This window comes from Acinetobacter sp. 479375 (genome assembly GCF_000581715.1).
Taxonomy (GTDB): Bacteria; Pseudomonadota; Gammaproteobacteria; order Pseudomonadales; family Moraxellaceae; genus Acinetobacter; species Acinetobacter ursingii.
Genome location: NZ_JEZN01000005.1, coordinates 115,344 through 210,888 on the forward strand (window position 1 = coordinate 115,344; position 95,545 = coordinate 210,888).

Annotated in this window: 79 protein-coding genes, 2 pseudogenes and 1 CRISPR repeat array (1 of these 82 running past the window's edge); of the genes and pseudogenes, 33 read left to right on the forward strand and 48 right to left on the reverse strand. The window is 40.0% G+C overall.

Annotation, left to right across the window (positions count from 1 at the left end):
- Together J500_RS06310 and J500_RS17515 are read right to left on the reverse strand one after the other, a co-directional pair.
- Window positions 1–1,086, reverse strand: the 5' portion of a protein-coding gene (locus tag J500_RS06310) for an NCS2 family permease (protein WP_004989736.1). 234 nt of this gene lie to the left of the window's left edge; the window shows 1,086 of its 1,320 coding nt (coding positions 1–1,086); its start codon is at window positions 1,084–1,086; its stop codon lies beyond the left edge, outside the window.
- 410 nt (window positions 1,087–1,496) lie between these two features.
- Complete coding sequence (locus tag J500_RS17515; protein ID WP_010588781.1) at window positions 1,497–1,703, reverse strand: hypothetical protein; 207 nt, start codon at window positions 1,701–1,703, stop codon at window positions 1,497–1,499.
- A gap of 851 nt (window positions 1,704–2,554) precedes the next feature.
- Between J500_RS17515 and J500_RS06320 the strand changes: the two genes are divergently transcribed.
- On the forward strand, window positions 2,555–4,009 hold the full coding sequence (locus J500_RS06320; protein WP_004998426.1) for a SulP family inorganic anion transporter: 1,455 nt from the start codon (window positions 2,555–2,557) through the stop codon (window positions 4,007–4,009).
- A gap of 87 nt (window positions 4,010–4,096) precedes the next feature.
- On the opposite strand, the gene J500_RS06325 is transcribed toward J500_RS06320, so the two are convergent.
- Both J500_RS06325 and J500_RS06330 read right to left on the reverse strand, forming a co-directional pair.
- Window positions 4,097–6,334 (reverse strand): TonB-dependent receptor, encoded by a 2,238-nt coding sequence (locus J500_RS06325; protein WP_004998428.1) that lies wholly within the window; start codon window positions 6,332–6,334, stop codon window positions 4,097–4,099.
- Between the two features lie 298 nt (window positions 6,335–6,632).
- Entirely contained in the window at window positions 6,633–7,979 is a 1,347-nt protein-coding gene (locus J500_RS06330; protein WP_004998429.1) for a dicarboxylate/amino acid:cation symporter, read from the reverse strand.
- Between the two features lie 442 nt (window positions 7,980–8,421).
- Between J500_RS06330 and J500_RS06335 the strand changes: the two genes are divergently transcribed.
- Window positions 8,422–9,429 carry a glycosyl transferase family protein gene (locus tag J500_RS06335; protein WP_034698786.1) on the forward strand — a complete coding sequence of 336 codons (1,008 nt, stop codon included), beginning with the start codon at window positions 8,422–8,424 and terminating at the stop codon, window positions 9,427–9,429.
- 22 nt (window positions 9,430–9,451) lie between these two features.
- On the opposite strand, the gene J500_RS06340 is transcribed toward J500_RS06335, so the two are convergent.
- Together J500_RS06340 and J500_RS06345 are read right to left on the reverse strand one after the other, a co-directional pair.
- Window positions 9,452–9,718, reverse strand: a complete 267-nt coding sequence (locus tag J500_RS06340) for a YeaC family protein (RefSeq protein ID WP_004989751.1) — start codon at window positions 9,716–9,718, stop codon at window positions 9,452–9,454.
- Entirely contained in the window at window positions 9,715–10,635 is a 921-nt protein-coding gene (locus J500_RS06345; protein ID WP_004989753.1) for an NAD(+) kinase, read from the reverse strand. The genes J500_RS06340 and J500_RS06345 overlap by 4 nt, the downstream gene beginning before the upstream one ends.
- A gap of 331 nt (window positions 10,636–10,966) precedes the next feature.
- Between J500_RS06345 and mrcB the strand changes: the two genes are divergently transcribed.
- Window positions 10,967–13,363, forward strand: coding sequence for a penicillin-binding protein 1B (gene mrcB / locus J500_RS06350; protein WP_034698789.1), 2,397 nt, complete (start codon window positions 10,967–10,969; stop codon window positions 13,361–13,363).
- Window positions 13,364–13,395: 32 nt separating this feature from the next.
- Window positions 13,396–13,950: a tetratricopeptide repeat protein gene (locus tag J500_RS06355; protein ID WP_034698834.1), complete on the forward strand. Its 555-nt coding sequence runs from the start codon at window positions 13,396–13,398 to the stop codon at window positions 13,948–13,950.
- A gap of 43 nt (window positions 13,951–13,993) precedes the next feature.
- Here J500_RS06355 and J500_RS06360 read toward each other — a convergent pair whose 3' ends face one another.
- A complete protein-coding gene (locus J500_RS06360; RefSeq protein WP_034698792.1) occupies window positions 13,994–14,890 on the reverse strand; it encodes an NUDIX domain-containing protein in 897 nt (298 codons plus the stop codon).
- 138 nt (window positions 14,891–15,028) lie between these two features.
- Here J500_RS06360 and hemP point away from each other — a divergent pair, with 138 nt between their 5' ends.
- A complete protein-coding gene (gene hemP / locus J500_RS06365) occupies window positions 15,029–15,199 on the forward strand; it encodes a hemin uptake protein HemP (protein WP_004989761.1) in 171 nt (56 codons plus the stop codon).
- Between the two features lie 137 nt (window positions 15,200–15,336).
- On the opposite strand, the gene J500_RS06370 is transcribed toward hemP, so the two are convergent.
- The 4 genes from J500_RS06370 to J500_RS06385 all read right to left on the reverse strand — a co-directional run bounded on the left by J500_RS06370 (window position 15,337) and on the right by J500_RS06385 (window position 19,695).
- The gene (locus J500_RS06370) at window positions 15,337–16,695 is read right to left on the reverse strand and encodes an ATP-binding protein (protein ID WP_034698795.1); all 1,359 of its coding nucleotides are present in this window, start codon (window positions 16,693–16,695) and stop codon (window positions 15,337–15,339) included.
- 3 nt (window positions 16,696–16,698) lie between these two features.
- Window positions 16,699–17,355 (reverse strand): response regulator transcription factor, encoded by a 657-nt coding sequence (locus J500_RS06375; protein WP_034698798.1) that lies wholly within the window; start codon window positions 17,353–17,355, stop codon window positions 16,699–16,701.
- A 117-nt stretch (window positions 17,356–17,472) separates the two neighbouring features.
- Window positions 17,473–17,832: a NirD/YgiW/YdeI family stress tolerance protein gene (locus J500_RS06380; RefSeq protein ID WP_005003738.1), complete on the reverse strand. Its 360-nt coding sequence runs from the start codon at window positions 17,830–17,832 to the stop codon at window positions 17,473–17,475.
- Between the two features lie 105 nt (window positions 17,833–17,937).
- A complete protein-coding gene (locus J500_RS06385) occupies window positions 17,938–19,695 on the reverse strand; it encodes a GspE/PulE family protein (protein ID WP_034698801.1) in 1,758 nt (585 codons plus the stop codon).
- A gap of 147 nt (window positions 19,696–19,842) precedes the next feature.
- On the opposite strand from J500_RS06385, the gene J500_RS06390 reads away from it, so the two are divergent.
- Entirely contained in the window at window positions 19,843–20,781 is a 939-nt protein-coding gene (locus J500_RS06390) for a sensor domain-containing diguanylate cyclase (protein WP_034698804.1), read from the forward strand.
- Window positions 20,782–20,792: 11 nt separating this feature from the next.
- Here the strand turns inward: J500_RS06390 and tsaA are convergent, their stop codons facing one another.
- Window positions 20,793–21,506, reverse strand: a complete 714-nt coding sequence (tsaA, locus tag J500_RS06395; protein ID WP_004998432.1) for a tRNA (N6-threonylcarbamoyladenosine(37)-N6)-methyltransferase TrmO — start codon at window positions 21,504–21,506, stop codon at window positions 20,793–20,795.
- A gap of 104 nt (window positions 21,507–21,610) precedes the next feature.
- Here tsaA and J500_RS06400 point away from each other — a divergent pair, with 104 nt between their 5' ends.
- Window positions 21,611–22,390: a ferredoxin--NADP reductase gene (locus tag J500_RS06400; protein WP_004989772.1), complete on the forward strand. Its 780-nt coding sequence runs from the start codon at window positions 21,611–21,613 to the stop codon at window positions 22,388–22,390.
- A 53-nt stretch (window positions 22,391–22,443) separates the two neighbouring features.
- Here the strand turns inward: J500_RS06400 and J500_RS06405 are convergent.
- The 3 genes and pseudogenes from J500_RS06405 to J500_RS06415 form a co-directional block, all read right to left on the reverse strand.
- Window positions 22,444–22,761, reverse strand: a pseudogene (locus tag J500_RS06405) (GntR family transcriptional regulator); the annotation flags it as partial.
- Between the two features lie 187 nt (window positions 22,762–22,948).
- Window positions 22,949–23,617, reverse strand: a complete 669-nt coding sequence (locus J500_RS06410) for an isochorismatase family protein (RefSeq protein WP_004989775.1) — start codon at window positions 23,615–23,617, stop codon at window positions 22,949–22,951.
- Window positions 23,618–23,936: 319 nt separating this feature from the next.
- Window positions 23,937–24,761 (reverse strand): DODA-type extradiol aromatic ring-opening family dioxygenase, encoded by an 825-nt coding sequence (locus J500_RS06415; protein ID WP_004998434.1) that lies wholly within the window; start codon window positions 24,759–24,761, stop codon window positions 23,937–23,939.
- Between the two features lie 190 nt (window positions 24,762–24,951).
- Here J500_RS06415 and yegQ point away from each other — a divergent pair, with 190 nt between their 5' ends.
- Window positions 24,952–26,319 (forward strand): tRNA 5-hydroxyuridine modification protein YegQ, encoded by a 1,368-nt coding sequence (gene yegQ / locus J500_RS06420; RefSeq protein WP_004998435.1) that lies wholly within the window; start codon window positions 24,952–24,954, stop codon window positions 26,317–26,319.
- Between the two features lie 2 nt (window positions 26,320–26,321).
- Window positions 26,322–26,576 carry a YfhL family 4Fe-4S dicluster ferredoxin gene (locus tag J500_RS06425; protein WP_004998438.1) on the forward strand — a complete coding sequence of 85 codons (255 nt, stop codon included), beginning with the start codon at window positions 26,322–26,324 and terminating at the stop codon, window positions 26,574–26,576.
- 175 nt (window positions 26,577–26,751) lie between these two features.
- On the opposite strand, the gene ahpF is transcribed toward J500_RS06425, so the two are convergent.
- From ahpF to J500_RS06460, 7 genes are all read right to left on the reverse strand, one after another.
- Window positions 26,752–28,311, reverse strand: a complete 1,560-nt coding sequence (gene ahpF, locus J500_RS06430) for an alkyl hydroperoxide reductase subunit F (protein WP_004998439.1) — start codon at window positions 28,309–28,311, stop codon at window positions 26,752–26,754.
- 115 nt (window positions 28,312–28,426) lie between these two features.
- Window positions 28,427–29,341: a hypothetical protein gene (locus J500_RS06435; protein ID WP_004998441.1), complete on the reverse strand. Its 915-nt coding sequence runs from the start codon at window positions 29,339–29,341 to the stop codon at window positions 28,427–28,429.
- 46 nt (window positions 29,342–29,387) lie between these two features.
- A complete protein-coding gene (locus J500_RS06440; protein WP_004998443.1) occupies window positions 29,388–30,530 on the reverse strand; it encodes a toxic anion resistance protein in 1,143 nt (380 codons plus the stop codon).
- The gene (locus J500_RS06445; protein WP_004998445.1) at window positions 30,530–31,321 is read right to left on the reverse strand and encodes a hypothetical protein; all 792 of its coding nucleotides are present in this window, start codon (window positions 31,319–31,321) and stop codon (window positions 30,530–30,532) included. Before J500_RS06445 ends, J500_RS06440 begins: the two co-directional genes overlap by 1 nt.
- Before the next feature lie 212 nt (window positions 31,322–31,533).
- A complete protein-coding gene (gene rnk / locus J500_RS06450; protein ID WP_004989803.1) occupies window positions 31,534–31,938 on the reverse strand; it encodes a nucleoside diphosphate kinase regulator in 405 nt (134 codons plus the stop codon).
- Window positions 31,939–32,083: 145 nt separating this feature from the next.
- Window positions 32,084–33,337, reverse strand: a complete 1,254-nt coding sequence (glyA, locus tag J500_RS06455; RefSeq protein WP_004998447.1) for a serine hydroxymethyltransferase — start codon at window positions 33,335–33,337, stop codon at window positions 32,084–32,086.
- Window positions 33,338–33,492: 155 nt separating this feature from the next.
- Window positions 33,493–34,728 carry an alpha/beta hydrolase gene (locus J500_RS06460; protein WP_004998448.1) on the reverse strand — a complete coding sequence of 412 codons (1,236 nt, stop codon included), beginning with the start codon at window positions 34,726–34,728 and terminating at the stop codon, window positions 33,493–33,495.
- Between the two features lie 202 nt (window positions 34,729–34,930).
- Between J500_RS06460 and J500_RS06465 the strand changes: the two genes are divergently transcribed.
- From J500_RS06465 to gltP, 3 genes are all read left to right on the forward strand, one after another.
- Window positions 34,931–35,620 (forward strand): putative quorum-sensing-regulated virulence factor, encoded by a 690-nt coding sequence (locus J500_RS06465; RefSeq protein ID WP_004998449.1) that lies wholly within the window; start codon window positions 34,931–34,933, stop codon window positions 35,618–35,620.
- 90 nt (window positions 35,621–35,710) lie between these two features.
- Window positions 35,711–36,337: a hypothetical protein gene (locus tag J500_RS06470; RefSeq protein WP_004998450.1), complete on the forward strand. Its 627-nt coding sequence runs from the start codon at window positions 35,711–35,713 to the stop codon at window positions 36,335–36,337.
- Window positions 36,338–37,653: 1,316 nt separating this feature from the next.
- Window positions 37,654–38,946, forward strand: a complete 1,293-nt coding sequence (gltP, locus tag J500_RS06480) for a glutamate/aspartate:proton symporter GltP (RefSeq protein WP_004989816.1) — start codon at window positions 37,654–37,656, stop codon at window positions 38,944–38,946.
- 91 nt (window positions 38,947–39,037) lie between these two features.
- On the opposite strand, the pseudogene J500_RS17085 reads toward gltP, so the two are convergent.
- From J500_RS17085 to J500_RS06490, 3 genes and pseudogenes are all read right to left on the reverse strand, one after another.
- Window positions 39,038–39,273, reverse strand: a pseudogene (locus J500_RS17085) (alpha/beta hydrolase); the annotation flags it as partial.
- 181 nt (window positions 39,274–39,454) lie between these two features.
- Window positions 39,455–40,336 (reverse strand): 4-hydroxybenzoate octaprenyltransferase, encoded by an 882-nt coding sequence (gene ubiA / locus J500_RS06485; protein ID WP_004998451.1) that lies wholly within the window; start codon window positions 40,334–40,336, stop codon window positions 39,455–39,457.
- Between the two features lie 3 nt (window positions 40,337–40,339).
- Window positions 40,340–40,843 (reverse strand): chorismate--pyruvate lyase family protein, encoded by a 504-nt coding sequence (locus tag J500_RS06490; RefSeq protein WP_004998452.1) that lies wholly within the window; start codon window positions 40,841–40,843, stop codon window positions 40,340–40,342.
- 169 nt (window positions 40,844–41,012) lie between these two features.
- Here J500_RS06490 and J500_RS06495 point away from each other — a divergent pair, with 169 nt between their 5' ends.
- Window positions 41,013–41,228 (forward strand): hypothetical protein, encoded by a 216-nt coding sequence (locus J500_RS06495; protein ID WP_004998453.1) that lies wholly within the window; start codon window positions 41,013–41,015, stop codon window positions 41,226–41,228.
- Between the two features lie 66 nt (window positions 41,229–41,294).
- Here the strand turns inward: J500_RS06495 and J500_RS06500 are convergent, their stop codons facing one another.
- The 10 genes from J500_RS06500 to J500_RS06545 form a co-directional block, all read right to left on the reverse strand.
- On the reverse strand, window positions 41,295–41,960 hold the full coding sequence (locus J500_RS06500; RefSeq protein WP_004998456.1) for a tRNA-(ms[2]io[6]A)-hydroxylase: 666 nt from the start codon (window positions 41,958–41,960) through the stop codon (window positions 41,295–41,297).
- A gap of 11 nt (window positions 41,961–41,971) precedes the next feature.
- The gene (gene pdxJ, locus J500_RS06505; protein ID WP_004998457.1) at window positions 41,972–42,697 is read right to left on the reverse strand and encodes a pyridoxine 5'-phosphate synthase; all 726 of its coding nucleotides are present in this window, start codon (window positions 42,695–42,697) and stop codon (window positions 41,972–41,974) included.
- A gap of 21 nt (window positions 42,698–42,718) precedes the next feature.
- Window positions 42,719–43,429: a DNA repair protein RecO gene (gene recO / locus J500_RS06510; protein ID WP_004998459.1), complete on the reverse strand. Its 711-nt coding sequence runs from the start codon at window positions 43,427–43,429 to the stop codon at window positions 42,719–42,721.
- Window positions 43,430–43,437: 8 nt separating this feature from the next.
- On the reverse strand, window positions 43,438–43,635 hold the full coding sequence (locus tag J500_RS06515; RefSeq protein WP_004998460.1) for an NF038104 family lipoprotein: 198 nt from the start codon (window positions 43,633–43,635) through the stop codon (window positions 43,438–43,440).
- 17 nt (window positions 43,636–43,652) lie between these two features.
- On the reverse strand, window positions 43,653–44,696 hold the full coding sequence (gene era / locus J500_RS06520) for a GTPase Era (RefSeq protein WP_119686463.1): 1,044 nt from the start codon (window positions 44,694–44,696) through the stop codon (window positions 43,653–43,655).
- An 11-nt stretch (window positions 44,697–44,707) separates the two neighbouring features.
- The gene (gene rnc / locus J500_RS06525) at window positions 44,708–45,400 is read right to left on the reverse strand and encodes a ribonuclease III (RefSeq protein ID WP_004989842.1); all 693 of its coding nucleotides are present in this window, start codon (window positions 45,398–45,400) and stop codon (window positions 44,708–44,710) included.
- Entirely contained in the window at window positions 45,372–45,746 is a 375-nt protein-coding gene (locus J500_RS06530) for a DUF4845 domain-containing protein (protein ID WP_004989843.1), read from the reverse strand. Before J500_RS06530 ends, rnc begins: the two co-directional genes overlap by 29 nt.
- A gap of 23 nt (window positions 45,747–45,769) precedes the next feature.
- On the reverse strand, window positions 45,770–46,597 hold the full coding sequence (gene lepB / locus J500_RS06535) for a signal peptidase I (protein ID WP_004989844.1): 828 nt from the start codon (window positions 46,595–46,597) through the stop codon (window positions 45,770–45,772).
- 63 nt (window positions 46,598–46,660) lie between these two features.
- Window positions 46,661–48,478: a translation elongation factor 4 gene (gene lepA, locus J500_RS06540; RefSeq protein ID WP_004989846.1), complete on the reverse strand. Its 1,818-nt coding sequence runs from the start codon at window positions 48,476–48,478 to the stop codon at window positions 46,661–46,663.
- A gap of 225 nt (window positions 48,479–48,703) precedes the next feature.
- Window positions 48,704–49,153: an acyl-CoA thioesterase gene (locus J500_RS06545; protein WP_004998466.1), complete on the reverse strand. Its 450-nt coding sequence runs from the start codon at window positions 49,151–49,153 to the stop codon at window positions 48,704–48,706.
- A 102-nt stretch (window positions 49,154–49,255) separates the two neighbouring features.
- Here J500_RS06545 and J500_RS06550 point away from each other — a divergent pair, with 102 nt between their 5' ends.
- Window positions 49,256–50,683, forward strand: a complete 1,428-nt coding sequence (locus J500_RS06550) for a glutamine synthetase family protein (protein WP_034698842.1) — start codon at window positions 49,256–49,258, stop codon at window positions 50,681–50,683.
- Window positions 50,684–50,847: 164 nt separating this feature from the next.
- Here the strand turns inward: J500_RS06550 and J500_RS06555 are convergent, their stop codons facing one another.
- A complete protein-coding gene (locus J500_RS06555) occupies window positions 50,848–52,230 on the reverse strand; it encodes a DegQ family serine endoprotease (protein WP_034698815.1) in 1,383 nt (460 codons plus the stop codon).
- Window positions 52,231–52,493: 263 nt separating this feature from the next.
- Here J500_RS06555 and nadB point away from each other — a divergent pair, with 263 nt between their 5' ends.
- The gene (gene nadB, locus J500_RS06560) at window positions 52,494–54,128 is read left to right on the forward strand and encodes an L-aspartate oxidase (protein WP_004998470.1); all 1,635 of its coding nucleotides are present in this window, start codon (window positions 52,494–52,496) and stop codon (window positions 54,126–54,128) included.
- Between the two features lie 69 nt (window positions 54,129–54,197).
- Here the strand turns inward: nadB and tmk are convergent, their stop codons facing one another.
- Genes tmk through pabC form a run of 3 tightly spaced genes read right to left on the reverse strand, consistent with a single transcriptional unit; the run spans window position 54,198 to window position 56,744 of the window.
- Window positions 54,198–54,797, reverse strand: coding sequence for a dTMP kinase (gene tmk, locus J500_RS06565; RefSeq protein WP_004989857.1), 600 nt, complete (start codon window positions 54,795–54,797; stop codon window positions 54,198–54,200).
- A 50-nt stretch (window positions 54,798–54,847) separates the two neighbouring features.
- Window positions 54,848–55,930 carry an endolytic transglycosylase MltG gene (gene mltG, locus J500_RS06570; protein WP_004989861.1) on the reverse strand — a complete coding sequence of 361 codons (1,083 nt, stop codon included), beginning with the start codon at window positions 55,928–55,930 and terminating at the stop codon, window positions 54,848–54,850.
- Between the two features lies 1 nt (window position 55,931).
- Window positions 55,932–56,744 (reverse strand): aminodeoxychorismate lyase, encoded by an 813-nt coding sequence (pabC, locus tag J500_RS06575; protein WP_004998471.1) that lies wholly within the window; start codon window positions 56,742–56,744, stop codon window positions 55,932–55,934.
- Window positions 56,745–56,909: 165 nt separating this feature from the next.
- Here pabC and J500_RS06580 point away from each other — a divergent pair, with 165 nt between their 5' ends.
- The 6 genes from J500_RS06580 (at window position 56,910) to J500_RS06605 (ending at window position 62,370) form a co-directional block, all read left to right on the forward strand.
- Entirely contained in the window at window positions 56,910–57,911 is a 1,002-nt protein-coding gene (locus J500_RS06580; protein ID WP_004989870.1) for a sulfate ABC transporter substrate-binding protein, read from the forward strand.
- A gap of 25 nt (window positions 57,912–57,936) precedes the next feature.
- Window positions 57,937–58,542 carry an alpha/beta hydrolase gene (locus tag J500_RS06585; protein ID WP_004989873.1) on the forward strand — a complete coding sequence of 202 codons (606 nt, stop codon included), beginning with the start codon at window positions 57,937–57,939 and terminating at the stop codon, window positions 58,540–58,542.
- Window positions 58,543–58,606: 64 nt separating this feature from the next.
- Window positions 58,607–59,440 carry a sulfate ABC transporter permease subunit CysT gene (gene cysT / locus J500_RS06590; protein WP_004998474.1) on the forward strand — a complete coding sequence of 278 codons (834 nt, stop codon included), beginning with the start codon at window positions 58,607–58,609 and terminating at the stop codon, window positions 59,438–59,440.
- On the forward strand, window positions 59,437–60,327 hold the full coding sequence (cysW, locus tag J500_RS06595) for a sulfate ABC transporter permease subunit CysW (RefSeq protein WP_004998477.1): 891 nt from the start codon (window positions 59,437–59,439) through the stop codon (window positions 60,325–60,327). Before cysT ends, cysW begins: the two co-directional genes overlap by 4 nt.
- 10 nt (window positions 60,328–60,337) lie before the next feature.
- On the forward strand, window positions 60,338–61,399 hold the full coding sequence (locus tag J500_RS06600; RefSeq protein WP_004998478.1) for a sulfate/molybdate ABC transporter ATP-binding protein: 1,062 nt from the start codon (window positions 60,338–60,340) through the stop codon (window positions 61,397–61,399).
- A gap of 47 nt (window positions 61,400–61,446) precedes the next feature.
- On the forward strand, window positions 61,447–62,370 hold the full coding sequence (locus J500_RS06605; protein ID WP_034698819.1) for a CysB family HTH-type transcriptional regulator: 924 nt from the start codon (window positions 61,447–61,449) through the stop codon (window positions 62,368–62,370).
- A 192-nt stretch (window positions 62,371–62,562) separates the two neighbouring features.
- On the opposite strand, the gene rpmE is transcribed toward J500_RS06605, so the two are convergent.
- The 3 genes from rpmE to J500_RS06620 form a co-directional block, all read right to left on the reverse strand.
- Entirely contained in the window at window positions 62,563–62,787 is a 225-nt protein-coding gene (gene rpmE / locus J500_RS06610) for a 50S ribosomal protein L31 (protein ID WP_004989885.1), read from the reverse strand.
- Between the two features lie 230 nt (window positions 62,788–63,017).
- Entirely contained in the window at window positions 63,018–64,016 is a 999-nt protein-coding gene (locus J500_RS06615; RefSeq protein ID WP_004998481.1) for a bile acid:sodium symporter family protein, read from the reverse strand.
- A 337-nt stretch (window positions 64,017–64,353) separates the two neighbouring features.
- Complete coding sequence (locus J500_RS06620; RefSeq protein WP_373866484.1) at window positions 64,354–66,543, reverse strand: AmpG family muropeptide MFS transporter; 2,190 nt, start codon at window positions 66,541–66,543, stop codon at window positions 64,354–64,356.
- Window positions 66,544–66,730: 187 nt separating this feature from the next.
- Here J500_RS06620 and J500_RS06625 point away from each other — a divergent pair, with 187 nt between their 5' ends.
- The gene (locus J500_RS06625; protein ID WP_275890001.1) at window positions 66,731–69,328 is read left to right on the forward strand and encodes a Lon protease family protein; all 2,598 of its coding nucleotides are present in this window, start codon (window positions 66,731–66,733) and stop codon (window positions 69,326–69,328) included.
- A 60-nt stretch (window positions 69,329–69,388) separates the two neighbouring features.
- On the opposite strand, the gene J500_RS06630 is transcribed toward J500_RS06625, so the two are convergent.
- Window positions 69,389–70,573, reverse strand: coding sequence for a trypsin-like peptidase domain-containing protein (locus J500_RS06630; protein ID WP_004998484.1), 1,185 nt, complete (start codon window positions 70,571–70,573; stop codon window positions 69,389–69,391).
- Window positions 70,574–70,744: 171 nt separating this feature from the next.
- Here J500_RS06630 and J500_RS06635 point away from each other — a divergent pair, with 171 nt between their 5' ends.
- From J500_RS06635 to J500_RS06660, 6 genes are all read left to right on the forward strand, one after another.
- Window positions 70,745–71,503 carry a Nif3-like dinuclear metal center hexameric protein gene (locus J500_RS06635; RefSeq protein WP_004998485.1) on the forward strand — a complete coding sequence of 253 codons (759 nt, stop codon included), beginning with the start codon at window positions 70,745–70,747 and terminating at the stop codon, window positions 71,501–71,503.
- A gap of 146 nt (window positions 71,504–71,649) precedes the next feature.
- Window positions 71,650–72,276 (forward strand): superoxide dismutase, encoded by a 627-nt coding sequence (locus tag J500_RS06640; RefSeq protein ID WP_004989896.1) that lies wholly within the window; start codon window positions 71,650–71,652, stop codon window positions 72,274–72,276.
- Window positions 72,277–72,622: 346 nt separating this feature from the next.
- Entirely contained in the window at window positions 72,623–73,207 is a 585-nt protein-coding gene (locus J500_RS06645; protein WP_004998487.1) for an anthranilate synthase component II, read from the forward strand.
- Window positions 73,208–74,257 (forward strand): anthranilate phosphoribosyltransferase, encoded by a 1,050-nt coding sequence (gene trpD, locus J500_RS06650; protein ID WP_004998489.1) that lies wholly within the window; start codon window positions 73,208–73,210, stop codon window positions 74,255–74,257.
- 10 nt (window positions 74,258–74,267) lie between these two features.
- Window positions 74,268–75,074 carry an indole-3-glycerol phosphate synthase TrpC gene (gene trpC / locus J500_RS06655; protein WP_034698822.1) on the forward strand — a complete coding sequence of 269 codons (807 nt, stop codon included), beginning with the start codon at window positions 74,268–74,270 and terminating at the stop codon, window positions 75,072–75,074.
- 142 nt (window positions 75,075–75,216) lie between these two features.
- On the forward strand, window positions 75,217–75,921 hold the full coding sequence (locus J500_RS06660) for a Smr/MutS family protein (protein WP_004998495.1): 705 nt from the start codon (window positions 75,217–75,219) through the stop codon (window positions 75,919–75,921).
- Window positions 75,922–75,931: 10 nt separating this feature from the next.
- On the opposite strand, the gene xdhC is transcribed toward J500_RS06660, so the two are convergent.
- The 3 genes from xdhC to xdhA are packed head-to-tail and all read right to left on the reverse strand — an operon-like array spanning window position 75,932 to window position 80,802.
- Window positions 75,932–76,909: a xanthine dehydrogenase accessory protein XdhC gene (gene xdhC, locus J500_RS06665; RefSeq protein WP_171063842.1), complete on the reverse strand. Its 978-nt coding sequence runs from the start codon at window positions 76,907–76,909 to the stop codon at window positions 75,932–75,934.
- 12 nt (window positions 76,910–76,921) lie between these two features.
- Complete coding sequence (gene xdhB / locus J500_RS06670) at window positions 76,922–79,300, reverse strand: xanthine dehydrogenase molybdopterin binding subunit (RefSeq protein WP_034698827.1); 2,379 nt, start codon at window positions 79,298–79,300, stop codon at window positions 76,922–76,924.
- Between the two features lie 2 nt (window positions 79,301–79,302).
- Window positions 79,303–80,802 (reverse strand): xanthine dehydrogenase small subunit, encoded by a 1,500-nt coding sequence (xdhA, locus tag J500_RS06675; protein ID WP_004998500.1) that lies wholly within the window; start codon window positions 80,800–80,802, stop codon window positions 79,303–79,305.
- Window positions 80,803–81,161: 359 nt separating this feature from the next.
- On the opposite strand from xdhA, the gene folE reads away from it, so the two are divergent.
- From folE to J500_RS06690, 3 genes are all read left to right on the forward strand, one after another.
- A complete protein-coding gene (folE, locus tag J500_RS06680; protein ID WP_171063284.1) occupies window positions 81,162–81,710 on the forward strand; it encodes a GTP cyclohydrolase I FolE in 549 nt (182 codons plus the stop codon).
- Between the two features lie 93 nt (window positions 81,711–81,803).
- Window positions 81,804–82,355 carry a VTT domain-containing protein gene (locus tag J500_RS06685; RefSeq protein WP_004990072.1) on the forward strand — a complete coding sequence of 184 codons (552 nt, stop codon included), beginning with the start codon at window positions 81,804–81,806 and terminating at the stop codon, window positions 82,353–82,355.
- A 287-nt stretch (window positions 82,356–82,642) separates the two neighbouring features.
- On the forward strand, window positions 82,643–83,860 hold the full coding sequence (locus J500_RS06690) for an MFS transporter (RefSeq protein ID WP_004998503.1): 1,218 nt from the start codon (window positions 82,643–82,645) through the stop codon (window positions 83,858–83,860).
- Window positions 83,861–83,938: 78 nt separating this feature from the next.
- On the opposite strand, the gene J500_RS06695 is transcribed toward J500_RS06690, so the two are convergent.
- Together J500_RS06695 and hemE are read right to left on the reverse strand one after the other, a co-directional pair.
- Window positions 83,939–84,778, reverse strand: a complete 840-nt coding sequence (locus J500_RS06695) for a DUF817 family protein (protein ID WP_004998505.1) — start codon at window positions 84,776–84,778, stop codon at window positions 83,939–83,941.
- Window positions 84,750–85,823 carry a uroporphyrinogen decarboxylase gene (gene hemE, locus J500_RS06700; RefSeq protein ID WP_004998507.1) on the reverse strand — a complete coding sequence of 358 codons (1,074 nt, stop codon included), beginning with the start codon at window positions 85,821–85,823 and terminating at the stop codon, window positions 84,750–84,752. The genes J500_RS06695 and hemE overlap by 29 nt, the downstream gene beginning before the upstream one ends.
- A gap of 204 nt (window positions 85,824–86,027) precedes the next feature.
- On the opposite strand from hemE, the gene J500_RS06705 reads away from it, so the two are divergent.
- Window positions 86,028–87,362 (forward strand): L,D-transpeptidase family protein, encoded by a 1,335-nt coding sequence (locus J500_RS06705; RefSeq protein WP_004998510.1) that lies wholly within the window; start codon window positions 86,028–86,030, stop codon window positions 87,360–87,362.
- A gap of 235 nt (window positions 87,363–87,597) precedes the next feature.
- A complete protein-coding gene (locus J500_RS06710; RefSeq protein ID WP_004998511.1) occupies window positions 87,598–88,287 on the forward strand; it encodes a pirin family protein in 690 nt (229 codons plus the stop codon).
- Between the two features lie 143 nt (window positions 88,288–88,430).
- Window positions 88,431–95,545: a CRISPR direct-repeat array (repeat unit 28 nt; unit sequence TTTCTAAGTGGCGTATGTCGCCATGAAC).

The window sequence follows — 95,545 nt, forward strand, 5'->3', positions numbered from 1 at the left end:
CACACCAACAAATAAAAGTGCTGGAGCAGTGGCAAAACCTGGTACTGATTGAGCAAGAGGAGCCAAAAACAAACAAGCAAGGAATAAACAAGCGACTACCACCGCAGTCAAACCCGTACGACCACCTGCGGCCACTCCTGATGCAGACTCAATATATGGTGTAGTCGAAGAAGTTCCTAAAGCAGCCCCTGCAACAATCGCAGTCGAATCTGCAAATAAGGCTTTTTTCAAACGCGGTAATTTACCATCGACCAATAAACCTGCACGATGTGAAACACCAACCAGTGTTCCAGTACTGTCGAACAAATCGACCAAGAAGAAGACAAAAATAACGCCAATCAAACTTGCGGTAAATAGTCCTTCAAAATCCATTTGTAGAAAAGTCGGTGCTAATGATGGAATCTCACCAACGACACCTTTAAATTGATTCAAACCCATGAATGTTGAAATGGCTGTAATGACCAGAATACTGATAATAATCGCACCACGGATTCGAAAGTGATGCATCACCACAATCATCAAAAACCCGAGTAGTGACAATAAAACAGTTGGCTGTTTAATATCTCCCAAACCGACTAGCGTCGCTGGATTTGCTACAATAATGCCCGAATTTTTGAGTGCTACTAGCGCAAGGAATAAGCCAATCCCACCCCCGATCGCAAATTTGAGTGACATCGGGATGGCATTCACAATCGCTTCACGAATTTTTAAAAAGCTGATTGCCAGAAAAATAAGACCAGAAATAAAAACTGCGGCTAAGGCAGTTTGCCACGGCACACCCATGCCCAGACAAACCGAGTAGGTAAAATAAGCATTTAACCCCATACCAGGAGCAAGTGCGATTGGATAATTGGCGATTAGCCCCATGACCAAGCAGCCAATAGCGGCAGCCAAGCAGGTTGCGACAAAGACCGCACCATGATCCATTCCAGTTTCAGACAAAATTAGTGGATTGACAATAATGATATAACACATCGTCAAAAAGGTCGTTACACCTGCAAGCACTTCAGTTCTAAAGCTTGTCTTATTTTCGCTTAGTTTAAATAAGCGCTCTAACAAGTCTGCTGAAGGGTTAGGAGTTGACATAACATAGTCCCTACAAAAAGTTTGAGCATACTGTGTTGCTATATGTATATGGTCTTAAAGGAAATATTTATTTGAATACACTTTTAAGACGCATTGCGATTGTATAATGGATTAAGCAATCAATATGCCATTTGCTTATTATTAAAAAGCAATTCCCTATTTCCAAATACGCACTATTAGTAACAAAGTATAAGGTTTAATCACCTGACCAAAACACAAAAAAGCCGCATAGATGTATGCAGCTTCACATATAATTGAAGGAATATGATGTTAAAAATATAAATTGATATCTTTAATGCCTTCCCCCGAAAAGATTATATCATATTATTTATATTTTTGTTTTAGCAATCCAATTCGATAAATCTATGAAATTTATTTAAAATCATTAGCTTAAAATCACAATCTTAAAGCTATTGTATTAGACCCTGACGATGAACACCAGAAAGCGACGAATGTTGATTGTAGTTTGGATTCGCTTCAAGTGTCTTGAGACTATGCTCTGCTTCTGTGATTACTCGACTCACCTGTTCTCTTTTCTTTACTTTAGAATCAAGATAAATACTGTAACCAAGCAGAATCACTAGGCTCGCAAAAATCAAAATAAGTATATTTCTCATAAGCGATATTCTTGTTATCCACATATTTGTGATTTATTTTACCAAAAATAGACAAAAAGCGACACATAAAACATTCTCTTGATACTTTATATGTGATGCATTTTTGAAATTTTTAACCCTTTGTGCATCATGATCTGATCTGGACAATACAGCCTTCAGATCGCTCATTTATTGTTAATCTTTTGATTTAAAATTATTATTTAAATAGTTTAGAACTATTTATGATAACCATCGCGTCAACATCAATCTTATTCTTAAACTCCTTGAGACAATTTAAAAATTTTCATTGTTTCGCTATTCATTGTATTCGTATAATTTTGGTTACTTAAGTATCAAAACTATCATTTTTAGACTTTTGAAAGCACAACAAATGATCTTTAGGTATCAAATTATGAGGACTTAAGCTGGGAAATACAAATATACTCAGCGTATGTCCTGCGATGCCTCAACTAATAAATTATTGTATTATCGTGACAAAATAATGAACGCGTCGCTATTCTACCGTTTTAATGATAAATCCTCGGCCTGATATCATGATATTTTTAGGATGATTCAGATTGGCATAAAGTGACTTTTTTTGTCAGCATATACATCTTCTTTATTCTTCACTTTTTTAAGTTCAAGTTTAGCAATCACCAACTGACTCATCTGCTCGCTTTGGTTCTCTGGCTAATGGTGCTACACTAGCGGCTCGTTTCAAAATCTCTTTTATTTTATGCAAATCACGCCACCTTAATTGATTGTTTCTTTTATTTATCAATTCATCACTGTCTAGTGATGTGGTGTCGTCGTGTGTGTAAATATCACATCACTAGCCTTTAATCATATACAAATACTCTTACAGGCTATTTATGTTTCAGCAAATTCGTCAAGAATGGTTCTCCAATATTCGCGGGGATGTTCTTGCAGGCTTAGTCGTTGGACTTGCTCTTATTCCAGAAGCAATTGCATTTTCCATTATCGCAGGTGTTGATCCTCAAGTTGGCTTATATGCCTCATTTTCCATGGCGGTTGTCATTGCTTTTATGGGCGGTCGACCTGCCATGATTTCCGCAGCTACAGGCGCTATGGCATTATTGATGGTTAGCCTAGTCAAAGAACATGGACTAAACTACCTTCTTGCAGCAACAATTTTGACAGGTATTATTCAAATTATTGCGGGGCAACTTAAACTCGCCAAACTGATGCGCTTTGTCTCCAAATCTGTGGTGGTTGGTTTTGTAAATGCTTTGGCTATTTTAATTTTTATGGCACAACTTCCTGAATTATTACATGTTTCGTATCAGGTTTATGTATTTGTGATTTTAGGGCTCGCCATTATTTATTTATTTCCTTATGTGCCCAAGATTGGCAAGTTAATTCCCTCACCCATGGTCTGTATTATTGTCATTACATTCTTGGCGTTATTTTTAAACTCACATGTACGAACCGTCGGTGATATGGGTCATTTACCCAATAGCCTACCGCATTTCTTTATTCCAGATATTCCGTGGAATCTTGAAACTTTATGGATTATTTTACCCTATTCCTGTGCATTGGCAGCAGTAGGATTATTAGAATCGATGATGACCGCGACTATTGTGGATGAACTGACGGATAGTTCGAGCGATAAACATCGTGAGTGTAAAGGTCAGGGTTTTGCCAATATCGTGACTGGTTTTATGGGTGGTATGGCAGGGTGCGCCATGATTGGACAATCCATGATTAATGTAAAATCTGGCGCGCGCAAACGTCTTTCAACTCTCGTTGCTGGTGTTTTTCTACTGATATTAGTTGTGTTTATCAGTGATTGGTTGCGGGTCATTCCTATGGCAGCATTGGTTGCCGTGATGATTATGGTTTCTATCAGCACTTTTGATTGGGGATCGATTAAAAACTTTAAACATAATCCTAAAAGCAGCAATATTGTCATGATAGCCACAGTCATCGTGGTGGTTGCAACTCATAATTTGGCAATTGGGGTTTTGGTTGGGGTTCTCCTTTCTGCATTATTTTTGGCGCAAAAACTTGAAAATGATGTACATATTGAAACTTCTCGTCATGGCGACACACGCATTTATGATGTACGTGGTCAATTATTCTTTAGCTCTTCGGAACGTTTCTCTCAGGCTTTTGATTCTCAGGAAAATGTTAAACAAGTCGTTATTGATTTAACGCATTCTCACATTTGGGATGTGACAACAGTCGCTTCTCTCGATAGCATTATTGAAAAGTTCCAGAAAAATAATATACAGGTCACTGTAAAAGGCCTAAATGAAGCAAGTTCGATCATGATCGATAAGTACGGTAAACACGCCAGAATTTAAAAACGCTCACTCTAAGAGATAAAAAACCGTGCAATTCATTTGCACGGTTTTTTATTAAAAGCTTATTTGAGATTTAAAACTGAAACTTTAGAACTGATAATTAAGACGAACCAAATAATTTCGTTGCGCACCTGGCATCGCGTTAGAGCGCCAGTATTCTTTATCGGTGAGATTATTCACTGCGAAAGTAATCCCCCAATGCTCATCCTTATAACCCAAAGCTGCGTCTAGGCGTGTCCAGCCCTCAATCTTGTTCAGATTGTTATCTGCGGTATAAAATGATCCCACGTAGGTGCCACCAATTTCAGCATAGACTCTTTCAACGGGTAAATAACGTATAAATAAATTACCTGTATTTTCAGAGATATTGGCAAGACGATTACCTTTTAAGCGGCTGGTTTCTGCTACTGTAGCGCGAGTATCTTTTTTCCATTTGGCATCGGTATAACCATATCCACCGCGTACAAAGACATTCTCTAAGACACGACCAATAAAACTGAATTCAACACCCTTTGATTGTTGTTGCTGTCCGACTTGCCATTCATTAGGTTGATTTGTTGGATCTGGCTGATAGCGAATATTATTCTTGGTAATATCAAAAACCGATAACTGTGTATTTAAACGCTGCTCGAACCAATCGCTTTTAACCCCGACTTCGTATTGTTCATTGTATTGAGGTTTTGCATCATAGACACTGGTATTATTCACATTTGGATCAATACTGATCATGCCTCGCCCACCATAAGGAGCAAAACTTTTACTATATGAGGTATAAAAACTATGCTGATCTGTTGGCTGCCAGACAAAGCCAAAATTTGGGCTTAAGCTTTCGCCATCATAGCTTTTCGATACATTTACAGGCTTACTATTTGCAACCTGTGCCTGTGTTTTAAATTCAAATGTATCGTAGCGAATACCGAGCATCATTTTTAAAGTTGGAGTAAGTGTCACTAAATCCTGTAAGAAAAACGCTAGATTTTCAGCATCGTGATGGTTAATGGTCGTGGTTGCTTTATGGGCATTTACAGGCAAATCATCATAATAATCTGAAGGATTATAAGGATTGATATAACCATAATAACTTTGACTACCGCTTGAATAGTTACCAAGCTTTGGATCTCGATCCTCATGTGTCCAATCACTACCAAACATAATTTGATGTTCAAGACGACCTGTATTAAATTTGCCTGTAATATCAAAAGTATTAAGTAATGTTTTATTCATAGTTTCTTGCCATGCATAACTTTGGCGTAAATATCCCTTCCAAGTACACGCTGCACCCGTGATTTGTTTACCATTCAAATCACACCATGTTCCACCAAAGAAATTATCAAAATTTTGATAGGCTTGACGGTAACTAGCCGCCCAGTGGAATTTCCACTCAGGTGCAAATTCATATTTGAGATCTGTACGAATAGTTTGAAGTTCATCTTCTATATAATCAGTTGGACGCGCAAAACCTGTTTTTAATGAGACATCTTTCGGCAAGTTTTCATAACTTGGCCCTCGGTCAGGAGTACGGTCCAATTTATCGTAGGTATATTGTGTCGTCCACAACAAAGTATGATCATCATTGCGATAGCTAATACTCGGTGAAAGCATTTCTATTTGCGAACCAATTCCTTTACGGAAACTATTGGTATCGGCCTTTTCACCTGTTAATCGGACTGCCCAGTGATCATTTAAAGCTCGATTAATATCTATGGTTGCCCCAACATTATTGTAGGAACCTGTATAAAGCCCAACTGTACTTTTTGAATCAAAATTGGCAAATTTTGTGACCATATTGATCACGCCACCACCTTGACTTCGACCATACAGAACTGAAGCAGGCCCTTTTAGTATCTCGATTCGTTCAACATTGGCTGTGCTACGGCGTAACTGACCGCTTTCACGCACGCCATCACGGTAAATGTCACCTGCATCTGCGGCGAAACCACGTAAATAAATACCATCGCCACGAGTATCGTAACTGGTCGATATTCCGGGTGTGCCTTGCAGCATAATACTTAAATCGTTAGCACCATATATTTTATATTTTTGTACATCGATAGTATCGATGGTTTGTGGAATATCTTTCTTCTTTAGACCATTACGCGTGACATTTGCTTCATCATAGTCGATATAACTTTTGACTGGATCAAGTTCGCTCATTGCTTCAATTTTAATGGTAGGCAAGACTGCTTTAGTCGTTTGTAGCTCATCAGTATTTAGCGATTCATCAAGATCTTTTGCAAATCCAGAATGAGTTTGCACAATCATCATTGCTAATAAACTCAGCTTAAAGGCGCTTATACGCTTCATTTTTAAATTAAATTGATTCATTAGAAAAATTACTCAGACTTAAAATATTTAGTAAATAAAACTTGTGCATACTAATAAAAAACATTCTCATTTGCATTACTGTTTTAATACAAATTGATCATTCTGAGTACAATCAATTAAGCTATTTTTAATAATTATCTTCAAAAAATTGAAAATTCAACTATATTTTTAAGAAATAAAATACAATCCAATGTGATAACAAACTAAATATAAATAAGAAAATTTTTAAAAAAATGAAACTTTTCCTATAAAAAAGGGATAACCGAAGTCATCCCTAAATATTACATGTTTTGATTAATTACGCAGCAGACCGCTCATTCTCTTCAAGCATTTGACGATCAACTTCTTCAGGGTTATTCAATGCATTCTGAAGTTTTTGCATATCCAATGCACCGACCCATTTCGCAACGACAATCGTTGCTACACTGTTACCCGTTAAATTCGTCAAAGCACGTGCTTCAGACATAAAGCGATCAATACCTAAAATCAAGGCAAGTCCCGCAACTGGAATATGCCCCACCGCTGACAAAGTTGCAGCCATGACGATAAATCCAGAACCTGTGACTCCTGCTGCACCTTTCGATGAAATCAATAGCACAATTAGCAACGTAATCTGATGTTGAATATCTAGTTGGGTGTTGGTGGCCTGAGCAATGAAAATTGCAGCCATGGTCAGATAAATCGAAGTACCATCCAAGTTAAATGAATAACCTGTCGGAATAACCAAACCGACCACCGACTTTTCGCAACCTGCGATTTCGAGCTTTTTCAGCATTCGCGGTAACACTGATTCTGACGAAGATGTCCCCAGTACAATCAGTAATTCTTCACGGATGAGGCGTAACATTTTGAAAATACTGAAACCACACACACGGCTGATCGTGCCCAGTACAATAAAAATAAACAACAAACACGTGACATAGAAGCACAAGATAAGTTGTCCAAGTTGTACCAAAGAACCAACACCATATTTACCAATGGTAAAAGCCATTGCACCAAAAGCACCGATCGGCGCAAGCTTCATGATCATATTCACGATGTTAAAAAATACATGTGAAATTTGATCAATCAGTTTCAACACAGGTTTACCTGCATCGCCTAATTTATGCAGTGCAAAACCGAATAAGATAGCAAACAGTAAAACTTGTAAAATTTCACCATTGGCAAATGCGCCTACTACCGTTTCAGGAATGATATGCATCAAAAATTCGACGGTAGACTGGGACTGACCAGAGGCAACGTATTTCGCAATCCCTGCTGTATCGAGTGTCGCTGGATCGACATTCATCCCCACACCAGGTTTGGCAATATTAATTACCAAAAGACCTACAATCAGTGCGATGGTTGAAACGATCTCAAAGTAAAGTAATGCAATTCCGCCAGTCTTACCGACAGATTTCATACTCTCCATACCCGCGATACCACTAACCACCGTACAGAAAATGACAGGTGCAATAATCATCTTAATCAGACGAATAAATGCGTCCCCCAGAGGTTTGAGTTGTTCTCCTAACCCCGGAATATTTTCTTTGACACCATCTACGATTTGGGTTGTGCTTGGATAAAAATGTCCAACCAAAACACCTGCGATAATGGCAATGATCACTTGAAAATAAAGTGATTTGTAAATCGGTTTTTTAGCCATAACTTTACGTCAACAAATATTTCTAAGCCCTTAGAAATATATCTATAAAAATATCTATAAAAAATTTATAGACAGCCCTTTAGCCCACTTGTCTGAATGACTCATGGCGGAAGTTCTTTTACAAGAAAACTTTCCTTAAGATGAAAAACAATATGTTTTTCAAAACAGTCTCACGACTTAAAACGTTCCGATCAAACTAGAACTTAATCTGTTTAAAGAAAAATGGGAGGTAACGAATAAATCGTTAATAAAAATTAAACAGTACTAAAATGCCGAGAGTTTACTGCAATTCCTCTTTTTATCGGTTACAAAATCCATTTTTCGGCTATTTTTTAATCAAAAATAGTGTAGACATTAGTCTAATACCCTTAAGAATAATTCTTTCATTTTATTTTTATGTCATAGTGATGCTATTCATTTTTCAACGAAATATTGACCGCATATGAACACTAAGAAAAATCTATATAAAGACAGTGAACATCCTTTTGCCCAATATGTACGAATACTCGGCAAAGGAAAAACAGGTTCGCGATCATTAAATTATGAAGAAGCTTATGCTGCTTTTTCCATGATTTTGAAAGGAGAAGTCTTGGATGTTCAGTTGGGTGCCTTTTTAATGTTGCTAAGGGTGAAAGAGGAATCTGTTGAAGAGCTCACGGGATTTGTACAAGCCACCAAAGATCAACTGAACTTTCAGCCATTAGATGTCGATCTGGATTGGTCATCTTATGCGGGTAAACGTAAACATTATCCGTGGTTTCTATTATCTGCACTCACCTTAGCAAAGCATGGTTATAACATTGTAATGCATGGTGCTGCGGGTCATACCATTAACCGTGTGTATACTGAACAAGTCCTTCAATATTTGGACTATCCAATTTGTAGATCTCAACAAGATGTTAAGCAACAATTACAGCAACAACATTTTGCTTATTTACCTTTGGACGTAATTTCCCCTGTCCTGAGTGATATGATCGATTTACGGAATGTCATGGGGCTTCGTTCACCTGTTCATACTTTAGCGCGTTTAATTAATCCCTTTAATGCCAAAGCTACCCTGCAAGCCATTTTTCATCCTGCTTATCGTAATTCACACCAACAAGCAGCGTATCAACTGGGCTATAAAAATAGTGCGGTGATTAAAGGCGAAGGTGGTGAATTTGAGCGTAATCCTGATGCAAAAACGCTTATTTGCGGTATTAAAAATGGTGAATTGTATGAATACGAATTGCCTAAATTGACCCCCGAACGTAGCCCAACTGAAGATGAACTTGATTTAGCCACATTTAAACAAGTGTGGTTGGGTCAGACGAGTCATGAATATGGTGAAATGGCAATTATTGAAACGATGGGTATTGCGCTATATACCATGAATGTGGTTGACGATTATGTTCAAGCGATGCAAAAAGCAAAAGTGCTTTGGAATACTAGATTCGACAAAGCACTTTAAATACCATGAAAACCGATACGTTTTAAATAAAACGGATCGGTTTAAATTCAGGTTCTGGCAGGTGTGAATCACACTCCTCACCTTCTTCCTTTTTACCTTTATCAATATAACCTGTACGCTCTTTTTCAGGGACATTCTCATGTTCCCACGCAATGACCGCTTGCATACAAATTTGGCGTTGTTCTTGAGTTAATGCGATACCATTTGGCCATTTGCCAATTTCCACTGCCGTTTTTAAACGCTCCACGATATCTGGATCTAAAACGGCAAGCATTTGTTCAATATTCATGCGTCATCCTGCTGTTGAAATGAGTCAAAATCCTGATTCCAGCCAAGCTTTGTACGGCAAGCCATATAAAAGTCATAACCGGGTGGATGTAATAAGTTTAACTTAAATGGATGCTTTCGGATATGCACTGTATCCCCTACATTCAAGGAAATACTGTTTTGTCCATCAGCACTCACCATCGGGAGAACACGATTTTCGCGAATCGTGAGTTTAATTTCACTGTGTCCACTGACCACGATTGGACGTGAAGATAAAGTATGCGGATGCATTGGAACTAAAGCAATCGCATCCATACCCGGATGCAAAATAGGACCACCACCTGACAGTGCATACGCGGTTGAGCCTGTTGGTGTCGATACAATCAGACCATCACTATGTTGACGATAAACATACTGACCATCAATATTCAGCTCAAAATCAATCATATGTACGGAGCGGCCAGAATGTAAAACCACATCATTAAGCGCAATCGCATCATAAATGGTTTCACCTTTGGAACGAACTTCCATTTCCAGTAAAAAACGTCGATCTAACTGGAAATGTCCCTGTAATACCTGATCAAGTTTAAAGATCACCTCAGAAGGTTTAATGTCGGTTAAAAATCCCAAGCGACCACGGTTGACCCCGATTACAGGGGTATTATGTCGAACCAATGCACGTGCAGCATGCAACAGTGAACCATCACCGCCCACCACAATCACGAGATCCACCACTTCACCCAATAAACTACGACTTACACTTTGCGTGTTATTGTCAGGGACAAGTGCTGCCGTTTCCTGATCAAAAACAGGATGTAATCCCAAATGCAAAAGATGGTCGTGAATCAGACTTAATGTTTCAACGACTGATGATTTATCAGGACGGCCGATTAAACCGATATTACGAAAAGATTTGGCTGAAAGATTTGCAGACTGCATTGGATGCCTATAAGTTAAAGCCAGTATAGGGTTGGTCTGTGAAGCATCATATACATGAGGCTCATCCATCGCAAAATCACGATGAACCCTAAGATCAACATATCATATGCGATTTGTGCGACTAATATAACACAGTAATTCTAAAATCGTCTCGAATCAATCTACCCCATCTATCTCTATAAAAATGTTGATTATCAATCAATAATATCTAAAGAATTTGAAGCTTTAGCAGAAAAAATGAGTTTTTTAGCTTGTTCACAGATTTATCATTGCAAAATGTATAAAAGCTATCGCATGATTAGCACACTTTGTTGGCTTTTATGACAGATTTATGAAGTTTGAACGTGGCATCGGCTTTTTTGCGCTTATTTTTTCAGTGATCATTATTGGCGGTTTTCTTGCATTTAGTATTTATTTAATTCGACTGGATAATATTATTCGCGAGAAATTTGAAGGTAAACGCTGGGACATCCCCGCAAAGGTTTTTGCACGACCTCTGGAACTTTATACCAATGCACCTGTGACTCAGACTGACTTTAGTCAGGAACTAGGATTGCTTGGCTATAAAAGCACCCAAAATTACACTAAATCTGGGAGTTACGTGGTTCAGGGCAATACCATGTATGTGCATACTCGCGGATTCGATTTTGGTGATAGTACTGAACCTGAACAAGTTTTGCAGGTGTCTTTTGCCAATGATCAAATTTCAGATATTCGCGCCACCAAGCCATCATCAACAGGCATTGCTAGACTTGAACCGCTCTTGATTGGCGGCATTTATCCGCAACACAATGAAGACCGTGTCCTGATTAAACTGGACAAAGTGCCAAAAACCTTGATTGAAGCGCTGGTCGCAACAGAAGATCGTAACTTTTATAGTCATCATGGTATTTCTATACGTGGAACTGCACGTGCCTTGGTGAGTAATGTCACAGGTGGCCGACGTCAGGGTGGTTCGACCTTGACACAGCAATTAGTCAAAAACTTCTATTTGAGTCCAGAACGCACACTCAAACGTAAAGCCAATGAAGCGTTTATGGCCATGTTGCTAGAGCTACATTATAGTAAAGATGAAATTCTGGAAGCCTATTTAAACGAAGTGAATCTCGGGCAAAATGGTAGCTATTCTATTAATGGCTATGGCTTGGCTTCACAGTTTTATTTTGGTCTACCCCTACGTGAATTAAACATCGCGCAGCAAGCTTATCTGGTGGGTTTGGTACAAGGACCTTCGTTATATAATCCGTGGCGTAATCCTGAAGCGGCACTTAAACGTCGTAATATCGTGCTAAATAATATGTTAGTGATGGGTTACTTAACTCAGGATCAATACGATAAAGAAAGTGCACGTCCTTTAGGCGTGGTGGCTAAACCAAGTCTTGGGCCAGCGAAATTCCCAGATTTTCTGGACATTGTTCGTCGCCAACTCCGTTCTGAATATCAGGAAAATGACTTAACCAATCAGGGTTTACGTATTTTCACAACACTTGATCCAATTGCTCAAACTCGTATTCAAAATGCCTTTAAATCGACTGTCGAACAAATTGCAAACCGTAATCCAGCTCGCCTTAAAGATTTACAAGGCGCTGTATTGGTTCAACATCCAGAAAATGGAGAGTTAATTGCTGCTGTTGGTTCGACTCAGGACTTTACAGGATTTAATCGTACAGTAGATGCTAAACGTCAAGTCGGTTCATTGCTTAAACCTGTCATTTATTTAAGTGCAATTGAGTCTGGACGTTATAACTGGGCGAGTCAAATTCAAGATGCGGCGGTCAATATCCCAGTAGGCGGCGATAAAAGCTGGACACCTAAGAACTATAGTGGCGGTGAACATGGTGTCGTTACATTGCAACAAGCACTGGCACACTCATATAACCTTTCAGCCGTGCGTTTAGGTCAGGAATTTGGTTTATCCACTTTTAGCAATAACCTGAAAAAATTTGGCGTCACCTCAGATATTCCAAACTATCCATCTGCATTTTTAGGTGCGGTAAATATGTCACCAATGGAAATGCTCAGTATCTATGGAAACTTCGCAACAGGCGGTTTTAAATACCCGACTCGTGCGATTCGTTCTGTGGTTGATGCCAATGGTCATGTATTAGAACGTTTTGGCTTAAATGTTCAACAAACCATTGATCCATCTGCTGCCTACATTTTGAATTATGGTCTGCAACAAGTCATGCGTTCAGGTACAGGTAAAGCCGCTTATAATACTTTATCTCCTGATCTGAATCTTGCGGGTAAATCAGGAACGACCAACGATACACGTGACTCATGGTTTGCAGGTTATTCTGGTAATTATCTGGCTGTCGTATGGCTGGGTCTGGATGACAATAAAATCACGGGATTAACAGGTTCATCAGGTGCATTACCTGTCTGGACCAATGTCATGAAACAATTGCGTCAACAGCCCGTTAACTTACGTCAAACAGATGATGTGCAATGGCAATGGATTGACTCTGCTACAGGTCATTTATCCGCTCAGGGCTGCGAAGGTGCGATGTACATCCCACTCATACGTAACAATGTCCCGCGTCAGGCAACTGTGTGTGGCTTACCACATTATCAGGTTGAGCCAACTTACAATTCTGATACGGAAAACGGTGATACAAGTGCCCCTGCGAACGATAGCATGGACAACTATATTCGTGACAGTGAAGATCAAATGCAAAATGATCTGTCCAATAATCGCGTCATTTCCAGTGGTAGTTATTCAAACTAATGATCACGGTTGGTAAAAGAGATTTAAAACGTATGTGGAAGCAAGGTTTTTTAGTATTAACAATGGCTGCTTTTGTGGGATGTTCGACATTCCCTTTACATGAAGAACAGAAAAAAGCACCACAAAAGCCTGCTGAACCTGCCAAGAAAACGGTAGAAACACCTGATGGAGTTGAAATCACACCCTATGAACAGGAAGAAATCAAACGTAAACCAGTACGTGTTGTCGTTCCTGAACAAAAGGCAAAACAGCAATTTAATGATGGACGATCTCTTCCTGCTTTTAAAAATCTGATACAACAGACTCAGACGGCGTATCGTCAGCAAAAATGGGACGATGCTGAACGCTTTGCTTTACAGGCTCAGCGTTTAGCGCCACAAGCGGCAGAAACCTTTATGTATTTGGCTTTAGTCGCCAATCAAAAAGGACAATACAGTTCGGCAGAATCACTGGCACGACGCGGTTTAAGTTATGCTCAATCTGCGCCAATGAAAAAACAACTTTGGCAGGCTATTTTAGTCGCTGGGCAAAAGCAAAATCATGCACAAACCGTACAGCAAGCTCAACAAGCCTTAAATTCACTTTAAGGCTTGTTGTAGATATTGCAAACATCTGAAATTTTATATTAATTTAAAAATTACGAATACCTGCAATTCCGTAAGCACCATGCTGCTGTGCTTTGACAAGATCATCAGGATGCAACCCACCTAGTGCAAAAACTAAAATATGAATGTGTTGTGTCCATTGTGCTAAAGTTTCCCACCCTAAAGCTTGGCGCTCTGGATGGGTTTGTGTGGTCTGGATTGGACTGATCAACACCGCATCGCAGCCAATTTGCTCGGCATGTTGCAACGCAACCAGATCATGACAGGCAGCGATATAACGCTTAGTTTGTTGCAAATCCCCTTTTCGCAGTTGCATCAATTGATGTTGCTTAAGATGCAAAGTCTTTATCGAGGGTGTTAAATCGCTGGACATTTTTTGAAAATGCTCAATATTGATTATCAGTTTTTGTAAATCTTCTGATGAGTATCGATGTAAATCTTCAGCTAAAAACTGATCTGGTTCTACCCTCCAATAAAAAAGTGAATTTGCCTCTGGTCGAAAGTCGGATAATTGATGACTAATTTTGATGTAATGCGGCCAAACTAAACGCTGAATAATCGAATCATTGGCTTTGGGGAAATTGAGCTGCGTTAATTGCTCACGTGCATACCACGTCCACGGCTGCTGAATCAGCTGCATTAAGTCGTCAGGGACATAGGCATAAAACAGATGAAGATTGACCACAATATCGTCATATTCATGTTGAATACGATCAAACGCATACCATTGTGATAATCCAATACCCACTTCCTCATAAATCTCACGGCGACACGCCTCTTCAGGGCTTTCTCTTGATTCTACCTTGCCACCTGGAAATTCATATTTATTGCCTTGATGCTGCTTTGCTTGGCGCCAGCCTACTAATACTTTTCCGCGATGTAATAACAGCCCAATAGCAATATCGATCACAGGTTTTGACATAGCGTTTAGATCTTCCTCAATTTTACCCAAGTGTAAGCAAATTTTATTTTTTATAAAATATTCATTTTTTGATTGACAGGCCTATTCGATAATGATTATCATTTAAATCGTTAGCTAAAACACCACGGAGCACAACAAATGAACGCACCTTTTAACCTATTTACTCGTAGCAACGAAACAGCTCAATCTTTGCCAATGTTGCATTCTAACAATCTATTTGCCCTAGGTCGTGAAATTCGCATTATGCATGCCGGTGAAGAATACCGCTTACGCTTAACTCGTAACAACCGTTTGATTCTAACTAAATAATTAGAAAAACCGTCTAAAATAATAACACTCGTGGGCAAATAAAATATATAAACAGTATGGCTTGAGCCATACTGTTTTTCTTTGTGAACGGTCTGGATATTATTCACTTAATGCTTTTTAAAACAGCATTTCCCACTTTAAGAAGGATCTAAGTCTTCTGCCAAAGTAAACATAAGTTCTACCGTTAAACCACCCTGCTCAACGACATGAAAATCCAATTGTGCATGGTGCAACATCACAATCTTTCGCGTGATGGAAAGCCCTAATCCCGAACCGCGCTGTCCTGTTCCCAAACCTCTAAAAAAACGTTGTCCCAAACGTTCAAAAATTTGCTGATCCATTTTCTCGCCATGATTGTGAATGCTTAAACGAATGCACTGTGGTGGTATATTTTCAAGTTGAATATGGACTTGAGAATCACTAGGTGAATAACGAATGGCATTATCCAGCAGATTACGGATACAGGTAAAAACCAGCTCATGATTCGCATAAATCTCAGTCTGTGATGCGCTAAAATCTGAAATAATTTCAATACCTTGATCTTCTGCAAACAAAGACAATGCGGCGATAACTTCTACTATAATTTCATCTAGAGATAACCGCGTTTTTGCGAGTTGTTGTTCATGGGCAGGATCTAAACGTGCTAAAAGCAGTAAATTTTCCAAAACCTGAGTACTGCGATCGACATCATTTTGAATTTGGCTTAAATCCTGTTTAAGTTGAGGAATATCATGATATTTTCGCTGAATCAATTGCAGGCGCATTTGTATGGCAGATAAAGGAGAACGTAATTCATGTGAAGCATCCGCAGTAAATGCCTGCTCTGCCAATAATGCCCGATCCAATCGATGCAGGAGTTGATTTAAAGAGTTGATTACAGGTTGAATTTCTGTAGGCATGTGTGGCGTGACAATGGGTTGTAAATCCTGCGCCGATTTGTGTTCTATAGATTGAGATAAATTTCGTAAACTCGCCAGATCACGACGAATCCCCCAACGCATCAATCCCCATTGTAATAACCATAAAATGATCAGAACCACCAAGTACCAGATCAGGCTTTGCCATAGCTCATCAAAGCGTGCCGATAAAGGCTGAATCACAATAGATATGAGTCCTGTTTCAGCTTTATCCTGCCGATAAATACGCCAAAGCTGTCCATCTTTCCATCGCAAGGAAAAATCTGTTTCAACGTCTAAATTTAGAGCTAAGGCATCATGATCTGTGGATTGGCTGAGCAGTTGATGATTCCAATACAAGACATATTGCAGATCGAACTCATCACTTAATTCATCCAATTGCTGACCTGAAGGTAAATGCACATCAGAAAGCAACAACATATCTGAAACCTCGTCCATGATTTCATCTTGTACTTTCATGGTGTGATAACAGGTCAAAAACACCAGCAACATAAAAGCAATTACGCCTGCAATCACGCCACTCCATAGCGTTGTTCTAATTAGTTTGGACTGTAATGACAAAGATACGGGACGATTCATTATTTACTCACCCATTCGATAGCCCAAACCACGAATGGTTTTAATCAAAGTTGCACCGATTTTTTTACGCAACTGATAAATATAAACTTCAATCGCGTTACTTTCGATTTCCTCGCCCCATGCATAAAGCGATTCTTCAAGTTGTTCACGTCTTACAATACGTTCGGGGTATTGCATCAATTTATATAAAATCTGGAATTCTTTTGCGGTTAAATCCACGATGTGCTCATCTAGCAATACCGTTTTAGCATGGGTATCTAGTTTGAGTTGTTTCCATTCTAAAATATGACTATTTGCACGTTGTTGGGAACGTAACTGAGCGCGTACACGGGCAGAAAGTTCATCCAGACTAAAAGGCTTAACCAGATAGTCATTTGCCCCCAAATCCAATCCTGTCACCCGATCTTCAATCGTATCTTTGGCAGTAATAAAAATAACAGGAGTAATTGGCTGGTGTTTGCGTAAGGCGAGTAATACATCATCTCCTGTCGCTTTAGGTAAACCTCGATCTAGCAAAATACAGTCATACTGGTGTTGTTCAATGGCGGCAATCGCATAATCGCCACGCTCAACCCAATCCACACGATAGCCATCCATTTCAAGCCATGATTTGATACTTTCGGCTTGGGAACAATCATCTTCAGCTATTAATATGCGCATGTGCGATCTCAAGTGCTTTATCATTAAATAGATCTGTTTTTCACTATAAAGTAAAAAAACCGCAAATCCAAAATCAGACATGCGGTTTCTCTGGAGGAGAACGTTTAGGGTCTAGTGTTAAAATTGAACGCTATCCACATCAATTTCAACACGTTTTGTTGGGATACGGTCAATATCAACTTCACCGATCAAAGTGACGGTCGTAGTGGGAGAAATTGCACGACCTTGCCATAATTCATCATCAATATCGACTGTAATCGTACCAGTAGTATCTCTGAATTGATATTTTTCATCTCCCAAAGATTTAACCACCTGCCCTTTAAGCATTACAGGTGCATCATCTTTCATGGTCAAAGCTTGCTTCACACTTGTCACTTTTGTTGGCGCTAAAGCAGACTGATTAACAGGTGTCTGTGCAGATACATAACCCGTGGTTGCTAAAGTTGCAGCTAATAAGATATTACGCATCATATTCATTTTAATGACCTCATTGGTGTCGGTGTATCGAGTTGATTCATTCAATACGCATAAATTAAACAAACAAGATGAGGTGAATCTTAGGAAAATTTGCGCTTAGGCTATTTAGCTGAGTGGAACAACACGCAAAACCTCTTCTAACGTGGTAACGCCTTCAATCACTTTACGCGCACCTGCAATGCGTAATGGTTCTACACCTTCTTTTTTAGTTTGGGCGCGTAATTCATTTAAGGTCGCATGGGCACTAATTAAATGTTTAACTTCAGTACTCACAGGCATAAATTCATAAATACCAACACGTCCTTTGTAACCCGTGTTACGACATGCTTCACAGCCCACTGCACAATAGACAGTTTCAGGCATATCCATAATATAATCAAAAGTCAGGTGTTTCCATTCCTGTTCATTAATCTGGGTTTGCACTTTGCAATGCGGGCATAACTTTCTGACTAAACGTTGTGCCAATACACCCAAAATGGTTGCGGCAGTCAGAAATGGCTGGACACCAAGATCATGTAATCGAGTTAAACTGGAGGGTGCATCATTGGTATGTAAGGTAGAAAGTACCAAATGACCTGTTAATGCTGCTTGTATCGCCATATTGGCGGTATCCTGATCACGTACCTCACCCACCATGATGATATCGGGATCCTGACGCATTAAAGCTCGGACACCATCGGCAAAACCAAGTTCAATGGCAGGGTTGACCTGCATCTGATTAAAACTGGGTTCCAACATTTCAATCGGGTCTTCAATGGTACAGACATTGACCTGTTCAGTTGCCAATTGTTTTAATGATGAATAAAGTGTCGTGGTTTTACCTGAACCTGTCGGCCCAGTAACCAGAATAATGCCGTGACTGTGCTGAGTGAGTGTATTCCAGTCATTGAGTAAACGTCCTTCAAAGCCCAATTGCTGAAAACTGCGTACCAAAACTTCTGGATCAAAAATACGCATCACCATTTTTTCGCCAAATGCTGTCGGCAAAGTCGAAAGACGTAGCTCTGTTTCTTGTCCTTTAGGTGTTCGGGTTTTTAATCGTCCATCCTGTGGTTTACGCTTTTCTGCAACATTGAGTCGTCCCAAAATTTTAATCCGCGCAATCACCGCAGTTAGAGTATTTGCAGGCATGTTATAAATGGTGTGCAAAACACCATCAATACGGAAACGAACCTTGCCTGTATCTTTACGTGGTTCAAGGTGGATATCACTTGCACCCTGTTCAAAAGCAAACTGCAAAACCCAATCAACTAATTTGACGATGTGTTGATCATTGGCATCAGGCGTTTGCGTATCGCCTAATTGTAAAAGTGCTTCGACACCTTTATTTTCCCGATCATAACTACCCGAATTTTGCGATGAATTGACCGCGCGACTGACCTGATAATATTCAACCAGATAGCGATGTAACTGTTCAGGATTCAAAATCACTCGTTGAATTTTTTTGGGACTCAAGCTACGCTCAAGATTCACCAACCAGTCTGTCATAAACGGTTGGTCTGTCCCGATTAAAACTGAATCTGCTGTAATACCAACGGCCAAAATTTTATTTCGTAAAGCAAACTCTTGTGACATCACTGATGTCAATTTACCTACATCTGCTTTTAGTGGATCAATCACATAAAATGTCAGATCTGATTTTTCCGCAAGCCATTGACTTAAACGCGTGCTATTCAAAATTTTGTCAGGTGATTGTTGGTCTTTAAGATTAAACTGAGCAATCCATTGGATTGGATGCCATTTCAATTGATCTTTTTGTCGATGTGTCGTTTGAATCAATAATTTATCACGCTCGGTGATGCGACCATCTTTTAATAATTGTTCTAAACACCAAACCGTATCTATTTCAAAATTAAACTTCATTGTTATACCCCAAACACTCTACACAATATAGCAGAGTTCATTTGCAATGTATTTTTTAGTCTTTAAATTAGGGATATGCAGCACTTAAAAATTGTTTTAAAGTGCCATAAAAAGCACCAACAAAATATCCAGATCATAGGCGGCTAAATGAGTTCAATTGCATTTAAAAACTTTCATGACGCAGGACAAGCAGTACTGCATTTTTTACGTCAAAAATTTGGATTTGATTTATGGATGATCACACGTGTAGAAGGCAATGACTGGATCGTATTACAGGCCGAAGATCATGGTTATGATGTCAAACCTGGCCGCGTTTTTAATTGGGCAGATTCGTTTTGCTCACATATGGTACAAGGACACGCACCACGGATTGCGCCACGTTCTGAAGATGTTCCACTTTACGCTTCTGCACCCATTGCCCAACAAGTCAATATTAAAGCCTATATCGGACAACCTCTGGTTAAAGAAGATGGCAGTCTATTTGGCACTTTGTGCGCGATTGATCCAGAACCCAAGTCAGAAAAAATTATTGAAGATGGTGGTTTGGTTGAATTATTTGGTAATTTACTCAGCCATATTTTACAGCGTGAAATCCGCGAAAATGAACAAATTCGTTTACATGAACGCCTACAAAACGAAGCCGTTATTGATGCCATGACGGGTGTCTATAACCGCCGCGGCTGGAATCAATTCATTTGTATAGAAGAAGAACGTTGTAAAACCTATGGACATCCTGCTGCTGTTTTCATGATTGATTTGAACGGCTTAAAAGCAATCAATGACCAACAAGGACATGCCGAAGGCGATCGTTTTATTGAACAGGCTGCTTTTATTTTAAGAAATTCACTACGTCAGGAAGATTTACTGGCACGTTTAGGCGGCGATGAATTTGGAATCCTGATACTGGGTCATGACCATGATCATCTGGAACAATTAAAACAACGCTTACTGGAACATTTGGCAGATGCTAAAATCAGTGCTGCGATTGGTTATGCAATGCGCCATCCAAGTCAGGGGTTGGAAGACGCATGTAAACACGCTGATGAGCAAATGTATATCCATAAGCAACAGTGTAAAGCAGACTAAAATAATGCTGCTCATTCAGTAAAATCAACAATCTCAATGTGTTTTTCATTCACCCTGAAACTGACATCAAACTGAGCAAATTTTATTTTATAAATCCGATCAGGATCATCCTGATACGCAGGTCGTGGGTCAAGAGACAATACTTGTTCAAGCTCATCTACAATCTGAGCCGTCAGTTTTTTCTCAACTATATTTTTTTGTCGTAGCGCATCAGCATCCGTTGCCCACATGACTTTTTTTCTCGCGGGTTCATGCTGTGCATAGCCACTTTGCGCATTTTCGATGGCGTCAGAATATTGAATATAAGGTTTAATATCTAAAATAGGCGTTCCATTCAGTAAATCACTGCCTGTCACATAAATACGAAGTGTTTTGCCTATTTTTTCAATTGATTTAAATTGCACCACAGATAACCCAATCGGCGCAGGTCGATACATACTACGAGTCGCAAATACCCCAATTTTTTTATTACCACCCAAACGTGGTGGGCGGACTTGCGGACGAAATTTTTCAAACTCCTGCTGATGTTTATTGTCATGAAACTGCCAAATCAGCCATAAATGACTAAATTCCTCGATACCTTCAAATGCCAATGGATCATTATAGGGTTCATACATTTCAATATACGATTCGACCTGCACCAGATTAGGCTGGCGCGGAATACCAAACTTTTCACGGTACGGCGAATGCATGCTGCCGATGATTGGCAAATTTACAGAATTCATCATCACTTTTTCTTATAAACACAATTAAATATATTCAGTTTATCGAGAATGATTTTAGATTAGAATAGCAACCTGTTTTCTTTTGATCGTGATTGAGACCTTTAATGGCTGCTTTTAACGTTGAACGCATCACCCATGTTCACCACTGGAATGACACTCTTTTTAGTTTTAAAACCACACGCGACACCGCACTGCGTTTTAAAAATGGTCAGTTCGTCATGATCGGGCTTGAGGTCAATGGCAAACCATTAATGCGTGCCTACTCAATTGCCAGTGCTAATTATGAAGAAGAACTTGAGTTTTTCTCAATTAAGGTTCAAGACGGTCCACTCACTTCGATTTTACAAAAAGTACAAGTGGGCGATGAAATTTTGATTTCTAAAAAGCCAACAGGTACGTTGGTACATGATGATATTAATCCAGGTAAAAACCTGTATTTCCTTTCTTCAGGTACAGGTCTTGCACCATTCTTATCGTTAATTCGTGATCCTGAAACTTATGAAAAATTTGAAAAAGTGATTTTGGTTCATGGTACACGCTGGATTAGTGAATTGGCTTACCAAGATCTAATTTTGAATGAATTACCAAATAATGAATGGTTTGAAGAATTAGACATCAAAAACAAATTGATCTACTACCCAACTGTGACGCGTGAACCATTTGAAAATGAAGGTCGTGTCACCACTGCCATTGAAACGGGCGCATTATTTGAAAAAATTGGTTTACCACCATTTAACCCAGAAACTGACCGTGCGATGCTTTGTGGTAGCCCACATTTCTTAACTGATGTAGCTGCACTTTTAGACAAAGCAGGTCTTAAAGAATCTCCGCGTATGGGCGTTTTAGGCGATTACGTGATTGAACGTGCATTCGTTGAAAAATAATCTGCCTTAATGACCCAAAAAACCGAGAAAAATTTCTCGGTTTTTTATATTCATTATTTTTGAAGCTTTTTATTTTGAAAGATATCCACTAGATTTGGCGACTTGGTATCTGGCTGTTCATCTAAAAAGCTCCGCGCATATTCACCTAAATGTGCTTCCATCAATTGAATGGCTTTTTGCTCATCACCTTGCTCAATCGCCTGCAAAATTGCCTCATGTTCTTCAACCGAACACTGATTTGGTTTGGTTTCATACATCCCGATTAACAAGGAAGTTCTAGCAATTAAAGTTTGCAAATATCCTGTCACGATCGGATTATGATTGGCTTCACATAAACAAATATGAAAATCACCAGAAAGCTTGATCCACTCTTTAGTTCAATGAAAGTACCAAAAAAGTTGCTGCATCCACCACCGAAATTATTGCTGTTTTTCCAGATCAAAACAATTTTTTCTGTAAGACAATATCAAGATTATTCAATATTAAATAAAAAACTCAAATTCTTAACAAGAATTTGGGTTCATGATTCTATCTATAATCAAATAAAATTAATTTATCTTATTGATATTTATCCAAGTTGGTTTCTGGACCATCGCGAACAACCGCTTGTGCTTTATCAAAGCTTTCCATTAAGCACTTGTATTCTGGGCATACATGATCAGCAAGAATTCCAGCAAAACGAGAGCCTTCAGGTCGATTCCATGTACGCATTAACTCGGCCACAATCGCAAAGGTATCTGTTGGAATTGCGCCAGCTTGAGTCACACGTGCAATTGTTGTGTCAGTTGCTAATTTACTCCAGTTACCTGAAGCATCAATCACACAATAAACATTATATCCTTCCTGACGGGCACTCACTGCCGGAAAAGCCAAACATACGCTGGTAAGCGTACCTGCAATAATCAGTGTTTTTCTGCCAGTCTTTTTAACTTCATCTACAAATAATGGGTTGTCCCATGTATTAATTTGCCCTGTACGTGGAACATAGACGGCATGAGGAGCATAATGATGTATTTCTGGAATTAATGGCCCATTTGGTCCATCAGGTACAGACGCCGTTGTAATGACGGGGATATTTAATAAGGATGCAGCTTTTGCAATGGCAATGACGTAATTGCGTAAGTCTGGGACCGGAACATCTCTTACTGTATTGAATAAACCACTTTGATGATCGATCAGTAAAATAACTGAATCGTCTGGATCTAACATTCCATTTGTAGCAGCCATAGATCACTCCTTATTCTTACGAAATTAAAAATGAAAACAATTATTTAGATTAATAATTTTTCATTTGATGACACAGCCAACAGTCTAGAATTAGTGTGGCTATCAACTGATGGTAATGTCAAAAAAGAATGATAAAAACTTAATTTAAGCTTAATTTTGTAAAGAAATATCAATTTATTTTAGTTGTTACATGAATCATCAACCAAAAAATAAAATAATGATAAGACGAACAAAAAAAGCGATCTGTTGAATTCTCCAGATCGCTTCTAATTGATTTGACTACGCTTATAAGATTCATGAGTAGATCAATACATTGAATCTATGATTTAAGCTCACCAAAAGCAAAATTGGAAACCGACAAACCGCCCATAAATTGCTTTTCATGATAATTACGTGCGGCTAATTCCTGCTCTGCGGCACCTACAGCCACCATCAATGGCAATAAATGCTCCTCACGAGGATGCGCAACGCGCGCCGCAGGAGCATGTTCCCAATCGTTTAATAATGCATTACGTGCATTGCCCTGATGCTCAACCACTGTTTCAAACAACCACTGATCAAAGGCACGTGACGGCTCTGCCGCATGAGCATTGAACATACGCAAGTTGTGATAGCTGAGTCCACTCGCCACAATCAACACATTTTCATCACGTAACTGCGCTAAAGCACGTCCCATCTCGATATGTTGTTGCGGATTTAGCCCTTTTTTCAAAGACAGCTGTACCACTGGAATATCCGCCGCAGGGTTAATGATCTGCATTGGTGAAAACATCCCGTGATCGTAGCCACGTTGTGCATCGGTCGCCACTGAAATATTCGCTTGTTCTAGCAATTCCACAACACGTTCAGCCAGTTCTGGTGATCCAGATGATTCATAACGTACCTGATAGGTATGTGCAGGAAAACCACCATAATCATAAATCATATCGGGTTGCGATGCCGTCTGAACCGTAAACTCTGGCGCTTCCCAATGCGCAGAAATCATCAAAATGGCTTTAGGTCGTACTACCACAGAATCTAACAAATCACCCAGTGATTGGGCCAGATTGGCATAAACCGTATTCAGATAATCAGGCATCCACGGCCATGGTCCACCACCGTGCGAGATAAAAAATACAGGCTGTCGATGATTTGCAATTTTCATGGATATTCCCTCAGGTTTTATTCAATCATTGTCTAATATTTAATAAGCTTACCAATGCAACAACAATAATAAAAACAGAACAATCAGATGCATTTTTAGAACGATTAATCCCGACTAATTTGCTAGGTTGAGCAAAACACTGAGTAATTTTAAAATAATCACTTATATTTACTATGCCTTTTCAATTGCCATGAAAACTGAGTTGCTCTCTCCTGCTGGATCACTAAAAAATATGCGTTATGCTTTTGCCTATGGGGCAGATGCAGTTTACGCAGGTCAACCGCGCTATAGTTTACGTGTTCGTAATAATGAATTTGATCATGACAACTTGGCTATTGGAATTCATGAAGCACATGCTTTACGCAAAAAGTTCTATGTGGTGGTCAATATTCAGCCACACAATAGTAAACTCAAGAATTTTATCGCTGATTTAGAGCCTATTATCAAGATGCAACCAGACGCACTGATTATGTCTGATGCGGGTTTAATCATGTTGGTTCGTGAACATTTTCCACAGATGCCCATTCATTTATCGGTACAAGCCAATGCCATCAATTGGGCAACGGTAAAATTCTGGAAAGATTACGGTCTTACTCGTGTCATTCTGTCACGCGAACTTTCGATTGAGGAAATTGCGGAAATACAAAAGCATGTTCCAGATATTGAACTCGAAGTGTTTGTACATGGCGCATTATGCATGGCTTATTCGGGCCGTTGTTTGCTTTCGGGTTATATGAATAAACGTGATGCCAATCAGGGCGCGTGTACCAATGCCTGTCGTTGGGAATATAAAATTCATGATGCCTTGGAAAATGAAACTGGAGATGTGATTCCTACCCAGCCACTCGCCTCCACACACAGTTGCTGTCGTCCACAAGATCATCAAGCTCCGTTCACGCAACCCGTTTTGGTACAACGCAATGATGAAGAAATGTTTGCTGCTGAGGAAGATGAACACGGTACTTATTTTATGAACTCGAAAGATCTACGTGCGGTACAGCATGTAGAGCGTTTAAGTCAGATGGGTATTCACTCCTTAAAAATTGAAGGTCGTACCAAATCTTATTTTTATTGTGCGCGTACAGCACAGATTTATCGTAAAGCCATTGATGACGCATTGGCGGGCAAACCTTTTGATCCAAGTTTGATGAAACTGCTCGAAGGTTTAGCAAATCGCGGCTACACCGAAGGCTTCTTGCGTCGTCATGTGCATAGCGATTATCAAAATTATGCTGATGGTTCTTCACATTTTGATTATCAGCAATTTTGTGGTGAAGTTCTGGAACGTAATGGCAATTATATCAAGATCGATGTCAAAAACCGTTTTGATATCGGCGATACTTTAGAGCTCATGACCCCACAAGGAAACATAAGTTTTGTCCTAAGTGAAATTTTGGACAATAAAGGTCAGCAAATCGAGAGTGCCAAAGGCTCGGGACATGTGGTTGAAATTCCATTAGATCCGAGTATTGATATCAAATATGCACTCCTGATTCGAAACCTACCACATGCCACAGAACAGATTTCATCTTCTGCTTTGGCATATGCTGCGGAGTAATAATGGCTTTATTGATCACATCTGAATGCATTAATTGCGATATGTGTTTGCCAGAATGTCCAAACACTGCAATTTTTGAAGGAAAACAGGTCTATGAAATTGATGCAAATCGCTGTACAGAATGTGTCGGGTTTTACCCTGAACCCACTTGTATTGCGGTTTGTCCGATCAACTGCATCATAGTGGATCCTGCACATATTGAAGATGAAACGCAACTCATGGATAAGTTTAAACAACTCAATATAGTTTCGAATTAATTGAAAAATAAAAAAAGGAACTTGACTGTTAGAAGATCAAGTTCCTATAAAATGAATTTTAGAATAAATCTAAATCTGAAAGCTCTTAAATATGAATGCCTTTAAATTGACAAGCCGTTAAATGAGAAAGTAAAACAGTCGAAACTGCTTTGCTTTCCATGAGTTAAAAAATGCGTTAACTATTCCGAATAATATAATCAAACGCTGACAGAGAAGCTTTTGCCCCTTCACCTGTGGCAATAATGATCTGCTTATACGGCACAGTGGTACAGTCACCCGCAGCAAATACACCTGCTACATTAGTTTCGTTACGCTCGTTGATAATAATCTCACCACGTGGACTTAACTCCACTGAACCTTTCAAGAAATCTGTGTTTGGCAATAAACCAATCTGTACAAAAATTCCTGATAGTTCAATGCTGTGTTCTGTCTCTGTAGCACGGTCTTTGTATTTCAAAGCGGTCACCTGAGCACCATCACCGACCACTTCAGTTGAAAGTGCATGGGTGATGACGGTCGCATTCGGCAAACTGTTTAGTTTGTCCTGTAACACTTGGTCGGCACGAAGTTTGGTATCAAACTCAACCAAAGTCACATGCTCCACAATACCTGCCAAATCAATTGCCGCTTCAACACCCGAGTTACCACCACCAATCACCGCAACTTTTTTGCCTTTAAACAATGGACCATCACAGTGTGGACAATACGCTACACCACGAGTCGCATATTCCTGTTCACCCGGAACGCCCATTTTTCTCCAACGCGCACCTGTCGATAAAATCACGGTTTTCGATTCAACTTTGGCACCATTTTCCAATTCAACTTCAACCAGACCCGAAGCAGTTTGATCGGCACCGACAATTTTACTGACACGTTGCAGATTCATAATGTCCACATCGTACTCACGTACATGTTTTTCCATATCCGCAGCAAACTGTGGACCTACAGTTTTTTGTACAGAAGTAAAGTTTTCAATGTCCATGGTGTCCATGACCTGACCACCAAAACGCTCTGCGATCATGCCTGTGCGAATGCCTTTACGTGCTGCATAAATCGCCGCAGTACCGCCCGCAGGACCCGCACCCACCACTAATACATCAAAAGCCTGTTTGGCATTAATTGCCGCCGCATCTTTTTCAGCAGCCCCACTGTCCAGTTTTGCCACAATTTCTTCTAAGGTCATACGACCTTGACCGATATGATTGCCATCTTGGAATACCATCGGAACTGCCATGATTTTGCGTTGTTCCACTTCATCCTGGAAGAAGGCACCATCAATCATGGTCGCAGTGGTATTTGGGTTATAAATCGCAATCAGATTCAGTGCCTGAACCACATCCGGACAGTTATGACAGCTCAAAGACACAAATACATCAAAGTCTGCTTTAAGATTCAAACCTTTAATCTGGTTGAGCAGCTCATCAGAGACTTTCGGTGCATAACCTGAAGTTTGTAACAAAGCTAAGATCAATGAAGTAAATTCATGACCCATCGGTAAGCCAGCAAAGAACACACGTGGTTGCTCACCGACTTTAGCAATACCAAAACTTGGGCGGCGTGTATTTTGACCATCAAAACGGGCCGTGACTTGATCAGAGAGTTCCGCAATTTCAGTGACTAATTCTTTGATCTTGGCAGCTTTGTCTGAATCATCCAGAGCAGCGACCAATTCGATAGGACTTTCTAAACGTTCTAAATAGGCTTTTAACTGAGTTTTGATATTTTGATCTAACATAATCAAGCTCCAAAGGAGAAAATTTTTAACTTGTTGGGAATATTACGATAAAACTTTAAATAGGTGAAACAGTATGTTTTTATAATTTTAATCGGTTTTGCCGAACAAAAAATCATTATTCACTTTTTTGCTCAATCCGATCTGCTCTATTTTTAAGATTTAAGGCTATAGCATAGGTCATCATTGCAATAAATGCAGCCAATAAACTGATGCCCCAACATAAGAATTTCACCATTTCAGAAAGTTGTTGTGCTTGATCCGCTTGTTTTTGAACACTTTGTGCCAATGGCGTGACTACTTTCCCATAAAGTTGCTGCTGCATGATCCAAAGCTGTTCAGGTTTAAAGCCATATTCCATAAAATGCGGATCCTGACGTTCTTCACGGATCAAATGTGAAACATAAGGTAATGCTGTCTCTTTATCCACTGGTCGGTGTAATAAAGCGGTTTGCGCTAAAAGATAATCTTTCACTGCATCAGGTGTATCCACATTTTTCAACTCATGCGCGATTTGGCTTTGCTGAATACTTTGATCATAAGCCACCAATTCAGCATAAGCTTTGGCTTGGTCACTAGTACGGTCATATTGCACATAAGTCAAACCTGACCAGATGAGAATAAATCCAATTAACCACGCCACAAAGCGTAAAATCAGTGAACGAAAACGTAACTGAAAAAATTTAAATTTTTTTAAAATTCGGACAAAAATAAAAGCGCCAAAAAATGCAGCAAAAATTTTTAAAAACAGCCAGCCGAACCATGACAGTAGATTGCTAAAATAATCAGACTGTTGATCCAGCAGTAACTGATCAGCCATCGCCACAGGAATATGTAATTGCTCGACTTGTTGGCTCAAATCAAAAAAACTATAGACCAACGCCTGTTGAGTAAATGATGCAACCAACGCAATGATAAAAATCCCTGTTACCGTTAGACTCAACAGCATCACACGATGTTGACGCTTTTTGAGTTGGGTCAATCGAGACTGTATCGACTGAATATTCATCGGAGCATTTTCGATGAGTGGCAACCTACTCTCCTCATACTGTTAGACTTAAGAAGTACCAATTTATTTACTACTTTGAAGCAGCACCATGACTCGACTCAATGACCAGTTGATTTAAATTTTGCTGAAGTGTACGTAATCTCGTTGCCGCTTCATCGCGCTTTTGCATACCTTCTTTTTGAACTTGAATCACATCGTTAACAGTTTTAATGAGGGTATTTTGCACATGTTCAAGGGTTTCAATATCAATCACCGAACGTTGATTGGCTTTAGCTGTATCAACTGAATTTTGATGTAATAAATCAGCATTTCGACGCAATAAATCATTGGTTGCGTCATCAATACTCTTTGCCAATTGCACACTGTTTTTTTGTTCCTGTAAGGAAATCGCCAGACTGATTTGATTTTTCCATGCAGGTAAAGTGATATTTTTAATCGCATAAAATTTATCCACCAACATTAAATTATTGGACTGAATAATACGAATCATTGGCAAAGTTTGCATGGCAGACTGCTGTAGAACTTGTAAATCACTGACCCGTTTTTCTAAATTATTGGCAAGGTGGTTCAGATCATAGATCTGCTGAGTCATTTGTTGATCCTGTTCTTGCTGACTCAACTCAGCAATCTGTTGCTGAATTTCCTGCTGTTTGATCTTACCCGCAGCAACATGAACACCAAGTTGTTTATATTCGTCTTGCACCGCATCAAACATTTTATCTAAAGTATTCACACGGGATTTTAGTCCGTTTTGTGATTGTTCAATTTCTTTGACCAAAGCATCGATTTGTTCTTTCGTGGTATTAAAATGTTGATCAAAGCTTTGTTTTGCACCTTTAATTTTATTCAACAAACCGCCTAAAATCGGAATCGATGAGCCTTTCGGTTTATTCAAGATGCTCGATGTATTGAGTTGCTGGGCAACTTGAACCACTTCATTTAACTTTTGACCTGTCGTATCCAGATCTTTATTTTGAACCAGATTCAGGAGTTCATCGGTGTAGGTTGAAGTCTTGGTCGCAATATCCTTACCATATTCAGAAACACTACTGTGCGTCATATCAGTCAATGTCTGATGTGCATCCATCACCTGAGCAAAATCTTCAGGCTGTAAACCTAGCTCTTTTAAGTTTAAACGCTCAAACTCTTGCTGCTGAAGCTCTGTAGATTGTTCAACCAGTACATTTTTATGGTTAGATTCGGATTGTGACATTATTCCACCCTATTTTTCTCTAATGATTTTTTTAAAGTATTCATCAATATTTCACGACTATGATCCAGCTTTTGCAATTCTGCAACTGAATTGCCTTGCATGCTTTGTTTGAGGTGATATTGCCAAGCAGGAATCAGGACTTGTTGCGCTTCCTTAAAACGATCCAATAAGGTAAAGGAAAGTTGCTCGGCCAATTGCATCTGTGTAATAGCGATATCATTACTCGCTTGCAAAGTGTGTAAAGTGTTTATTTTTTTAGATAATCGTTCTGCAAAATTATCCAGCGGATGTCGCTGCTGAATAAAAGCAGGATATTCCTGCAAAAATTCTTGAGCCGCAATGATATATTTCGCCATCTGTTCACGTAAACCCAGTACCTGTTGGACACGCGCCTGTGATTTTTGAATTTCGATTTGCAAGCGTTGACTTAAAAAACTGGCTTGGTCAATCAGACGTTCCAATTCAGTTAAGTAATTCAACTGCCCATGATCATATTCGATATCAATGCCTAACCATTTTTGTAATGCATTAAATTTACGTTTCTTGAGCACTTTGTTAGATTGCGCCAACTTCTCAATCAATTGAGAAATGACCTTGCTCAATTCTTGATTGAGCTTGGGATCAACACCATTGAGCAATACCGACTGCGATTGAATCAGCTGATCGGCATAATGATTGAGCTGATATTGATTATCCAGTAAAGGCACCAGATCATTGCGTTTGATCGCCAATATTGCTTTTGGATCAACTTCAATCTGATCTAGCGGAATCAATGAATTAAATTGAGTCATAATCAACCAATATATTTTGTCAATTCATCATAGGCACAAATCGATATAGTGCAAAGTCTATTTTTTATATCAACATGATGATTTTATGTTAAATCTTAAATTTTTCATCTCACCATTTTGCAAATAGACATTAGACGTCTTTCATCAATCCTTTTTATTTCGCCCTATTGAGAGAAAAATAAAAAGAGTTTAAACCATGAGAAAGCAGTCTATTACAGATATTTGCCTTCTCGTTCAGGCTGATAAATGACTTTTTCAATTTTAATTTTCATCAATTGACCATCAGGCTGTGGCCATTCAATACTTTGCCCTTCTGTCAGTCCCAAGATCGCCGCACCGACAGGTGCCAAAATATTAACCTGACTTTTATCGCCTGTAAAATCATGTGGATAGACTAAAACAATCTCAACAGAATCTGTTGAAGGTGCAATGGTGATACTCACTCGGGAGTTCATGGTGACCACATTTTTTGGAATATTTTCAGGATCAACCACTTCTGCTCGCGCCAGTTCATTTTCTAAATGCTGCATGGTCGAGCTTTGAGTCGTTTGATGTTCAAGCATCGTTTCTAAACGATGTAGATCTTGCGAGGAAATAATAATATTAGGCTGAGACATGTTATAAACTCCTTAAATCTATCAATTTTTCAAAACAAATGACTTAAATCTAATTTTATTGTTATATCAGAGTTTAGTTCTGATGATTAAAATATTCACAGATAAAAAAAGCTCCCTTGAGGGAGCTTCTTCTCAAGCAATTTGCTTAGTTAGCATATACAGGGAATTTTGCACATACTGCTTCAACTTTTGCTTTAACATCAGCGATGACACTTTCATCACCTTTGCTATCTAATACATCCGCAATCCAACCCGCTAAATCACGCACTTCGGCTTCACCAAAACCGCGAGTCGTCACTGCTGGAGTACCAATACGAATACCAGAAGTCACAAATGGAGAACGTGGATCGTTTGGAACTGCATTTTTATTGACCGTAATATTGGCGTTGCCCAACCATGCGTCAGCATCTTTACCTGTAATGTCTTGTTTAATTAAAGACAATAAGAATAAATGATTATCTGTACCACCTGAAACCACATCATAACCACGTGAAATTAATACTTCAGCCATGGCTTGAGCATTTTTGACCACTTGTTGTTGATACGCTTTATATTCAGGGGCCATTGCTTCTTTAAAACAAACTGCTTTAGCTGCAATTGCATGTACCAAAGGACCGCCCTGGTTACCTGGGAACACCGCAGATTGAAGTTTTTTCTCAATTTCTTCATTTGCTTTGGCAAGGATTAGACCAGAACGTGGGCCACGAAGTGTCTTGTGCGTGGTTGTCGTTGTCACGTCAGCGATTTGAACTGGACTTGGATAAACACCTGCTGCAACCAAACCAGCAACATGCGCCATATCAACAAACAAATAAGCACCAACTTTATCCGCGATATCACGGAAACGCTGCCAATCCACTACACGGCTATATGCAGAAAAACCTGCCACGATCATACGTGGTTTATGTTCCAAAGCTAAACGTTCAACTTCTTCGTAATCAATCTCGCCAGTTTCAGGATTTAAACCGTACTGAATGGCATTATAAGTTTTACCAGAGAAGTTTACTTTTGCACCGTGAGTCAAGTGACCACCATGTGCAAGGCTCATACCCAATACTGTATCACCTGCATTTAATAATGCTAGGTATACCGCAGAGTTTGCCTGTGAACCTGCATGCGGCTGAACATTGGCATAATCAGCACCAAAAAGTTCTTTAGCACGGTCAATTGCTAATTGTTCAATCACATCGACATATTCGCAACCGCCATAATAGCGTTTGCCAGGATAACCTTCTGCATATTTATTAGTCAGTTTTGAACCTTGCGCTTCCATCACCGCAGGAGAGCAATAGTTTTCAGATGCAATCAGTTCAATATGCGCTTCTTGGCGCGCGTCTTCAGCGTCAATTGCTTTGGCCAATTCTGGATCAAATTCAGAAAGAGAAATGTTGGCAAACATTAGCGAGGGTCCTATGAATTAGGGCTTTTAAGCCGTGCTAAGATTGGGCGCTATTGTAGCATGAACTTTAGGATTAAGCAGAATGAACTTTACTCAGTTTTAAATAAAAATGGCTCATGTAATATACATGAGCCATACGGCAGAACCATAATGATTTATTTGGAAAGCATCGTTTCAACATCTTGTACGATAGCGTTGATATTTTTGGTATAAGCAGTTCCATGATCCCATTTTACAGGAATAGGATCGTCAGTATTGTATTGAATAACTGTACCCTTTTGCTGGGCTGAATCGACCAGTGTATTGGTCGCGATTCGCGGTACGGTGGTGTCATTACTGCCCTGATAAATGGTAATTGGCGACGTCACTTTAACCGTTAAAGGCTGACCATCTTTAGAGGTAAAGTTTTTCACCACTGGAATATTCAGGAAATTATCCTGAGTACGCCCATAACCATTCAGACTTCCAGTTGATTGAGCATATAAACCCATACTACCCACAAAGGCATTGCCAATATCGCCTGCACATTCTGTTTCTGTGTAGGTTTGGGCAATCTGCGCAGTTGGATCTTTAAAAACCTGAGTATATTTAAAATCTGGATTTGGATTACGCAATCCTGCGGTAATCAGTGCTGTAAAGGTATCCAAACTTGCATATACAGGAATCTGTGTAGTTACAGGTTGATTTGCTACTGAGGCTTCACCCAAAGTTAAAATCAAATCAAGGTTAGATGCAGGTGCAACAGCAACGGTTCCCTTATAATCGAGCTTGGCACGTGATGCATATTGAGCAGCGCCTAAAGCTGCTTGCCCGCCCTGTGAATGCCCAACAGTTACCCATTTTTTATTGACTTTGTTACCCAAATAATCCCGCGCAGCAACGACAGCATCGGTTATTGAAAAGGCTTCACTTTTTACATTTAAAAATGGATGCAATTCCTGTCCGCTTGGCTCTCCTAAACCTTCATAGTCAGGCGCAACCACCACATAGCCTTTCGCCAAAAATTGGTTGATCATGGCCTGAATTTCCGGTGTTAATGCATAGCGGCTTGGTGCGCATTTATCCGCAACGCCTGTTGTGCCATGCGCCCACGCAACAATTGGCCAACCTCCAATGGGCGCAGCTCCTTTAGGCGTGAAAACTAGCGCTGTCGCCTGCACTTCTTTATTATTAATCCCCAACATCTTATAAGTCATCACCAGACTTTTATCTGCAACAGCACTCATATCTGTTGCGCTATAACTATCCATGTGAACAACAGGATTTTGAATGTTATTTTCTGGAATATCAGGTGGTGGATTAAAGCCATCACTCCAGTCATTATCATCATTACAAGCTGATAAAAATAGAGTTAAACTGAGCGTAGAGACTGCGAGCAACGTCTTTTTCATTTTTTCTTATCCTTTTGAAGGTATTCAACATTCTTGTTGTTTTGCACAGTTATGCAATTTATAAATTATGCCTTGTTTAACCGTATAAACAAGACAGTTATACAAAGTGAAACATAACATTCATGAATACAGTTGAATCTTTTCACGATTTATCAGAGATGCTACATTTAACTTTTGCTGTCGCATCGAGATTATTCATTTAATGACTGCCATTATTCTGGACACCGAAACCCATACTCTCAATGGTTTACCGATTGAAATTGCTTACGCACCTGTAGAAGTTCATGCAGGAAAACTCAGTCTGGATAAAAGTCAGCTATTTGATCAGCTATATCAAGTCAATCAACCAATCTCTTATGCGGCTATGGCGGTACACCATATTTTAGAGTCTGATCTCGTCGATCAACCTTTATATACCTCTTTTGAGTTGCCTACCGATACCACTTATATTATTGGGCATAATGTTGATTATGATATGGCTGCCATCGCGCGCTGCGGTGTAGAAACACAAGATATTAAAGCGATTTGTACTTTAGCACTGGCACGAAAAGTCTGGCCACAGGCAGATGCGCATAATATTTCTGCTTTAATTTATCTGATCTCTAAAGGCAGCGATAAAGCACGAGAACTACTAAAAGGTGCGCATCGTGCCGACGCGGATATCATTTTAACTGCGAATATCCTGATGCATATTGTACATCATTTGAATATTCACAATATTGATGATCTTTATCTGGCATCAGAGCAAGCACGTATTCCCACAAAAATTAATTTCGGCAAACATAAAGGTAGCTTGATCCAAGACCTCCCCCATGACTATATCAATTGGTTACTTCGTCAAGATGATCTTGATCCTTATCTCAAAAAAGCGCTAGAGAACACTCTTGTTTGAAACTAATTTTTTGATTTATAAATTATTTCATATTAATGTAATTTTCTCGTTTTATGGTATCACCAATTTATAACAAGGGATAAATTGGGGATGTCTCATTATTATAAAACTGCGCAAGGTCATACTGCGCTTGAAAACCGTCAATTTAATCTGAATGTAAGACAACGACGCTTATTACTCTTAATCGGCACTGAAGACTTTAATAAGTTAAGTGATCAGTTCAGGCAAAAAATTGCATCTCCTGAATTGCTAGAACAACTTGAAGCAATGGGACTCATCCAATCTCAAACGTTTTCGAACTCTATCACCACGCCTAAACCAGACACTGAAATTCCACCCTCTAGCAGTAGCACAGTATCTCGCCAGAATGAACTTACCAATGTTCAAGACGCTATCAATCATCCAACTCGTCCTAGTCAAGAATATCGAGTTTCGGATGACTTGATTCAGCAGCAACAAGTTGAAATTACCCCAATGGCAATAATGGCCTTTGACGAAATCAAAACTTTAATGGCAGAAACCTTATCCAGCTATTGTGGATTACTGGCGAGACAACTTTTAGAACAAATTAAAAATGCAAGCAATGTTAAGCAGCTTAAGATTTGTCAAATGCAATGGATTACCCACTTACAGGAAACCCGCATTCCTCCGCAGCAATTGAATCAACAATTACAACAAGTTAATTTTGCCTTACAACATCTTCAGCTTGAGCAATAAACAGATTAACGCATCAGATAAATCGAAATATTAAAAAACTATACTATTTTTTCTAAAACTTCGACTATTGAATGCACGATGACTGTGCCGTTCATAATTTTGCTACGCCTACGACTAAAGATTAAACCTATTTGATCTAATCCAAAGTATTATAGATACATATAATAAATATGATATATTTCTCAGCGTTATATAAGGCTCCTTTCATAAGTCGCTTTTATTTCTCTTACGGGAGAAAAATAAAGCGGGTTTAAACAATGATGAAAGAAGTCTATAGGTTTAGCCCTTTAGCTCACTTCGGTGGGCTTTTTTTTGTCAACAAATCAGGCTTAGAAAACTTCAGTGAAGTAAATTCGTTTTTTAATAGAAAAATCACCTATTTTTACCAGATCCAGCCTTATCTTAATTTCTAATACATTCAATATCACCCGCCAAATATTTTTTATTCTTGCGCTCAAGCTCTAAAGATGAATGTTTTTTTCAATTGCAAAACAAGCCTAGCATTAGTAAGAAATGATTAATAAAAGAAAATTTAAAACTCATACGTTTTTAATATCACAATATTATAAAAATACGAATTTACATATTCAATATATTTAATTATTATGATTAATAATAGGAAAACCACATCCTAATATAATAATTAAATATCAAAATAAAATAATTTCAGTTTACAACGTTATCAAACTTCAGATTTAGATTAATTTTCAACAAATATTTGATATAAAAGTAAATTTACAATTATAAAAGCATTGATATTTTAGTTTTATTGAGTAATATGCTTTTTATTGGTGCAATTTTCATTAAAATGCACCATCAAATGACGACCATTTTCCATATAAAAGGATTTATTTTATGAGAAACCCAGCAGACTTATTTATTTATTTCAAAAACCGACCTTATTTAAATGCAATTCAGACTTATTAATTTTTTACTTCCAATTTAATTAATTTGGCATATTCGTTGCAATAAAATTATTTAGTGATACTTAATTTTAGATTTTAGTATTTAAATACTGCATCTTCCTTAGTCACATTTAATAATGATCCAAAGATAATTTTTTGAGATCGGAATTTACTTTCCAGTCCTGTAAGGACGAGATCCATCATTTTCCTTGGTGAGTTAAGGGCAAATTTTAGATTCATCGAAATGATCAGATGAAAAGTAAAGAAATTGAAAGTCAGCATGATAACTGAACGTTTTATTGTAGCGTGATTCCTCCCACCCCCAGTTAAAACGACTTATGCCATCTTTAACAATTTCTTATGTTTTCAATGTCATCACGATCGGAGTCTTTGTAAAATATTGAGATTGATATGAAACAAAAACGGATTAGCATTGCATGGCAAATTCTGATTGCACTTATTTTAGGTATTATTGTTGGTAGCATTCTGCACAATCAGCCTGAATATCAAGACTATATCGTTACGAATATTCTAAAACCCGCAGGCCAAATTTTTATTAGCCTAATCAAAATGATTGTCGTGCCTATTGTTATTTCAACTTTAATTTTAGGCATTGCAGGAATTGGTGATACCAAAAAGCTTGGCAGTATTGGTTTAAAAACTATTATTTATTTTGAAGTCATTACCACGGTTGCAATTATAGTTGGACTTCTTGCTGCCAATATTTTTCAGCCAGGTGCAGGTGTGGACATGTCTATGCTGCACAAAGTCGATATCACCAAATTTGAAGCAACCACTCATGAATATCAATCGCATGCGCATGGTTTCCTACAAACAATTTTAGGTCTTATTCCGACCAATATTATAGACTCGATGGCTAAAGCCCAGATGTTACCGATTATTTTCTTTTCGGTGATTTTTGGTGTTGGCTTGGCAAGTTTGCCTCACGAAACCAAACAACCTTTGCTCAATGTATTTAATGCGATTGCAGAAACCATGTTCAAAGTTACACATATGGTGATGCTATATGCTCCAATTGGTGTGTTTGCCTTGATTGCCGCCACTGTTGCGACATTCGGTTTTTCATCGCTTGTGCCTTTGTTTAAATTGGTGGTACTGGTTTATACCGCTATTTTGTTCTTTGCCTTCGTTGTCCTTGGCTCGGTTGCAAAATTTTGTGGTTTAAATATTTTTAATATCATTAAACTTCTTAAAGACGAACTGATCTTGGCATTTTCAACAGCAAGCTCTGAAACAGTATTACCTCGTATTATTCAAAAAACCGAAGCCTACGGCGCTCCTCGTGCGATTGCAAGTTTTGTGATTCCAACAGGTTATTCATTTAATCTGGATGGTTCGACACTTTATCAAAGTATTGCTGCAATCTTTATCGCCCAACTCTATGGAATCGATTTAACGATTACTCAACAGCTTATTTTGGTGTTAACGCTCATGGTCACATCCAAAGGTGTTGCTGGCGTACCAGGTGCTTCGTTTGTCGTATTGCTAGCGACCTTAGGTGTGGTTGGTATTCCACTTGAAGGTCTGGCATTTATTGCAGGTGTCGACCGTATCTTGGATATGGCACGGACTGCACTGAATGTTGTGGGGAATGCTTTGGCTGCATTGGTCATCAGTAAATGGCAAAAACAATATGATGCTGAAAAAGCAGAGAATTACATGTTATCGCTGAAACAAGTCTAAGCCTTTATCAGTCCGTAAAACAAAAAGAGTAACTGAGATCATCAGTTACTCTTTTTTTCGCAATTTTGATTTAAAACTTAAATATGAGTCCTTATAAGCCTATTCCAGTACATTGTGGATTTTTGCTGGCATCTATAGTGGACGGATCAACCGTGATATTGGTTTTGGCTGGCATTTTCAATTGGATAAAATATAGACTTGTAAATTTCGACAAACGATAGCCTGTGTATGTGACGCATTCAGGACTGGATCAAGTACAACACTCGTTGAACCCAAACCTTTTAAATTCGCAACCAAGGCTTCTGTCACAGGGTAAGGAACGTTGGTAAGTATAATATTAAGTGAAAAGAAAAACCGAACTAATGATACAACTCGGTTTTAAAGAAAATATAATCAATCTATTTTAGGACGAGGCAGTATTTAATCTGCATGGTCTTACATGCAGCTTTATTTATGCACAAAAAAAGTGCTCTGCATAGAACACTCTTTTACTAGATGGTCAATTTTTTTAAAATGAATAAGCCATAAAAATCCCTAAAAATAGGATAACCCCCACCCAACGGTTATGCCGAAACGCCCAAAAACACATTTGAGGATCGCGAGTTCTGGTTTTTGACCATTGATAAAAATAGTCTGCGGCAACCAATAACAAAGCGACAAGTCCCCACGGAAATAGAATATCTGCAAGGTAAAAAGAAGCACCAATCAATACAATACTTAAAAACTGTAATAAGGAAATAATTTCAATATCATAGCGACCAAACAAAATTGCTGTGGACTTTACCCCGATTTTTAAATCATATTCACGATCGGTAATGGCATATTGAGTATCAAAAGCCACAGTCCAACATAAATTGCCAAAATATAGTAACCAGCATGTCCAATCTAGCGGCTTACCCATCGCGGTAAATGCCATCGGGATACCCCATGAAAATGCCATACCTAAAACCACTTGCGGTAAATGGGTATAACGCTTCATAAATGGGTAAATAAAAGCGAGTCCTAATGCCCCGAAAGCGCAGTAAAATGTCTCAACAGGTAAGAAAAACAACATACAGGCACTGGCTGCGACTAAAACTAAAAACACAGCAATGGCTTCTTTAGGTTGGATAATTCCTGTCGCAAGTGGTCTGGTCTTGGTTCGTTCTACATGACCATCCACTTCACGGTCTGCGAAGTCATTAATGGCGCATCCAGCAGCACGCATAAAAATGGTGCCAAACACAAATGGTAATAAAATATGTAATGGAGGAATTCCTTCAGCAGCAATCCAAAGTGCCCACATCATTGGCCAGAAAACCAATTCGGTTCCAATCGGCTTATCAAAACGACATAAATAATAATAGGCTTCTAACCGTTGTCGCCAAGTGATGGATTGTACTGCTGCCATGACTTACCCCTGCTCGTTTTGTTTCTTTATAAAGTTTTCAAATGTAGTGAGAAATGTTTCTTGGACAATAAACTTACAGCCATGCCAGACATAACAACTTTGTCGAGTCCAGCCATCTTCTAAATATATCACTCGGCGTTCACAAGCTGGATTTGTACGCTGGAATAAAAACTTTCCTATCGGCTTTGTGCCGATATGCTGAAAAATTCTGGCTTTTTTTTGTAAGCTTAAAATTGGGAAAATACTTTTCGCTTTCACCCATGGCTCTGCTTCACAGCCATAAAGTAAACTTTCACGTACCCATGCAGTATGTGCATGTGACATGTTCATCCATTGACTATCAATAAAGCTTAAACGCTGAAAATGTTCTTTGGTGGGTTCAACCCGAAACTGACCAGATGCTAAATCTGTTAATTGTTGGGTCAAAGAGCCTGATGCATACAACCATTTTTTTAATTCAGGAGTTAATGTTTTTTCCTGCTTAAGTTTAGATGGTATGTTCCGCATAACAGGCTCACTTCGATCAGAAAACCTAGTGTAACCGAATTTTTGTTTCAAAAATGCTGTGTTTTTAAGCAACATTCTTTTATTCACAAAATTGTAATAAATTTCACTATTTGAGAATATTTTAATATATCATATAGGGCATTTATCACAAGCATAGCTTAAGACCATTATGATGAATGACAAATTCAGATTTATTTTGCTCTACGGTGGAATATTCTGGGGCTGTGGTTTTACTATTTTAATGTTGCTTTATCGCTATTTCTTTTTGAATCAACCAAACTTACCGATTACTGCCTTTGCGGTTTATTTTAGTATTTGCTTTATTGCAGGTCTGGTATGGGGAAGTTTAGTTCATCATGATATTCAAAAGAAAATAGTGAGTTAATGATTGTTAAAGAAAGTGTAAAAGCCAGTTTTCAAACTGGCTTTTGTGTTTTTAGCATTTTAAAGATTAGGAGGCTGGTGTAGCCACTTTAGCGGGCACTCCACTATGAAACCTAAAGATATCATCAGGCGTCAAGATTAGATTTTTCTCAACTTCACGAATATGTTCAATACGCTGCTGAATATCTTCTTCTGGATTTTTCATTTTAGCCGTGGTCGCGACTTCCATTGCCAAGGCCAAATAATCTTCAAAGTGACGAGACTCAGATTTCAACAAATAACGATAGTAGCGCCCGAGCTCATCATCCACCAAGGGTGCGAGTGCATGAAAACGCTCACAAGAACGCGCTTCTACAAATGCCCCGACGATCATGACGTCAATCAATGCTTCAGGTTCATAAGTTCGGATTTCTTTACGTAAACCGCCCGCATAACGTCCTGCACTCACGGCTTTCCATTCCTGCCCACGTTTTTTCATAAACTCAAGCACTTGCTCGTAGTGCAGCATTTCCTCACGAACCAGTTGTGCCAATTTGACTTGTAAATCGGTAAAAAAACTGTAACGGAACATCAAATTCATGGCCGTGCCTGCTGCCTTTTTTTCGCAATTGGCATGATCTTGCATCAACAAATCAAGATGATTGATGGCTTCATCTAACCATGCTTGAGGCGTTTTGCAGCCTAAGAATTCAATGACTGGCTGCATGAGTTCATCATAGTTGGGATTTGACATGTTCAAAACTCTTATCGTGCTGACTGTATTGCGGCTTTCATTTGCTGTACCGCTTTCGTCAAACCAACAAAAATACTATCCGCGATAATGGAATGACCAATATTCAACTCATGAATCTGTGGAATCGCTGCAATCAGCGCAACATTTTCAAGATTCAAGCCATGTCCAGCATTAACAATTAAACCCTTATTTGCAGCATACTCTGCGCCCTGAATGATTCGGGCAAGTTCAGCTTGTTGCTCATCATCATTGGCAGCATCAGCATAAGCTCCCGTATGTAGTTCGATGGTCGGCGCGCCACAGGCAATCGCGGCATCAATTTGCGCCAAATCAGCATCGATAAATAAAGAAACTTCACAGCCAATTTCAGCTAAGGCTTGAGTCGCGGCTTTGACTTTTTCAAATTGCCCCACGACATCCAGTCCGCCTTCTGTTGTGACTTCCTGTCGACGTTCAGGCACAAAACACACATGATGAGGTTGAATTTCTTTGGCAAACTCTACCATTTCATCGGTCACAGCCATTTCCAAATTCATATGCGTTTTTAATAATGGGCGCATACGACGCACATCATCATCTTGGATATGACGTCGATCTTCACGCAAATGCAAGGTAATACCCTCTGCACCCGCCTGTTCACAGACTAACGCTGCCTGAACTGGATCTGGATAAGTCGTGCCTCGCGCCTGTCTTAAGGTCGCAACATGATCAATATTCACACCAAGCAAAGCAGCCATAGATAAGTCCTGAAAGAAAATTTAAGAATGTGATTGTGTACTTTGTATCCAAAGCTGACGACTTTTTAAAGGTCGATCACCTAACAAAGAACTAATCATTTGACGGTATAGTTTACCCAATAATTGTAACTGTTCGGCAGAAAATTCTGCACCTTCTACATAATTCTGCATACAGCAAATCAACTCACCCGAAAGATTTGCAGCACTGCGACTCGCAACAGGCAAAAAACCCTCAGTTGCCTGAAATTGATAAGACATCACCTTACTAATTGCTTGCTGATTACAATCCACATAAAAATCGACTGCATAGCCTAATTCTTGCAATAACGCATGTTCAAACTGACGTAAAATTTGTCTTAAAAATAAAGCAGGTTGAGGATGTGTCGATAAAAGCTGTAATTGCGCCAGCGTTTTTTGATATTGAATAAAAGTTTGCGGCATGGCCTCTTCTAGAGGACACAAACGCAACAGGATTTCATTCAAATAAAATCCTGCAAAAAATGCATCACCATGAAAGAAAACAGGATGATTTAAAATTTCAAGTTTAGTGAAATTTTTTAAATCGCCTTTACCTGTCGCTTGTAAGGTAATAGGTTGATATTGTGGAGGTGGCGTTTGTCTGAGAATACCATCCATACGACCATATTCTTCAGTAAACAAATGCACGATATGGCTTTTTTCACGATATTTACGATGATGAACTAAATAGCCATGAATGACTTCATTACGCATAAGCGAAGTTAATCATCCTTTTTTTTCTCATCTTTTTCATCGTCGCCATCTGGAATGACAGCACCCACAACAGCTGCTGTACCTTTTACAACAGCTTTAGTGGTGCCATAAGCAACTTTGACTGGAACAGTCACGACTTTAGTAATACACCCTTGTAGCATCAGTACACAAGCTAAAGTACCCAAACAACGTATCATGACTGTCATTGCTTATTCTCTTTTTTTTAAATATCGCTATAGCCTAAACTTTTGAGCGCACGTTCGTCATCAGACCAACCGCCTTTAACTTTAACCCAAAGAGTGAGCATGATTTTCTGTTCAAACATTTTTTCCATGTCTGTACGCGCTTCCATACCAATACGTTTGAGTTTAGCGCCTTTCTCACCAATCACAATGGCTTTTTGTCCCGCGCGCTCCACAAAAATCGTGGCATCAATATAGGTACAAGCAGGTTTTAATCGACCTGTTTTTTCACTGATCGTTTCTTCTTCAGTTTTAAAGGATTCGATTTGTACCGTTAAATCATAAGGTAATTCTTCACCCAACTGGCGCATGATTTTTTCACGGATAATCTCACTGGCCAGAAAACGCTCAGAACGATCAGTGATTTGATCCATCGAATATAACGGCGGTTGAAATGGCAAATATTTTTCAATCGTGTCACGTAAATGATCCAAATTTGCACCGCGTAACGCAGAAACAGGTACAATTTCAGCAAAGTTCATGAGTTTTGCACGTTCACGAATCAATGGTAAAGCTTCATTCTTATTTTCAAAGGTATCTAATTTATTGATGACCAAGATCACAGGCATTTCTGCATTTTTCAGCTTTTCCAAAACCAGTTCATCGTTTTGAGTCCACTTTTGCGCATCGACTACAAATAAAACCAGATTGACATCACGTAATGCTGAATGCGCTGCACGATTCATCATTTTATTAATCGCACGGACTTCTTTTTTATGCATACCCGGCGTATCGACAAAGACCGCCTGTGACTTTTCACGTGAATCAATTCCCACAATTTTATGACGTGTGGTTTGTGGTTTACGTGAAGTAATCGATAGCTTTTGACCCAATAAATGGTTCATCAATGTAGATTTACCTACATTTGGTCGCCCAACAATCGCAACAAAACCGCTTCTAAAGTCAGCAGGAATGGTGACACCTTCGTCACTAAAGAATTGATCAATCAGTTGATTAGCCTGATTTTCATTGTCACGAATTTCAGGATTTTCATTTGAATCTGGATTGACTTGATCAGAATGCATGGACATGCAGGCTATTGCTCCAATAACTTTAATATTTCTGCCGCCGCTGCCTGTTCGGCAAAACGTCGGCTTGATCCCTCACCTACAATATTGGGTAGCCCTGCTACCGAACATTGCACTTTAAAATGCTGATGAGGTGCATCACCTTGAATATCTACAACCTCGTAAACAGGGAGAGGTTTTTTACGTGCTTGTAGATACTCTTGTAAACGCGATTTAGGATCTTTGAGCTGATCACTTGGCTCAATATGATCCAGATAAGGCGTATACCATTTTAAAACGATACTTTTTAATAACTCTAAATCACCACTGTCGACATAAATTGCCCCAATAATCGCCTCTACAGTATCGGCTAATATGGATTCACGATGATGACCACCCGATTTTAATTCACCTGTGCTTAATATTAAACACCGACTAAGTTTCAAATCGTTTGCAATTTTGCCTAAAGCTTCCTGTCGTACCAGTGTAGCACGCATACGGGTAAGCCGACCCTCATTTTCATGCGGATAAGTCTGATATAAATAATTGGCAATGATCATGCCAAGTAATGAATCGCCTAAAAACTCCAGACGCTCATAATTATGTTTGTGACTGACAGATCGGTGTGTTAAAGCAAGCTGAAGTAAATCAGCTTGCTGAAACTGGTAACCAATCCTGCTCGGTAATCGAGGATCACTTAGCTTGGACTGACCTTTGATCAAAATTTTTCTCGAATGTTAGAACTAAATCAATATTTAATAAGAAAGGTTTTCTTATTTCGTACTTCTTGCTGACGTTTAAACCATTGTTTGTGGTCACTTTGGCAATATCCTTGAAGTGTAAATCACGGATATTGTTCATGTCCAAACGCTGATCCATTTGCATATCGAATTTGGCAGGTGTGATATCTGAAGCGCTATTTTGGATGAGCTCCTCAATTTGACTATCAATCACTCGGTCATCCCAATAAGCTGGCCAGATTGCAACGGCAGCCTTGACTGCCAGTGCAAATAAAATTACCCCAAATAAAATGGCTAAATACGAAGCGCCTTGTTGAGACTTACGCATTTGTAATATTCCTAATCGTGTTTTTAGTCAATTTTCCCATTTCGACTGAACGATGGAATCTTAAAGCCTGGCTCTTTATGCATCCAGATATAAAAAGCTCGACCTGTTAAGTTTTCCTCAGGAACGAATCCCCAAAAACGGCTATCTGCACTTTGGTCTCGATTATCGCCCATTGCAAAATAATGCCCTTTTGGAACAGTCACTTCCCAATATAAACCATCTTGATTCGAATATTTACCATTTTCTATATAATTGATGAACGGCGCTTGACGAGCAATATTCACCCCTTCAAGTTCACGCATCAGATGGGTATGAGTTCCCAAGGTTTCTTTATGATAAATCGAGGTCGGTGTATCCAAAATATCTTTTTCACGATGAAATTCGGTCGCAACCTTTGGTACTTTTTGACCATTAATCGTCAACTCACCGTGATCATAGACAATATGATCGCCAGGTAAACCGACCACACGTTTAATATAACTAATCGTAGGTTGCGGTGGATAACGGAATACAATGACATCACCACGTTCAGGTTCTCCGACATCAATAATTTTCTTATTGATGATCGGCAAACGTACACCGTAGTCAAATTTGTTAACTAAGATGAAATCACCTGTTTCTAGTGTTGGTACCATCGAATCCGAAGGGATATTAAATGGTTCGTATAAAAAAGAGCGCAAAATGAGTACCACCGCCAGCACAGGCCAAAAGTCATATGCCCAAGTGATCAGAAAATTTTCATTTTCACGTCCTTTCGTTGCGCGCTGTTTAAGCACCAATTTATCGAGTAACCATACGATAAAAAATAACAGCGTGACTGGAACGAGAATCAAATTAAAATCAAAATCCACAAAACCTCACTCGCAGCTCAGCTGCTCGTTTTTCGGCAAGATAAAGCAATGCTTTACCTCATCTTATCTATCGACTTTTAATACAGCTAAGAACGCTTCTTGCGGGATTTCAACACTACCCACCTGTTTCATGCGTTTCTTACCTTCTTTTTGTTTCGCAAGTAATTTCTTCTTACGCGATACGTCACCACCATAACATTTCGCCAAGACGTTTTTACGCATCGCTTTAACAGTAGAGCGAGCAATCACCTGTGCACCGATCGCCGCCTGAATCGCCACATCAAACATTTGACGTGGAATCAGATCTTTCATCTTTTCAACCAGTGCAATACCACGATGACGCGCATCCTGACGGTGACAGATCATGGCCAAGGCATCGACCTTTTCACCATTAATTAATACATCAACCTTAACCAGAGATGAACTTTCAAAACGCACAAAGTTATAATCCAACGATGCAAAACCACGCGAACACGATTTCAATTTATCAAAGAAATCCATCACCACTTCTGCCATCGGAATTTCAAAAGTCACTGAAACCTGATTGCCTAAAAATTTCATATCCTTTTGCACACCACGACGCTCGATACACAAGGTCATGACATTGCCCAGATATTCCTGAGGAACAAGAATGTGACATTCTGCAATCGGTTCACGCAAATCCTCAACCAAACTCCCATCTGGCATTTTAGATGGGCTATCGATATAGATGGTATCGCCTTTTTTAGTTACGGCTTCATATACCACCGTAGGTGCAGAGCTAATCAGATCCAGATCATACTCACGCTCTAAACGTTCCTGTACGATTTCCATGTGCAGCATACCCAAGAAGCCGCAACGGAAGCCAAAACCAAGTGCATCTGAACTTTCAGGTTCAAAGAATAAAGCAGAATCATTAATTTGTAGTTTTTGTAATGCTTCTCGGAATGGTTCAAAATCACTGGAATCAATCGGAAATAAGCCTGCGTACACCTGTGGTTTAACCTTTTTAAAACCAGGCAAAGTCGCAACTTCAGGTGTTGAAGATAAAGTGATGGTGTCACCCACTGGCGCACCAAAAATATCTTTAATCCCCGCAATCACGAAACCAACTTCACCCGCTTCAAGGATATCTGTTTCGGTATGTTTAGGATTAAACACCCCCACAGAAGTTACAGGATGGACCTGACCTGTGGATTTGACCAGCATTTTATCGCCTTTACGAATACGTCCTTGCTTGATCCGTACCAAAGACACAACGCCCAGATAGTTATCGAACCATGAGTCGATAATCAAGGCTTGTAAAGGTGCTTCACGATCACCTTCTGGAGGCGGGATCACATCGACTAAACGTTCAAGTACCCCCTCTACACCCAAACCTGTTTTTGCAGAGCAGGTAGGTGCATCTGTCGCTTCAATCCCGATGATTTCTTCAATTTCATGAATAACACGTTCAGGTTCAGCCTGCGGCAAATCAATTTTGTTTAAAATGGGAAGAACTTCTAATCCCTGCTCAATCGCGGTGTAACAGTTTGCAACTGACTGTGCTTCTACACCCTGCGCAGCATCGACGACCAATAATGCACCTTCACAAGCAGCAAGTGAGCGAGAAACTTCATAAGAAAAGTCAACGTGCCCTGGTGTATCAATGAAGTTCAGTTGATATTCCTGACCATTTGGATGCGTATAATACAGTGTGACCGATGCCGCTTTAATGGTAATCCCACGTTCGCGTTCAAGCTCCATTGAATCCAAGACCTGAGCCTGCATTTCACGGTCTTGTAAACCACCACACATCTGAATAAAACGGTCAGCCAAAGTTGACTTGCCGTGATCGATGTGAGCAATGATCGAAAAGTTACGAATATTTTTGATATCAACGGATTTTTTAGCCGACGCCATAGATTACTCTGAAAAAAAGTACATCTCTAAATGCAATACTTCATACAGTATGCAAGATGTAAAAGGACTGTCCTAAATTGCTGCACAGTATAAGCAACCCCAGATTAAAAATATAGTGCGATCATTCTGCTTTTAAAACTATTCATGTAATCCTCACAAAATGCGCTCTGAGTATTGATGAAACCCTTTGAAAAGATTGAAGCAAAAGCAGATGAATCCATTCGCTTAGTCATAATTCACGGTAAAATCGATCGGATTGATCTCCTGAGCTAAAGGTTGGTAGGTTTGGGTAAAGGTGGGTGACATGCGTTTTGGCCGACCTGTACTGATTTCAACACAAGCCCATTTAGTTTTCCCAACAAATAAGACACTTTGATCTTTAGGACGATAAAACACGTACTGGCGGGATAAATACAAACTATCAATCGCATCTAGCCATGTACGCAGTATGATTTGCTCTCCTTCAAAGGCAGCTTTTCGATACTGTACATGGTGTTCTACAGCTACCATGGCATGATTCATTTCCAAATATTGTTTGAGACCCAAGCCTAATCGCTCGATATGTGCTGTTGCGACATCCTGCATCCACTGGACATATCTGACATTGTTCACATGCCCCAATTGATCAATATGCTCAGGATTTACCGTTAATTTTAAATCAAAAATTGCACTCATTTGCCAAAAGCTATTTGCATAAAAAAGTTACGCACATTTTACGTTACTTCCCAATCTGATTCATCTAGGATTTTATACACGATCCCAGCCTAGGTTTTTATGATGAGTAGCCTGAATATTTCAAAACAACATGCGGATGATATGTTTTATAAAAACAATCCATTTAAACCTAAATCCAATTTTATTTCTAAACCCATAAATCCTACAGACAAACTTAACTTTGAAGATGAAGTCCAACTATATTTAGAAAAAAATCCAAACACTCAACATGTTGATATTATTTTACATGATTTAAATGGACATATTCGCGGAAAAAGAATTGATATTCAGACGCTAAAACAACTTCATAAAGGTTGTTACTTCCCACTGTCAATTTATGCGATGGATTTAGATGGAAAAGTTGTTGAAGAAACTGGACTGGGTAAATATATAGGTGAACCTGATTATTTATGTCTTCCCATCTTGGGAAGTTTAAAGCCTTGTCCCATTCAGCCTGAATCAAATGCTCAGGTTTATTTGACGATGCGAGAACAAGACGGGACTGCATGTGCTTATGAACCTCGTAATATCTTAAGCAAACTTTTGACACAATGTACTGAACAAGACTACTTTCCCGTTATTTCAGCGGAACTTGAGTTTTATTTATATCCATCAGATGCAAAAGCTGATGAATATACTTTTGCCAGTCAATGCTTTGATATGAACGCACCCGATGATTATCAAGCACTACTCGATGAAATAGAACATATTGCCAATTTGCAAGGCATTCAAATTGTTTCGATTGTTTCAGAATCAGCAGCAGGTCAATATGAAATAAATATTCCACATAGTGCCGATGTTTTAAAGATCTGTGATCAAGTAATGTCGCTGAAACGTATCGTTAAGCAAGTCGCCAAACGCCATCATCTCCACGCCAGTTTTCTAGCCAAACCAGACCTGAACCAAGCAGGGAGCGGCATGCACTTTCATGTGAGTTTATGCAATTCACTTTTAAATAACTATTTTAGTTCACATGACCTTCATCAACCCTCTCCAACGTTATTAAAAGCGATAACGGGGTTGATTGAACTTATGCCAGCATCTATGGCAATTCTTGCACCAAATATTAATTCCTACCGTCGCTTTCAAATCGGACAACATGTGCCGCTTGAAGCAAACTGGAATGTTAATAACCGTAATGTCGCCATACGTTTGCCCTGTTCTGATCAACAAAATCAGCGTTTTGAATATCGTGTCGCAGGTGCAGATTGCAATCCTTATTTAACTGTTGCAATCATTCTTACAGGACTCCTTTACGGTCTTAACCATAGCCTAGAAATAAAAAAACCATCCCACTTATTAAAATATCCAGATGATCATATTTTTTTACCACTTAACCAGCTAGATGCACTTAATCAATTTAAACATCAGTCATTTATTCAAAAAACATTAGGCAAAGATTTTTGTGAACTGTGGCATACATTAAAATTAGCGGAACATCAGTGTATTTATAATAAGATGACTTTATCTGAAAAAAATTGGGATATTTAATTGCTTTAAATTTAAAAATCCCTTTACAGTTGTATATCGTAAAGGGATTTTATTTTAAGATGAAAATAAAATATTTCATCATTATTTAGATGCTTTATTGTTTAGATACTTTTTATTTCTCCCACATAGAGAAATAAAAAACACTTATCAAAGCAGCCTAATGATTATTTAATCCTTAAGCCCAACATCGCACGTTGTCCCTGACGAATAATAGAGACTCGCACTACTGTATTTTTAGGTAACGCAGCAACAGCTTTACTAAAATCACCTGTATTTAAAATACTGGTATTATTAATTTGAGTAATCACATCACCTGAAATAATATTGGACTGCGCAGCCAAGCCGCCACGTGTCACATCTTCAACCAAAATACCGCCACGAACATCCAGACGTGATTGTTCAGCTGCTGTCAGGTTTCGAATTGCCATTCCTAATACTGGACCATTTTGTTGTGTCGTACGCTCTGAGGTTGCTGGCGTATCATCTGGCGCAGTGGTTAAAGTCGCAGAAATATTACGAGGTTTGCCATCACGCAGTATTTCTAACTGAATCGTCTGTTTTGGCATGGTGCGATTCAAATAGTTTAATAAATCTGAGGTGCGTGAAATTGGGGAACCATTATATTTCATAATGATATCACCCGCTTTTAATCCCGCTTTGGCAGCTGGTGAATCTGGGGCAACCTGATTGATGAGCGAACCTTCTGGTCGCGGTAAGTTATAGGCATCGGCTAGATTACGATCAATATCCTGTAGCATCACACCTAAATAGGAACGATTCACTTTGCCCGTAGTTTTAAGTTGTTGAACTACATCCATTGCCACATCAATTGGAATCGAGAATGACAAGCCCATATACCCTCCCGTACCACTAAAAATACGAGAATTCACACCGACAACTTCACCGCGCTGGTTAAATAATGGGCCGCCTGAGTTACCCGGATTTAAAGCCACATCGGTTTGAATGAATGGAACTGAGGTTTCACCCTGCATATTTCGTGATTTGGCACTGACAATACCCGCCGAAGCAGAATAGTCAAAACCAAATGGTGAACCAATGGCAAGCACAGGCTCACCCACTTTTAATTGATCAACATTGCCTATTTTCAAGGAAGGATAATTAGTTCCATCGACTTTGAGTAATGCCACGTCAGTACGCTCATCACTTCCAATCACTTTTGCATCAATTTCACGTCGATCCTGCAAGGTCACGGTAATACGTGAAGCATCTTCTACGACGTGATGATTGGTAAGTAGATAACCATCCTTACTAATAAAAAAGGCACTCCCGTATCCTACTTTTTCTTGTGGAGCCTGTTGTTGTGGAATGACGACTTGATTACCAAAAAAACGACGTAAAATCTCGGGCACTTGTTGCTGTAACAACTCTTCCTGAGTCATTTTTTTTACAACATTGACACTGACCACTGCTGGGCTGGCTTGCTCGACCAGACTTGAAAAATCAACAGGGGTTGCAGCATCCGCTTGTACAGCCGCCATGGTAAAAACCATAGCATACATTCCATTTTGTAAAGAGCGACTATTCATGTAACACGAACTCACACACTAGTTTTAGGTTAGACCCAATTGTTTTAGCACAACTTTTTATATATTTCCGTAATAATATGTTTATTATTTCCAGAATAAAAAAATTGCGATTATTCCATTAAATTTTCTCTATTTTGATCATTCAAATTTTTAAAAACTGAAAGTTTATTGAAAATTCGACTTAGATTTAAGCATATAGAGTCTTGCCTTTTCTTAAAAAAAAGCGTGTTATTAGCAAACTTTTTGTAAATTAGCTGATGGACATGTCTGATTCAAACACAACTCATCATTTTGATGTGATCATTGTGGGGAGTGGCGGCGCTGGGTTAAGCCTTGCTTTGTCATTACCAAGTCATTACAACATTGCAGTTCTCGCAAAATCATCCCTGACGGAAGCCAGTACGTTTTACGCGCAAGGCGGTGTTGCTGCGGTACTGGATGAAACTGATTCCATTCAACAGCATATTGATGACACGATGATTGCAGGTGCACATTTATGTGAGCTCGATGCAGTTAAACAAACGGTTGAAGGTGGTCGATCATCAGTTGATTTTCTGTTAAATCATGGTGTTGAATTTACCCTTGATGAAGAAGATCAGCTTCATCTCACACGTGAAGGCGGACATTCACAGCGCCGAATTATTCATGCAGCAGATGCAACAGGCAAAGCAATTTCTACCACATTGGTACAACGCGCCAAAGAACAAAAAAATCTGACTATTTTTGAAAATTACATCGCGATTGATGTCATTACATTGCATAAATTAGGGCGAAAAGATCAAAGTAATCGTGCCATTGGACTGTATGTGCTCGACGAAAAAACCGAAAAAGTGCATACTTTTTTAGCTCCATTTACCGCACTCGCCTGTGGTGGCGCAATGAAAGCCTATCTTTATACCTCAAACCCTGATATTGCCACAGGTGATGGGATTGCCATGGCTTATCGTGCTGGTTGTCGTGTGGCGAATATGGAATTTAATCAATTCCATCCGACCTGTTTATATCACCCACAGGCGCGATCTTTTTTAATTACAGAAGCCATGCGGGGTGAAGGTGCGTATTTACGCTTAACAGATGGTGAACGTTTTATGCTACGTTTTGATGAGCGCGCTGAACTCGCACCGCGAGATATTGTAGCCCGAACGATTGACCATGAAATTAAACGCTTGGGGATTCGCCATGTCTGGCTCGACATTACCCATAAACCTGCGGAGTTTATTCAGGAGCATTTTCCAACACTTTATACCCGCTTGCTTGAACTGGGCATTGATATCACCAAAGATATGATTCCAGTGGTTCCAGCAGCACATTATACTTGCGGTGGTGTGGTGGTAGATGAACATAGCCAGACAGATATCGAAGGCTTATATGCCATCGGTGAAACCTCTTATACAGGTTTGCACGGCGCTAACCGTATGGCCAGTAACTCATTACTTGAATGTTTTGTCTATGGCATGAGTGCTGCGCAGGATATTCAAAACAAATTTGATTCCAATTTTAAATGGCCTGATGTTCCTACTTGGGATGAATCTCAGGTTACAGATGCAGATGAAGACGTTGTGATTTTACAAAACTGGGATGAATTGCGTTCGACCATGTGGAACTATGTGGGGATCGTGCGCACCACTAAACGTCTTGAACGTGCCCTACACCGCATCGAAATGTTAAAGCGAGAAATCACTGAATATTATCAGGATTATCGGGTCAGTAAAAATCTGATTGAACTGCGAAATTTAGTGCTTGTTTCAGAAATGATTGTACGATGCGCTATGCAACGTAAAGAATCTCGCGGTTTGCACTACACTCTAGATTATCCTGAACTCGGAACAGAGCTACGCAAAACGGTACTAACTCCGCCAAGTTTTGAAGTGGAACAACCTTTAGTGAATGTAGTTTAAGTTCAGAATCTCAATAAAAAACGCACGAAAGCTTTATGCTTTTCGCGCGTTTTTTTATATCGAAATGATTTATTGTAGATGACTTAATGCTTGCTCAAAAACCAATTCAGGCGATTGAGTTGCATCGAGACGTTTTACCCGTTCTGGATATAACTGATGTAACTGTTGATAGCCTTCACGCACACGCTGAAAAAATTCGACTTTTTCCTGTTCAAAACGATCTAAAGCACCACGTTCACGCGCACGTGACATGCCAAGTTCAATAGGCGCATCTAACCAAAACGTAATATCTGGCATTTGCGAGACAAAAGTTTGATTTAAAATCTTCAGTTTTTCTTTGCTTAAACCACGTCCCGCACATTGGTATGCATAACTGGCATCGGTAAAACGATCACTGAGCACTGTTTTACCTGCATTTAATGCGGGAACAATCACTTGTTCTAAATGCTGTGCGCGCGCTGCATAAATCAATAAAAGCTCTGTATCATGTGCCATTTTTTCTTCATGATTCACCGCGAGCAGCAAATCACGCACTCTTTCAGCCAAAGGCGTACCACCTGGTTCACGGGTCAGTACAATTTGCTCACCTTGTCTTTCAAAATGCTCATGAATCTTTCGAATGAGCGTGGTTTTTCCCACACCTTCCGTGCCTTCAAAGCTAATGAACATAATTTCTCCGTCGTTTTTGGATACGAGCTTGGGTTACACATGTTTGGGTTCTAATTCTGGGTATCCGTTTTTGATCTTAGCACGGACAAATAATCCTGAACTGCCTGATTATGTTGCTGCAAAGTTTCACTGAACTTGTGTCCACCATTACCTGTCGCAACAAAGTAAATATTTTTGGATTGGTCAGGATGCATCGCCGCTTCAATCGCTTTTTTACTCGGCATAGCAATCGGGGTGGGCGGTAAACCAGACATCGTATAAGTATTATAAGCGGTTGGGGTACGCAAATCCTGTCGGCTAATTTTGCCCTGATATTTATCGCCCATGCCATAAATCACAGTGGGGTCAGTCTGCAAGCGCATACCGAGTTTTAAACGGCGTACAAATACTCCAGACACTTGCTCAAGCTCACTGTCCAGACTGGTTTCTTTTTCAATAATGGACGCCATAATCAAGGCTTCATATTTATTTTGATAAGGTAAATCTGCCGCACGATTTTGCCATGCCTGATCTAAGGCTTTCATTTGATAATGATATAAATCGGTCAGAATTTTTTTATCGCTTTCACCTTTTGAAAAGAAATAAGTATTCGGTGCAAATAAACCTTCAGGATGCGAGTAAGGCAAATCCAATTCTGTTGCAATTTGTTGTTCAGGTAAATTAACAACTGTCTTGGTCACATACGGATCTTTTTTTAGATTTGCAATCAATTGCTTAAAGGTCGTTCCTTCAATCACTTGAACCCGAATCATTTGAGCATTTTCAGCATTGGATAGCATCACTAAAACTTGGCGAATACTCATGCCTTGAGGGACTTCATACACCCCTGCTTTCATGGTGTCATGTATAAAAAATTTCTGATAAATCTTGGGAATCAAAGGAACCGAAACTTGATTTTCTTTTGCCAGACGCTCAATAAAATGTGAATAAGTATCACCGTTAGCTACCACCAGTAATTCTTTTTTACCTTTTACAGGATAAGCCTTAAATAGATTCATCCATAGCAAACCAAATATCACAATGGCTACAATGCAAAATGCTACCAGCCATTTTCTATTTCTCGCAAAAAAACCGATTTTGTTTGGCGGTTTTTTCTTGTTTTTTGCTTTAGGCTTATTTGAAGGTTTTGACATATCAGTGAATCTGGTTCAGTTGAAGTGTATGAAAAAGATCTACACAAATTTGAGCATCTAAAGGTTTTCCATCTAAATGGGTCACGGCTTTCATCGGACTTAGTGCATTACAAAAAAACAGTGCCTGAATATTTGCAATCTCATCCATATCGATAAAACCATGAGCGACAGGCACATTGAGTTTTTCCATTCGGGATAAAATCTCAGCGCGCATCACACCGTGCACGCCATTATAACGAAGTTCGGGTGTAATCCATGTATCTTTTAAATAAATAAAGCAATTACTGCTCACGCCTTCAACAATCATCCCTTGTACATCTGTTACCAAAGCTTCTATCCATTGTTGTTGATCTGCTTCCTGTTTCAGTAACACCTGTTCTAGCCGATTCAATGTTTTTATCCCGACCAAATGCGGCATGCTCATCCCTATCACCTGATTTAACACCCCTGTTTGTATGAATTGAGGAGCAAATTCGGTGTGCGTTTGCGGATAAAACCAGACGTACACATCAGCATGTTGTTCTGGCAGACTATAACCGCGCTGCCCTACACCACGACTAATGATGATTTTAAGCGTGCCATTAAAAACATCCAATTGACTTTGCAATTTCGCTAAACTTTTTTCGATCAGTGATAGATCAGCCTTGAGAAATAAATATTCACAGCTATTTTTTAAACGCAATAGATGTCGTGCTTTGAGCTCAAACTTTCCTTGATAAATGCGTGCTGTAGTAAAGCATCCATCTCCATAATGAAATGCCCGATCTTGTAAATCCAATGCTTCCACTTGTTCTGCATTCTTAAAACACCACATCGCCAAACATCCCGTTGATTTCTCAGCTTAGTTTAAAAACACATAAGCTTTTTCTATTTCTTTTTTATTCATATAAAATTCATTTTTTATTATTTTTTATGGATAACAACTCGCAGTATGCTGCACGCATGTTCAAAACATTTCGATATATTTGAGGAAAAAAACATGCGTTTAGCACAATTAAAGGTGGGGATTCTAGCTGCATTGGTTTCAGTTTCGTCTTTTGCAGCAACAGATTTTTTAAACGTTTCATATGATCCAACACGTGAACTTTATGAAAATTTTAACAAAGAATTTGGTGCGTACTGGAAACAGCGTACTGGTCAGGATGTCAATTTTAAACAATCACATGGCGGTTCGGGTAAACAAGCTCGTGCGGTGATCGATGGTCTACAAGCAGATGTAGTCACTTTAGCTTTGGCCGCAGATATCGATGAAATTGCTGAAAAAGCCAAATTATTACCTGCGGACTGGCAAAAGAAATTTCCACAAAACTCCACCCCTTATACCTCGACTATCGTTTTCCTTGTCCGCAAAGGCAATCCAAAAGGCATTAAGGATTGGGGCGATATTGTCAAACCAGGTGTTGAAATTATCACGCCAAATCCAAAAACCTCAGGTGGCGCGCGCTGGAACTATTTAGCAGCATGGGCGTGGGCAAAGCATCAATATGGTTCCGATGCTAAAGCACGTGAATTTGTACGTCAGATTTATAAACAAACTAAAGTGTTAGATTCTGGCGCACGTGGTGCAACCACAACTTTTGCTGAACGTGGTATTGGCGATGTATTGCTGGCTTGGGAAAACGAAGCCTACTTAGCGCAGCGTGAACAACCGGGCAAATTTGACATCATCACCCCATCTCTTTCGATTTTGGCTGAACCACCCGTTGCGATTGTAGAAAAAAATGTGAAAAAAGATGGCAATGAAAATCTGGCCAAAGCCTATCTGAATTTCCTGTATTCACCAAAAGGACAGGATATTGCGGCGAAAAATTTCTATCGCCCACGCAATGCAGACATACTCAAACGCTATAGCAGCACCTTTAAGCCATTGAAACTGGTAACAATTGACAAAGAGTTTGGTGGCTGGACCAAAGTACAAAAACAACATTTTGATAATGGCGGCGTATTTGACCAACTCGTCAAAGAAAATAACGCCAAATAATCAACCTGTGATCGGGAGCAGCAACATGTTACATACAGTCATTGTACCGGGTGTTGGAGGAAGTGAATTTCAACACTGGCAATCATGGTTACAACGTGAATTGATCAACTGCTCTCGCGTCCAACAAAAAGACTGGAATCACCCAGTGTTAACTGAATGGGTGGAGCAACTCCTTGCAACTGTTCAGTTTATTGATCAACCGATTCAAATCGTGGCGCATAGTTTTGGTTGTTTGACCAGCGTTGCAGCCTTGGCTGAACATGCTGATCTGCGAAAAAAAGTTAAACATTTAACCTTAGTTGCACCTGCCAATCCTGCACGTTTTGGAGAAGCAGGATTTGCCCGCAACAGTGCGTATGATTATGCCAATTATTTTCATCAGTTAAAGATTGATGTACCAACCCAACTCATCATCAGTGAAAACGACCCATGGCTACACTTTGATGATGCCATGCGTCTAGCTCAGGCTTGGCAAGTTAAACCTGTCAATCTTGGGCAAGTGGGTCATATCAATGTGGCTTCAGGTTTTGGGCCTTTTCCAGAAATTTTTGATTATATCCTTCAGGAAAAACAGCCACAGCGAATCATGCCATATCGTGATCGATATTCATCGTTCAAATTTGCCATCTAGCTTTAGTTTTATCTTTTTTTAAATTTGCCTGCTATTTGGCAGGTGTACTCTTTTAGGAGTTCTCATGTCGCAGCGATCCCGAGTGCTGCCAGGATTTGGTCTTTCACTAGGTTTTACCCTAGCGTATTTATCACTCATTGTTCTTATTCCACTTTCAGCCGTATTTTTTAAATCCTTTGGTGTTGGCTGGGATGGTTTACTAGAAATATTGAGTTCGGAGCGAATCCTTAAGTCTTTGCAGCTGAGTTTTGGTACTGCTCTTATTGCAGCATTAATCAATGTCGTTTTTGGTTCTTTACTGGCGTGGTGTCTGGTGCGTTATACCTTCCCGGGGAAGCGTTTCATCGATGCTCTAGTCGATTTACCATTTGCATTACCTACTGCCGTGGCCGGTATTGCCCTAACTTCTTTATATGCCCCTAACGGCTGGATTGGTCAGTATCTTACACCGCTTGGTATTCAAGTGGCTTATACCTCCATCGGGATTACTATCGCCCTGATTTTTATTGGCATTCCATTTGTGGTACGTACCGTGCAACCTGTGCTTGCCGACATTGAAACTGAATTGGAAGAAGCCGCTTCTGCATTGGGCGCCAACCGTTGGCAAATTGTCAGTAGAATTATTTTTCCGATCTTACTGCCAGCATTGCTTACTGGTTTTGCCTTAGCCTTTGCTCGCGGTGTAGGTGAATACGGCTCAGTGATTTTCATTGCAGGTAATCAACCGTTTAAAACTGAAATTGCTCCCTTAATGATTATTTCTCGACTTGAAGAATATGACTACCCCGCTGCGACCACAATTGCAGTCGTCATGTTAGTCATTTCATTCGTTATCTTATTGCTGATTAATCTGATTCAGGCGTGGGCAAGTCGTCGTACCGGGAGAACTATAAAATGAGCTTAGTGACCAGCAGCAATGCACTGGCAATAAAATTGCAATCACGCGATTCGACCCGTGAACCGACTTGGGTGCGTTATACCCTTTTAACTATCGCCTTGATCTTTTTTTTAAGCTGTCTAATCCTGCCATTAATTTTGGTCTTTGTAGAAGCTTTCCGACAAGGGATCAATGTCTATGTTAATGCCCTGATTAATCCGGATACGTTATCGGCTGTAAAATTAACTTTACTCACTGCCGCAATTGCTGTGCCTTTAAATGTCGTGTTTGGAGTTGCAGCGGCTTGGGCTGTTGCCAAATTTCAGTTCCGTGGCAAATCCATTTTAACCACCCTGATCGATTTGCCATTTTCGGTTTCACCTGTCATTGCAGGTTTGATGTTGGTACTGATCTTCGGTATGCAAGGTTGGTTTGGCCCGTGGTTGATGGACCATGATATTAAAATTCTGTATGCCGTACCTGCGATTGTCCTTGCGACTGTGTTTATTACTGTCCCTTTTGTCGCGCGTGAGCTAATTCCACTCATGGAAGCACAAGGCACAGAAGAAGAAGAAGCTGCCATTGTACTGGGTGCTTCGGGTTGGCAAACATTCAGAAAAGTGACTTTACCCAATATTAAATGGGGACTGCTTTACGGTGTGATTTTGTGTAATGCACGTGCTATGGGTGAGTTTGGTGCAGTATCCGTGGTTTCAGGACATATTCGTGGAGAAACCAATACTTTACCCTTACATGTAGAAATTCTATACAACGAATATACCTACAGTGCCGCATTTGCTGTGGCATCTCTACTGGCATTTTTGGCGATTATTACCCTGATTTTAAAAACATGGGTGGAAATACGTCAGGAAAAACAAAACAACCGAAATGATTCAGCAGTTTCTTGAGGAATGATCAATGAGTATTCAAGTTAAAAATATTGAAAAACACTTTGGTGCATTCCACGCACTCAAAGATATCTCTCTGGATTTTCCAGAAGGACAACTGGTGGCATTACTTGGCCCATCTGGTTGTGGAAAAACGACGTTGTTACGCATTATTGCAGGTTTAGAATCAGCAGATTCAGGTCAAGTTTTACTTGAAGGCAATGATGCCACCAACGTACACGTGCGCGAACGTCAAGTCGGCTTTGTATTTCAGCATTATGCGCTGTTTCGCCACATGACTGTATTTGACAATATTGCTTTTGGTTTACGGGTTCGTCCACGCAGTACCCGTCCGAATGAAGCTGAAATCAAAAAACGTGTCACTCGTCTACTGGATCTGGTTCAGCTTGGTTTTCTGGCAGATCGTTATCCAGCACAGCTTTCTGGTGGTCAGCGTCAGCGTATTGCCCTGGCCCGTGCTCTTGCTGTTGAACCGCGTGTCTTACTTTTGGATGAACCTTTCGGTGCACTTGATGCCAAAGTACGGAAAGAGTTACGCCGCTGGTTAAGAACATTACATGATGAACTGCATATCACCTCCATTTTCGTGACCCATGATCAGGAAGAAGCACTTGAGGTGGCTGATCAAATTATTGTCATGAATAAGGGCAATGTTGAACAAATTGGCTCACCTCGCGAAGTTTATGAAAAACCTTCGACACCATTTGTATTTGACTTTTTGGGTCAAGCGAATCGTTTCGATGCTGAACATCACAATGGCACTGTGCATATTGGTGAAAATAAAATCATTCTGCCTGCAACTGCTCATGCGCCTCAAGGTAAAGTCATTGCTTTTGCCCGTCCAGATGAGTTACATATTCATGCCCAACCACATGAAAATAGTATTGAAGCTACTTTTGTACGTGAAATTTGGATTGCAGGAAAAGTGATTGCTGAATTACAGGATCGTCAAGGTCGTCTGATTGAAATTGCATTAAGCCCAGAAGAAGCAAGACAGCATCAATTTAGACCCAATCAAAGTGTTTGGGTGAGTGCTTCACAGCTTCATTTATTTGCCGATCAAGTCGCATAGATTCAATTTGGGGATGCGATGCATCCTCAAAAGAGAGATAAAAGATTATGAATTTTCAACAATTAAGAATCATACGAGAAACGGTTCGTCAAAACTTTAATTTGACCGAAGCTTCGGCAGCGCTTTACACCTCGCAATCAGGGGTGAGTAAGCATATTAAGGATTTAGAGGATGAACTGGGTGTTCAGCTTTTCATTCGCAAAGGTAAGCGTTTACTGGGTTTAACCGAACCCGGTCAGTCACTATTGGGTATAGTAGAAAGAATGCTAGTAGATGCTGAAAATATTAAACGTCTGGCCGATGATTTTAATAAAGTCGATGAAGGTACGTTGACGATTGCCACCACGCATACTCAGGCACGTTATGTGCTTCCACCCATTGTAAATCAATTTAAAAAACTTTTTCCAAAAGTACATTTAGTTTTACAACAAGCGAGTCCGACAGAAATTTCTGAAATGCTGCTGCAAGGCGAAGCTGATATTGGCATTGCAACGGAATCTTTGACTACCGAAGAAAATCTAGCCAGTGTGCCTTATTACCAATGGGAACACAGTATTATTGTTCCCCAAAATCATCCACTTGCTCATGAAACAAAAATTTCACTGGAAGCTTTAGCTAACTTTCCAATTATTACCTATCATGGTGGATTTACAGGTCGCTCCAAAATCGACAAAGCTTTTGAAGATGCAGGAATCGATGTTGATCTAGTCATGTCAGCACTGGATGCCGACGTGATTAAAACTTATGTTGAGCTTGGCATGGGAGTAGGAATTGTCAATGATGTCGCCTATGACCGCGAGCGGGATTATCGTTTGAAACAAATTAAAATGGATATTTTTGGATTAAACACCACATGGATTGCTGTACGTAAAGGTCATTTGCTGCGTGGCTACGGGTATGAGTTTATTTCGCTGTGCTCACCTGAAGCAGATATCAAGGCATTGAAAAAAGTGGCTTATCCAGACGAATAATCAAATATGATAAGATTTCTTTCATCATGATTTAAACCCTTTTTATTTTTCTCTCTTAAGCAGAAATAAAAAAGACGGATGAAAGAAATCTAGGGTTATGAGCTAAAAATGACATAAAAAAAGAACCGCAAATTGCGGTTCTTTTTGTGAGAACTAAAACCAGATAAATACTTGGTTTTAGATTTTCTCGTATTAACGTTTGATAGAACGTGACATACCAGCAAAACGTTGTTTGAATTTGTCGATACGACCACCAGTGTCTACATTCTTCTGTTTACCAGTATAGAATGGGTGGCAAGCTGAACATACGTCAAGATAAAGAGTTTCTTTACCTAGAGCAGAACGAGTTTCAATCACGTTACCGCAAGAGCAAGTTGCAACTAATGTTTCGTATTTTGGGTGAATATCGGCGCGCATGGTCGATGACTCCTAATTGAAGAAAGGCTTAAGCTGTTATCGCAATTGATCACTCTCGACTTTCAATTCAAATGAATTATAAATCAAGGAAAGGCTGGTCAACTAAAAATAGACAACGCAGCAGATCAACACCACAACAGACCATTTCTCTTGGCCCACCGAGACGAATCCGTCAGAGCTAAGCACAACAAGTGGGCATGATTATACGCTAAAAAATAGCAGATAGCGAATTATTCCAGCGCCGTTTTGTCTTTTGATACGACTGGTTCATGTTTTTTCGACCAGTAATTTGCAATCACCCCACACACCATTAACTGAATCTGATGAAAGATCATAATAGGTAAAACAATCATACCCAAAGGCTGTCCGCTAAAAAGAATTTGTGCCATCGGTACGCCACTGGCCAATGTTTTTTTCGATCCACAGAAGAAAATCGTAATTTGATCTGCTCGATTAAAACCAAGCCAAACAGGTACAAATAATCCTAAAAGCATAATAATGGTGAGTAAAATAGAACACGCCAATACCAAATAGAACAAGGTAAGTAAGTTCACCTGATGCCATAAACCCGCAACCACAGCACTACTAAAAGCGCCATACACCACCATCAAAATGGTGCCCTGATCAAACGCCTTTACAATGCCCGGCACTTTTTTCATGTATGGAAAGATCCACGAGCGATGCACTTGCCCCAAAATAAAGGGAACCAATAATAACAACGTGATCTGTATGATCGATGCAGTTGGATCGTAATTATGTTTCGACTGACCAAAAATAAAAAAACTGACCAATATAGGGGTGATGAACATACCAATCAAATTTGAAAATGAAGCACTGCATACTGCCGCTGCAACATTACCTTTGGCAACTGAAGTAAATGCAATCGAAGACTGAACCGTCGATGGTAAAAAACACATAAACAAAAAGCCCCAGTAAAGCTCTTGTCCCAATATCGGCAGTAAAAACGGTTTAGCCATCAAGCCCAGAATTGGAAATAGCACAAAGGTAAAAGCAAAAACCAGTAAATGCAGTCGCCAGTGCATGACCCCTTCGACTATGGCTTCTCTTGACAGTTTGGCGCCATGTAAAAAAAATAAAATGGCAATCGCAACATTAGTTACCATTTCAAAAATACTGGCGGCATGTCCCGATACAGGAATAATACTTGCCAGAATCACCATCAGAATCAATAAAATGGTAAAACGATCAAACGCCAGTAATTTCAACATCGCATGACATCCCTAAGTCATTTATAACAAAGCCCGATAAATGAAATTTACCAGTAAGTAAATATTCATGTTACCGAGCTAACTTGATAAAACCAGTTTTCAAATGAAATGTTCAGTATTTATTTAAAAACTTAACTTTTAAATCAAAGACATACAATGGGTAATTATATGCATTTTCAATCTAATTGGACACTTTAAACTTTAAGTTAATCCATCAGACTTCTTTCATCAGTTCCTTTTATTTCTACCTATCGAAGAAAAATAAAGAGGGTTTAAACAATGATGAAAGACATCTATTCCTTTAGATTTAAATTAACTCACATAAAAACCCTGAGCCTTATGGGTTTATCTTTTCTGATTCAAGCGCTTGGTGCTCTCTCAACAGTTTGGCTACCCATACCACTAAAATTAAAATCGGAATTCCAATCAGCGTGGTCATGAGGAAAAATTTTGGATAACCGATATGGGTCACAATCGTACCCGAATAACCTCCTAATAATTTAGGGGTTAGAGTCATCAACGAGCTAAAAATTGCATATTGAACAGCGGTAAACGAAACACTAGTCAAACTAGATAAAAATGCAATGAATGCTGCACCTGCAAGTCCTGAAGCCATATTATCGACAATAATCGCAAAATAAAGCCACTGCGAGCTATACGGCTTAATCACCTTGCCTTTTAGTTCTGTACTTGCTTTTGAATCCAACTGAACTGGCACGATTGGATCGAGATCAATATCCAAAGTGCGTGACTGACTTGAATCAAGTAAAGAATAATGACGTTGACTATGAATCAAAGCCTGACCTTGAGGTGAAATTGCTTCTACAGAAATCAGTTTAGTTGCTGAGTTTTTTAAGGCTTGCTGATCGATAATCCCACTAAAAGTACCTGTGGAATCAAGTTTTGCCTTAAAGCTTTTTCCATCTAGCTTGAACATAATCGGTTGATCTGTACTTAACTGACTGGCATTGAGTCCAGAAACTTGACCTTTGACCACCACACTTTGTTTAAGTTCTTCTGCTGATAATTGATTATCACTGGTAATCGGTAAAATCTGAATTTGTGGCTGACCCACCTTAGCCGTTAAATAAGGTAAATCGACAGACGCTGAATCTGACTGACCGTGTGCGAACTGACTTTGAACAGTGATATGCTGACTCTCTAATAAAGCTTGATTTGGAATCGAAAGCTTAAAGTAACCGACTTCATCAGGGTGTGCCGTGTACTGATGCGATCCAACCTGAATCTGGACATCTGCCAAAGGCTCACCCGATTTCACCAAACCGATAAAAATCAGATTGGTCGAACTGGCGAGGACTGCGCCGACGAACATCAGCTTCATAATATTCATGCGCTGGGCAAGCAATCCACCCAGAAAACCACCAATCAAACTAAAAATAACGCCGTAAACTTTCACTGCTTCCGCAATTTGTTCTTTACTAAAGTTTAAGTCTTGATAAAAAACATTGGAAATGACACCCGCAATAATGTCCGAAATTCGATAAAAACCAATTAAAAGTAACAGCACTAATGCCAGTTTGACCCCATAGCGTTTAAAGAAATCCAGTACTGGTGCGACCCATGTTTCCAAGGCCATTTGCTTGTTCACCACACCAGCATGTACCAGTAAATAACCAATCAATAAAGCACAGGCAGCAGCCGTTAAAAAGCGTAAAGCTTCCAAACCAAATAAAGCAGCAGTATCCGTAACATTGGCAGCACTTGCGAGTAGATCGGTAACTTTGCCCGAATAAATATAAGTCACAACAAAAGTTGCTACTGCCACAAAAAATACAAACACCAAACGATAATAATCACTACGTTTATAGTTTTTATACACTCGATTGACCTGTGGTTCACGTACCACAAGCGTGGTAATGATACCCACCAGCATCACGGCCGCCATGGTTAAATAGGTATATTTCCAGGCTTCATAGATATAGTTACCTTTGGATGTTCCAAGATAAGCCGCTAAAAACAAAGCCCCTGCACCTGCCACGATCATGCCAATGCGATAACCTGCATTATAGGTCGATGCTAAAACTGTCTGCATTTGCGTTTCAGCAAGCTCAATCCGATATGCATCAATCACAATATCCTGAGTCGCTGCGGAAAAACCCAGTAACACCGCTCCTACCGCCATCTGAATCAAATAACTCTGACCGAGCGATGGATCAGAAAAAGCCATGATACAAATCGCCACGATAATGAGTAACTGTGCAATCAGCAACCACGCACGACGGCGACCTAAAGTTTTGGTCAAAACAGGAACTGGCAGTTCATCAATCAATGGTGCCCATACAAATTTAAACGAATAACCAAGTGCCGCCCAGCTAAAAAATGTCACTGCGCTTTTATCAATGCCTGCTTCCCCAAGCCATAAAGATAGACTTGAAAAAATGAGCAGAATGGGAATACCCGCAGAAAATCCCAGAAACAACATAATCAGGGCACGGCGATCAAGAAAAGCGGTAAAAGCAGCTTTCCATCCAGTAGTTTGAGTGGTCATTCGGTTATTATTTTCCAAAGATTTTATAAAACAGCCTATTCAATCGTGTTATGTCCAAGCTTTCAATATTGTTTGTGAAAAGCTTGTCATTTAAATTGAGAAAAAATGCTGTGAAGCTTGATATTTTGCCCTAAACCTGTATACCTTTAAATCTTACCTCTAGTTTATTTTTTGGATTTCACCTGTGACCCAAAGACACGATCAAATGGCTTCAACATTATCTTCAACTTCAACCACAGCGACAACTCTAAAAAGCAATAATCTACCATCGGCATTTGAACGAGCAGAGATTCAAACGACATTAGAAAAGACCACATTAAAAGCTGAACAACTGACTCATATTACCAATCTGGACAAAATTCCATCGTCTACACGACGGATTAAACCGCTGAATAATTTTCTGGGCCAAGATCGTGCCCGTGCCTCTGTAGAGGCAGGTATCTCACTACCTTACTCAGGCTATAATATTTTTGCCGTAGGTACCGCGGGTTTAGGCAAACGCACCATGATCAAGCGTTTGCTGCAACAACATGCCAAAAATATGCCGACACCCGATGACTGGGTGTATGTGAATAACTTTAAAAATCCACGCCAACCACTCGCTTTAAGATTTCCAGCAGGTCAAGGGCCAAAATTTCAAAATGCCTTGCATCAAGCTTGGCAAACCATTTTAAAACAACTTGAACGACGTTTCACCGCCGAAACCTATCACAATCGTATTGAACAGATTCGTCAGGAAACAGGTGATGAACAGCAAGAAGCATTGGTTGAGTTGACCAAAGAAGGCGAAACGCTGGATCTAAAACTGATTTCACGCAATGAAGAACATTGCTTTGTACCTGTACATGTCAAAGATGATCAAGTTCAGGAAATGACTCAGAATGAAATCAATGCCCTCACGACCAAGCAGCGCGCTGAAATCGCATCCAATATGCGCTATATGGATAAAAAGCTGGAACGTCTAGGATTGCATTTGGGTGATCTAGAAGACGATGCGCGAGATCAGGTATCTGAGCTCAATCGTGATATTGCCAAACAAGTGGTTCTACCGCGAATTGATTTATTGATCAAAAAAAATCAGAGCGTCGCGGGTCTAGACGATTTTTTACAGCGCTATGCTGAAGATATTATTCAAAATGTTGAAACGATTTTGGCGCAGGAAGAAGATGACTTTTCCCCTGCACTGTTTAATCGAGTTCCTGCGCGCTATCAGGCCAATGCTATTGTTAGCAATAAGCCAAACGCTGGCGCACCTGTAATTTTTGAAGACTTCCCAACTCATTATAATTTGCTTGGGCACGTCGAGCAGTTAACTCAAAATGGGACGATCACCACAGATTTCACCTTAATTCGCCCTGGTTCACTGCACAAAGCCATTGGTGGTTTTTTGATGCTGGAAGCTGAACAGTTACTTGAACAACCCTATGCTTGGCAAGGGCTGAAACGTGCACTGAAGTCCGGACAACTCAAACTTTCTTCACTTGAACATATGCTGACCTTAACGGGGAGTATTTCCATTGAACCTGCGGCAATTCCTTTAGAAATAAAAGTGGTATTGTTGGCAGAACCTGAAATTTATTATGAAATTTTAGAAGTTGAACCTGAACTCGGAAGTGTATTCAAAATTCGAGCTGACTTCACTGATACATTACAACGTAATGACAGTAATGAGCAGGCTTATATGCAACTTATTGCCGATTATGTACAGGTAGACAAGCTATTACCTTTTGATCGTTCAGCATTGTCTGCACTCTTAACCGATTCAAGCCGTCAGGCTGAAGACCAAAGCTCATTGTCTTTACACGCATCGACATTGGGTGATTTGATTCGTGAAGCCCATCATCATGCCTTTACCGCAGGTGACAAAACTGTTTCGGACAAACATGTCAATCAAGCCTTACATCATCGTCAATACCGTCTAGGTTATTTACGTGAACTATACTGGCAAGATTTATCCCGTGGCACCCAGTTGATTGAAACACAAGGTCATCGTCTGGGGCAGATTAATGCGTTGTCTGTCATTCATTATGCAGATGTCGAGTTTGGTTTGCCTTCAAGATTAACCGCCTCAGTTTATCAAGGCGGTGGTGATATTCTGGATATTGAACGTAGTGTCGAATTAGGTGGATCATTGCATGCCAAAGGCGTCCTGCTCATGTCGAGTTTTCTAAAAGCGCATTTTGGTCGTTCGCAAATTTTACATTTTTCTGCGGCACTGGCGTTTGAACAAAGCTATGGACAAGTCGATGGTGACAGTGCAACAGTTGCAGAACTTTCGGCCTTAATTTCTGCGATTAGCCAAATTCCAATTGATCAATCATGGGCGATTACAGGTTCGATGAATCAATTGGGTCAGGTTCAACCGATTGGTGGCGTCAATGCCAAAATTGAAGGCTTCTATGATGCGTGTAAATTACAAGGTTTAACGGGTAAACAAGGTGTCATCATCCCACGTCAAAATATGCAGCATTTGATGTTACGTCAGGATGTGATTGAAGCTGTTGAAGCAGGTCAGTTTCATGTTCATGCCATTGAAACCATTGATCAGGCTTTAGAAATATTGATGGCACGACCTGTAGGCGTATTGGATAAAAAAGGTCACTATAGCAAAGGCTCTATTTACGCGGCAGTCATGGAACAACTCGAATACTGGCAAGCCATTGAAGATGGTGACGAGGTCGAGGACGAACCCAAGAAAAAGAAAAAAAAGAAGAAAAAGGCAAAAAATGAGGATCTAGAAAATGAAGCTGCGGTAGAAGAAGCTGCTGTTTTACATCCTGTATTTAGACGTCGAAAAAAATAAAATGATTTATAAAAAAACAAGCCTCATCATGAGGCTTGTTTTTGTTATCTGCTGAAAAATTTATCGTTTTGGTAGTGGAATATACTGTGAACTTTGATTTTGGTTTTTACGCTCACCCACTGTAACATCAAGAGTTGCAGTTTGACCGTTACGTTCTACTTCAAGTTTCACGGTCGTATTTGGTGCTTGTAAAGCCACATAATTAATTAAATGCGATGCCGAATTAATCACTTCGTCATTCACTTTTAAAATTTTATCACCTACTTTCACGCCTGCCTGATCCGAAGGCCCACCGCGCAATACATCAGCAACCACCACACCTGTTTGACGTGGGGCTAAAACATCATCCTGATCCTGATTGGGTGCAACCAGACTAATACCCAACCAACCCCGAATCACACGACCATCTTTTAAAATCGAATTGAGTACTTGCTGACATACCTGCGCAGGAATCGCAAATCCAATCCCGAGAGAGCCACCAGATTGAGAGAAAATTGCGGTATTGACCCCAATCAAATTGCCTGCGACATCAATCAATGCCCCGCCAGAATTACCTGGATTGATCGCTGCATCAGTTTGAATAAAATCTTCATAAGTATTAATGCCCAAATCTGAACGACCTGTCGCAGAAATAATACCTTGAGTCACTGTTTGTCCGACTCCAAATGGATTACCAATGGCGAGAACCACATCACCGACTTCATTACCACTGAGTTTAAACGGTAAAACAGGGAGTTTATCCAGATCAATTTTAATTACGGCTAAATCTGTATCTGGATCAGTACCAATCACTTTAGCAACTGCACGACGACCGTCATTCAATCCAACGACAATTTGATCCGCCTGTGCAATCACATGATTATTCGTTAAAATATAACCATCAGGACGGACAATCACACCAGACCCTAAACTATTTTCATTTTCCTGATTCGGTTGCTGTGGCAATTGATTGCCAAAAAACTCACGAAAAACGGGATCATTCAACAAAGGATTTGCCGCTTGCTTTATTTTTTGGGTCGTAAAAATATTGACCACTGCTGGGGCAGCGACTTTCACAGCCGCACTATAAGAAACGACGCCACCTGCACGTGAAGTATCAATTAAAGGTTTGACATTTTCAGCAGGCATTTTGACCCCATCAGCAGCAATAGGCGCTTTCGGCTGATTAAGCTTTTGCCATGAAAGAAAACTAATAATGACAATGATGAGAAGTACCCACGGTAACCATGTAAAAGCACGACGCACGTTTACACCCTCTAAGTTTGATTTAATTTATTGAAGAAAAAAGAGTTTACTCATTGTAAAGCATAAGTTTATGGATAACTGAAAAACATAAAAAAGATTTGTCTAGCTTTAGTTACTATTAAAAATATGTTTTGATGAACTTGGTTAAATAGATTCAGAGTCAAGTGATTCATGGCAAATTTAGATGACATTATAAAGTGGTGCGACCAAACCCTACAAAGTGCGGAGTTTAAAGATTATGCACCCAACGGCTTGCAAATCGAGGGAAAACAAGAGGTCAAACGCATTGTTTCTGCGGTGACTGCTTCAGAAACCGCAATTGATGCGGCTATTGAGCTTGGTGCAGATTTACTCTTAGTTCATCATGGCTATTTCTGGAAAGGCGAACCCTACCCGATCACAGGAATGCGTGGCAATCGAATTAAAAAACTGATTCAAAATGATATTTCTTTAGTGGCTTATCATCTTCCTTTAGATGCTCATCCTGCTTTGGGTAATAACGCTGCAATTGCTGAGCTTTTAGGATTACATGAAATAGAAGCATTAGATAGCAGCGAACGGCATCCTATTGGAAATATTGGTTACTTAAAAAACGTCCTCACCCCTGAAGAATTTAAAAATAAATTACAACAGATTTTTGATTTTAATATCGTTCATTTAGCTGCACGAAAATCCAATATTCAAAAGGTTGGTTTTTGTACAGGCGGTGCACAAGACTTTATTAAAAAGGCAGCGCTACAGGACTGTGATGCCTATATCTCTGGAGAAGTCAGCGAAAGGACTTTTTATGAAGCTCAAGAACTGAATGTGCATTATTTTGCTTGTGGGCATCATGCAACTGAGCGGTATGGGGTACAACGTTTGGCAAAAGTGTTATCCGACCAATTTTCACTCGAACACCATTATCTTGAGTTGAATAATCCGATTTAAGACGTATTTATTACAGGTATTTATATATACGTATTAATTAAGGCTTTATTGTGTATTGTTATTTAAAACAATCACCTTTTGCATAAATAATCATTTACAATGAAGCCACTTAATTCTATTACCCAGCTAACGCAAGGAATTGGAACATGACAACCATTACTTTACCTGCATTACCTTATGCTTACGATGCACTTGAGCCACATATTTCTAAAGAAACTTTAGAATTTCACCATGACAAGCATCATCAAACTTATGTGACTAATTTAAATAACTTGATCAAAGGTACTGATCTTGAAGGTAAAACTTTAGAAGAAATCATCCAAGCTGCTGCGGGTGATGCATCTAAAGCAGGTATCTTTAATAATGCTGCTCAAGTTTGGAACCATACTTTTTACTGGAACTCAATTGCGCCAAATGGCGGCGGTAAACCAACTGGCGCAATCGCAGCTAAAATTGATGAAGCATTTGGTTCTTACGAAAAATTTGCTGAAGAATTTGCTAATGCAGCAACGACTCAATTCGGTTCTGGTTGGGCATGGTTAGTGGCTGATGAAGTGAATGGTAAACTTTCGATTACTAAAACTTCAAATGCTGATACTCCACTTGCACATGGTCAAGTTGCTGTGTTGACGATTGACGTTTGGGAACATGCTTACTATATCGACTACCGCAATGCACGTCCAAAATACATCTCTACTTTCCTTGAAAGCCTTGTAAACTGGGATTATGCCAATGCAAAACTTGCAGGCCAACCAGCAGGCGTAGAAAAATAATTTTTTATTTTTTCTAAGAAAACCGCCTAAGTTTTGAATTGCACCCCGAAAGTTGGACACATTCAGTCTAACTTGGAGGGTGCTTTTCTATGGCTAAATATTCTCCATTCTTTAGCAAGTCTAAGAGTTGGTTTTGATGAAATGATTGACGCTTAAATCCAGTCAAACACCATACAAGCTTGATAGATACATGAATAAGATCATCACAAATAATACAAATTCTGATAAAGTAACCGCTTAATTTAGCGGCTTAATTTTGGATAGAGTTACTCAAATGGGTTACCAAACGGTCAACCTTAAGCCAATAATTTAATATCTAATTAATTTTCAATAGGTTGCAATTACAATGTTGCTCATGATCGACAATTACGACTCTTTTACGTACAACATCGTCCAATATTTTGGCGAGTTAAATCAAGACGTTAAAGTAGTTCGCAATGACCAAGTCACTCTTGAGGACATTGAACGATGGCAACCAAAGTATTTGGTGGTCGGTCCTGGCCCCTGTTCTCCGACTGAAGCAGGGATTTCCATTCCTGCCATTCATCACTTCGCAGGCAAAATTCCCCTGCTCGGTATTTGTTTAGGACATCAGGCAATCGGTCAGGCTTTCGGTGGCAATATTATTCGTGCTAAAACGGTGATGCATGGTCGTTTATCCGATATGCATCACATTGATAAAGGCATTTTTAGTGATTTGCCATCGCCATTTTCAGCAACACGTTATCACTCTTTAGTGATTGAACAGGAAACGTTACCTGAGTGTCTGGAAGTGACCTGCTGGACTAACCAAGCTGATGGCACTATGGAAGAAATCATGGGTGTTAAACATAAGACATTGCCTGTAGAAGGTGTGCAGTTTCACCCTGAATCGATTTTGAGCCAGCATGGTCACCAAATCTTCAAGAATTTTTTAGAGATTTATGCATAAATGAATATTCAACAAGCTTTAAATCATATCACCAAAAATATTCATCTGACCCAAACACAAATGGAAGATGTGATGCGTAGCATCATGCAGGGCGAAGCCACCGAAGCACAAATCGGTGCCTTGATGATGGGTTTGCGCATGAAAGGCGAAAGTATCGATGAAATTACCGCTGCGGCGCGTGTCATGCGTGATCTAGCAATTAAAATCGACGTGAGTGATATCAATTATCTGGTTGATATTGTAGGTACAGGCGGTGATGGTCAAAATCTGTTTAATGTATCCACTGCGTCCAGTTTTGTGATTGCTGCGGCAGGTGCCACCATTGCCAAGCATGGCAATCGTGGTGTATCTAGCAAATCGGGCTCATCAGACTTATTAGAACAAGCTGGGATTAACCTTGACTTAGATATGCAACAGACTGAACGTTGCATTCGTGAGATGGGCGTTGGTTTTTTATTTGCGCCAAATCATCATAAAGCCATGAAATATGCGGTTGGTCCACGCCGTGAACTGGGCATTCGTAGTATTTTCAATTTACTCGGCCCGCTTACGAATCCGGCTGGGGTAAAACGCTTTGTGATTGGGGTATTTTCAGATGAACTGTGTCGCCCAATTGCAGAAGTGATGAAGCAACTTGGTGCAGAACATGTCATGGTGGTTCATTCCAAAGATGGACTGGATGAAATTAGCCTTGCGTCTCCCACTTATGTCGCAGAGTTGAAAAATGGTGAAATTATCGAATGGATTTTAAACCCTGAAGATGTAGGCATCACTTCTCAAACTTTGAGTGGTTTAATAGTGGAAGACTCTAGCGCCAGTCTAAAATTGATTAAAGACGCGTTGGGACGTAAAAAATCTGAAATTGGTGAAAAAGCCGCAAATATGATTGCCCTCAATGCGGGGGCTGGTATTTATGTATCAGGACTCAGCACCAGTTATAAACAAGGTGTGGCATTGGCGCATGATATTATTTACGGTGGGCAGGCTTTAGAAAAAATGAGCATTCTGTCTGAATTTACCAAAGCATTAAAGCAATACTCAAACAACTGAGGTTATCCAAATGATTCAGATTCAAAATACCATTCTGGGCAAAATCGTTGATCGTAAACATGAAGAACTGGCTGATCGTTTAAAACAACGTAGCCTAAAAGACGTAGAAGAATGGGCAAAACAGGCAACACCTGTTCGTGGCTTTGCACAGTCTTTGCGTCGTAAACGTCCCGGTGTGATTGCTGAAATTAAAAAAGCATCGCCCTCTAAAGGTGTGATTCGTGCTGACTTTCATCCTGCGGAAATTGCGGCGCAATATGAACAGGCAGGTGCAGCCTGTTTATCTGTACTGACCGATGTGGATTTCTTTCAGGGTGCAGATGAAAATATTGCGATTGCTCGTGAAAATTGCAATCTGCCTGCATTACGCAAAGACTTTTTGGTTGATCCTTACAATGTCATTGAAGCCCGTGCTTTACAGGCAGACTGTATTTTATTGATTGTGGCATGTTTATCGGATCAGCAACTTGAAGAAATGTCTAAGACTGCATTTGAATATGATTTAGATGTCTTGGTCGAGGTGCATGATGAAGAGGAGTTGGAACGTGCGCTTAAACTTTCTGAGCAATGTTTACTGGGCGTGAATAATCGTAATCTTAAAACCTTTGAGGTCGATTTAAATACCAGCTTGCGTTTGAAGAAACTACTTGATCCGTCACGTTTATTGGTCACTGAAAGTGGGATCGCCACTCCTGCCGATATCGCCATGATGCAGGATCATGACATTCATGCATTTTTGGTGGGTGAAAGTTTTATGAAGCAGCCTCGACCAGATCAGGCCTTTACTACGTTATTTGGTGTACCAGAGCAGGTTTGATTTTTTGATCACAATAGAATTACTTGCTCTTAAAAAGTCAGTGATTCTATTGTTATTGAATAGTTTGATTTTTTCATCTATTCCACTTTTAATACTATAATCATCGCAATATATTATTCTATTGTGATTTTCTATTTCAATCATGAGCAAACACGACACTTCCCTCTCCAAAGCCCAACAAGATTTGCTAAAACAGTTTAAAAAACAAATCTCAAATGGTCAGGAAACTTCAAGCAATAAGCAAGCATCAAACAAGCAGCCGATTTACAATGGGCCGCAAACTGAGCCAGAAGATGACAGCCAACTGTTTAGTAAAGCATTGCAAGGTGTAAAACCGATTGATCATGGCAATATCGCTGATACTAGGCTAAGTCGTAGTAAAAAAGTGGATGCACAAACCTTAGCGAAACGCGCAGCGGCAGAAGGCAGTGCTGACACTGAAATGACCGAAATTTCAGATACTCAAGCCATTTTAAATCCTGTTGCCAGTCAAGCCAGCCTGAGTTATCGCATTGCGACCTTACAGCATAAAGTCTTTGAAGACTTAAAAGCGGGTAAATTACGCTGGTTTGAAGCGGTTGATTTACATGGCTGTACCGTTGAGCAGGCTCGTTCAGCAGTCCTTGAGATTATTCAAATAGCAAAAGCCGAAAATCAAAATGTGATTAAAATTGTACATGGTAAAGGACCAGAAGCAATTTTAAAAACCTATGTGAATGGCTGGTTACGCCAGCATCGCGATGTATTGGCATTTGTCAGCGCACCAGAAAATCAAGGCGGTACAGGTGCGGTTTTGGTTTTACTTAAACGGGCAGAAAAGAATCCAAAATATGACGCACAGAAATGATTCCATTGCATCATTTCTGAATATTAAACACCTGTAGCAACTGTGCCACGACTGACACTGCAATGATTGCAGGTTGCTTGGAGCTAATCCCATCGATACCAATCGGGCAAACCAGAGATTCAAGTTGAGTTTGTGGATAACCCCGTGCACTCATGCGTTTTTCAAAAATCGCCCGTTTACTTTTTGAGCCAATCATTCCGACATAGGCAAAAGCTTGATCTGAAGGTTTCAACGCTTCAAAACACAATTGCAAATCTAACTGATGATCGTGGGTTAAAATCAAAATTGCCCCTGATCGATCAAAATGAGTAATTTCCGCTTCTGGCACATCAGTACTGATACACTTGACTTGATCCATTAAATCACGTGGAAAAATGTCGTCCCGATTATCCACCCAAGTGATCTGTACCCCGATCGGCAATAAACAGCGCACAATCGCCTCACCCACATGACCTGCACCAAAAATCATGACTTTCATAGCATAGGGTTGAATACTTTGAATCCATTGCCATCTGGAATCATCTTGCTGAAATTCACTGTTAGATGAAGCCGATGAATCATTTGCAATCGACCAAGTGGATGCCTGACCATCCGACACTGTCCTGATGATACTTTGACCCTTTTGCCATGCAGCCTGACAAGCAATCATTTCATCCTTAATGGCTTCTATTTTTTCAAATAACAGCCACATCACTCCGCCACAACATTGTCCTAAACGTGCACTAAGATTGAATCGTTCAATCCGTTGATGGCATGATTCAGAACTCAATAACATTTGTTTGGCAATATCGATCGCCTGAAACTCCAAATGTCCGCCACCGATAGTATCGGATTGCTGAATCTGTTGTTGCTGATCCAAATGAAGTAGCATGGTTGCCCCTACTTCTCGTGGGGTCGAACCATCTGCACGAAGCACAGTGACCAATACGACAGAAATATTTTGCTGCTGCCATTCGACCAAGTATCGCCACCACTGTAAATGCTGCATCATGATCAATGGTTAACGCAATTTAGGTTCTGGGCGATCCAGCAACGCATGACCTCGACCAATTGAAATCGCACGTAGAATTTCTTCTGCTGTCGCGGGCGCATTTAACTCAAGCGGTGCATCCTCTGGAATCGAAGCTTGTACGGCTTGGCGAATCGCAGAGAATACAGAAAGCCCTAACATAAACGGCGGCTCACCCACAGCTTTAGAGCGATAAATGGTATCGACAGCGTTTTGATTATCAAACAATTTGACATTAAAGACATGCGGAATATCGACGCTAGTCGGGATTTTATATGTCGACGGCGCATGGGTGAATAAGCGTCCTGCATGTGGCCCTTGCGGTTGCCAGTATAATTCCTCCGTGGTTAACCACCCCATGCCTTGTATAAAACCACCTTCAATCTGACCAATATCAATGGCTGGGTTAATCGAACGACCGACATCATGCAAAATATCAGTTCGTAATACTTTCATTTCCCCTGTCAAAGTATCAATCGCCACTTCGCTTACGGCAGCACCATAAGCGTAGTAGAAAAATGGACGACCTAAATGATTGACCTGATCATAATGAATTTCAGGGGTTTTATAAAAACCACTATCCCAAAGCTGCACCCGTGCCATATATGCGCGATTCACCAAGTCAGGAAATGTCCATGATTGCCCGTTACTTGTGGTCACCATATTATTTTCAAAGTGAATATTTTCTACATCGCTTTGACTTATTTCAGCCGCAAGTTTGGCTAGGCGTTCACGAATCTTGATACAGGCATTTTGTACGGCTTTACCATTTAAATCAGCACCACTTGATGCTGCGGTCGCTGAAGTATTCGGTACACGTGACGTATCCGTTGCAACCAAACGCACCTGATCAATCGCTAAACCAAGCTCATGTGCAGCCACCTGACGCACTTTGGTATATAAACCCTGCCCCATTTCTGTGCCACCATGGGTGATAGCAACTGTGCCATCCATATACACATAGACCAGTGCACCTGCTTGGTTATAATGCACCGCATTAAAGGAAATACCGAACATGAGTGGTGTCAGTGCAATTCCACGTTTAATAATTGCATTGTTTTGGTTAAATGCATCAATAGTTTTTTTTCGTTTAAAATATTGGCTACTTTCTAATAATTCTTCGACCATTTTCGGCGCAACATTATCTCGAACTTCTGCGCCATAATGCATATGGTCACGACCATTGCCAGGCTTTTCTGCAAAAAAGTTACGTTGACGCACCAAGACTGGATCGCATTTTAGATAACGGGCAATGTCGTCAATAATCACTTCAATGACAAACATGCCCTGTGGTCCACCAAAACCACGATAGGCTGTATTGGATACGGTATTGGTTTTACAACGTAAATTACGCAGTTGCACAGCATTTAGATAATACGCATTGCCAATATGACAAATCGCGCGCTCATTCACTGGACCTGATAAATCCGCAGAGAAACCACAATTCGATGCCAATTGAACTTTTAAACCCTGTAAAACTCCTAAATCGTCAAAAGCCACCGACCACTCATAGACAAAACCATGACGTTTACCCGTCGAGCTCATATCGTCATCACGGTCTAAACGAAGTTTGCATGGACGACCAGATTTCTGTGCTGCAAGAGAGGCAATACACGCCCATTGTGCCGACTGCGATTCCTTACCGCCAAAGCCACCGCCCATACGACGTGCCTCAACGCTGACCTGATGCATATTGAAACCTAATGCATGACAAATCAGTAATTGCATTTCGGTGGGATGCTGAGTCGAACAATAGACTTTGAGCGTGTGATCTTCTTGAGGAACAGCATACGAAATCTGCCCTTCTAGATAAAAATGCTCTTGTCCACCGAGTTCAATGGAACCAGAAAGTTGATGCGATGCAGTTTGAAAAGCCTGCTCAACCTCACCATGACTAAAATCGACGGGTGGCAGTACCCATGACTGCTGTTCAATCGCCTCTTGAATGCTTAGAATCGGGGTTTCAGGAGCATATTCAATTTGGGCTAAACGCACTGCTCTACGTGCCTGTTGATAGGTTTTAGCTGCCACCACAAACAACGCCTGACCATAAAATTCGACCTGATCTTTGGCAAAAATCGGATCGTCTTTGACAATCGGACCCCAATTGTTTTCAATGGTAACATCATCAGCCGTATACACGGCATAGACACCATCTGCCTGACGAACCGCGTTTAAGTCAAATTGTGTGATTTTACCTTTGGCACATTTGGAAAAACCGACTGCCAGATGTAAGGTATTTTCAAGCTCTGGCAAATCATCAATATAGGTCGCTTGCCCTGTAACATGTAAATGCGCACTTTCATGTGGAATCGATTGCCCTGCTTTGGCCGATGCTTTTAAACTCTTTAAGTCGATGGACTGATTCATTGTTATACCTCCACCAATGCGATTAAATCTTCAACTCGAGTAAGATTTTGCGCTTGAATTTTTTCTACATAAAACCGCTGTAAACAGTTCTGTGCCACTTGCAGTCGGTAAGCACTACTGGCTCGACCATCGCTCAACGGCTGATAATCCTGCGCTAATGCAATTTGTGCCTGTTCAAGTAATTCAGGAGTCATCACCTGACCCAACAAAACTTTTTCGGTATTGAACGCTCGTTTTGGAATCGCCGCCATACCACCAAACGCAATCTTAATGGTTTGAACCACTTTATTCTCATCTAACTCACAACTCAAGGCAGCACACACCGCCGAAATATCCTGTTCAAAACGCTTAGAAATTTTATAACTCGCAAATTTAAAAGTTTCAGATGGTTCACGAATTGGCACTAAAATCGCTTCAACAAATTCCCCCGCCTGCAAAGCTGTCTTTTGATAATCCAGATAAAAATCAGCTAAACTGATTTCACGAGTTTGCTCGCCACAGCGCAAGCGCAACATGGTATCCAGTGTGATTAAAGCAGGCATTGAATCACCAATGGGAGAACCATTGGCAATATTACCGCCTAAAGTCCCTGCATTTTTGATGGGCATGGAAGCAAAACGGCGCTGTAATTCAGAAAAATCTGGATAAATGTCAGATATTTTAGCCAATGCATCGCTTAAACTGACATTGGCACCAATCTCAAGTTGATCATTGCTTACTGTTATTTTCTTTAACTCTTCAACCTGACCAATATACAGCATATCGCCCAAGTTTCGACCAAGCTTCGTCACCCACAATCCGACATCGGTGCTACCTGCGACAATGCGTGCCTGTGGAAATTGCTGACGTAAACTTGCAAACTCCTGTAAGGTTTTAGGCGCAAAGAATTGCTGCCCCTGATAATTTAATTCTAAAGACGGTAAAGCGTGAATCTCCGTCAAAACTTTGATGACTTTTTCACGCTCTAATTGCACACGTGGATAATTATAAGCTTGTTGTGCGGCATCTAAAATTGGACGATAACCCGTACAGCGGCATAAATTCCCTGAAACATAATCGCTGACTTTTTCTTTATTGGGAGCATGTTGTTCATTTTCGTACATTGACCACAACGACATAATAAAGCCTGGGGTACAAAAGCCACATTGTGAGCCATGCTGCTCAATCATTGCTTGCTGCACAGGATGCATTTGACCTGTTGAAGCTGAAATGAGTTGCTGAAGATCTTCTACGGTGAAAAGGGCTTTACCATCTAAAGTGGGTAAAAACTGAATACAGGCATTGACACTGCGCAGTTGTAATTGATCATTCACCAACTCTCCAATGACCACCGTACATGCCCCACAGTCGCCCTCTGCACAGCCTTCTTTGGTTCCAGTTTGGCGCGTTTTCTCAGCCGAAACATATTCACGTAAATATTGTAAAACGGTCGTGGTTGGTGCAAGCATTTCAATTTGCTGGCATTGTCCTCGGAAATAAAACGTGATGGGACGTGCTGACATTTTCTATCCTTTTTACTTCTGCATCCAGATACTCAAAGATGAGCAAATAAAATGCCACATTGAATGTGATGACTTGGTTTTTGCAGTTGTAAATAACCGATATAAGAGTTTAGATATATCTTTAAAATCAACTATAAACAGCCAAACTATTATTCTTTTTTAGCAGATTTTTATCACAAAATGAGGAGAAAATTAGCATTTGATGAAATATCAGCCACAATAAAACTGAATTTTATTCAGCTTTTCTATATTAAGCACCATCTGAATAAATATCCTGCAAAGTTACATGACCCACTTGATCGGTTTTCTGATACAATGCCGAGCTTGTTTAATAGAGTAAGCCTATACGTCTTATGTCAATGCAGCAATCCTATGCAAATATTCTGACCGCAGTGGGTGAGGATTTAAATCGTCCTGGGCTTAAAGATACGCCTATTCGAGCTGCCAAGGCATTTTCTTTTTTGACCTCTGGCTATGGCAAAACACTGGAAGAAGTCACCAATAGTGCGGTTTTTCCATCAGATAACCATGAAATGGTGTTGGTTAAGAATATTGAATTTTATTCTTTATGCGAACATCATCTTTTGCCATTTTACGGACGTGTGCATATCGCCTACTTACCTGAGGGTAAAGTCTTAGGATTATCTAAATTTGCCCGTATTACTGAAATGTTTGCGCGTCGCTTACAGATTCAGGAAAATCTGACGCAGCAAATTGCAGAGGCTGTATTGGAAGTAACACAAGCACGTGGCGTTGCTGTCATGATTGATTCAGCACATATGTGTATGATGATGCGTGGCGTAGGTAAACAGGAATCGACGACGCGTACTGTGTCTTTTTTAGGTGACTTTAAAACCGATAAAGAAGTTCGTCGTGAATTTTTAAGTGCTGTACCTGAAAGTTATTAACTTTCTGCCAAAATTTTAAATTATCAGCCAGACAATTACATAAAGTCTGGCGATTATTGACATTAACGAAGTAATAATGAAGGTAGATCGTTAGTGGAATTTTTCGATTTTTTACTCAGTTTTGAACATTATCTGCCTATTTTGATTCAACAATATGGGTTATGGATTTATGCCCTGCTCTTTTTGATTATCTTTTGTGAAACGGCTTTTGTTTTCATGTTTTTTTTGCCTGGTGATAGTCTACTTCTTGCGGTTGGTGCGCTTTGTTCAACCATCCCCATGATGAATCTTGGTTTTATCATCATCTTGCTTTCTATCGCAGCCACACTTGGTTATATGGTGAATTATCATATTGGTCGTCGTATGGGAGTGCGTATTTTTGAAATCAAATCACGCTTGATTAAACACGAACATTTATTAAAAACTCATGATTACTTTAAACGACATGGTGCTTTGACCATTTTAGTCGCTCGTTTTATCCCATTTGTACGTTCTTTTGCACCTTTTGCAGCGGGTTCGAGTGGCATGAATTATAGTGTGTTCTCCTTGTATAACATTGTCGGGGCTTTTATCTGGATTGCCTTGTTGGTAACCGCAGGTTATTTACTTGGTCATACCGTGATGTTTATCGGTGATATTGAATAGATTTCTATCATCAGTCCGTTTTATTTTTTCCGATGCGAGAAAACTAAAAAGGCTCTAAAAGTTATCAAAGATAATCTAATCTCCATTGAATAACGATGATTTGATTTATAAAAAATCAGCTTGATCATTGCTGTAAAACATGGGATATTCTGCCAAAGCGTTAGCAGGTCATTCATGGCCTGACTAAAATCGTAAGCGTTCACGTTATCCAACGCATCTGTTCCAGTATTTTTAATAATGGAAGTGGATGCACGTGTCTATACGGTATCCCTTCCATGGAGTACCAAATGACACAGTCTAATCAAAATATGACCATGACAGCACCCTCCTCGTTAGATAACGATACTAAAACGCTTTACCCTTTAGTGATCGCGCTTTTTCTTTCTTATCTCACTATCTCCGCGCCTCTTGCAGTGATTCCACTGTATGTGCATGACAGTTTAAAATTCAATAATTTTTGGGTGGGTATCGCTGTTGGTACACAATTTGTAGCCACAGTTTTGACACGCCCTTATGCAGGTCGTATTGCCGATCAAATCAGCGCAAAACGCGCGACTTTGCAAGGTATGGCATCTTTATTAATTGCAGGATGTATTTATATTCTGGCTTTTTTTGCACCTGTTTCGATGATATTCAAGTTTGTGATCCTACTGCTCGGACGTTTGGTTCATGGTTATGCAGAAAGTTTACTGGTCAGCGGACATTTAACTTGGGGACTTGGCTTAGTCGGACAAGCACGTGCGGGAAAATTACTATCCTTTACAGGCATGGCCATGTTTGGCGCTTTGGCCGCAGGCGCGCCCTTGGGACTCTGGTTATATGAAAGCTTTGGATTTTATGCGGTTGCTTTGCTTCTAATCAGTTTACCCCTTGTCTCTTTGCTAATTGATATTTTTATCCGAGCGACTCAACCGCATACGGGTACCTATCCACCACTCAAACAGGTCATTCAATACGTTTGGCGTTTTGGTCTGGTATTAGCTTTACAAGGTGTCGGTTTTGCCTGTATTGGCACATTTGTCGCCCTTTATTTTAAAGAGCAACAATGGGCCTATGCAGGTTATGCACTGACCTTTTTTGGTTTGGCTTTTGTGGCTGTGCGGATTTTCTGTGGACATTTAACCGACAAAGTTTCGGGCTTTAAACTGGTTAAATATTCATTAATCATTGAAGCCATTGGCCTATTTTTATTATTTATATCACCACGTGTGGAAATTGCATTAATCGGTGCAGTAGTGACTGGCGCAGGATGTTCTTTAATTTATCCAGCTTTAGGAGTCGAGCTGATTAAAGGCGCGCCTGCTCAAATTCGTGGTACGGCAATGGGCGTGTTTTCAGCCTGTCAGGATATTGCCTATGCCATTTATGCCCCTGTATTTGGACTAGTTGCCCTTTATCTGGGCTATCCATCGGTCTTTATCACAGCTGCATTTTGCGCATTATTAGGTTGTCTCATCAATATTTATACGCGAAAGTTTGCACTGCAAACACGAATTAACCCATAAAATTTGGGCACTAACGTGCCCTATCATTTTCAAAATTGCTATAAAACGCTTTTGGAAAATCCAAGATAACTTTGTATTTTATTGAAATTCGTTTAGTTTCCAACGGCCATTATGACTTCGATTTCCCAGTATTTTTAACACCAAAACCAAACTTAACAACAATAATAAATACCACGATCCAAGTTTGCCCCAACCCACCATATGCCAAGCATTCACCTGACTTGGATAGAGCCAGATTTTATAAAAAGTACTAATGTTTTCAGCAATCCAAATGATAAATGCCAAGACTAAAAGTACAGGTAACATGGGGAGTTGAAAGGCTCTTGCAGATAAACAAAAAGTTAATCGGGTTTTCCAGAAAATGACGACACTCCAAAGGAATAAGGCATAACGCAGATCTGGAATAAAAAATTTGCTCATAAAATTGATATATGAACATAACGCCAATGCCAGCATATTGCCAAAACGAGGCAAAGCCTCAAATGAGATATGATATAGACGTAAGGAACGAGCAAAAAAACTTCCGACTGCTGAATACATAAATCCAGCAAAAAGTGGCACTGTCCAAAGTTTAAATATAGCAGGCTGAGGATATTGCCATGAAGCGATCGCGGGATGCGTCAGAAAAATCTCCATCACCATCGCCATGATATGAAACAAAGCAATCACCTTGGCCTCAGCCCAAGATTCAAGTTTTAAGTAAAGTAAACAAGCTTGAATTGCCAAGGCATAAAAAAGCAAATAGTCATAACGATAAAAGCCAAGATAGTCATGACTGCCCATCGGTGCAGTAAACACAAATGCGAGCAGTAATAAAATACCAAACAAGGCAGCCGAAGCTGCCTTAAAACAAAATTGAGAAACGAGTTTCAGAACGTACACAAAAACCTTATCCCAAGTATTTGGCGCTATATTCATGTACGGTATCAACAAAAATTTTCGGTTGAGCAGGATCTACCCATTGCGTGATGCCATGTCCAAGATTTGCTACATAACCTGTTGTTTCACCATTGGCATAGGCATCGTCCAGCATGGCTTTGACAGATTTTTCAATGGATGCTCTAGAGCCATACAATACCGCAGGATCCAGATTGCCCTGCACTGCAGCACGACCTGCAATACTTTGACGCGCAACATTTAACGGAGTTGTCCAATCCAGTCCAAGCGCATCAGCACCTGTCGCAATCATGGGTTCTAACCATTGACCACCACCTTTGGTAAATAAAATCACTGGAATACGACGACCGTCTTTTTCACGTTGTAAACCCGCGACGATTTTTTGCATATAGTTGAGTGAAAATTCAATATATTCACGGTGTGCCAACGCACCGCCCCAGCTATCAAAAATTTGAATCGCTTGAGCGCCTGCATCAATCTGCGCATTTAAATAATCAATCACCGCTACAGCCAGTCGATCAAGCAATGCATGCAAAACTTCTGGCTGCGCATACAGCATATGTTTGGTATGGCGAAAGTCTTTACTCGAACCGCCTTCAACCATATAAGTGGCCAGTGTCCACGGGCTACCTGAAAAACCAATCAAAGGAACCTGACCACCCAATGCAGAACGAATAGTCGAAACTGCATTCATGACGTAATCCAGATCGGACTTGGCATTGAAGTTAGGTAAATTTAAAACATCTTGTTCAGTACGAATGGTCTTTTTAAACTTTGGCCCTTCACCCGTTTCAAAATAAAGCCCCAAACCCAATGCATCTGGTACGGTTAAAATATCTGAAAATAAAATAGCCGCGTCTAAATCATATCGACGTAAAGGCTGCAAAGTCACTTCACAGGCAAAATCAGTATTTTTACATAATGATAAAAAATCACCCGCTTTACCGCGCGTTTCGCGGTACTCAGGTAAATAACGACCTGCTTGTCGCATCATCCATACAGGTGTGGTGTCCACAGGTTCACGCAATAAAGCACGTAGAAAACGATCATTTTTTAAGGTCGTCATTTACTTTCTCTATCTCAATTTTTATTGCATGCATCATAACAAAAAGGTTTGCGATTTAATAACTTCTCTGTGCGATAAAATCCAGATTAGGCAAGATAAAATTGGATAACTACACAAAAGAACTACTGCATCGTGATGTATTTTCTGTAATACTTACTCCGTTTTCTGTCCTAACTATATGAATAATTCTTAAGGTTGAATTACATGTTTGTTCGCTCTTTGCTCGCTTTGAGTCTAACTTGTATTATGACTGGCACAGCGTTTGCTGCACCTACGGCCGAGCAACCGTTAAATCCAAAAGTGATCCGCACTCAATCTGTTCAAGATCCGATTGATCCACTTGCCATTGAACGTAAGCCTCTCTCTCAAAATACATCTTCAGCATCTAGTCCTGTTTCGTCACCTGTGACAAATTCTGCTTCAGCTCCTGCTGCAAATGTTGCGGCTACATCTAGCCCAGCAAGTTCAGATCAGGCACAAGTCAGTGCTCAAGAAGAACATGATCTGAATCAGGCCTCTGCAACATTGCAAAACCTTGAAAGCAGCGAAACGAAAAATGCTGATACAGGCGTTGCACCTACCACTGCTCAAAAAGCAGCAGCCACGACAACTGCTGCAAAAACTCAGGTAGGTAAAGCATCTTGGACACTTGACGGTCTAAATAATGCTGACTGGTATGAAAATATCGGACGTGGTCAATTTCCAGTCTATGCGCGTGCGCAAGTCATGCTGAATAATACCCATGCGTCTCCAGGTGCAATCGACGGCACAAGTGGTATGAATACACTGAAAGCTCTTTCTTCTTTTCAGCAAATGAATGGTTTAAAACCAACAGGTGAGCTGACCAAAGAAACGTGGGATGCCTTGGTCGCCAAGCAAAACAAACCCGCTTTTGTAGAATACACCTTGACAGCAGAAGACTTAAAAGGTCCTTATGCTGCATCTATTCCCCATGATTATGCACTACAGGCCAAAATGAAAGGTTTGTACTACACTCGTGTTACAGAAATGTTGGGTGAAAAATTCCATATGGATGAAGACTTTTTGAAAAAGTTAAATCCGAAGGCAAGCTTTAAAAAAGAAGGTGAAAAGATTATTGTCGCCAATGTGCGTAATGATCTTCCAGAAGATATTCATCTGATCATTGCGCATAAAGGTGCACGTCAGTTATATCTATTTAACAGCCGCAACCAAATGATTGCTTCATTTCCTGCAACCATTGGCAGTAGTGATACGCCATCTCCAACAGGTACTTATAAGGTAGTGGGTGTTGCTCGTAACCCTTGGTATAGCTATTCACCAAGTAACTTCGTTCAAGGCAATAACTTAAAACCATTGTCTCTGCCACCTGGTCCAAATGCCCCTGTAGGTAATATCTGGATCGGTTTAAGTAAAAAATCTTTTGGTATTCATGGGACACCAAACCCATCTGCGATTTCCAAAACAGCATCACATGGTTGTATTCGTCTAACCAACTGGGATGCCAATGATTTGGGCAATAAAGTCAGCAGCGGTGTAACTGTTAAATTCCTTGAATAAAATCAATTAGCTTTTTCAAAGCCTGCATCTAAATGCGGGCTTTTTTATATTCCACTTTTATAGTTATCAATTATTTTGATACTTTTTATTGTTCTATTATTTTTACTAATTATAAAAATATCATAAAATCATTTCACAAATAGAACAATTTGTTCCAATACTGGTGTTTTTACTTTGCTGAGGGATTGCTACGATGTGTTCATGAAGTAATACATAAGAATTTGGGAGGTGCAGAGTGAATGCATATCTACATCGTAGTGAAAACCGTGGTCATGTCAAAGCAGATTGGTTAAACACCTACCATAGCTTTTCATTTGGAAGCTGGTATGATCCAAAATATATGGGTTTTGGTCCACTTCGTGTGATTAATGACGATACGATTGCTGCACATAATGGTTTTGGTACTCATCCACATGACAATATGGAAATCTTGACTTATGTCACCGATGGTCGCCTGAGCCACCGTGATACGATGGGTAATGAAGAACATATCACCGCAGGTGAATGGCAGTTGATGAGTGCGGGTACGGGTGTTGCGCATAGTGAGTTCAATAATAGTGATGAGCCAGTGCATCTGTTTCAAATCTGGATTCATCCAAATGTACGCGATGCTGAACCAACGTATCAACAAATCAAACTTGATCCGAGTGAACAGCCAAATCAATGGCACTTGATTGCAGGACCAAATGATAATGCTGCTATGCATATTCGCCAAAATGCAGAAGTGAAAGCGGCTGTGTTAGAATCTGGTAAAACACTTGAGATTGCTGCAACTCAAAAACACAATTATGTGCATGTGATTAAAGGTCAAATTATGATTGAGAATCAAATTGTTAAAGCAGGTGATGCTTTATTGTTTGATGAGAAAACTACGATTCATGCACTTGAAGATAGTGAAATGATCTGGTTCGATTTACCAGCATAATCTTATTAACCTAACGCACTGTTTCGCCAGAAGCAGTTCGTTTTTGTTTATATTATTTCTTTTTAACTCATTTTTACGGGCGATTAGATTCCATATTCTACTCTCGTGAATCAATCAGCTTAAGCTCTTACACATCGTTTGCATTTCTAAATGGCGTATGTCGCCATGAACTGAAATGGGATGGTCGAACTGTTTATGTTAAATTTCTAAGTGGCGTATGTCGCCATGAACATTTAATTCGTGGCGGCGTGTTTGGTCTTGCTTTTCTAAGTGGCGTATGTCGCCATGAACTTTCAGCAGTTGCTGGTGTCAATGCGGCTAGCTTTCTAAGTGGCGTATGTCGCCATGAACAACTCCATCTTATAAATTCGAATTCAAATTTATTTCTAAGTGGCGTATGTCGCCATGAACTCGAAGTTAAAGCTTATAAAGTTGACCAATATTTTCTAAGTGGCGTATGTCGCCATGAACGTACAGGTACTTATTGCGAACGTCCCCCGACATTTCTAAGTGGCGTATGTCGCCATGAACCTTTTTCAGGCTCAGGCGCTTTTTCTTTGGATTTTCTAAGTGGCGTATGTCGCCATGAACTTAGATCACTACAGTCAATTTCATTATCTTCATTTCTAAGTGGCGTATGTCGCCATGAACCCGTATATTGGGGTTGATTAGGACTGTTGTATTTTCTAAGTGGCGTATGTCGCCATGAACTGAAATGAAATACTTTTATTAACATTGCCAAATTTCTAAGTGGCGTATGTCGCCATGAACTTGCTAAAAACGGAAATAGTAATTCTGGAACTTTTCTAAGTGGCGTATGTCGCCATGAACAAAAAGACAACAAAATATGTTTTCAATGCAATTTTCTAAGTGGCGTATGTCGCCATGAACTGCATGTGTTTTTCGACTAAACGCCGAATATGTTTCTAAGTGGCGTATGTCGCCATGAACACACCTGCAATGATGAATGCAGCACCTAAATATTTCTAAGTGGCGTATGTCGCCATGAACGGGTTGGTATCATTTTTGGTTTGATCTTCTCATTTCTAAGTGGCGTATGTCGCCATGAACTTTATAAGCGTAGAGATGATTTGCTCGCATGTTTTCTAAGTGGCGTATGTCGCCATGAACCATCTTTAAAATCTGTACACTTGTTAGCGCACTTTCTAAATGGCGTATGTCGCCATGAACTGGCAGATCGACAATGAAAAATGCATTGTCGTTTTCTAAGTGGCGTATGTCGCCATGAACGTGGCGATGGTTCAGGAACTGGTACTGGAACATTTCTAAGTGGCGTATGTCGCCATGAACCAGGTTCGAATGGAGGTACATCTGGTACTGGTTTTCTAAGTGGCGTATGTCGCCATGAACGGTTTCCTGTCTCAAAAGTCATTGAAGGGATTTTTCTAAGTGGCGTATGTCGCCATGAACGGCGGTACTGCTGCTGAGGTTATTCAATACATTTTCTAAGTGGCGTATGTCGCCATGAACTTGTCTGGGCGAGTTCTGCATTACGTTTTTCATTTCTAAGTGGCGTATGTCGCCATGAACAAACTGACTTTCTCTAATACAGCATGTGTTCATTTCTAAGTGGCGTATGTCGCCATGAACCTAAACGCCGAATATGTGTATGTATAAACATCTTTCTAAGTGGCGTATGTCGCCATGAACTCTAGTATCTAGATTTTCAGAAAAAGGGACAATTTCTAAGTGGCGTATGTCGCCATGAACCATAATCAGTCTTGAGCAAGGGTGATAAATTATTTCTAAGTGGCGTATGTCGCCATGAACCGTATGGGTCTATGTAGTGAAGATTTGTGGTATTTCTAAGTGGCGTATGTCGCCATGAACATTCAAATGTGTGTATTTTCGCTGTGGCATCATTTCTAAGTGGCGTATGTCGCCATGAACCACGATGCACGTTCCAAAGGTATTCCTATTGCTTTCTAAGTGGCGTATGTCGCCATGAACAAGAAGAGTATCGTGAATACCTAAGTACAGTTTTTCTAAGTGGCGTATGTCGCCATGAACATAAATTCGCTTGAGTTGGTCAATAAACTTGGTTTTCTAAGTGGCGTATGTCGCCATGAACGGGTAATCTTGATTTAAGTCAAAGCACAGATCTTTCTAAGTGGCGTATGTCGCCATGAACAGGTATCGAATTTACGTTTCATGATTTGCGCATTTCTAAGTGGCGTATGTCGCCATGAACAATATGTTCCAGTGCAATTATTTTTTACATCCTTTCTAAGTGGCGTATGTCGCCATGAACAATCCAACAATCCAGAAGTCCGTTTAGCTAAATTTCTAAGTGGCGTATGTCGCCATGAACTCAATAGTCCCGTGAGCGCTCCACCAGCAAGTTTTCTAAGTGGCGTATGTCGCCATGAACTCTGCCCGTGCAACACTTTTAGCATTTGCAACTTTCTAAGTGGCGTATGTCGCCATGAACCCGATGCCAAAACGTCAGGATTCAATTTGTTATTTCTAAGTGGCGTATGTCGCCATGAACTCAACAGTTTGAATATCTGGATTAATGGCTGCTTTCTAAGTGGCGTATGTCGCCATGAACAAAAGTTACAACAGCAACTTTCCATGAAGTCATTTTCTAAGTGGCGTATGTCGCCATGAACTCAATGCGCTACTTTATACTGATGGAGCGACATTTCTAAGTGGCGTATGTCGCCATGAACCTGGATTCAAGCAACAAATCTCTGATGCTTTATTTCTAAGTGGCGTATGTCGCCATGAACTATCATCAGCAGTTTCGGCAGTATGATGACATTTTCTAAGTGGCGTATGTCGCCATGAACTTTTGGTCGAATCTACGGTAGAACATATTTTCTTTCTAAGTGGCGTATGTCGCCATGAACAAGTCAAACTCAAACTCTAAGTTAAATTTGCATTTTCTAAGTGGCGTATGTCGCCATGAACTTACCGAGTACAGGAACGTATGTTCCTACGCATTTCTAAGTGGCGTATGTCGCCATGAACCAACAGGGTACTATTTTGCCGTATGTCTCTCATTTCTAAGTGGCGTATGTCGCCATGAACGCGTCTAGTCGAAAAACATATGCATTTGCAACTTTCTAAGTGGCGTATGTCGCCATGAACTTAATAAAGTTGCTGAATTATCAACTGTGGGTTTTCTAAGTGGCGTATGTCGCCATGAACAGACTTGACCCCATGCACGTTTGATTGCGAAATTTCTAAGTGGCGTATGTCGCCATGAACTATTCTCTTTGGATTAATAGGCTTCGCTGTTTTTTCTAAGTGGCGTATGTCGCCATGAACTTGAGGGGCAATGTAATAACAAGGATCCTTATTTTCTAAGTGGCGTATGTCGCCATGAACATTCCTGATAATCGGAATTTATTCCGAAAAATCTTTCTAAGTGGCGTATGTCGCCATGAACGGTCTTTATTGTTACATTGACCTTCCTTGAGTTTTCTAAGTGGCGTATGTCGCCATGAACCAATAGAGAAAATATTTGAGGAACTCAATAGATTTCTAAGTGGCGTATGTCGCCATGAACAACACCGCCTTTTTTCATGATTTCGGAAACTTTTTCTAAGTGGCGTATGTCGCCATGAACAACGGAGGTGGACAATCATCGCATTCCTTTAGTTTCTAAGTGGCGTATGTCGCCATGAACCTATCGAAGCAATGGAACTTATTGCTTCTTATTTTCTAAGTGGCGTATGTCGCCATGAACCATTAATTGGATAACCAACCTCGGGACATTCATTTCTAAGTGGCGTATGTCGCCATGAACTTGGAAGCTAAAGCAACTTTCAACTGGGGCATTTTCTAAGTGGCGTATGTCGCCATGAACATTCTGTTCAAATATTTTTTGGATACGTTCTTTTTCTAAGTGGCGTATGTCGCCATGAACCATAAACATTATGACCTTGGAGCAATTTAAGCTTTCTAAGTGGCGTATGTCGCCATGAACTTTCATTGAATGTGTGAAAGTTTCTCCAGTAATTTCTAAGTGGCGTATGTCGCCATGAACAAATTCGCCTTTGATCAGTTGGGTCAAGCGTTTTTCTAAGTGGCGTATGTCGCCATGAACGAGTTCGTATAATGCAGATTGATGTTAAATGCTTTCTAAGTGGCGTATGTCGCCATGAACATGGTGATGGTGACGGCTCTGGTAGCGGTTCATTTCTAAGTGGCGTATGTCGCCATGAACATCTATTAGGTAAATCTTATTCATTTTCCTATTTTCTAAGTGGCGTATGTCGCCATGAACCTTTTTCGCCACTTGTATATGACGTTGAAAAATTTCTAAGTGGCGTATGTCGCCATGAACATTTAGCAGATATTGGATCAATTCATACCATTTTTCTAAGTGGCGTATGTCGCCATGAACTTTAGCCAACATGTTCATTTGATTTCCTTTATTTTCTAAGTGGCGTATGTCGCCATGAACAAATTACCAACCGCAGCATCAACTTTTACTGATTTCTAAGTGGCGTATGTCGCCATGAACTTTTATAATAAAAAAACCTGATAAAATTATCATTTCTAAGTGGCGTATGTCGCCATGAACATAAGAATCAAGGGGCTTATCAAATGGCGGTGTTTTCTAAGTGGCGTATGTCGCCATGAACTAAACCTGAATTATTCAAGCGGTGATCGTGACTTTCTAAGTGGCGTATGTCGCCATGAACTGCTTATTTCGCTGCTGCATACATCATTTTAGTTTCTAAGTGGCGTATGTCGCCATGAACTGCAAGCTGTGTAAGCTCATCATTCGACAAATTTTCTAAGTGGCGTATGTCGCCATGAACTGGAAGATGGGGTTGTTACACCAGACGAATTGTTTCTAAGTGGCGTATGTCGCCATGAACATCAGCTTGGTTTCTTGGATGCCAATCGTCTTTTTCTAAGTGGCGTATGTCGCCATGAACACAGGCATTATTTGTGGTGATGGTCGAAGTATTTTCTAAGTGGCGTATGTCGCCATGAACCCCATCTTCCAAAATGTCATGAACATGCTTATTTTCTAAGTGGCGTATGTCGCCATGAACAAAGATAATTAAAGGGCAGGCCCTCAGATTGATTTCTAAGTGGCGTATGTCGCCATGAACAGCTTGATGTGGATGGTGTAACGTACAAAGTATTTCTAAGTGGCGTATGTCGCCATGAACTTGAGTCTCTACTTCATCTCAATATTCACAATTTTCTAAGTGGCGTATGTCGCCATGAACATTCCTGCGATTTCAGACTTGACCGACGCATATTTCTAAGTGGCGTATGTCGCCATGAACAGAGAAGCACAGTGCATCACTCAGAACTGCGATTTCTAAGTGGCGTATGTCGCCATGAACGCCTTTCTTTTGCGCTCGTACTAAATAATCCTTTTCTAAGTGGCGTATGTCGCCATGAACGCCCCACTGTTTGTTCGGCTTTGGATGGGTCGTTTCTAAGTGGCGTATGTCGCCATGAACTTATATGAAGCCCCTACGCCGTCCAAAGTGAATTTCTAAGTGGCGTATGTCGCCATGAACATTAATTTTGAAATTCCATGCACTCGTTTTGGTTTTCTAAGTGGCGTATGTCGCCATGAACCAATATTTGCCGTTTCATATTTCTAAATGTGATTTCTAAGTGGCGTATGTCGCCATGAACCACTAAAACAGGATCATGCTTTGAGGTTCTTTTTTCTAAGTGGCGTATGTCGCCATGAACGTCATTTTATTTTCCTGATTTATTGGGAATGATTTCTAAGTGGCGTATGTCGCCATGAACCTAAGTTGCGTCTAGCTATTGCTGGTCCAACTTTTCTAAGTGGCGTATGTCGCCATGAACTTAATTGCCCTTGTGTCAGTTCTGGCGCATAATTTCTAAGTGGCGTATGTCGCCATGAACTAGGTGTAGTAAAAGATGTTGTTTGGGTTGATTTTCTAAGTGGCGTATGTCGCCATGAACTTAGTATAAGCAACGCGCACCTTATTTTTAGTTTTCTAAGTGGCGTATGTCGCCATGAACTTTGAATGTAGTCTTGTCCTGCCTGTGTTCGTTTTCTAAGTGGCGTATGTCGCCATGAACACTATTCATTGTTTATGACTGCCGCAATGCAATTTCTAAGTGGCGTATGTCGCCATGAACAAACAGACATTGAATCCTCACCGTTTTTAACATTTCTAAGTGGCGTATGTCGCCATGAACACGGACTACTGCTTAAACAATGGCTTTTGTCTTTTCTAAGTGGCGTATGTCGCCATGAACTAAGCAAAACCAAGCTGAGGAGTCTAAGTAATTTTCTAAGTGGCGTATGTCGCCATGAACTTAATGAAGAGTGCATTGTTCTTAGTCCATGTTTTCTAAGTGGCGTATGTCGCCATGAACAGTACATCATGATCTTAAAATTTGGCTCAAAATTTCTAAGTGGCGTATGTCGCCATGAACTAACCATCTCAAATTCAATTTCAGCTTCGAGCTTTCTAAGTGGCGTATGTCGCCATGAACGCTGAAACATAAGAATAAATGTATTGATTTGTTTTCTAAGTGGCGTATGTCGCCATGAACAAGAGGGTCAATGCAATAATAAAGATCCTTATTTTCTAAGTGGCGTATGTCGCCATGAACCAAATGCTGCGGTAGATGTATCGGGTGTTGTATTTCTAAGTGGCGTATGTCGCCATGAACAATTACGTGTTGAAAGATCAGCATGACAAACTTTTCTAAGTGGCGTATGTCGCCATGAACCACTTGTTCTGATCCATTAGCTTTCCCTAAGCTTTCTAAGTGGCGTATGTCGCCATGAACAGCAGGCAAGCGGATGGTTTGGTCATTTTTGTATTTCTAAGTGGCGTATGTCGCCATGAACGGATAAGTCAATCACTAACTCGGAATTTGATTTTTCTAAGTGGCGTATGTCGCCATGAACACTATTCATTGTTTATGACTGCCGCAATGCAATTTCTAAGTGGCGTATGTCGCCATGAACGCAGGCAAGCGGATGGTTTGGTCATTTTTGTATTTCTAAGTGGCGTATGTCGCCATGAACGAGAATCATGAGGCTGGTCAAGAGTTTGATCATTTCTAAGTGGCGTATGTCGCCATGAACGCTGAACTGCTTGTGTTGCACGTTCAGCCACATTTCTAAGTGGCGTATGTCGCCATGAACTATTTCTATTTATATTGGTTATCGCATAATTATTTCTAAGTGGCGTATGTCGCCATGAACATTGTCCAGTCGATAATAGTCTTGATCTATTATTTCTAAGTGGCGTATGTCGCCATGAAC

Excerpts from the sequence above, each read along its gene's own strand:
- J500_RS17515 (WP_010588781.1), bottom strand. The coding sequence starts at position 1,703 with ATGAGAAATATACTTATTTTGATTTTTGCGAGCCTAGTGATTCTGCTT.
- J500_RS06320 (WP_004998426.1), top strand. The coding sequence starts at position 2,555 with ATGTTTCAGCAAATTCGTCAAGAATGGTTCTCCAATATTCGCGGGGAT.
- J500_RS06325 (WP_004998428.1), bottom strand. The coding sequence starts at position 6,334 with ATGAATCAATTTAATTTAAAAATGAAGCGTATAAGCGCCTTTAAGCTG.
- J500_RS06330 (WP_004998429.1), bottom strand. The coding sequence starts at position 7,979 with ATGGCTAAAAAACCGATTTACAAATCACTTTATTTTCAAGTGATCATT.
- J500_RS06335 (WP_034698786.1), top strand. The coding sequence starts at position 8,422 with ATGAACACTAAGAAAAATCTATATAAAGACAGTGAACATCCTTTTGCC.
- J500_RS06340 (WP_004989751.1), bottom strand. The coding sequence starts at position 9,718 with ATGAATATTGAACAAATGCTTGCCGTTTTAGATCCAGATATCGTGGAG.
- J500_RS06345 (WP_004989753.1), bottom strand. The coding sequence starts at position 10,635 with ATGCAGTCTGCAAATCTTTCAGCCAAATCTTTTCGTAATATCGGTTTA.
- mrcB (WP_034698789.1), top strand. The coding sequence starts at position 10,967 with ATGAAGTTTGAACGTGGCATCGGCTTTTTTGCGCTTATTTTTTCAGTG.
- J500_RS06355 (WP_034698834.1), top strand. The coding sequence starts at position 13,396 with ATGTGGAAGCAAGGTTTTTTAGTATTAACAATGGCTGCTTTTGTGGGA.
- J500_RS06360 (WP_034698792.1), bottom strand. The coding sequence starts at position 14,890 with ATGTCAAAACCTGTGATCGATATTGCTATTGGGCTGTTATTACATCGC.
- hemP (WP_004989761.1), top strand. The coding sequence starts at position 15,029 with ATGAACGCACCTTTTAACCTATTTACTCGTAGCAACGAAACAGCTCAA.
- J500_RS06370 (WP_034698795.1), bottom strand. The coding sequence starts at position 16,695 with ATGAATCGTCCCGTATCTTTGTCATTACAGTCCAAACTAATTAGAACA.
- J500_RS06375 (WP_034698798.1), bottom strand. The coding sequence starts at position 17,355 with ATGCGCATATTAATAGCTGAAGATGATTGTTCCCAAGCCGAAAGTATC.
- J500_RS06380 (WP_005003738.1), bottom strand. The coding sequence starts at position 17,832 with ATGAATATGATGCGTAATATCTTATTAGCTGCAACTTTAGCAACCACG.
- J500_RS06385 (WP_034698801.1), bottom strand. The coding sequence starts at position 19,695 with ATGAAGTTTAATTTTGAAATAGATACGGTTTGGTGTTTAGAACAATTA.
- J500_RS06390 (WP_034698804.1), top strand. The coding sequence starts at position 19,843 with ATGAGTTCAATTGCATTTAAAAACTTTCATGACGCAGGACAAGCAGTA.
- tsaA (WP_004998432.1), bottom strand. The coding sequence starts at position 21,506 with ATGAATTCTGTAAATTTGCCAATCATCGGCAGCATGCATTCGCCGTAC.
- J500_RS06400 (WP_004989772.1), top strand. The coding sequence starts at position 21,611 with ATGGCTGCTTTTAACGTTGAACGCATCACCCATGTTCACCACTGGAAT.
- J500_RS06410 (WP_004989775.1), bottom strand. The coding sequence starts at position 23,617 with ATGGCTGCTACAAATGGAATGTTAGATCCAGACGATTCAGTTATTTTA.
- J500_RS06415 (WP_004998434.1), bottom strand. The coding sequence starts at position 24,761 with ATGAAAATTGCAAATCATCGACAGCCTGTATTTTTTATCTCGCACGGT.
- yegQ (WP_004998435.1), top strand. The coding sequence starts at position 24,952 with ATGAAAACTGAGTTGCTCTCTCCTGCTGGATCACTAAAAAATATGCGT.
- J500_RS06425 (WP_004998438.1), top strand. The coding sequence starts at position 26,322 with ATGGCTTTATTGATCACATCTGAATGCATTAATTGCGATATGTGTTTG.
- ahpF (WP_004998439.1), bottom strand. The coding sequence starts at position 28,311 with ATGTTAGATCAAAATATCAAAACTCAGTTAAAAGCCTATTTAGAACGT.
- J500_RS06440 (WP_004998443.1), bottom strand. The coding sequence starts at position 30,530 with ATGTCACAATCCGAATCTAACCATAAAAATGTACTGGTTGAACAATCT.
- J500_RS06445 (WP_004998445.1), bottom strand. The coding sequence starts at position 31,321 with ATGACTCAATTTAATTCATTGATTCCGCTAGATCAGATTGAAGTTGAT.
- rnk (WP_004989803.1), bottom strand. The coding sequence starts at position 31,938 with ATGTCTCAGCCTAATATTATTATTTCCTCGCAAGATCTACATCGTTTA.
- glyA (WP_004998447.1), bottom strand. The coding sequence starts at position 33,337 with ATGTTTGCCAACATTTCTCTTTCTGAATTTGATCCAGAATTGGCCAAA.
- J500_RS06460 (WP_004998448.1), bottom strand. The coding sequence starts at position 34,728 with ATGAAAAAGACGTTGCTCGCAGTCTCTACGCTCAGTTTAACTCTATTT.
- J500_RS06465 (WP_004998449.1), top strand. The coding sequence starts at position 34,931 with ATGACTGCCATTATTCTGGACACCGAAACCCATACTCTCAATGGTTTA.
- J500_RS06470 (WP_004998450.1), top strand. The coding sequence starts at position 35,711 with ATGTCTCATTATTATAAAACTGCGCAAGGTCATACTGCGCTTGAAAAC.
- gltP (WP_004989816.1), top strand. The coding sequence starts at position 37,654 with ATGAAACAAAAACGGATTAGCATTGCATGGCAAATTCTGATTGCACTT.
- ubiA (WP_004998451.1), bottom strand. The coding sequence starts at position 40,336 with ATGGCAGCAGTACAATCCATCACTTGGCGACAACGGTTAGAAGCCTAT.
- J500_RS06490 (WP_004998452.1), bottom strand. The coding sequence starts at position 40,843 with ATGCGGAACATACCATCTAAACTTAAGCAGGAAAAAACATTAACTCCT.
- J500_RS06495 (WP_004998453.1), top strand. The coding sequence starts at position 41,013 with ATGATGAATGACAAATTCAGATTTATTTTGCTCTACGGTGGAATATTC.
- J500_RS06500 (WP_004998456.1), bottom strand. The coding sequence starts at position 41,960 with ATGTCAAATCCCAACTATGATGAACTCATGCAGCCAGTCATTGAATTC.
- pdxJ (WP_004998457.1), bottom strand. The coding sequence starts at position 42,697 with ATGGCTGCTTTGCTTGGTGTGAATATTGATCATGTTGCGACCTTAAGA.
- recO (WP_004998459.1), bottom strand. The coding sequence starts at position 43,429 with ATGCGTAATGAAGTCATTCATGGCTATTTAGTTCATCATCGTAAATAT.
- J500_RS06515 (WP_004998460.1), bottom strand. The coding sequence starts at position 43,635 with ATGACAGTCATGATACGTTGTTTGGGTACTTTAGCTTGTGTACTGATG.
- era (WP_119686463.1), bottom strand. The coding sequence starts at position 44,696 with ATGCATTCTGATCAAGTCAATCCAGATTCAAATGAAAATCCTGAAATT.
- J500_RS06530 (WP_004989843.1), bottom strand. The coding sequence starts at position 45,746 with ATGCGTAAGTCTCAACAAGGCGCTTCGTATTTAGCCATTTTATTTGGG.
- lepA (WP_004989846.1), bottom strand. The coding sequence starts at position 48,478 with ATGGCGTCGGCTAAAAAATCCGTTGATATCAAAAATATTCGTAACTTT.
- J500_RS06545 (WP_004998466.1), bottom strand. The coding sequence starts at position 49,153 with ATGAGTGCAATTTTTGATTTAAAATTAACGGTAAATCCTGAGCATATT.
- J500_RS06550 (WP_034698842.1), top strand. The coding sequence starts at position 49,256 with ATGAGTAGCCTGAATATTTCAAAACAACATGCGGATGATATGTTTTAT.
- J500_RS06555 (WP_034698815.1), bottom strand. The coding sequence starts at position 52,230 with ATGAATAGTCGCTCTTTACAAAATGGAATGTATGCTATGGTTTTTACC.
- nadB (WP_004998470.1), top strand. The coding sequence starts at position 52,494 with ATGTCTGATTCAAACACAACTCATCATTTTGATGTGATCATTGTGGGG.
- tmk (WP_004989857.1), bottom strand. The coding sequence starts at position 54,797 with ATGTTCATTAGCTTTGAAGGCACGGAAGGTGTGGGAAAAACCACGCTC.
- mltG (WP_004989861.1), bottom strand. The coding sequence starts at position 55,930 with ATGTCAAAACCTTCAAATAAGCCTAAAGCAAAAAACAAGAAAAAACCG.
- pabC (WP_004998471.1), bottom strand. The coding sequence starts at position 56,744 with ATGTGGTGTTTTAAGAATGCAGAACAAGTGGAAGCATTGGATTTACAA.
- J500_RS06580 (WP_004989870.1), top strand. The coding sequence starts at position 56,910 with ATGCGTTTAGCACAATTAAAGGTGGGGATTCTAGCTGCATTGGTTTCA.
- J500_RS06585 (WP_004989873.1), top strand. The coding sequence starts at position 57,937 with ATGTTACATACAGTCATTGTACCGGGTGTTGGAGGAAGTGAATTTCAA.
- cysT (WP_004998474.1), top strand. The coding sequence starts at position 58,607 with ATGTCGCAGCGATCCCGAGTGCTGCCAGGATTTGGTCTTTCACTAGGT.
- cysW (WP_004998477.1), top strand. The coding sequence starts at position 59,437 with ATGAGCTTAGTGACCAGCAGCAATGCACTGGCAATAAAATTGCAATCA.
- J500_RS06600 (WP_004998478.1), top strand. The coding sequence starts at position 60,338 with ATGAGTATTCAAGTTAAAAATATTGAAAAACACTTTGGTGCATTCCAC.
- J500_RS06605 (WP_034698819.1), top strand. The coding sequence starts at position 61,447 with ATGAATTTTCAACAATTAAGAATCATACGAGAAACGGTTCGTCAAAAC.
- rpmE (WP_004989885.1), bottom strand. The coding sequence starts at position 62,787 with ATGCGCGCCGATATTCACCCAAAATACGAAACATTAGTTGCAACTTGC.
- J500_RS06615 (WP_004998481.1), bottom strand. The coding sequence starts at position 64,016 with ATGTTGAAATTACTGGCGTTTGATCGTTTTACCATTTTATTGATTCTG.
- J500_RS06625 (WP_275890001.1), top strand. The coding sequence starts at position 66,731 with ATGGCTTCAACATTATCTTCAACTTCAACCACAGCGACAACTCTAAAA.
- J500_RS06635 (WP_004998485.1), top strand. The coding sequence starts at position 70,745 with ATGGCAAATTTAGATGACATTATAAAGTGGTGCGACCAAACCCTACAA.
- J500_RS06640 (WP_004989896.1), top strand. The coding sequence starts at position 71,650 with ATGACAACCATTACTTTACCTGCATTACCTTATGCTTACGATGCACTT.
- J500_RS06645 (WP_004998487.1), top strand. The coding sequence starts at position 72,623 with ATGTTGCTCATGATCGACAATTACGACTCTTTTACGTACAACATCGTC.
- trpD (WP_004998489.1), top strand. The coding sequence starts at position 73,208 with ATGAATATTCAACAAGCTTTAAATCATATCACCAAAAATATTCATCTG.
- trpC (WP_034698822.1), top strand. The coding sequence starts at position 74,268 with ATGATTCAGATTCAAAATACCATTCTGGGCAAAATCGTTGATCGTAAA.
- J500_RS06660 (WP_004998495.1), top strand. The coding sequence starts at position 75,217 with ATGAGCAAACACGACACTTCCCTCTCCAAAGCCCAACAAGATTTGCTA.
- xdhC (WP_171063842.1), bottom strand. The coding sequence starts at position 76,909 with ATGCAGCATTTACAGTGGTGGCGATACTTGGTCGAATGGCAGCAGCAA.
- xdhB (WP_034698827.1), bottom strand. The coding sequence starts at position 79,300 with ATGAATCAGTCCATCGACTTAAAGAGTTTAAAAGCATCGGCCAAAGCA.
- xdhA (WP_004998500.1), bottom strand. The coding sequence starts at position 80,802 with ATGTCAGCACGTCCCATCACGTTTTATTTCCGAGGACAATGCCAGCAA.
- folE (WP_171063284.1), top strand. The coding sequence starts at position 81,162 with ATGCAGCAATCCTATGCAAATATTCTGACCGCAGTGGGTGAGGATTTA.
- J500_RS06690 (WP_004998503.1), top strand. The coding sequence starts at position 82,643 with ATGACACAGTCTAATCAAAATATGACCATGACAGCACCCTCCTCGTTA.
- J500_RS06695 (WP_004998505.1), bottom strand. The coding sequence starts at position 84,778 with ATGAATATAGCGCCAAATACTTGGGATAAGGTTTTTGTGTACGTTCTG.
- hemE (WP_004998507.1), bottom strand. The coding sequence starts at position 85,823 with ATGACGACCTTAAAAAATGATCGTTTTCTACGTGCTTTATTGCGTGAA.
- J500_RS06705 (WP_004998510.1), top strand. The coding sequence starts at position 86,028 with ATGTTTGTTCGCTCTTTGCTCGCTTTGAGTCTAACTTGTATTATGACT.